The sequence below is a fragment of the Lysinibacillus sp. OF-1 genome (assembly GCF_028356935.1).
Taxonomy (GTDB): Bacteria; Bacillota; Bacilli; order Bacillales_A; family Planococcaceae; genus Lysinibacillus; species Lysinibacillus fusiformis_D.
The window spans coordinates 2,306,657-2,421,999 of the sequence record NZ_CP102798.1 but is presented as its reverse complement, the minus strand read 5'-3'; the positions used below and the strand labels follow the sequence as shown (position 1 = coordinate 2,421,999).

Here is a 115,343-nt window from a genome sequence, read left to right as displayed (position 1 = left end):
GTCTCAACGAAATTTTTTAAGGTTGTCCACTGTTGACAGACAATTGGTAATTTGTTACGATGAGTGACAATAAAAGCATACAAATTCGTTGATGAGAAAGAGTAGTGTTTCATTTTGTTCTACAGAGAGCCGACATTTGGTGGAAGTCGGTGTGCAGGTGTTACATGAAAATCCTCTCTGAGAAGATTGGCTGAATAGAGTAAGCCAATCCGGGTGTCTACCGTTAAAAAGAACACGTATGATTGTACGTTGCTGAGCGCTATTGACCATTGTGTCAATAGAATTAGGGTGGTATTCGCGGTTAACCCCGTCCCTTTCCTTGGGACGGGGTTTTTTGTATGCCTTTTATACAAAATGGATTGTATAGGAGGAACTCATATGCAGGAAGAACAAAAGAAGGAAACAGTGGTTGAACGAGAAACAAGGATTCGTGCGTTGTGGGCGCAAGAAGGAACCTTGGCAAAGTCCATCAACAATCGTGCTGGACAGCAGCCCTTTGTATTTTACGAGGGACCGCCAACAGCGAATGGTTTACCACATGTTGGTCATGCTTTTGGCAGAACAATTAAAGATGTTGTGGCACGCTATAAAACGATGCAAGGCTATCTCGTTGAACGAAAAGCAGGCTGGGATACACATGGATTGCCTGTGGAATTAGGAGTAGAAAAGGCATTAGGCATCTCTGGGAAGCAGGAAATTGAGAATTACGGGGTAGAGCGATTTATTCAGGCATGTAAAAAGAGCGTTTTTACCTATGAGCAAAAATGGCGTACCTTTACCGAGCAGCTTGGCTACTGGCTTGATATGGATAATCCTTATCTGACACTAAGCAATGATTATATCGAATCTGTGTGGCATATTTTAAGCCATGTACACAAGGAACAACTTTTATATAAAGGGCATCGTGTTTCACCTTATTGCCCTAGCTGCCAAACATCCTTAAGTTCACATGAGGTAGCACAGGGGTATAAGGATGTCAAAGACTTATCCGTTACAGCGATGTTTAAGCTTCGGGATCGCGACGAATATTTCTTAGGCTGGACAACGACGCCTTGGACATTACCTGCTAATGTAGCCTTGGCTATGAATCCATCTCTTCAATATGTACGTGTAAAGCATGAGAATAACATATACATCCTCGCTAAATCACTGGTAGAAAAGGTTTTTACAGAGCCTATCGAAGTACTAAGTGAGCATGATGGGCAAGAGTTTGCGGGTGTTTCCTATCAACCACCATTTTCTTATGTAACGGTCGAAAAAGGGCAAGTTGTCGTTATGGCGGATTACGTGACGGAGCATAGTGGAACAGGAATTGTGCACATTGCTCCAGCCTATGGAGAGGACGATTATAAAACAGTACAGTACCATGGTTTGTCCTTTGTCAATGTAGTTGATTTAAAAGGCTGTTATACAGAAGCTGTGTCTGAGCTTGTCGGACGCTTTGTAAAAGATTGTGATGTTGATATCATTAAAATGCTAGCGGCAAAAAAACTTCTATTTGCTAAAGAGAAATATGAGCATAGCTACCCACATTGCTGGCGCTGTGATTCACCTTTGCTGTACTACGCAACAGATAGCTGGTTTATCAAGATGTCAGCATTAAAGGAGCAGCTTTTACAAAATAATCAGCAAGTGACATGGTATCCAGGTCATATTAAGGACGGTCGATTTGGCAACTTCCTAGAAAATTTAGTGGATTGGAATATTAGCCGTAATCGTTACTGGGGTACACCATTGAATGTCTGGGTTTGTCGGGAGTGTGCTCATGAGGTGGCTCCAAGTAGTGTTGCAGCATTAAGAAAATTAGCTAAAGGGGCTTTCGATGAAAATTTAGAGCTTCATAAACCATTTATTGATGACATTGTCTGTACATGTCCTGTCTGTCAAGGAGACATGAAGCGGACGCCAGAAGTTATTGATGTTTGGTTTGACAGTGGCTCGATGCCATTTGCCCAGCAGCATTATCCTTTTGAAGATGTCACGACTTTTCGTCAGCAGTTCCCTGCAGATGTCGTCATTGAGGGAATCGACCAAACAAGAGGCTTTTTCTATAGCTTATTAGCGGTATCGACGTTATTTACAGGCAAGCCACCTTATAAAAATGTTCTATCGTTAGGGCATGTCTTAGATGAGCATGGGCAGAAGATGTCAAAAAGTAAAGGTAATGCTTTAGAGCCTGTTGAATTAATCGAGCAATATGGAGCGGATGCTTTACGGTGGGCATTTTTAGTCGACAGCTCCCCTTGGAATCCGAAGCGTTTTTCTAAGAAAATTATCTTAGATGCGAAATCGAAACTAGTGGATACACTTGACAATACGTTTAAATTTTATGCAATGTATGCCCATATCGATGGCTTTACGTATGATGCTACAAATAAAGGGAGTCGATCACCTCTAGATCATTGGATTTTGTCTCGTCTCCATCACACTATCCAACTTGTCACAACGTTCATGGATGATTATCAATTTACACAGGCTACACGAGAAATTGCTCAGTTGGTAGAGGAGTTAAGCAATTGGTATATTCGCCGTTCACGAGCTAGATTTTGGGCAAATGGACTGACAGCAGATAAACGAGGTGCATTTAGTACGCTTTATGAAGTGCTTACATCTATTTGTCAATTGGTAGCACCGTTTACGCCATTTATTGCTGAAGACATCTACCGTCAATTATGTGGGAAAAGTGTTCATCTGGAGAACTACCCAGCATGTGACGAACAATTAGTGGATGTCAAGCTTGAACAAGAAATGGCAATGGTTTTAACAGTAGTGGAACTTGGACGCAGCATTCGCAATAGTCAGGGAATGAAGGTTAAGCAACCTTTAAGTGAACTCATTGTTGCCGTAAAAGGAGACCTGATGGATTTTCAAGTCTATAGTGAGCTCATTCAAGATGAGTTAAACATCAAAGCCTGTAGGTGGGCGCATGATTTTTCAGCCTATGAAAGCATCCAATATAAGCTGAATTTTAAAACTGCTGGAGCTGCATTTGGTGCAAAGGTTAATCAAGTAAAAGAATATGTGATGGCATTAACGAATGAAGAAAAGCAAAAGCTCCAGCATAATGGTTCGGTTAATTTTGAGATGGAAGGGCAACAGCTAACATTATTAGCAGCCCATGTTGTTGCTGAAGCGGTTGTGAAGGAGTATTATAGGTTAGCTGAGGATAGCACATGTCGTGTATTGATGAATGTTCAACTAACAGAAAGCTTGCTACAAGAAGGGCAAATGCGAGAATTAATTCGCACAATTCAAGACGCAAGGAAAAAATGGCAGCTACCAGTGGCCCAATATGTGTCGATTGCCTTTAACGGTAGTACAAAGGTACTTTCTATCATCCGACAGCATGAAGCAATATTACAAGCGAATGTATTAGTCAAGGCTATTCATTATGGTGAAGCGTGGTCTAAAGCGAAATCCGTTGAAACAACATTGTTTAATGAACAGCTCACGGTATTTGTCTCACTCTAAAAGAAATGCTCAGGAGGAATCCTGAGCATTTCTTAGTGTTGAAAAACAAAACAGTCAATTGAAAGGGAGAAATGGATTTCCGTTGCAGGCTACTTGCTTTCCTGTGGGCGAGCGCCTAGCCGCTTCCTCCGCTACCGCTCCGTTTAGAGGCTCGCCTGTCTCGCTATCCCACGGGAGTCAAGTAGCCTTCCACTCCAGTCCACAAAAGTGTTACCTTTTTAGCGAAATTTTCAAATAAAGTGAAGGTGTTCACTACTTTTTATGAAGAGGTGTTGTCACGCATCACTTATCCATATTGAAAATAAGAGCTTATTCCCTCTAAAAATAATGGGCTATTTGATCGCTATACTACTATGAAAAAAGTAAAGACACTTTGCAGAATGGTTGATTGGAGTGGAGCCAGCGTCACTCCTAGGGGATTTAGCGTCACAGAGGAGACCCTGGAGCGAGCGTAAGTGAGTGAAGCGGCTCATCGGACGCCCCCTGGAAAGGGCGCTGGCGGAACGGAAATCAACCTCTCACCTTGCAAATTTGCTTTTTCTGCCGTTGACATCATCTTTTTTCAACAACATGAAATGCTTCAGGAGGAATCCTGAGCATTTTCTATGTAGGCTACAGTAAGCCACTTGCGAGATAACACGCTGTTGCCCAAATAAAGATGGCTGAGCATTTATTCAAGATGCCCATCAACTTACCAGAGCTATCGAGTTTTTTGAACGAGGCACCAGTCAACGTGAGACCGAAAAACCATAGCCAAGAAATTAGCACGCAGGCTACCGTGAAAATCATTTGCTCTGTACCACTATATTTTAATGCGCTCGTACCAATGACGCCGATTGTATCTAATATGGCATGTGGATTAAGTAACGACACAGAGAGGGCAAAGAGAATTTGTTTTTTTATGGGCAGTGGTTCACTTTTTTCTGTAGTGCTCGGATTTGAGCGCCAGATGGTATAGCCCATATAAAGTAAAAAAACAATACCAACAGTCATTAAAGCGATACGTAGCCACTCAAATTGTAAAACAATTAAGGATAGTCCGAATACCGCAAGCACAATTAGCATTGTATCACAGAGGGCAGCTGTTACACTTGCTGGCAGGGCGCGTAATAAATTGGGTTGTGTAGCACCTTGAGAAAAAACAAAAACATTTTGTACACCTAAAGGTAAAATGAGTCCAAATGCTAAAATGATGCCATGAAGAAAAGCTTCCAACAATCATCCCTCCTTTCACTACTCATTTTAGATATGGTATAACTAAAAGAAAACGACCAATTGGATGGTTTTTTATCCACCCAATTTTCTAGCAGGAAAGGTGATGGATAAATGAACTGGCAGCCAAATAGACAAAGAGATACCTCATTACAACAGCAAATTGTGCAATGGATAACAGCACTGGTGGAACGAGGAGACTGGGTAGCAGGAACAAAACTGCCCACCCAAAGACAGTTAGCCATGCAGTTTGGCGTCAATCGTAGCACGGTTCAACAGGCTTTAGAGGAATTAAAAGCAATAGGTCTCCTTGAATCAAAGGTAGGCTCTGGGGTTTACGTTACGCATAATTCATGGCATGCATTAATTCAACAAACACAGCCGAATTGGCAAACCTATATCGAAACAAGTATCCATAAGCCAAACTATCACACTATCCAATTAATTAATGAATACGAGCAGCGTGAGGATGTCATTCGTTTAGGAACGGGTGAGCTAGCACCAAGCTTATTGCCCATAGAGGCCATAGAAGCTTCACTAAGGGAGCTATCTTTTCAGCCCAAAGCATTGGGCTATTCCTCACCACAGGGTAATGATCACCTTCGTGCAGCTATCTGTGACTATGTACGAAAAAGAGGCATCGTTGCTGAGCCTCAACAGGTCTGCATTGTCTCAGGTGCACTTCAGGCATTGCAGTTAATTGCCGTTGGTTTACTAGAACAAGGGTCTATTGTATTTCAGGAGCCAACCTCCTATTTAAATTCTGTCCATCCATTTCAATCAGTAGGGATGCAAATGGTGAGCATTCACCGCGATGAACAGCTTGCCCAAACATTGTCTCAAAGGAAACGGAAAAAACAAGCCGTATTTTACGCTATCCCAACTTTACATAATCCAACGGGCCAAGTATGGACATCTCTGGAAAAAAAGCAGCTCTATGAAGCCTGTCAGGCATCACGTATTCCAATTATTGAGGATGATGTCTATCATGAATTACTTTTTGAAGCGACCTCTCCTCCTATTAAAGCAATGGATAGCAGCGGACAAGTCCTTTATATTGGGAGTGTCTCCAAAACCTTAAGCCCTGGGCTACGCATTGGCTGGCTTATTGGTCCAACCACCGTCATCGAACGATTAGCCGATATAAAAATGCAAACGGACTATGGCTCAAGTGCTATCTCACAAGAAATTGTCCTACATTGGCTACAATCAGGAAAATATGAATCGCATCTTGCATCTTTACGTCAGCACTTGCAGGATCGAGCCCATTTCACTGAGCAAATTTTACAGGGAAAATTTAAAGACATTGCTACTTGGAGCAAACCAAAGGGAGGCTTTTATATTTGGCTCAAGTTTCATGAGCCACTTATAGACAAAGAATTCTTTATGAAGCTATTGCAGCAACAAGTATTAATCAATCCTGGCTATATTTATGACCCACAAGATCATCATCATATTCGTCTATCTTATGCCTATGCAACATATGACGAATTGCAGGAAGGCCTCCAAATCTTGCATAAATGTGTAGTGGAGGCTTTGCTACAGTGACTGATTATGTTTTCATGGGAATGAATTTGCTCTACGTTTAGAGGAGTGATGCCTCCGCTCCATAATGTGAGGAAAGCGGTCAAAAAAGTAATCATTCCTCGTAACCAAATAGCCATTCTCATGCACTCGCCCAACAGAAAAGCAAGTGAATAGTACAAGCTGTGTGCCCATACATTTAGAAGGATGAAAGTATTTTTTAAATTTCTACGATAAAGAGGTGAACGATTGGACAATTTGCCGCCGGGTTATTTTCAAGTGCCTCAGCCTATTCGGAATGATGGAGCTGGAGGGGTGGATAAGGGGCCACGCGATATTATGAGGGATTTAGAAAATCCGGATATGCTGGTGCCACCAACGACAGATGCGGGTTTGATCCCTAACCTACGATTCTCGTTTTCAGACACGCATATGACATTAAATCAAGGTGGGTGGTCACGGGAAATTACGGTTCGTGAATTACCGATTGCTACGACATTGGCGGGTGTAAATATGAGCTTGACACCGGGAGGCGTGCGCGAACTGCATTGGCATCAGCAGGCGGAGTGGTCTTATATGCTACTCGGTCATGCTCGGATTACGGCAGTCGATCAAAATGGCTGTAATTTTATTGCCGATGTAGGACCAGGTGATTTATGGTATTTTCCACCTGGCATTCCTCATTCAATTCAGGGGTTAGAGGATGGCTGTGAATTTTTATTAGTGTTTGATGATGGCAATTTCTCAGATCTGAATACATTGTCGATTTCAGATTGGTTTGCGCATACCCCGAAGGATGTGCTATCTGCCAATTTTGGGGTTCCAATTAGTGCTTTTGATCATATTCCGAATGAGCAAGTGTATATTTATCAGGATCAGGTTCCTGGTCCCATCAATTCACAAAAAGTGGAGTCTCCTTATGGGCAGGTTCCACAAACTTTTAAGCATCGCTTATTAGCACAGCCACCACTGAAAACACCAGGTGGCAGTGTGCGTATTGTGGATTCAACTAATTTTCCGATTTCTCAAAATATCGCAGCGGCACTGGTAGAAATTGAGCCTGGGGCGATGCGCGAATTACATTGGCATCCGAACAACGATGAATGGCAATATTATCTACAAGGAAAAGGGCGAATGACTGTTTTCACAGGGAATGGAACAGCACGAACATTTGATTATCGTGCAGGTGATGTTGGGTATGTGCCGTTTGCGACGGGGCATTACGTTGAAAATACTGGCACAGAGCCATTATGGTTTTTAGAAATGTTTAAAAGTGACCGATTCCAGGATGTATCTTTGAATCAATGGATGGCCTTAACGCCAACAGAATTGGTGCAAAGTAATTTGCAGGTTGGCCCTGAGTTGCTACAGGCTCTTAGAAAGGAAAAATGGCCAGTGGTGAAGTACCCTGGTTTTTCGTATTATCCAAAATAAGAATGCAGGTGAATACTTTGTAAAATTAAAGATAAGTGAACGCATGTTTTTATTTTAAAACAGTAACTTATCTTTAATGTCACACATTATAGGATAGTTGGTACATCACTTATATAGTAGTGGTGTACTTTTTTATTTAGTAGACCTCATTTATTACTACAACAACGAAGGGAGTTTTATAAAAATGGTTATTATGAAACACCTACATATTTTCTAGGATATTTTTTATGGGTTTTTGAAGTACGTCTATAATGGCAGCGATGATAGCTGTTACTAAAATCCCTATTAGACCAAGTGCTATCGGACCTGCTGCGTCTTCACCCGTGAACATAGCAGAAACCCTTAAGTAAACTATTAAAAACAAAATGAAGAAAATAATTGTCAAAGCGCATTTTTTTATAATCTGTAAGGAATTAAGGGATAGCTCAGAAAAAGCATTGTTTATATTGATATAACTCAATAGTTTATAGGCTTGATACAATGCAACAGAAAACGTAATGCATACTCCATAGGCACATATTAACAATGGATATATCGAGTAATCTCCTGGACGCACTTTGGCATCTCGTAAAGCTGCTTGAGGTAACCAATAGATACACACAGCAAGTACCGCAATTCCAATAAGAAAAGCAATGATCTTTAAGAAAAAAGTTGAACTTAGTTTAACATTCATTTGAAGCACCTCACCGATTTAATGATAATATGATATTAGTCTATTTATTATCGTTTATCAATATATTTATTTCGTTTTTTATTATATTATTGTTGTTATTCAAATGATTATTTAAAAATCATGTGGGAATCGTACTTCCGTTATGGTAAGTTTTATGATGAAGTAACTGAACAATAGGGCGCAATTGTTAAAGTTGGGAATGCGTCTTTCATCATCTAAAGGGCGATTAAAATGGTAAAGAAATTCGGCAAAATTACATTAGAATTCAGTTTAGCTTGTGAAGTAGTGTATTTAAACTAACACTGCAGTTGAGTTTAAGAAGGATAAAGAAATCATCGAACGAATTAGTTAACTATATTGAAAATGAGGTGACTAAATGAGATTAGGGTTAAAACGAGATGAGGTAAGGTTAGAAGCACATTGTGATGAGTGGAAAAAAGAGTTTTTTAGGGTGAAACAGGATATTTTAAATGCAACGCCGATTCAAGAGAATAGAATTGAACACATTGGTAGCACAGCCATAAAGAATATCGTTGCCAAACCAATATTGGATTTAGTCGTTGGTGTTGATAATATTGAAAATGTTGATAAATCGATATTTCAAGGGCTAAGGGAAGCTGGTTTTTTAAAGCTCAAAGTGGAACGCCCTAATGAAATTGTGCTTGCGAAGTTTAATGATGATCATTATGAGGAAAAGACACACTTTATTCACTTAGTAGAATACAACAAAGAACTCTGGAAAAATTTAATCTTTTTTAGGAACTACTTAAATTCAAACGAAACAGCAAGGGAAGAGTACAGAGAACTGAAAATGAAATTTGTAGAAGAGAAAAATGGTGGGATCAATGAATACACAGATTATAAGGAACAATTCGTAAAAGGAATCTATGAGAAAAGGAAATAATTTCTTGTTAAGCTAACAGTATGCTTTACTTTAACAGGCAAAAGACAAATCACCGTCTTGCTATTCAGCAATCGGGCGCTTTCATGGAAAACTAGGAAAGTGTCTTTATAGGACAAAGTGTTATGGAACGCTGCATTTAATTAGGGGGGCATTGTTATGGAAATATACTGGGTAAACGGACAATATCAAGAAGATGAGCGGATTTTTGATTCTCAGTTTGAAGTTTATGAATGGACGGACTCATTATATCAGGATTTCTCCAATGGCTTTTTGAGAAAAGAAAATATCGGTTATGCAACTCCTGATATAAAGGTCATTGATTGTTTAACGGAACTAATACCACAATGGGCGGAATACATGAATGTATATGTTACAATGCATAGAGATGAGATGGAGGTAGACGGTAAAAAAATGTATAGAATTTGGACTTCATATAGTAGATAAAGTTCTTCCACCATCGGGCGTGGTTCTGTAATAAGGATCAGTGCTCGATCATTATAGGGACATATAATTGAATAAGAAATTATAATGTATAAATAGGGATAACGTTAGGAAAATGCGGATTTATAACGCTAAGTAAGGTTCACTATGAGAAAACCTAATTTCTCAGTATGAAGTGAAAAATTAGTTTTTTTCAATAATAGAAAGAGATTTATAAGTATTTATCGCTAATCACTTTCATATGGTGTAACTCGTGCCCGACAATGCCATATACAATGGTTCCTACTGAAACTGGACTGTTCATTACAGTTCCTTTACGAACCCACGCAGCTTCATCAATAGTTGAAATCAGGCTTAATGTGTTGGAGCGTACGGTGTCTAAACCAGCTAGTAACTGTTCCCAAGATAATTTGTTGAAGTTTGCCGCAGAAACGTATTGATCCTGATCCATTGCTGGGAGTGGTGCAATTTCATTTCGTGCAATGGCAAGTATTCGATACGACATCACACGTTCCGAGTCGGTCATATGCCCAATCACTTCTTTTAAAGTCCATTTCCCTGGTGCGTACGTCTTACTTGCTAACTCCTCTGATACGCTGCCTAAGAGGGTAAGGGTCTTAGCTTGTTGCTTATTAAGTATTTCTTCAATATCTCCATCTGGCACAAGACTAACATACCTATCATGCTCTGGATTTTCAATAAATAATGGTCGTGGACGCACATGAATCCTCCTCATCGGAATAGTTAATTATGGTTGTAGGGTAATATTCTACTTTCAAGCGGATATTTCCTTTATATAATATTTATTTATTTTCATTACCGCTATTTCGAAGACATATTAAATAATCGGGCGCAATTCTTGAAAAGGAATTGTGCCTTTTTCATTAATAGGGCCATTTAATTGAATTAAAAATGGGGCTTTATGTTAATCTTGATTTGAGTTTGTGAAACAATGTACTTAAGCTAACGATGCATTTAGTTGAATAGCCATTAGGTGTGACTGGAAGAATTGGAGATGATATAAAAAAACACCGAAGTGTCATATGTATTTTCAAATTAAGCTTATGGACAACTTGGAATTTGTGGGGTTAATCATAATAGTGAAATTCAAAACCGTCTTCTGGTTCGCCAACTTCATATCCCAATAATTTTGTAGCTCTATTCTTAAATATTGTAATCCATTCATCCCATTCTTCTGATGGTAACTTAGCATAGAATTGTAATCCACTTGATTCAATACTTACTTCTATTAATTTATCATCTGAACCATACCACTGTGGACAGCCGTTTACAAAGTTGTTCCAGTTAGGCATTTCTCTATATAAACGCTCCAACTTATCCCAAACTTCTTGTGGAGCAGAATAATGAATATTCAAATTAATATTGTATATTTCCATATGTTCTCCTTTTAATATATTGTTTTACTGTGGGTCAACTGTGATAAAAACACTTTTTAATCCGTCATCCGTATATAAAAACTCCATTTGTAAACACATATCTGCCAATTTTGAATTTGAAGTTAAAGCATAATCAACAGCAAATCCACTATTATCATTGAATTCATAGAAGTTGATTTGTGAATATTCGTATTTTGGGTGGAAATTACATGGAGCGCCATATTCATCAAATGAATCAAATCCATTTAAGTTTAATGTTTCTTGAACATAATAGAATAACTCACCAATATCATCCACTTCACATTCATCCACATAATTTAAAATGTTTTCATATTCTTTATTGTGCATTACTTTTAATATATTAGTAATAACAGTTAAAGCATATTGTTTATCTTCATTTTTCATAGTGAACCTCCAAATTCTAATTTGTCTTTCTATTCAACTGTATAATATCATAAATTTGTGAGAAAATTCACTTAAACTAACGGAGTGCTTTAGTTCAATAACGATCTTCCACAATCTGGCGCGATCATGGAAGAAGCCAATGATTATTTATTGTAGTATTGTGGTAGATGTTGTAGTAGTAAATGGGTTCTATGTTGTCCAAAAAGGATAGATGTAAACAGGTATAATTCCTGTTCATCTATCCTTTTTTTACCCACTATAATGTGTGATATTTTAATAAAATACATGATAATTAAGTTCTATATTTATTCTCACCTGCTTTTTGTTAATATTGATATTTTTTGCGCGTCAGCAGCAAAATAGCGATGGCAGGCACTGTACAAATAAGCATGGCTGCAAAGGACAGGCCAGGAGATATTTCGTATAAATATCCCCCTAAAAACGTAAGGATTGCTGTACTTAAGCCCATGGCTAATGCGGAATAGAGACCTTGTGCATTTGGAATTTGTTCCTTTGGTAGAGCTTTCGTTAAGTAGCGGATAAAAGCGAAATGTGCTAGTGCAAAGGATAATGCATGCAAGGTTTGTGAAGCAATAAATACCCAGACATTCGGGAACATAAAGATAAGTAACCAGCGCAGGGAAGAGCCGCTTGCTGCTAAGAGCAATAATGACGATGAACGCCACTTCATCAATAATGTATCGGCCTTCATAAAGTATAGGATTTCGCAAATTACTGCGATGTTAATAATCATGCCCATATAGAATGGGTCAACCTGTAAGTCTTCTAAATAAATATAACCATAGCTATAATAAGAGGCATGTGCACCCTGTAATAAAATTACGATAAATAAGACAATCGGGAAGCCCTTGATAGTCCATAAAGTCTTCATCGATAATGATTTCGCACGTTGTTCTTTTGTTGGCACAACAAGTAATTCCTTTGGAGTGGCTAATTGCTGCATAAGTAACATGCCAATCAACCCAATAATCATGCTCCAAAAGATAATGTTTTTGCCGAAAACGCCCGTCAGCATACTAATAATTAATACAGCAATCACAAACCCGAAGGAACCATAGGAACGGCTTTTGCCGTAGTGAATATTGCCATGCTGGACAAGCGTTGCTGCACTACTTTCCACAGCAGGTAATAGTGCTGGATAAAAGACACTAAATAAAATGGTCACGATTAATAATGCGATAAAGCCAGTGCTTGGAATATAAAGTAATGCAGTTAGTAGAGCACCTACTGCTAAAATCGTAATAAGACGTTTATTGTGTACATATTTTGCAAGGGTTGGAAAGAAGAAAAGATTGGACGTGGCACGAGCTAGTAGCCCACAGCCCATTACAACACTTGCCTGCGATACTGTCAGATGTTTTGCATCCACAAGCCAACCTGTCCAGTAGGGTAAGAAAATGCCCCAGGTGATGAAAAATGTAAAGAAATTCTGAGAAAGCCATCGTTGATTGTTCATATAATTACCGTACCTCCATTAACTAAGTTGAATAATAGCATGTTCATCGCTACAATAATGTGAGATATCTCATATTTTTTAGAGGGGAGAGTAAAAAATGCATATTCTAACAGCTGAAGCACGTACCCAATATCTTGAAAAATATCCGATAGATGATTTTTTCTCATTTGCTATCGATCCTTATCTGGAAGTGTGTCAATTTGACAAAGGAGAGTGGATTTTTCAGGAAGGCTCCTTTCCAGATACATTGTATTACATGATAGAAGGCAAGGCGAAGCTCTATATGACGCATAAAAATGGCAAGGTTTCACTAATTGAATATTTGGAAGCTCCTCGTTTTATGGGGGAAATTGAATTGCTTAATGAGGCGAGGTATACAAAGGGGATACAAACTGTTACCAAGACAATTTGTTACTCCATTACACAGGCATGTAAGGAAAAGTTACTTGTGGATGCCTTGTTTTTACGTAGACTTTGTGTGTTTCTAGGGGAAAAAGCCACGAACATGACATCTAAATATACACAAAATCAAGCATATCCGTTTGAGAATCGCTTAGCAGCCTTTATTCAATTATCTGCTGATCAAGGTGTCTATAAGGAAAAGCATACGGAAATCTGTGAGTATTTAGGGGTTTCTTATCGCCATTTATTATATGTATTGGCACAGTTTTGTGAAGAGAAGATATTAGAAAAACGTAAGACAGGCTACCATATTATTGATGAAAAGCGTCTTGCACAGTTGGCTCAGGAGATACAATAGCGATGGACTTGCAGGAGATCGTGCTAGAAGGAAGCGCCCGATTAAGTTAGCAGAACGCTTACGAAGTACCATGTCAGACTTCATATAAAGAAGTCTGGGTTTGGCTTGTTGTATTCACTTTTTTTAATGAACCAGCGAGCGATGTCCTTACCACTATGGTAGAAGTCTACCTCATGCACCTTATTTTTTTGGATGGTGATGTCTAGCGTGTTTTCCATAACGTCAAAAGGTAAAACACCGATACATAAAGGATTGTTTGGTAAAAGACTTTCATGTGGTTTACGAACAGTTTGTTTCGCTTCAAGGTGCTTGTTCGCCGTATTATTTTCTGTCATATGGAATGCAAGTAGTTCTCCTTGTGCCAATGCCGTGCTTGATGAGTAACCAGTACTTTTCATTCAACATGCCCCCTTTTGTCGTTACATTTATTGTACAAGACTGGTTGGAAAAATAGCCGTTATTTACAAGGCTTTTACAATAACTTTAAGATTCATGGAATATTTAGTAATTTGTAACCGCATTCATACCGTTTTTGGATAAAAACCATAGAAAACTGATATAAATTCTTTTTGAAAAACTCATACTCAAACTATTGTGAATTTTTCTAACACAAAGTATTATTGTAATTAGATTTAACGTGAAAGTTTTCACAAAGTCACGAAATCGTTAGGAGGAATTTTAATGAGTGCAATTCGAGTAGGTATTGTAGGATATGGAAATTTAGGACGTGGTGTGGAGTATGCTATTTCACAAAATCCAGATATGGAAGTAGTAGCGGTGTTCACACGTCGTGATCCTTCAACAGTAAACGTAGCAAGCAATGCGAGCGTATATTTAGTAGATGACGCCGAAAAATTCCAAAACGACATTGATGTCATGATTTTATGTGGTGGCTCTGCAACAGATTTACCAGAACAAGGACCACATTTTGCACAATGGTTTAATACAATTGATAGCTTCGATACACATGCGAAAATTCCTGAATTTTTCGATGCTGTAGACGCAGCGGCACAAAAATCTGGTAAAGTGTCTGTTATCTCAGTTGGATGGGATCCAGGTTTATTCTCCTTAAATCGTCTACTAGGAGAATCCGTATTACCAGTTGGTACAACATATACATTCTGGGGCGATGGTTTAAGTCAAGGTCACTCAGATGCAGTACGTCGTATCGAAGGTGTTAAAAATGCTGTTCAATACACATTGCCAATTAAAGAAGCTGTAGAACGTGTACGTAATGGTGAAAACCCTGAATTAACAACACGTGAAAAACATGCACGTGAATGTTGGGTTGTGTTAGAAGACGGTGCAGATGCTGCAAAAGTGGAACAAGAAATTGTCACAATGCCTAACTATTTCGATGAATATAACACAACAGTTAACTTCATCTCTGAAGATGAATTTACAGCAAACCACACAGGTATGCCACATGGTGGTTTTGTCATTCGCAGTGGTGACAGTGGAGCAAACGATAAACAAATTCTCGAATTCTCATTAAAACTTGAAAGTAATCCAAACTTCACATCTAGTATATTAGTGGCTTATGCACGTGCTGCGCATCGTCTAAGTCAAGCTGGTGATAAAGGAGCGAAAACAGTATTTGATATTCCATTCAGTCTGCTTTCACCAAAATCAGCTGCTGAATTACGTAAAGAATTACTATAATCATAGAAAATCACCCGATTATCATTCATTTGATTATCGGGTTTTTTATTTTTGCCATTCATTCGATAAAATATGGTAAACTGTCAATAATTTAATAATCTGAATTTTTGTGAAAAAATGGAGCTATTGTAACCTTACACAAATTTGGAGGTTATCGTTAACATGACAGATATTATTATTCAATCAAAATGTATGGCACCAAGTCCATCCACTCATTGTATCAATAGAGCCGCACTTATGAAGACATTAAAGAAGAGCCATCACCATACTTGTACATTTATTCATAGTGGTGCAGGGTATGGTAAAACGACCATCCTCACACAATTTCTCTCGAACGAAGCGAATAAATTTTCTTGGTATAGTATTTCCGAAGAAGATGATAATTTATTACCCTTTTTAAGACATCTTTTTTTTAGCATACAGCGAGCTGTGCCGAATTTTGGTCCTACATTCGATGAGTGGAATCAATTGTCACGCTTCCCTAAAATGGAGGAGCTGAATCGCTGGTATAAGCTTTTTGTCAATTGCCTATGTAGCATAGAGGAGCCATTTCTAATTGTCATTGATGATTTTCATTTAGTGGATCACGTCTTTTCAATTAATTATTTTATGGAGAAAGTTATTGAATTTGCTCCACCAGCGATTCATTTTATTATCGCATCTAGAACATTACCGAATTGGGATATTATGAGAAAATTAAAGCTGCAAAAGAAGTGGCTAGTGATCAACGAGGACGAGCTGGCCTTTTCAACTGAGGAAATTGCTGTTTTTTTTGAAGAATATGTAGACGTGCATTTATCCGATGCTGAAATGGCCAAGATATTGGAGATCACAGAAGGCTGGGCCATCAGTCTTTCCTTGTTAGCAGAGCAATGGCATCATGTTTCTTTAGATTATTGGCTAATGATTTCTCCGAATGATCTTTTCACCTATTTGTCAGAAGAGGTTTATAGTAGGATGACTGCAACGGAGCAAGAGACCATTTTAAAACTAGCTATTTTTCCTACATTTTCAGCGGAGCTATTGGAAGATTTTTATGGCTTTGAAATGGCACAAATGTTGAATACTTTATCACAGCGTCATTTATTTATCCAACCAGTGACAACAGATGGTTTATACCGCTTCCATGCTTTGTTTAGTCGGTTTTTAGAAATGAAATGGCGTCAGCATACAAGTTGTTATACGGACCTTCATAAACAAGCGGCATTCTATTATATGGAACGGCATAATATTCAAGCTGTGCTTTATCATGCCTTTAAAACGAATGACCATGATTTTTGTGGAGAGCTATTACAGCGTCATGCAGAGCCATTAGTACGTGCTGGACAATTTGAATGGTTATTAGAAAAAATCAATCGATTTACTGTACAAGAAAAAGATACATTTTATAGATTATATTATTTTGATGGCGAATGCCATCGCTACCGTGCTTATTATGAAAGGGCGAAACAATCCTACGACAAGTGTGCAATGATCGCACAGCAGCAGCAGGATCACCTATTTATGACAAAATCTCAAGCAGGTTTGGCACATATTTACTTAGACACTATACAGCCTGCATTAGCAGAGCCTTATTTAGAAAAAGCATTAGAGCTTGCCAAATATACCCCCTTACTAAAAGAGGAATTATTAGAACTTCAACGGCAATATGCTGAAAACTTAGTGAACTTAGGGAAGGCCAAGGGTGCACAGTTATTTATGGAGGACGTGGCATTGCCAGCGGATGTCATGCAACGAGCGAATGTGGATGTCCGAGTTTTACTACGGACTGGGCAATTACGAGAGGCGAAGGAATTATTAGCACAGCGCCTTGAATTGCCACCTCAGCTTGTGGCAACCCATCGTGAAAGTGAACTACTAGCAGCATTTGTCTATGCATTGTTAGGACAAGGAAAGGAAGCTTGGTATGCAGCCCAGCATGGGATACGCAGGGGGTTAAGAGAGAAGTCTATTTTTATAGAGGCGGTTGGTTATATCAGAAAAGCACATGCGCTACTATTAATGGATTTCCCAGATTATCAAGGGGCATGTCAAGCCTATGAAAAAGCGTTGACTTTATTGAATGCCATTAATATTTCTCGAGTTAAGGCCGAACCTTATATGGGGCTAGCGATTGCTAAACATTATTTAGGAGATATAGTAGCGGCTAAGAAATACTTGGCATTGGGCTTACGAGAAACCGAGCAAGTACAAGATGCTTGGATGACAGGCCTCATTCTTTTAGCGGAAGTGAAAATCATTCTCTCCCAGCAAGAAACAGAACGAGCGAAGCAATTAGTAAGGAAGGCACAACAACTATTTCAGGAATGCGGAGATCGCAATGGCTTGATGCATGTTCTATTCTATCAATCCGTTATCGCGTTTCAAGAAAATAATAGAGACCAATTTCATCCGTATTTTCAACAGTTTGCGCAATTATGTTTGGCAAATGGCTATGACTATTTTTTACAAAGGAAAATGATACTTGGTCCAAGTGATCGAATGATTTTCTATGAGCTATTGCATTTTAGCCAAACAGGAGGTGTGGAACATGCAGCCATTCTTGCATTACGAAGCTATTTTCAAGTGGAGGACAGTATCAATTATCCGCATGATGCAATACAAATCAATCTTTTTGGGAGTTTAAGTTTAATTCGAGCACAAAGAAAGCTCGAAGATAAAGAATGGCAACGTGATAAATCGAAGGAATTGTTCGTGTATCTATATTGTCATCGCAATCGTTTTACACCAAAGGAAGAAATAGCGCAGGCATTATGGCCAGACCGCACTGTCGAGTCTTTAGATCGGGATTTTAAAGTGGTCTTAAATACATTATTAAAAGTGTTGGAGCCACAACGACATGCAAGGCAGGAGAGCTTTTTTATTCAACGTAAGAATAATATGTATCAGTTGCAAAATATTGCCTTTCTCCAAATTGACGTGGAACGATTTCACTATTATTACAACCTAGGAATGGAGGAATTTGATCCACAGTTGTCCGATGAATGGCTACTGTTAGCGGAAGCGAGTTATCCAGACGCCTTATATGCAGAAAAAAAGCAAATCGACTGGCTTACTCAAGATCGCGAAAAGCTACAATTTTTATATATAGAAGTTCTAGAACGTTTGGCACAAAATGCCACAAGGCAGCAGCAATATAAAAAAGCCATCCACTATGCAGAGAAAATAATTGGAGAGGATGCACTATGGGAGGAGGGCTATCGCCTGCTTATGTACAGCTACTACCAACTCCAAAACCGTTCTCTAGCATACAAATGGTACGAAAAATGTGTACAGCAGTTACAGAGCGAATTAAATACAACCCCTATGGAGTCGACCATGGCTGTCTATGATTTAATTATGGGATAGCTAGTGCCGTCGTTTAAATGAGGGAATCTTATTCGGGTGGTACTACTTTGTAGTGTAGGGAGAGCCACTCATAAGTAGAAATGAACTATATGAACAAGTTAAAAAAAGCAACATATTTAAATGCCATTTTGTCAGACAAATAAAAGGCTGGCCACAATTTGCAGATTGAACAAGATGAGTGAATGGTTGAATCGTGTAGAAGGAGAGATGAATTAAAGTGATACTTGCAAATGAAAAATTATTTTTAAGGGAATTCACGCCACATGACTGGATTGATGTTCATAAATATGCCTCACAGGAGATTGTTTGTAGGTATCAAACATGGGGACCGAATACAGAGGAGGATTCAAAAGAATTCATTCAGGATGCACTCGATGAAGCAAGACAAACACCAAGGGAAAGATATGTTTTTGCTATTATTTATCAAGAAACTTTAATAGGTTCGGTTGAGATAATGATTAGGGATTTCACGAATAAGGTGGGGGAAATTGGCTATATTGTTAACCCTGACTATTGGGGGAAGGGAGTAGCAACGCAGAGTGCTAAATTAGTGATCACTTTCGGTTTTGACACATTAAAGCTCCATCGTATTTATGCAACATGTGACCCAAGAAACATTGGATCATCAAAGGTTTTAGAAAAGGTTGGAATGGCCAAAGAAGGAATATTACGTGAAAATATGTTAATGAAAGACGGTATTTGGCGAGATTCCTTCTTGTATAGTGTATTGAAGCAGGAATGGTCTTCATGAAGCGTACTACAGAATGCAGTTTGAAACACTAAAAAATAGTTCCTAATACAAAAGACAAAAATGTTGTATATTCAACGTTTTTGTCTTTCTTTTTACCTGATGTAATTAGTAGCGTAGCGATAAATCTTTTAACACTTTTAAATTTTTAATAAATAATTCCATAACCTCGATACAGAAAAATGCTTTGTACTTTTGTGCAAAGCATTTTTTGTAACTAATTTGTAACTGGACTTTTGTATAGTGTTGTCATAGCAAGAAAGCGCTTTCTATGGAGCTTATTTTAAAGGGGGGTATAGGATGAAGAAGCGGTGGTATTGGTTTCTTTTAGTAATGTTGGCTGTGGTGCTGGTAGCTTGTAGTGGGGAGGATACGAAGGATGATGCAACAGATGCAGATTCCTCCGATGGTGAGACAAAAGCGGTGACGGCGGAAGGAGGCACGATTAAGATTGGGGTGCTTGCTTCGTTAACGGGGGCGCTTGAATCATATGGGAAGCAGACGCAGCGGGGATTTGATTTAGGGATTGAGTATGCGACTGGTGGGACGATGGAGGTCAATGGTAAGAAAATCGAGGTTGTGTATGAGGATACGGAGACAAAGCCGGAGGTGGCCGTGCAGAAAGCAACAAAGCTATTAGAAGATGACCAGGTTGATTTTTTAGTAGGTTCTTCAAGTTCTGGTGATACCCTTGCTGTTCTACCGCTGGCAGAGGAGTATGAAAAAATTATGGTGGTGGAGCCTGCGGTGGCTGACAGTATTACAGGTTCTGAGTTTAATGAGTATATTTTCCGTACAGGTCGTAATTCATCACAGGATGCCTATGCAGCCGCGGCGGCTATTGCTGGTAAAGGTGTGAAGATTGCTACATTTGCCCCAGATTATTCGTTTGGCTGGGATGGGGTGAATGCGTTTAAAACGGCAGCGGAGAAATTAGGTGCTGACATTGTGTTAGAGGAGTATGCAGACCCAGCAGCAACAGACTTTACGTCTAATTTACAAAAGGTGCTAGATGCTAAGCCTGATTATTTATTCGTTGTCTGGGCAGGAGCAAATTCACCATGGAATCAAATCGCAGATCTTAAAATTCAAGAAAAGGGCATTAAAATTTCAACGGGAGCACCTGATATTATAGCGCTTCAATTTATGAATCCATTGGTTGGTATGGAAGGTTTTTCGGTGTATTACCACACGCTACCGCAAAATGATGTCAATAAATGGTTAGTTGAGGAACATCAAAAACGTTTCAATGAAGTACCTGACTTATTTACACCTGGCGGCATGTCTGCGGCGATTGCCATTATGGAGGCATTGAAAAAATCGGAGGGAGATGCAGATGCCAACAAGCTGATCGGCATAATGGAGGGGATGTCATTTGAGACACCAAAAGGTACGATGACGTTCCGTGAAGAGGACCATCAAGCCCTTCAATCGATGTATTCGATTCGCTTAGAGCAACAGGATGGCGTGGATTATCCAGTACCCGTACTTATTCGGGAGTTAAGTCCTGAGGAAACAGCACCACCTGTTATGAATTAAACAAATGAGAGGCAGCATGGCTGTCTTTCTACATAACTATTAGAGGAGAAGGGAGTAGAGGATGGAGCCAATACTACACACAGACAATTTAACGATTCAGTTTGGGGGACATACGGCGGTGGATTGCGTTAATTTTCAAATGCCTGAAAAGCATTTAAAGTCCATTATAGGGCCGAACGGTGCTGGGAAAACAACATTCTTTAATTTGATTAGTGGAGAGCTAAAACCAACTGCGGGTGATGTTTATTTTAAAGGGCAATCACTTGCCCAAAAGTCGGCCATCGAAAGAACACGTATGGGGTTGGGTCGATCCTTTCAAATCACGAATGTCTTTCCAAATTTAACGGTTCTCGAAAATGTTCGTTTAGCCGTGCAGTCAAAGGAAAAGATTCGTTATCAGCTATTTCGACACTACAAAAGCTATAAGGCGATTACCGACAAAGCGGAGGAGCTATTATCACTCGTTTTACTCGACAATAAACGGGACGCCCTGACAACGATGCTATCCCATGGAGAGAAAAGAAAGCTTGAGATTGCCATGCTACTTGCGTTGGATACGGAAATTCTGCTACTCGATGAACCAACAGCTGGTATGTCTTTAGAGGAAGTACCTACGATTTTAGAGGTCATTCGGACCATTAAAAATCAAGGGAATAAAACCATTCTGCTCATTGAACATAAAATGGATATGATTTTAGATTTATCGGATTCCATTATGGTGTTATTTAATGGTCAGCTACTAGCAGATGGTTCACCCGTGGAAATTATGAATAATGATACCGTACAACAAGCATATTTAGGAGGGCTGTACGATGACCACCTTACTGACATTAAATGAGGTTCACACGCATATCGGCCAATATCACATTTTGCAGGGAGTTAATTTTGAAGCGAGGGAGGGACAGGTTAGCGTACTGCTTGGACGAAATGGTGCAGGTAAAACAACGACCTTGAAAACAATTATGGGATTAACACCTGCGACAAATGGCGAAATCGCCTTTCGCTCCCACTCCATTAAAAAAAGCCCAACATACAAGGTGGCTAAATTAGGGATAGGTTATGTGCCTGAAAATCAAGGGATTTTTGCAGATTTAACGGTAGAGGAAAATATGAAGGTAGCCATGTATAAGGAAGATACTGCCACGTTAGAACGACAGCAATATGTGCTGGAGCTGTTTCCCGATTTGAAGAAGTTTTGGAAAAAGGCTGGCGGGCATTTATCAGGAGGGCAAAAGCAAATGCTGTCCATGGCAAGAGCCTTTATCAATGATAGCCAATTAATATTAATTGACGAGCCTTCCAAGGGGCTTGCGCCCATAGTGGTGGAGAAGGTGATGGAAGCGATTATGGAAATGAAAAAGAAAACGTCCATTGTTCTTGTTGAACAAAACTTTATGATGGCTAGCCGGATTGGTGATACCTATACTTTGATCGATGATGGCAGAACAGTAAATTCGGGCATGATGGAGGATTTGATTGTCAATGAAGAACTAAAACGCAAGTATTTAGGAATTGGATAAAGGGGGTGACCATCATTGGAGCTTTTCATCAATTTACTCATTAATGGCTTGGCAACAGGGATGTTGATATTTCTGCTGGCGGCAGGTTTGACGTTAATTTTTGGCTTAATGGATGTGTTGAATTTTGCGCATGGTGGATTATTTGTTTGGGGAGCCTATGCGGGAATCTTTACCTATATGTGGACAGAAAGCTTTATCGTAGGAATTATAGGTGCGCTTGTGACAGGTGCGTTACTTGGACTGCTTACAGAGAAATTGATTATTACGCCTGTTTACGGCAATCATATTCAGCAAATTTTAATTACGTTAGGGCTTATGCTCGTTTTGCAGGAATTCATCAAGGTGGTTTTTGGTCCAAATGGTGTGGCCGTAAAAACGCCGAGCTATTTAGCGGGAAGCTGGGAATTTGGTGACGTGATTATCATCAAATATCGCCTATTTATTATTGTTATAGGGTTTGTGATTTTTGGTGTTTTTCAATATATGCTGAAACGCACGAAGATTGGGTTGATCGTTCGAGCTGGTGTGCAGGATAAGGAAATGGCACAGGCTCTTGGTATTCATATTAAGCGTGTATTTCTATATGTCTTTATGGTGGGTGCGGCTCTTGCGGCACTTAGTGGAATGTTGATGGCTCCGTATTCGGGCGTCATCTATGCGGAGATGGGCATGGAGTACGCCATTTTAGGATTTATTGTCGTCGTCATTGGCGGAATGGGTAGTTTTTCAGGCTCATTGTTGGCTGCTATTTTAGTAGGGCTAGCAGGTAGCTTTATGGCTTATTATGTGCCTGTGCTATCACTAGCAGTCAATATGATTTTAATGGCCAGCGTTTTAATTTTCCGTCCACAGGGGCTGTTTACGATGCGAAAGGAGCGAACATCATGAACAAGAAAATGTCCTTACGCTCTATCGCTTTTTTCCTGTTATTGGCGATTTTTATCGTACTCCCTTTTGTCAATGATTCAAGGACGCTGCTTATTTTACTGACACAAATTTTCATTTTTGGCATACTGGCGATGAGCTATGATATTTTGCTCGGTTATACAGGAATCGTTTCCTTTGGGCACGCTATGTTTTTTGGTATTGGCGCTTACACGACAGCGGTCATGCTCAAGCAAATGGATAACACACTATTCATCTTTGTGTTGTCCATCGTGATAGGCATGGTAATAGCAGGCTTTGTTAGTTTTTTAGTAGGTTTATTAACCTTGCGCTTGAAAAGTCATTTTTTTGCGATGCTCACACTAGCCTTCTCGGGGTTATTTTTAGTAGTAGCTGAAAAGTGGCGCTCTGTCACGTATGGCAATGATGGCTTTACTTTTCGAGCACCAGATATTTTTAGAGATCGGATGACCTTCTATTTCTTTGTGTTAGCAAGCTTAGTTGTCATCTTTTTAGCGCTCCACCGTTTTGTTAACTCGCCGACAGGTCGACTACTAATTGCTGTTCGGGAAAATGAACAACGGACGAAATCATTAGGCTTTAATACCTTGCACTATAAAGTGATTGCCTCCGTTGTTGCAGGCATTGTTGCGAGCTTTGCAGGCTCCTTATATGCGATTTCTTTACGCTTCGTTAACACGAGTGTGATGGCGATGGATATTACACTCGATGCGCTATTAATGATGATTATTGGTGGGGTCGGCACTTTAGTAGGGCCATTACTAGGAGCAGCAGTGATTGAATATGCACAGCATGCATTATCAGGGCTAGCACGAGATTACCCTATTTTTGAACGTTGGATTATCTTCTTTGGGATTCTCTATATTTTAGCCGTTATCTTTTTCCCGAAAGGTATTATTGGCTCACTAAGACTGCTGTTTTGGAAATGGCGAGCAAAGCTAAAGCAAAGAAAAAAGCCCGTAGCTCTGCCCCAGGAAAAGGAGCGATTTGAATGACTGTTGGTATTGTCAGTACAGGTATCTATCTACCTCAAAATAAAATGACTTCGCAGGACATTGCGGCTCTTTCAAATATTCCAGAGGACATTATCCGTCAAAAAATGGGTATTCATGAAAAGCCAATCCCTGGTGAGCATGATCATACCGTGCAAATGGGCATATGGGCAGCACAGGATGCGATAAAAAAAGCAAATCTGGACCCGAAAGATATTGATGTGATCATCTATATGGGTGAAGAGCATAAGGAATACCCACTATGGACAGCCTCCATCAAAATGCAAGAGGAGCTTGGTGCGGTTAATGCATGGGCATTTGATGTGCAATTGCGCTGTGGCACGACGATCATGGCATTGAAAGTAGCGAAAAGTTTAATGGCATCAGATGACACAATTCATACCATTCTTTTAGCAGGTGGCTATCGCAATGTGGATTTTATCGATTACAGCAATCCACGAACGCGCTTTATGTACAATTTGGCGGCTGGTGGAGGTGCCATATTGCTACAAAAAAACTATGAAAAAAATCAGCTTTTAGAGGCGGAAATTATAACAGATGGTTCTTTCTCAGAGGATGTAGTTGTACCAGTTGGAGGTACGAAAACACCGTTAACACCATTCCATTTAACAGAAAATTTATATCAGCTTGACGTTTTGGACCCGATTGGGATGAAGGAGAGGTTAGAACAAAAATCATTAAGCCATTTTTTGAAGGTTATTCGCCGTTCTCTAGCGAAAAGTGGATACAGTGAAGAACAGCTCGACTACTTAGCGATGCTGCATATGAAAAGGTCTGCACATGATTATATTTTAGCAGAGCTTGGCTTACAGCAGGAACAGTCTATTTATTTACAAGACTATGGACATATTGGGCAAATCGATCAAATATTGTCCTTACAGCTAGCTCAGGAGCAAAATCGTATTCAAGCAGGTGCTCTTGTGACACTAGTGAGTGCAGGCATTGGCTATGTTTGGGGGGCTATCACAATACGTTGGGGATAAGGGGGAAATGGTATGTTACAAACAATTCAACTAGCAAATGGTGAGACGATGGCATATCGCAAAAGAGCTGGAGGAAGTCATCCTTTAGTGTTGGTTCATGGCAATATGACTTCCTCTAAGCATTGGGATGTGCTGATAGATGCTTTAGATGATAAATACACCATCTATGCAATCGATTTACGAGGCTTTGGAGGTTCATCCTATCATCAGCCAATCTATACCATTAAAGATTTTAGTGATGATGTTAAGCTATTTGTGGATGCGATGCAATTGCAAAGCTTTGACATGATTGGCTGGTCAACTGGCGGAGCTGTTTGTATGCAGTTTGCAGCCAATTATCCAGGTTATTGCCAGCAATTAATCTTACTGGCCTCCGCTTCTACACGTGGCTATCCATTTTATACGGATTTAGGAACAGGCGATCCAGCCTGCTTTAAGCGAGCCTATAACTATGAAGATGTACTTGTGGATACATCGAAAACAAAGCTTATCCAAGGCTTTTATGACACAAAAAACGGCGAAGGTTTACGGTCGATATGGAATGCTTTAATTTATACCCATCAGCAACCAAACGAGGAAAAATACCAAGAATATATAGAGGATATGCTAACACAGCGCAACTTAGCAGAGGTGTATCATGCACTCAATACATTTAATATAAGTGCTGTTGACAATGATGTGACAAAAGGGTCACACGAAGCTCTCCTACTCCAGATACCGATTTTAGTACTGAGAGGGGATCGTGACTTAGTTATTACAGAGGAAATGAATGCGGAATTACTGCAAGACTTAGGCAAAACGGCACAGTTTGTTAGCTTAAAAGATTGTGGACATTCACCATTGATGGATGATTTAGCACAATTAACAGCTGAAATCGAGGCTTTTTTAGAAATTGGAGGAAGACAGTATGCGTTTAAACAATAAAGTAGCCATTATTACAGGTGCAGCCAATGGCATCGGCTATGCGGCTGCCGAGCGTTTCATCGAAGAAGGGGCATGGGTATTTATCGCTGATTTCGATGAGAAGGCAGGGAATCTCGCAGCTCAACAACTAGGCGGAAACGCTATATTTATACAGGTGGATGTGGCAAGTAGAGAGAGCGTTAACCAGCTGGTGACAGCAGTGATCGAACAGGCTGGACGCATTGATATTTTAGTGAATAATGCAGGTATTACAAGAGATGCAATGCTAACAAAGATGACAGATGACCAATTTCAGCAGGTGTTAGATGTCAATTTGACAGGCGTTTTTCATTGCACACAGGAGGTCATTCCCCATATGGTGGCAGCTGGAGGTGGCAAAATCATTAATACATCATCGGTTAGTGGGGTCTATGGCAATGTTGGTCAAACGAATTATGCAGCGACGAAAGCTGCCATTGTAGGGATGACCAAAACATGGGCAAAGGAATTAGGGCGTAAAGGCATCAATGTCAATGCAGTGGCACCTGGCTTTACAGAAACAGCTATGGTCAAAAAGATGCCTGAAAATATTTTGGCTCAAATGCGGGCAATCGTGCCGTTACAACGTTTAGGAACCCCACGGGATATAGCCAATGCCTATTTGTTTTTAGCATCTGATGAGGCATCGTATGTTCATGGCCATACGCTTCATGTAGATGGCGCCATTATGATGTGATGGGGGTGTCAAGATGTTTGTTGAGCAAGAATGGATTTTAAAACGTGCCGCCTTAACGCCTCATCACATCGCCTTGATTAATCTAGCGTCAGAGGAGCAATGGACCTATCAGCAATTATCAGAGGAAATCGGCAAATGGAGTCAATTTTTCGAGCGTCAGCAGCTAAAAAAAGGCAGTAGAGTCGCAGTTTTTGCGAGAAATCATATCCAACTTTTTGCTATTCTATTTGCCTGTGGGCTACGAGGGCTTATTTATGTGCCATTAAACTGGCGATTAAGTAGAGAGGAATTAACACAAATTTTGGAGGATGCGACCCCTTCCATTCTCTTGTATGAAGAAGAGAGTCATTGTTCTTTGGTGGTAGAAAAAATGTTTCCACTTCATCTCATCAAGCACGAGAAGGCAACGCTACCAAGTAGGCAAGACGTGGACTTGAATGATCCATGGCTAATGATTTATACCGGAGGCACAACAGGTCGTCCAAAGGGTGTTGTGCTATCCTTTCAGTCGGTCAATTGGAACGCAATCAATACAATTATTAGCTGGGGTTTACAGGAGAAAGATCGGACATTAAATTATATGCCGATGTTTCATACAGGTGGCTTAAATGCTTTATGCATACCTCTTCTTATGGTGGGAGGAACCGTCATCATTGGCGATAAGTTTGAAGCGGAAGCCGCACTGCGGGCAACGAATCAATATCAAACGACGATTTCCCTTTTTGTCCCAACGATGTATCAAGCGATGATTGCTACGGAATACTTTCGAGAAAATCATTTCCCCTCGATGAACGTATTTTTATCTGGTGGTGCCCCATGCCCACATCCCATTTATGATGTCTTTCATAAAAAGGGGTTATTCTTTAAGGAGGGCTATGGCTTAACAGAGGCGGGACCTAATAATTTTTATATTGCAAGAGAAGATGCTTACGCGAAAAAAGGGGCTGTTGGGAAAAGCATGCAGTTTAATGAGGCGAAAATCATTAATCAAGCTGGGCAAAGTTGTGCACCTCGTGAAGTGGGCGAGCTGCTAGTAAGAGGTAAGCATATGTTCCGTTTTTATTGGAATAACAAGCAAGAAACCGCCAATATCCTACAAGATGGCTGGTTAAAAACAGGTGATTTGGCGATGATGGATGAGGATGGTGATTTTTATATCGTCGGTCGTAGAAAAGAGATGATTATCTCCGGTGGTGAAAATGTCTACCCTCAGGAAGTGGAGCAATGTATGCTGCAGCATCCGGACGTACAGGAGGTTGCCGTGATTGGTGTAGCAGACAATTATTGGGGTGAGATTGTAACCGCATTTATTGTTTGTTGTCATCAAGTAGCGACTATCTTAGATGAGCTCAACGAACTGTGTCATCAACAATTAGGACGTTATAAGATTCCGAAACAAATCATTTTTTTAGACCAACTACCGAAAACAAGTGTTGGTAAAATTGATAAAAAGGCATTGCATAGGCTAGTCGATTCCACCTGCTAAGTATGATGAGTCTCTCTTAAATAAGAATTAAAAGTGAGGAACAAATGAATGGCACACGCATTAGTTATTGGTGGGACAGGAATGTTAGCTGACACAACCCTTTGGTTAGTAAAGAACGGATATGACGTTTCGGTAATTGGACGTAATGCCAATCGAATGGAATGTTTCATAAGTAAATCATCAAATCCATCACGTGTCACACCAATTTTAGTTGATTATCTTGATATAGCCTTAAAGAGAAGCTAGAAGAAACGATAGCGCATAATGGACCCATTGAATTGGTCATTGCTTGGATTCACTCCTATGCTGAAACTGTATTAGAGAGCATAGCTAGTGAAATTTCAGGAATATGGATATTAGGCAGTAGCGCTAATCTAAATGAAATCAAAGATAAAATCCATCTACTTGAGATCACTCACTATCGTCAAGTCCAGCTAGGTTTCATAATGGAAAACGGTCAGTCAAGATGGCTTACACATAAGGAAATTTCACAGGGAGTCATCGATGCTATTCAGTATGATCGATCTATCAATATCGTTGGCACGCTACAGCCTTGGGAACAACGCCCGTTATAAATAGGAAATAACCTTCGTCCAACTAGTGTGACGAAGGTTATTATTTTTTATCATCATAAACGATTGTGTTGAAAAGCATTTAGATGTCATATGGGATGTAAAATAATATCCCATATTTTTACACAAAAAATGCATTGTTTTTGATTCAAATAGTGGCGTACTAAGCTTTTAGAAGAATGCATGTTCATCTTAGGGCTCTTACTTTTGATTTCCTTAGACAGATTTTTCTTGTAAGCTTACCCTAATTTTTTCGCATCTCTTCCCATCAGACCAACATATCAGTAAAATAGAGAAGGTTAGGGGGATTGCATGTGAAAGATCAACGCTTTAAAATAGCGCATCGAGAGGCGCTTATTGGGATAGGACTAGTCCTTGTCAACTTTACGATTTGGTTTGGCTTTGCCTATGGATTAGGTTCGGGAGACCCCAAAAATTATTCATATGTCTTTGGTTTCCCTGCTTGGTTTTTCTATAGCTGTATTGCAGGGACAGGCTTTATGATCCTACTCATCTGGATTGTAATGAAGCTCTTCTTCAAAGAGGTGCCATTTGATGATGAGGAGGGGGATCGCTAATGCATTGGCAAGTTGTATTTCCATTGCTATTATTTTTAATTATTATTTTCGGAATTGGTGTTTGGTCCAATAAGCATATTCGGTCCTCTAATTCTTTCTTACAGGAGTATTTTCTTGGTGGTCGTGAAATGGGTGGTTTTATCCTGGCGATGACGATGATTGCTACATACGGCAGTGCGAGCAGCTTTATCGGAGGACCTGGTGTGGCCTATACGAAAGGGCTTGGCTGGGTGTTATTGGCAATGGCACAGCTGCCTGCAGGTTATTTTGTACTGATGATTTTAGGCAAGAAATTTGCTATTATCGCTCGTCGTTACCAAGCTATTACGTTAATCGATTTTTTACGAGAGCGCTACAAAAGCCATGTCATTGTCATTTTATCAGCCATTAGTATCATTGTTTTTCTATTTTCGGCTATGATGGCGCAATGGGTAGGTGGTGCACGCTTAATTGAGTCATTAACAGGCCTAAAATACACAACGGCACTATTTATTTTTGCGATTTCGGTGCTAGTGTATGTCATTATTGGTGGTTTCCGAGCTGTTGCTTTAACGGATACTGTGCAAGGTTCGATTATGGTCGTTGGCACAATTATTCTATTAATCGGTACTATTATTGCAGGTGGTGGCATCGATAATATTATGGCCTCACTTGTCGCTGAAAATCCTAATTTTGTGTCACCATTTGGAGCGCAAGGAGATTTAACACCATTGTATGTTTCGACATTTTGGATTTTAATTGGTGTAGGGGTTGTAGGGCTTCCGCAAATTGCTGTCCGTGCCATGAGCTATAAGGATTCTAAAAGTATGCACTTAGCCATCATTATTGGTACGATTGCCATCGGGACAATCATGTTTGGCATGCATTTAATTGGGGTATTAGCACGACCTGTCTTACCTGGCATTGAGATTGGTGATAAAGTAATGCCGCTTCTGACATTAAAGGTATTGCCACCATTTTTAGCGGGGATCGTCTTAGCTGCGCCAATGGCTGCTACCATGTCAACTGTCAATGCTCTGCTTATGCTGGTCAGCTCCACGGTTGTCAAAGACATTTATTTAAATTACATGAAGCCACAAGCTAGTGATGCAGAGATTAAACGTGCAAGCTTTGTTGTGACAACGGTTATTGGCTTAGCTGTTATTATCTTTGCGCTCAACCCACCCGATTTATTAGTGTGGTTGAATTTATTTGCTTTTGGTGGGCTAGAGGCTGTCTTTATCTGGACAGTAGTTTTAGGATTGTATTGGAAAAAAGCCAATAAATATGGTGCGATGGCGTCCATGATTACAGGCATGTCCTTGTATATTATCATTGATCGCTTTTATCCTTCCGTCTTTGGTATGCACACGGTTACGATTCCCATTGTTGCATCCTTCATTATTTTTATTCTCGTTAGCTTAGCCACAAGTCATAAATTCAAAAATGAGCAACTCATGATTTAAATCAAAGAACGCCGCAGATACAAGTCTGTGGCGTTTTTGTGTTTAATGAATCATAAAATCATAGGCATTTTTCGCAAGCAATGTCACTGTCACTACGATAAAGAGCGTACGAACAAAACCGCTTCCTTTTTTGATCGCCATTCGGGAACCAAGCATAGCGCCACCAATTTGAGCAATGCCCATCACGAAGCCATAAACAAAATGGATTTGACCTAAGTAGGCGAACATACAAAGGCCTGCCACGTTACTTGCCAAATTTAAAAACTTTGCATTTCCTGCCGCCTTTAAAAAATCAAAGCCTATCAACAAGAAGCTAAAGATTAAAAAAGAGCCTGTACCAGGTCCAAGAAACCCATCATAAAAACCAATGCCAAATAATAATCCCATAAATAATAGTAAGTGGGTTCTAGAGAGAGTTTTTACGCTAGAGACAGAGCCCCAATCCTTTTTGAAAATTGTATAAACCGCAACGGCTGCCAGCATCACGAGCATTAATGGCTTTAGTAATGCTGGATTGATTAAATGCACGGTCCATGCACCAAATAAGGAGCCGACAAAGGCAAGCGGGAAATATTTGAGAACGGATCGTATTTCAAGCTGACCAGAACGATAAAAGGAAATGGAAGATGTCAGTGAGCCCATTGTCCCGGCAAGTTTATTGGTTGCAACAGCAGCGGCTGGATTGAGGCCAGCAAACAATAAAGCTGGCAATGAAATTAAACCGCCCCCTCCCACTACAGAGTCGACAAAAGCCGCCAGAAATCCAAATGAAATTAACAGGATAAGAATATGTACATCGACTTCAAAAAACATAATACACCTCTTTAAAATTAGTTACTACTGAAATAGTAACTAATTTTAATTACGCTGTAAACCCTCATTTTTTCATTGGCAAATCTTCACAACAGTAGCCTATAATAAAGATAATGGAGGGATTACATGGAGGAATTAATCGCCCAGTTGAAAGACATGGGCTTTACAGAATATGAAGCAAAGGCCTATACGGCACTTGTGCAGCAAAGTCATGTTAGTGCCTATCAGGTCAGTAAAAATTCTGGTATACCACGCGCAAGAATTTATGATATTTTAAACGTCCTTGTAGAAAAGGGAATTGTGCTAAAAGAAGAAACGGCTGAACAAACGACCTATGCGGCTATGCCTGTGTCTGTGTTTTTACAGCAAATGCAGCAGCGCTGGCAATCGAATTTTACATCCATGAGTACGAAATTAGAAAAATTAGAGGAAAAAGTGCAGGAAGTGGAGCCAAAAGTAGTCATGCTAAAGGGCAAGGAGGCGATCATCAACTATTGCCAGTCACTTTTAAAAAAAGCCAAGAAAAAAGTGATTCTATCGATGTGGGAAGATATGTATGATACTTTAAGGGGAGATATTCAAGAAGTGGCACAGCATGTTCCTATTCATGGTATTACCCTATATGTAGGGGAACAGCTAGAGTCGATTGACCAGCATAGAGCTACACACTACACGAAAAAAACGTCTACACCACATTGGTTTATTTTATCGGTAGATGGTCAGGAAATGATTTATGGTCACTCTCCATCTACGCAAGAAATGGCCTTTATCACCAATGACCCTGTCCATATTTATTTGTTAGAGGATTATGTTTGGCATGACGTCCTTATCAATCGATTGGTAAAACGTGATGATCAGGAATTAGAAGACTGGATTGCTAAGGAGCGTAAAGCTTTTTTCTTAGAATAGTCATAAGGGAAGGGGAGTAACGTGAAAAAATTCGTGTTGCTAGGTTTAATGAGCTTATTAATGTTAGGAGCATGTAACGCTAAAACGCCTACCAAATCACTAATGATTCATGAGGTAACTGTCGTTCCAGACAATATTCAACAAAAAATTGAGGCTAATGATAAGATTCAATTATTGTATGAAGATGACTCTACGTATTATCTTGTTTATTATTCGAAAGGGAATGTGCTGGCAAGTATTGCGGCTGAAGAAAACAGTCAAGTCATCCAACTGAAAGAAGGTAGCGAGCAACGAAAAGAGGCTCAACCCTATGTATATAAAATCATTACCAAAGATCCTGAGCTAGACACGATTGATTTGCGAATAAACGGCGAGAGTACGCCAATAGATCGCGTAACCTCTATATAAGACAAAAACCGAAATCCCATTAAATGAGATTTCGGTTTCTTTACAAGATATCTTAATAAAAGACTTTCTCTACATTGTATTTGGAGCGGAAAGTGTTAATCGCATATGTTTCGTAAATTTCACGTTCCATTGGATCTTCTACTTCATAGACCTCAATTTTGAACACTTCATCACGATGATTTTTCATCGGAGATACATTGTCCTCGAAATGCTTTTTAATACGTTGACGAATTTTACGTGCTTTGCCGACAAATAATAGCTCATTCTTGTCATTATAGAATAAAAAAATGCCGCCTTTATCACGTGTGATTTTATGGAAGTCAATAAAACCAAAGTATGGTGTGATAGGCACATCACCAGGTTTTACTTCTTGTTCACGTTGACGGATGACTACATCAGGTTTTGGAAATTCAATTTTAATCAAAGTATTCACGTTCCTCTCTGTTACTAAAGTTATATGGTAACATAAATACGGCATGTTTACCATAAATTTTAAATGTAGAAACACTACTTATAGCAAGCTTAGTGTACATCAAATAAACGAGGAACATGCATTTGAATCACAAAATATTCTATGAATTATTGATATTCTAACTAATTCATGCTACAATTCGATGTAATTAAATAATCTTATCAAGAGAAGCTGAGGGATTTGGCCCGATGACGCTTCAGCAACCTCTAACAATTGTTAGAAAGGTGCTAATTCCAGCGAAGGATTTTTCCTTTGAGAGATAAGAGTGGACGTGAAAAAATCCTTCTCATTCTATCTCGTATGGAATGAGGAGGATTTTTTAATTTGTCAGCAAGGTTTGCTAAAAGAGAGTGATCAAAGAGAGGGGAACGCAAGATGCCAATTAATATTCCGAAAAATTTACCAGCTGGAGAACATTTACGTGAGGAAAAAATCTTCGTCATGGAAGAGGACCGTGCGAAAACACAGCAAATTCGTCCGTTAAACATATTAATATTGAATTTAATGCCTGAAAAAGAAAAAACGGAGCTTCAATTACTACGTTTATTAGGGAATACACCGCTACAGGTAAATATCACCTTTTTAAATACGGCCACACATGAGTCGAAAAACGTCAGTAAATCACATTTACAGCTATTTTACACAACGTTCAACCAGATTCGTCACCGTCGCTATGACGGAATGATTATTACGGGAGCACCTGTAGAAAAAATGGCCTTTGAAGAAGTTAACTATTGGCGGGAAATTTCAGAAATTATGGACTGGTCCAAAAAGAATGTGACATCCGTTTTACATATCTGTTGGGGGGCACAGGCGGCACTGTATCATCATTATGGGATAGGAAAGGTAGAACTTTCAGCTAAATGCTCAGGTGTCTATTCCCATGTAATCACCGATTTAACAGTGGATTTAGTACGGGGCTTCAGTGATTTATTTACCGCTCCACATTCACGCTATACTTCTGTTTCGATCGACGAGGTTCGCAATCATCCAGACTTACGATTATTATCCTATTCAGAGGATGCGGGTGTGTTCATCGTCCAATCAAAAGATAATAAAAACATTATGATTACAGGGCATCTGGAGTATGATGCGACAACATTAGCCGATGAATATAGCCGTGATGTCGCAAAGGGCATAGATATCGCTGTTCCTGTGAATTACTTCCCGAATGATGATCCATCACAGGAGCCAATGAATACATGGCGTGCCCATACGCATTTATTATTCTCTAACTGGTTGAACTACTATGTTTACCAAGAAACACCATACGAATGGGATTTTGTAGATGAAATTGAATATCATATTTAATTAATAAAAAGTCTAATTTCTTTTCTCACCATAAAAGAAATTAGACTTTTTGATTGTCATTCGTTGTTTCTGTATTAGGCGTTTCGGTACTTTGAGCTTTGGTTTTGCGATTTCGTATAACTGCGACAATCAATAAAAGTATCGGTAATAAAATGGTGATTATAAAAGAAAAGATTGGCCAAATTTCATTATTGTAATTGGTTGAATGTACAATGTCTGGATGAATAATTTGAGAAAGCCCAATGACAATTAGACCCATCGGTAATATGAGAGGACGATGATCCTTGATTTTTAAAATTTGCGCAAGACCGACAACAGTCGTATAGAAATACATAAATGTGCGAATATAAATAGATGAAATCCACATAAAGGCCATGATGATTTCAATGCGCTGCAAAAAATTCCCTATCGATATTCTTTGCGCTAAGGCATAGCTAGGAAATGTTCTAGATGACGTATTCTCAGGTCCTAAAACAAGAATCGATAGCACAATCAACGTAATTAAGACGATGCCACCGAGGATTGTCCCAAAATATAACCCTTTCTGTGCAGATGGCTGTACATTGACACCAGCAGGATACAGTATTAATAACACCAGTAATGGAAAGGAAAAGATACTCATAAAGCGTGCAATACTATAAAGCATAGATGTTTTGGTTGCTTCTAATAAGGGTTGAATGTTCTCAAAATGTATTTGAGGCGTAATACAAACCATAAAAAAAATAAAAATAAAGACAAATGCTGGAAAGATGATTTCTGCTGAACGAGCAAAGGTCTCAATGCCTAAATAGGCAGCGTACATAATGATAATACTAAACATTAAGGCAAATGCTAATGTCGGAGTCTCCGGCATGACTTCGGTTTTCATAAAAATACCGATAAAATAGAGTAATTCTCCAGCGGATAGAAAGGTTAAGATTAGGAAACAACTGGCTGTGATTTTTCCAAAAAAACGACCAAGAATTTTTTCATTTGCCTCTACAAAATTAAGTGACGGTGTTTGGTTGGCAAGTGTTAAAAATAATTTAACGGCCAGCAGGCTAAGGACAACTCCAATGCAGGCGGCAATCCATGCATCTTGCTTAGCGGCACCCGTAATACTAGAAGGGATAATTAAAATTGCCGTTCCGATAGAATAGAGGAATGTAATGATTGTAAATTGTCTTGAACTAATAATCTCTTTTTCCATCGAGCAACCCTCCATTTTTTATCCTTCTATCTATTTTGTTAATGACACAATATAATCTTTAATTGGTGTAAAGATAAAGGTAATCAAATCCAATGGGCTTGGAATATGGATTTTTAGCGCATTTCCCATATTCAAAGCCGTTCCGATGAGAAGCAAAATAGAAAATACGACAATGGTTTTTGAATCATGCTGCTTTTTTAGCTTTGGTATAAAAATAAGTGCTAGGATCATTGAAATGATAAAGATGGCTACAGCTAGCACCATTTCGTTACTCCTCCTTTGGCTTGTTTAATAATGAATTTTGCATCGTACCTAAACCTTGTGTCGTTACTTTCACTTGCACATCTACCGCCAAATCTGGAAAGATGGAAGCCCACTCATCCTTAATTTTTTTCCACTGTTTTGGATCTGCACGATGTAAGGCATCACCGAAACCAAACACATCAACCTCATATTGCTGTTGTATTTTCTCCAATGTTTTTTGAATTCGTTCATCAATGCCCTTAGCTGTTTTTTTATTGACATAATCAATGGATTTATTTTTTGTAAGATCGATATCACATTCGACCTCTCCTATGTTCTGCTCAACATTAATACGGACATCAATTTTCGGCATTCCGTTATCAAAAGACCCTTTCACTTTTGTTGTGGATTGAGTGATTTCAGATGATAGAGTTCCTTTCTTTGGGCAGGCTATGATTTCGATCGTACTCTGTATTTTATCATTCAGGAAACTAACGCTTTTACTTTCTCCCTCAGTCAATAGCCCAATATATTTATCCCCTTTAAAGACCGCTAATCCTGCATACTGCAACAGCACAGGCGTTTTAACTCGTTGCACATTTGTTTGATCTACACCTAATTTCTTATCACCATGTACTTCAATAGCAGTAATTAATGCCCCTTTATGTTTATTCGTTAATGTATTGACTAACTCATCTATATTGACAGCTATTGTGGCGCCCCAAGCTTTTTCAGAGACATCAAGGGAATTTAACATTTTATTAGCGGGTATCTTTTCAATGGGCGTTAGTACATTTAACACTTCCTTCGCTGTCGCTTCATGAGACATAATGACATCAAAATCCTTACGAAATTCATGGTCCCTTACAATTAAATCAAGTGAATCACTAATTCCTTCTTTTGCTAGATCTTCCCCTAAAACAACCACTTGAAGATGGGCAAAATACGGTTTTCGGGCAGCGTTGGTTGTCATTTTTCGAATTGCCTCAAAGATGGTCTCGCCTCTCGAATGATAGCTAACGACAGGAGAGCGTTGCGTGGAAGCCTGTCGCATCGAAATTTCACTTGGATCAACAATTTGAACGGTAATCTCATATTCTTCGTCTATTTTGTCAATACCCAGTGCTACGACAATGGCTAATTCATTTAATTCACGCTTACTCCAGCAGCCACTTAACAGTAAAGTGAGGATACATAGTAAGCAAATCACTTTTATTTTTGCCATATTCCATTCCTCATTTATCCAGTAGTTATTTCCTGCCCTTTACATTGACATATTTATGTCCTCTAACAATATTTTTTTGATTAACTAAACGAGGTCGTGTTAGTAACTTTCTACGAGGGAACAAAAGAAAGGCATCCTTTTGATCCTTTAAAACTAACGGTGCAAATGGACTTAAATAAGGTACACCAAATGAACGAATACTACATAAATGGAGAATAATGACCATAATACCGAACATAACACCAAATAAACCAAACATAGCTGCTAAAATCATTAATGGGAAACGTAACACACGAATCGTATTCGACAAACCGTAGGCAGGGAAAAGAAAACTACAAATTGCTGTTAAAGCTACAATAATGACCATTACAGCAGATACCACACCCGCATCAACTGCCGCCTGACCAATAACTAAAGTACCGACAATAGACACCGCTGGGCCGATTGTTCTAGGCATACGAAGCCCAGCCTCCCTTAATACCTCAAAGGCAATCTCCATAATGAGTGCCTCCACAACTGCGGGGAAGGGAACGCCTTCTCTTTGTGAAGCAATACTAATCAACATTGGTGTTGGCAGCATTTCCTGGTGAAAGGTAGTTATAGCCACATATAAGGATGGCGCGACTAATGCCAGACCGATGCCAAAAAAGCGAAGTATGCGTACAAGTGAGCTAATCATCCAATGCTGATAATAATCCTCCGCTGATTGCAAAAAGGATGTAAATAACGCTGGTACTACTAAGACAAAGGGAGTACCATCAACTAGAATCGCCACTTTGCCATCTAATAATTCACCAGCGATAACATCTGGACGTTCTGAATTGTAAACTGTTGGAAACATAGAGTTTTTAGAGTCTTGAATAAAATCCTCTATATAGCCACTTTCCAGTATGCCATCGATATTAATGCGGTCTAATCGGGCTAATACCTCTGCGACGATTTTGTCACTGGCAATGCCATTTATATACATAACCGCTACATCTGTTTGTGTCACATCACCGATAACTCGTGACTTTATCCAGAGATTCGGGCTTTTTATTTTGCGACGGATGAGCGCTGTATTGGTACGTATGGTTTCTGTAAAGGATTCCCGAGGACCTCGAATAACAGATTCAGTTGATGGCTCTGTAACGGCTCGATCCTTTGCACTTCTGGTACTTGTCACAATCCCTTCTGCAAACCCATCTAATAAAATAACCGTTTCCCCATTGAGAATGGCATTGTAGAGTGTTGTGAAATGCTCGATATTCGACACATCCCCAACTGTTAAATAGGAGTTTCGTACATATTGATTAATGGTCGTTATTTCAATGTCTTGTTCTTCCTCGATATTTGCCATAAGCTTATCAATAACAGAATCGGAGATTGTCGTTTTATCTGACAAGCCATCAATCGAAATGATAGCGATGTTATGAGGGGTAGATTCACCAATTGTGATTTCACGTATGATGATGTCATTACTGTGACCAAGCGCCTGTTCAATGATTTTTTTATTTTTAGCTAGGGATGTATACAACAAATCGTTTGTATGGGATGGGGAGGTATCGATATTGTTAGACATAGACATGTGTTTTCCTCCTCAAATATACGCTCATTATTTATAGAGTGGACAATTTTTTGGAGAGATAAACGAGGTGAGGGTGAAAATCTAACTATTGGCATGATGGAGCCAAATAAAAAAACAGTCTATCCTTTCATGGACTGAAAGGATAGACTGTTTTATGTACGATAGTCATATTGCAATTCATCATTACTAGCATCAACGTCAACATGTAAGTTGTGATCGTTAAAGAACCAGAGATCTTTCTCATCAATGTAATAGGTTACATCATCAACCACTGTCTGTACGCCTATAGCAATAGGTTCTTCACGAGTCATGCCAAGTGAAAAACCTTCATGAAAAGGACTAGAGCCACCATAGCGTGCATAAAAACGAATCGTATCACCTGGTTCTACTTCCATTTCGTGTTTGAACCACTGGAGTGCTTCATCTGTCAATGCAATGTTCATTTCGAATGCTCCTCTCTTCCTAAAGCCATTTTACCTTTGGCTCAGTGCCGTTTTTAATACGTGTAATATTGGCACGGTGACGATAAATAATAAAGGTAAATAAAAAGGCTACCAAGATGCCTAATGCAAAGTCACCCGTAACAAAATAATAAACGATTGCATAGATAAGTGCTACTAAAGCGGCTATCATCGATGTTAGGCTGACGATCTTTGTGATTTTTAATGTCACAATAAAGGTAATAAATAATAGGACAAAGAGTGGCCACGAATAGCCTAATAAAACACCTGCGGATGTTGCCACTGCTTTTCCACCACGGAAATTGGCGAAGATCGGAAACATATGACCGATTACGGCAACAAGACCAAGTAATAAGGGATGCAGTGTGCTGTCAGAGAAAACGGGAAGTGCTACTAATAAAACCGCAGCTGTTCCTTTGAGCACATCCATTACGGTTACAACAATACCTGCTTTTTTCCCTAATGTTCGGAATGTGTTGGTTGCACCAAGATTACCGCTCCCGTGTTCACGAATATCGGTATTATAAAAAATTTTACCTATCCATAATCCAGAAGGTATAGAGCCGATTAGATAAGCACATAAAATAATAAGTCCATTGATCATAGCTGGACTCCTTTCATTCATAGTCCATCACTTGGTACTAATAGTTTGTAACAAGTATTTTACACTTTTTCTTGCTAATCTACAATGTTATGAAGGAGATTTCATTAGGAGCCTTGAATTCAATACAAAAGAAAACCTATTAATAAGGGGTAGGCTTTCAGACATGAGATTCTAGAAAGTGAAAAAAAGCCTTTATAAAAATATAGGCAAAAAGGCAATTTTGTCAATCCTTCATTCCTTTGGTAGAATAGAAGTCTAACTTTATCCAGTTTAACCGTAATAAACATTGTAGCGTTTACACTGAACTAGATTCTATGTATGCTGAAACTAAATCGGCTACTATGCGTCAAACGTTTATGGATACTAGTAGCAGTCTGCCCTGCTTAAATACCAATTTTAAGCAACTGTTGCAGATGTTTACTATTGATAAAGATGATCAAAACTGTGAGCAAATTTTAAAAATTTAATGGACCTGTCGCTAGCTATTGACAGGAAATGCTATTATTATTAGGATGAGAACATAAATAGAACATGCGTTTGTTTTTTGGAGGGGAATTTTTTGACGAATAAACAGTCAACTAGCGTTTATAATGATGACGCTATACAAGTATTAGAAGGATTAGAAGCGGTACGCAAACGACCTGGCATGTATATCGGTTCAACGGATGGCCGTGGACTTCATCACCTTGTGTATGAAATCGTAGATAATGCGGTGGATGAAGCACTGGCCGGCTTTGGATCTCATATTATTGTCACAATTCATAAGGATCAAAGTATGAGTGTGCGCGACTTTGGCCGTGGGATGCCAACAGGTATGCATAAAATGGGTAAACCTACCCCTGAAATTATTTTTACGGTGCTACACGCAGGTGGTAAATTTGGACAAGGTGGTTATAAAACAAGTGGTGGCTTGCATGGTGTAGGTTCCTCTGTAGTTAATGCACTATCAACATTTTTAGAGGTGACGATTCATCGTGATGGTAAAAAGTATCGTCAGCGCTTCGAGCATGGTGGACATCCTGTCACAACACTTGAAGAAATTGGGCAAACGAAGCAAACAGGTACACTTGTTCATTTCCTACCAGACGAAACGATTTTTTCTGTCACAAAATTCAATTATGATACGTTAGCAGAACGTTTACGTGAATCAGCCTTTTTATTAAAGGGCTTAAAAATTGAATTAATCGATGAGCGCGAGGAAGGCAAACAAGATGTATTCTTTTATGAGAATGGCATTGAAGCTTTCGTTGCGTATTTGAATGAAGAAAAGGATGTTCTTCATCCTGTGAAATATGTAGAAGGCATACAAGATGATATTGAAGTAGAATTCGCTTTCCAATATAACGATGGTTATTCAGAAACGATTTTGTCATTCGTTAATAATGTACGTACTCGTGATGGCGGCACACATGAAACGGGTGCAAAAGCGGCATTGACGCGTGTATTTAATGAATATGCAAGAAAAATCGGCTTGCTAAAGGACAAGGATAAAAACCTTGAAGGGACAGATATTCGTGAGGGTTTAGCAGCAATTGTGTCTGTTCGTATTCCAGAGCATTTATTACAATTTGAAGGACAAACCAAGGGCAAGCTTGGTACAAGTGAGGCTCGTTCTGCCGTAGATAGCGTAGTGTCTGAGCAAATTTTGTATGTGCTAGAGGAAAATGCAGAGTTATCGGCTTCTCTTGTACGTAAAGCAATCCGTGCGCAGCAAGTAAGAGAAGCGGCTCGTAAAGCGCGTGAGGACGCTCGGAATGGCAAGAAAAGCAAAAAAGGTAGTACGATTCTATCAGGCAAATTAACACCAGCTCAGTCTCGCAATGCGGCCAAGAATGAGTTGTATTTAGTTGAGGGTGATTCTGCGGGTGGTTCTGCCAAACAAGGTCGTGATCGTACATTCCAAGCGATTTTGCCTTTGCGCGGTAAGGTCATCAACACAGAAAAAGCCAAGCTACAGGACATTATGAAAAACGAAGAAATTTCAACAATTATCCATGCGATTGGAGCAGGTGTTGGCACGGATTTTGCTGTGGAGGATTCAGCCTACGATAAAGTAGTGATTATGACCGATGCGGATACGGACGGGGCACATATTCAAGTCTTGCTCTTAACGTTCTTCTATCGTTATATGCGTCCACTCATTGAAGGAGGCAAAGTCTATATCGCTTTACCACCACTTTATAAGGTATCAAAAGGTACTGGTAAAAAAGAAGTGATTGAATATGCTTGGACAGAAAACGATTTACAAAAGGCCATCCAGAAAGTTGGAAAGGGTTACATATTGCAGCGCTATAAAGGTCTTGGTGAGATGAATGCTGACCAGCTATGGGATACGACAATGAACCCTGAAACACGGACATTAATTCGTGTCACAATCGAGGATGGTGCACGTGCAGAGAGACGTGTCACGACGTTAATGGGTGATAAAGTAGAACCGCGTCGTAAATGGATCGAAGCCAATGTTGACTTCGGTATGGAGGATGATTCAAATATTTTAGAAAATGAATTCATCCAACAAGAGGAGGACCAAGCATGAGTAGTACAGAAAAGTTTCAAGATTTACCGCTAGAAGAAGTGATGGGTGATCGTTTTGGTCGCTATAGTAAATATATTATTCAAGACCGCGCGTTGCCTGATGCACGTGACGGTCTTAAACCAGTACAGCGTCGTATTTTATATGCAATGTTTACAGAAGGCAATACACAGGATAAACCGTTTCGAAAATCCGCAAAAACTGTCGGGAACGTAATCGGTAATTACCATCCGCACGGTGATAGCTCTGTTTATGAAGCAATGGTACGTATGAGTCAGGACTGGAAGGCACGTCATATGCTTATTGAGATGCATGGTAACAATGGTTCGGTTGATGGTGATCCTCCAGCTGCGATGCGTTATACAGAGGCGAGACTGTCTGCTATTGCTGGTGAAATGCTACGAGATATTGGCAAGAAAACGGTCGAGTTTGTACCAAACTTTGATGATCAAGATATGGAGCCGACTGTTTTACCTGCACGTTTTCCAAACTTACTAGTCAATGGCTCTACAGGGATTTCGGCTGGCTATGCAACAGATATTCCCCCGCATGCGCTAGATGAAGTGCTAGATGCTGTGTTAATGCGCTTAGACAAGCCGAACGTGACAGTAGATGAATTAATGACTGTGATTAAAGGGCCGGATTTCCCGACAGGTGGGATTATCCAAGGGGTAGATGGCATCAAAAAGGCTTATGAAACAGGTCGAGGTAAAATCATTGTCCGTGCGCAAGCCGTAGTAGAACCGATCAAGGGTGGCAAAGAGCAAATTGTCATCACGGAATTACCATATGATGTGAATAAAGCGAATCTTGTGAAAAAAATTGATGAGCAACGTGTAGATAAACGTTTAGAGGGTATTGCGGAAATCCGAGATGAATCAGACCGTACAGGCTTACGTGTTGTAATTGAGCTGAAAAAGGATGTTCCGGGAAAAGGAATCTTACAATACCTATTTAAAACAACAGATTTACAGGTAGCTTATAATTTTAATATGATTGCTATTCATAATCGTCGTCCAACGATGATGACATTGCCATTATTGCTAGATGCCTATATTGCGCATCAAAAAGAAGTGGTGACGAACCGTTCGATTTATGATTTACAAAAGGCAAAGGATCGTTCTCATATTGTAGAAGGGTTAATAAAAGCACTCTCCATTTTAGATGAAGTGATTGCGACAATCCGTTCTTCTAACGATAAGAAGGATGCGAAGCTTAATTTACAAGCGAAGTTTGATTTTACAGAGGTACAAGCCGAGGCGATCGTTAGCTTACAATTATATCGTTTAACGAATACAGACATTACAGAGCTTCGTCAAGAACAAGACGAGTTAAATAAGTTGATTGCGAAGCTAGAAGGAATTTTACAAAGTGAAGCCAAGCTTGTACGTGTCATTAAACAAGAGTTACTAGAGATTAAGAAACGCTTCACAGAGCCACGTCGCTCGAAAATTGAGCAGGAAATAGAAGAAATTAAAATTACGCTAGATGTCCTTGTGCCAAGTGAAGAGGTTGTGGTGACGGTGACAAAGGATGGCTATATTAAACGTACATCCACACGTTCACATGCCGCTTCCAATGGTCAGGATTTTGCGATGAAGGATTCGGATTACTTATTGTATGAAGCAACCTTAAATACACAGCATCATCTGTTACTGTTCACAAATCGAGGCAATTATATTTACCAGCCTGTTCATGAGCTACCTGATATTCGCTGGAAGGATCTTGGACAGCATATTTCAAGTATTGTGCCAACAGGGGAAGATGAGTCTATTATTGCAGTGTATGGCTTTGAAACATTCGAACAGCCAAATACGTATATTTTAACAGCTACAAAAGATGGTCAAATTAAACGCTCCCCACTGGCAGATTATGCGGTGACGCGTTATTCGAAGCCAATAAAAACAATGAATGTTAAAGCGGGCGATGCGATGATCTTTGCATCGTTTGTGACAGATGATGTGGAACTGATGTTAACAACGGATACAGCCTATGCGATTCGTTTCCCACTGGAAGAATTACCAGTTACAGGGGTGAAAACAGGCGGTGTCAAAGGCATCACGCTAAAGGATGGAGAAGCCTTAGTCGGTGTCAATGTGCTACAGCCTGATGTTACACAATATGTGGTAATCGTCACACAGCGTGGAGCCGTGAAGAAAATGAATGTTGCAGAAGTTGAAGTGGCAAGTCGTGCAAAACGTGGTCTAAAAGTATTAACAGAATTAAAAGCAAATCCTCACCGTATTGTGGCAGTTATTCAAGCAACGAATGAGGAGCAAATAGTGATTGAAACGGAAAAAGGTGTACAAGAGCTCATTGATGTCCAAACATTGACGCGTGCTGATCGCCATTCCAACGGTTCGTTTAAAGTGGATATTGCAACAGATGGGGCTATTTCCCATGTTTTAACGGCTAAAAAAGAACAGAAACTAAGCTAATGATAAGCCCAGTCTCTTAGGAGTGCTGGGTTTTTTTACGAGAGCAGTCGTTAGTCAAAAATAGCATCTTGTCATTTTAGCGTAACTATGGGTATAATAATCAACGAAAAGTTCATAGCACAAGAATGTAGGGGGGCTAGTAGTTGCTAGCTGAGATTGTGTCCGATAGACGCTGACCCTTTGAACCTGATTTGGCTCGTACCAGCGTAGGGAACATCTATTCAAAAAAGCAAAGTTTTGAAGATTGATTGCAATACGTCTGGGAGGAATCCTAGGCGTTTTTTTATGTTTTCAAGCAATATCTTGCCAAACGCATACGCTTTCTTTCTGGTGACAACATTCAATCATGAACACTTTCACATTATCAACTAGGAGGACTTCGCATGAAAAAATGGTTATTTATTCTAGTGGCTGCACTTTTAACGTTAGTGGGCTGTAGTGACAAGGAGGACAAGCAGGCTACTGATCAGCTGAAAAAAGTATCAGTGGTCTTAGATTGGACACCAAATACAAATCATACAGGACTGTATGTCGCAAAAAAACTCGGTTATTTTGAGGAGCAGGGCTTAGATGTTGACATTATTATGCCTGGGGAGGCAGGAGCCGATCAGCTTGTTGCTTCTGGCAAGGCAGAGTTTGGTGTGAGCTATCAGGAAGGGATTACACAGGCTCGTGTGCAAGATGTGCCTCTTGTCTCCATTGCTGCTATTATTCAACATAATACATCTGGCTTTGCTTCTATTGCATCAAAAGGTATTACATCACCAAAGGATTTCGAAGGTAAAACCTATGGCGGTTGGGGGGCTCCACTAGAGCAAGCTGTCCTACAATCATTGATGCAAACAGAAAAGGCAGACATTCATAAACTAGATATCGTCAATGCAGGAGATTTAGATTTTTTCACGATGATGCAAAAGGATATTGATTTTGCTTGGATTTATTACGCGTGGACAGGTATTGAAGCTGAGCTACGGGGTGAAAAGATTAATATGCTGTACTTAACAGATTATAGTGATCAGCTGGACTATTATACACCTGTTCTAGCTACAAATGAAAAAATGATCCAGGACAATCCTGACCTAGTTCAAGCGTTTGTGGCGGCTGCATCGAAGGGCTATGAATACGCCATAGCACATCCAAGTGAGGCGGCTGATATTTTAATAGAAGCGGCTCCCGATTTAGATCAAGCGTTAGTGCATAAAAGTCAGGAATGGCTAGCCGATAAATATCAGGATGATGCCAAGCAATGGGGAGAGCAAAAGTTTTCTGTATGGGAAAACTATGCAAAATGGATGTCTAGCAACAACGTGTTAGAGGGCGAATTTAATGCGAAACAAGCCTTTACAAATGATTTCTTACCTAAAAAGGAGGCCAAATAAGATGGCGAATTCATTAATCAGTGTTCAAATCATTCCAAAAACAGAGAAATTTGAGGATGTTATACCGTATGTCGATGCGGCGATTGCTGTGATAGATGCTGCTGGTGTGAAATATGAGGTACATCCGTTGGAAACGACGATGGAAGGTGAGCTGTCAACGTTGCTGCAAATCATTGAAAAAATGAATGACAAGATGATTGAGCTTGGTGCTATCAATGTCATTACACAAGTGAAAATATTATATCAGCCAACTGGTATAACAATGGATACATTAACGGAGAAATACCAGTAATGAAACAAGCTTTGCAAAAGGGAAGGACGATTATTTTTATCGCCTTCCTCTTATTCGTGTGGGAGCTCATTGTGCATGTGGCTGAAGTTCCTCATTGGTTATTACCTGCACCAAGTAGTATTTTGTTGGAAGCTTTTAAAGCCTATCAAACCTTTTTACCACATGCTTGGGCTACGATGCAATTAGCCTTATTAGGACTTGCCATTGGCATTGCCTGTGGATTAATGGTGGCGATTGTCTTGCATCGATTTACATTTATTCGGGAGTTGTTTTATCCGATTTTAATTATGTCGCAAAATATCCCTATTCTTGTCTTAGCGCCATTGCTCATTATTTGGTTTGGCTTTGGTTTATTACCAAAGCTCATCATTATTTGCCTCGTGTGCTTTTTCCCCATTGTTATTGCGGCAATGGACGGATTTCGGCAAACAGCACCTGAGTTAAAGCATTATTTTGCCATGGTTGGTGCTACAAAGGCGCAAACTTTTTGGAAGCTCGAATGGCCTCATGCATACCCAACGATTTTTTCAGGTGTAAAAATTGCTGCGACGTATAGTGTGATGGGCGCTGTTATTGCGGAGTGGCTTGGTGCAAAAAAAGGAATAGGCGTTTATATGACCTTAGCACAGTCCTCGTTCCGCACTGATCGTGTATTCGTAGCCATTTTTGCGATTGTTTTATTAAGCTTACTGTTGTTTAGCAGTATTCGCTTACTTGAAAAATTCATGGTGAAGGGGAGAGGCTATCATGCTCAGCATTCAAAACATCGCTAAATCCTTTGATACCCTGCAAGTTCTTGAAGATGTATCCTTTGACGTTAAAGATGGAGAGTTTGTGGCCATTGTTGGTCCCTCTGGCAGTGGTAAGAGTACCCTTTTTCAATTAATTGGTGGCGTTTCTACGATTGATCAAGGGTCCATTTTATTAAATGAAGAGGACATTCAGCGAAAAAGAGGAACGATTGGTTATATGCCTCAGCAGCCTTGTCTACTACCTTGGCGCACGATTTTAGAGAATGTCACACTCGTAGAGGAATTACAGCATCAACCAAATGCTGAACGTGCTATAGAGTGGCTTGAAAAGGTGGGGCTTGGTTCATTTATCCATGCTTATCCAAACGAATTGTCAGGCGGCATGCAACAGCGTGTATCTTTTATACGTGCGATGGTCAGTGATAAGCCTATTTTATGCTTAGATGAACCATTTTCTGCGCTGGATGAATTCACCAGACTGGAAATGCAAGCGTGGCTATTATCCATCTGGGAAGCCTATCGTAAATCAATACTATTTGTCACGCATAGTATTGAGGAAGCACTCTTTTTAGCGGATCGGATCCTTGTTTTAAGCAAACGTCCTGCGACGGTTAAAAAGGAAATCATTGTGCCTTTTGAAAGACCCCGAAAAGAGGAAATTCGTCATTCAGCAGCGTTCACCGAGTTAAAGCAACAATTATTTATGTACTTACAAGAAGAAAAGGGTGATATGTTTGTTGATTGATGCTCATATTCATTTGGATCAGTATCGAGATGAGGAAATTCCAGCCTTACTTGAAGAGGTAGAGACGGTGATTGCGGTTAGCATGCAGTTGTCGTCCTGTAAAAGAACATTGCATTTATCGAATAACTATCAGCCAGTGAAAGCCGCTTTTGGCTTTCATCCGGAACAGCCTTTACCAAATCCAAGCGATGAGGAGGCATTATTTGATTGGATCCGTTCACATAAAGAACATATGGTAGCTGTTGGTGAGGTCGGTTTACCTTATTATTTAAGACAACAGCAAACGATAGATGACCGACTTTATGTGGCTCTATTAGAGCGTTTTATAGTCTTGGCAAAGGAATTGGATAAGCCAATAGTGTTACACGCTGTCTATGAGGATGCTAGCATCGTTTGTGATTTACTTGACAAACATCAGCTTCGCCAAGCACATTTTCATTGGTTTAAAGGGGATGAGGCTGTGGTGAAACGCATGATTCAGCATGGCTATTTTATTTCGATCACCCCTGATTGTTTGTATGAACAAGAAATTCAACAGTTGATACAAGCTTATCCCATTGAACTAATGATGGTGGAAACGGATGGTCCTTGGCCTTTTGAAGGACCGTTTACAAATAAACGTACATCTCCGTGGATGATGCATTCGACCATTGAGGTCATAGCGTCCATCAAGGGGTTGTCGACACAGGAAGTGGCTCAAATTATCACGCAAAACACCAATGCCTTCTATCGGCTTTAAAAGAAAAAGCAGTATAGGGAACGTTAGTCGTCCTTATACTGCTTTTTATGTTTTGTGAAATCATGATCGAGTTTCTCATTCTTTGTTTTTGTTATGCGCTCGTGTGTACTGAAGGATATAGATTGACGTTTTTTTTCAACATCCTTGCCGACAGTTCGTTTAATATGCATCCGTTTCTTTTTAGCCCTTGATTGTGACATGAGCATAACCTCCAATCTTTTTCTCATTCTATAGTAGCGAATAGGGAAGAAAAAGTAAAACCTCGTAAGCGAGATGCTTACGAGGGTGTTGAGTGATTAGTGAGATACGTCCTGTACAGAAATACCTGTGTTTGCTTTAACGTCAACTTCACGATACTTCGCGTCATCCGTTTCTTTAGAAAGTAATGTACCGATGAAACCACCAAGGAAACCAAGTGGTACAGAGATTAAGGCTGGGTTCGTTAACATGATTAATGGTTCACCAACGAAAATCGCCTTACCTTCAACTGGATTCCATACGTTTGGTGAAATAGCAACTAACACTAATGCAGAAATTAAACCTGTTAACATCGCCGTTACAGCACCAGCTGTATTAAAGCGTTTCCAATAAATTGTATAGATAATAACTGGAAGGTTAGCAGATCCCGCAATACAGAATGCTAGAGATACTAAGAATGCAACGTTTAATGTTTGTGCGCCAAGTGCTAATAGGATAGAAATAACAGCGATTGTAATGGAACCAATGCGAGCTGCAAGAACTTGCTCTTTTTCTGTAATTTTACCCTTTTTGATAATTTGTCCATAAATATCATGAGATAGGGCAGATGCACCTGAAAGTACAAGGCCTGCTACTACCGCTAGGATTGTTGCGAAGGCTACCGCACAAACGAATGAGAATAGGATGTCTCCACCAAGTGCTTCTGCAAGCAGTGGGGCAGCCATGTTACCAGCAGCGTTTGCAGCGATAATATCTTCTTTCCCAACGAATGCTGCTGCACCGAAACCTAAGAAAATTGTTAGAACGTAGAAAATACCTACGATCCAAGTAGCCCAAATAACCGATGAACGAGCTGTTTTTGCGTCTTTTACTGTAAAGAAACGCATTAAAATATGTGGAAGACCCGCAGTACCCAATACTAAGGCAATTAACATAGAGATTGTATCAAGTCCATTTGTGTATTTTAGACCTGGATTTAAATAAGCAGCACCACTATCAGTAGCTGTTGTCATTTCTGTAAACATTGTCGAGATACTGAAGCCGAACTCTTTTAATACTAAGAACGAAATAATCACTGTACCAAGCATTAACAGACAAGCTTTGATGATTTGCACCCAAGATGTCGCTGTCATACCACCGAATAATACGTATGTTGTCATCATGAAACCTACGATTAACACGGCAATCCAGTAGTCGATTCCTAAAAGTAATTGAATAAGTGCTCCTGCACCAACTAGTTGTGCAATCATGTAGAATAAAACAATTGTAATCGTGCTTAAAGCAGCTGTTCCACGAACTTTTGCATTATTGAAGCGCGCTGTAATCATGTCAGCTAATGTAAATTTCCCAAGGTTACGTAATGGCTCAGCAACGATGTATAACACCACTAAGTAAGCTACTAAATAACCAATAGAGAAGAAGAATCCATCAAATCCAAATAATGCGACTGCACCAGCGATACCTAGGAAAGAGGCTGCTGATAAATAGTCTCCAGCGATAGCTAGTCCATTTTGCCAGCCTGTTAAGCCACCACCTGCCGTGTAGAAATCACTTGCGGAAGATGTACGTTTAGATGCCCACCATGTAATAACTAATGTTAAACCAACTATGGCTACGAAGAAGAATATGGCTGTAAAACTCATTCCGTTACTCATCGGCGGCCACCTCCGTTTTCGTATTCAGCGATAATCGCTTTTGCTTCTCTATCAAAGTTGTTTGCCTTAGCTACATATAAATGACATAACCCCCATGTCATGATGAATAGCCCCGCTGCATAGATCCACACCCAAGTAATTTCCCCAAATGCCTTTTGATGTAGAATTGTCGTGTACGATGTCAGAATTGGTAACAACATGTATGCCAATAAAAATATGACAGTTATAGACCAAAGAAAAGAATTTTTTCTGCGTACAAGAGATTTAAATGATTCTTGGTTTGCAATTGCATCATAGTCAATCACGATACCTTTTTTTGCCTGATTGTTCGCCATTAACATTCCCCATTTTGTGTATATTTTTTCTACCTCAAGACTTGATTTTGCTAGTTTAGTGAATTCACATTTTCATTTTATGAAACAGTTCACAAAATTGCAATACATTTCAGAAAAATTATGCAAAAAAAATTTTTCAGAAAATAGTCCTGAGAGAGAAAAAATGGCACAAACTCAAGAATATAGGGGGTTTTAGAAAATTCAGATAAATAAATAAAGCAAAGGGAAATCTAGATTCTTGACAAAAATAGAAGGGTAAATTTACAAGAAAATCTTGTTTTTTCAATTAAAATTAAACACCATTTACCTAGTGGGAATTGGATTTTTTCTGTTTTTTGGAAGAGAAATAGTATTGTTCAATAAATAAATTAGTAGATATTGAATAACAAAAAAGGCGAAAAACTCGATGAAAAATCGAATTTTTTGCCTATTTTTTTGCATTTTTTGAATTGGAATTCATTATGCAAGAGGTGAATAAATATTAATGAGAAATATCAGAAACAGATACGCCTGTATTCGCTTTCACACGAATTTCTTGATAAATACGTTCAGCTTCTTCCTGTGGTACTTTGCTAGCTGTCAAAACTGTACCAAGGTACCCAGCAATAAAGCCTAATGGAATCGTAATAATCGCAGGAACAGCAAGTGGTACAAGCGGTTGACCAACAAAGATGGCTGCACCTTCAATGGGGCTCCAGACATTCGGTCCCATTGCGCCTAAAATTAAACAGGACACTAAACCCGTTACCATAGCTGTTACAGCTCCTGTGGAATTAAATTTCTTCCAATAGATTGTATAAAGGATCACAGGTAGGTTGGCTGAGGCACCGATACAAAAGGCAAAGGATACTAGGAACGAAACATTTAAGCTTTGGGCAAACAATGCAAGAATAATAGACACAATCGCAATCGAAATAGAGCCTGTACGTGCAGCTACAACCTGTTGCTTTTCAGTTAATTTCCCTCCTTTTATGATTTCTCCATAAATATCATGAGAAATAGCAGAAGCCCCCGTTAACACTAAGCCTGACACAACAGCTAAAATCGTCGCAAAGGCTACGGCGCCAATAAATGCCATCAAGACATCTCCGCCTAAATAATGCGCTAGAAGTGGGGCAGCCGTATTACCAGCCTTACTTTCAGCAAGAATTTGATCTAATCCAACAAAGTTTAGCGCACCGAACCCTAAGAAGATCGTTAGTGAGAAGAAAATAGCTGTAATCCAAGTTGTCCAAGAAATAGAAGAACGTGCTGTCTTGGCATCTTTTACGGTAAAGAAACGCATTAAAATATGTGGTAAACCTGATGTTCCTAAAACTAACGCCATCATCATCGAAACGGAGTCGATTGTACTTGTGTATTTAATCCCTGGCACAAGGAATTCTTCCCCATGATCCATTGCAATTGTGTCAAACATTTTCATAAGAGAGAAATCAAATTTCATTAACACTAATACCGCTAATAGACCTGTCCCAAATAATAACAAGCTTGCTTTAATAATTTGTACCCATGAAGTTGCTGTCATGCCGCCGAACAATACATACGTTGTCATCATAACGCCGACAATTAACACAGCAATCCAATATTCAATTCCAAATAGTAGTTTAATTAATGCACCAGCACCTACAAGCTGTGCAATCATATAAAGAATCACAATAATAATTGTACCTGATGCAGCCACGCCACGAATTCGTTTTTCATTAAAACGAGCCGTTAACATATCTGCTAATGTGTAACGCCCCAAATTACGCATAGGCTCAGCAATGACATAAAGAAGCACTAAATTTGCTACAACATAGCCAACAGAGAAGAAGAAACCATCAAAACCAGTTAAGGCAATCGCACCAGACACCCCAAGAAAGGCAGCTGCTGATAAATAGTCACCAGCAATCGCAAAGCCGTTTTGCCACCCCTTTAATCCACCACCGGCTGTGTAAAAATCAGCTGCCGAGGAAGTGCGTTTTGCTGCAATATAGGTAACGACAAGTGTTAATCCAACAATGGCTAAAAAGAAACCTACAGATACAATATTCATTTAGTTACCACCTTTCGCATGATACTCGGCTAGCACAGCCGCCGCAGCTTTATCGAATGAAGCAGCTTTTTTTACATATACTGTACAGAGCACAATGGTCATGATAAATAACCCTGCAGAATATACCCATACACCCGTAATATTTCCGAATAATTTTTGTTGTAGTACAGGTTGGAAGGCAAGGATCGGAAGCAAAATATAAAGAATTAGAAACACTGCTGTAATCGAGAAAAGAAAGGTATTTTTCTTTTTCACAAAGGTATTAAACGATTCCATTGCCTCAATTGCATGATAATCAATTGATTGAGCCTGTTTTTCACTAGAAACATTCGCCATTATTATTCCCCCTAAAGTTATATATTTCTGTTTTAAACGACATATTTCTTTTTCTTTCGTCGTTATATTCACTTATTTTATGGGGGATATTCTTATAATGCAATACTAAATTTTGAGTTTTTATAATTTTTAGTCAGTTTAGTTACGTAGAAATAACATAGAAATATTAAGTGTTTAATAGAATAAAATGGTATTAAAGAGAACGAGAATTTCGAGTGAAATAATATTATTGAAATAGTTTGTTGCTGATAAAGTTGAATGTAGGAGAAAATATATTCACAAAAGAGAATTTTCTGTATTTTATTATTCTTCTATTAAAACCCAGAGAAGTGTAAAAGGTAGAAATAGTTTGTTATATAACAACCGTTCTTTCTCTTGGGAAATAACGAAAATAATAAAAAAAAGCTTTCAAAAAAATTTTGAAAAGGATGTGTCATTTGGAAGATGTAGTGTAATGAAATACCAGAATCAGTTAATGTTCACATGTTATACAAATAGCAATCTGGGTGTAAGTCCATTACCTTGTATTTGGCTTCTAGAATGAATAAAATAAGATGATGAAATGAAGGGAAGTGGTACCGCAAATGAAAAAGAAAAGTATACTGCTCGTTTTAGTTCTAGCATTCAGCAGCATTTTAGCTGCTTGCGGAAGCTACAAATTTGAGCCAACTGTAAACATTGAGGTCCAAGATTTCAATGTAATGAATCAAAAAAGTGAACAAGTGAGCCTAGAAGATTTAAAAGGTAAGCCTTGGCTAGCAATGTTTATTTTTACAAACTGTACGACAATCTGTCCGCCAATGACATTTAATATGACAGAGGTCCAGCAAGCACTACAGGATGAAGGCCTTGAGGATTATCAAATTGTCGCATTTAGTGTAGATCCAGAGGTGGATAAGCCTGAGGTATTAACGAACTATTTAAATACGTATAATGTTGTCGATGAAAGCAAATGGCAGCTATTAACGGGCTATCAACAAAAATTTATCGAACAATTTGCACGTAAATCATTCAATTCATTAGTCAAAAATGATCCAAACTCAGACCAAGTCATACATATGTCGAGCTATTATTTAGTGAACGCAGACGGCACAGTTGTAAAAGACTATGATGGCGCGACAAACGTACCAGTTGAAACTATTGTTGGAGATATGAAGGCACTCATTAAGGAAAGCAAATAACACAGAGGTCCATGTGACTTCTGTGTTTTTTGTTGTCGAGAAAGAATTCACCTCCAAAGATTGGATTCGTCTCGATTTTCTTTCTCAATATTGCACAGAATAGCATTGTACTTTATGGTTGTATCCATAGGATGGTTCAATAACTTAAACTATTCAACTAATTAAAGGAGGGATTATTTACATGACTAAACAGGACCAACTACACACCATTAAAGAAAATTTTATCAACTGTCAAAAGGTACTATTGGCCATTGGTGATGAAACACGTCAATCTATTTTACTTGTTTTAATGGCTACGGATTGTCAAACAGGATTACGTGTAGGCGAAATCACAGAACAAACCCATCTGTCTAGACCTGCTGTGTCACATCACCTTAAAATTTTACGTGATGCCGGTGTTATTTTAATGCGTAAAGAAGGGACAAAAAACTTTTATTATATAGATATACGCACAAAATTAGGTTTACTAAAAACACTTGTTACGGATATTGAGACGCTATTAAAGGAATTTTATTGAGAATACGATAAGTTATTTGGAGGAATAAACGATGAAAGCAATGGTTATCAATCAATATGGCAAAGCCCCGATGCAGTTAGCAGAAATACCTACACCTGAAATTGGTGAATATGAGATACTTGCAGAAATTCATGCCGCTAGTATTAATCCTATTGATTTTAAAATACGCGATGGGAAAGTGAAGTTGTTAATACAATATAAAATGCCTCTAATCCTTGGAAATGATTTTTCGGGAGTTGTGGTAAAGGTTGGCACAAAAGTAACTCGTTTTAAAGTGGGCGATGAAATATATGCACGTCCACGTAAAAGTAAAATCGGTACTTTTGCCGAATTTATCGCAATACATGAAGATGATATAGCCCTAAAACCTAAAAACTTGAGCTTTGAGGAAGCTGCATCCATCCCTCTCGTTGGGTTAACTTCATATCAAGCATTACATGACATCATGCACTTACAAAAAGGACAAAAGATTTTAATTCATGCAGGGTCTGGTGGTGTAGGCACTTTTGCTATTCAACTGGCTAAAGTAATGGGTGCCACAGTAGCAACAACTGCTAGTGAAGCTGGTGCAAACTTAGTCACATCTCTTGGTGCAGACGAAGTGATCAATTACAAGACAGAGAAGTTTGAAGAAATATTGGGAAATTATGATGCCGTCTTTGATACACTTGGGGGTGAGACGCTTGAAAAATCTTTCGGGATCATCAAAAATGGAGGGAAAATTGTTTCTGTTTCTGGCATGCCAAATGCCCGTTTTGCTAAAGAAAATGATTCAGGATTTTTCAAAACCCTATTATTTTCAGCAGCAAGTTATAAACTGACTGCACTTGAAAAGAAGCATCATGCGCAATATTCCTTTTTATTTATGAAGCCAAGCGGTGATCAATTACGTATAATTGCGGACTATATTGAATCTGGTAAAATCAAACCCGTCATTGATCGAACTTTTACATTTGAAGAAGCTCAAAAAGCGATGGAATATGCTGAGTCTGGAAGGGCAAAGGGGAAGATAATTGTGAAAATCAAGTAGTCATCTAAGCTATCTTGGTTGCTATTGATCTAAATTATTAAATGTATAGAAGGGTGTTTCCTTCTTATTTAATGGCCAATTTAACTAGTTTTCGGAGTGACCACGCTTAATATGAACATGGTGAAGGAAATATAATGGTGTTGGCACATGCTTCCAAAAATGCCTATGCTAGAAAATGATATTTCGATCTTGATGATTCCTTCGTTGTTTTTTCGCTGAATTTACATTGAATATTTTGGCATAAATAGATTTTCCTCTTACAAGCTCAAACTCATTAAGCAATTTATGCAAGTGCTTATGGCCAAAAGCTAGCTGATGTATAGAGGTAAATATGAAAGAAGCTGTGATTGCAGCTTCTTTTTTGCAGTAAATAGCACTTTATTTGAACGTATAAGATTGTAGCCCTTGTATCATCATTCGACTGATGGACTTTGTGAGTTCTTCTAATGAACAATCGAATTTTCCTGCTAACCAATCTTGATACATCGACATTAGCCCACCTACTAAGAAATGGACACGTAATACAAATTCTTGACGTTCTTGACTGGGATGAATAGTTTCTTGAAAACTAATGATTTTCTCGATCAGAATGTCTTTTAATTTCACGACAAAGCAAGAGGCCCCCTGTACAAAGATTAACTTTCGGTAAAATTCAATATCTTGTTGTAAAAAGTCCACCATTTTTAAAAAGAAAGGCATCGGATTTTGAATGATTTCGACCGCTTTAAAATCATTCAGAAACTCTACCATTTTGCCCATTAGTTCATTTTCAATTTCCTCAATAACCGCCAAAATATCCGAGTAATGAGCATAGAATGTTCCTCTACTTACTTCAGCTCGTTCAACAATATTTTTTACGGTGATCTTTTCTAAATCCTTCTCCAGCACTAATTCTACAAATGCGTGCCTAATCATTTTTCTTGAGCGAATTGCGCTTTTGTATTCTGCTTTCCCACTCATTTTTTTGCACTCCTAAAATATTTTTCTAAAGTTGAACACATTGATATGTCAATGTTCAAAGTTGTACATATAGACGAAAATTGAACATTGTCCCGTTTTCTGAGGCTAAGTATACTTGATTTACGAATAAAAGTATACACTTGTATGATTTTATAATCGTTTATCTAGAGGCTAGCATTCTCTAGATAATTATTAATTTAGTAAAGTGAAAGTGAGAGAAATGATGATGAAAAAAATCATGAATTGGCGAGTAGCATCGTTCGTTTTATGGATAGTCATGACAGTCCTTATAGTCGTGACGATGCCTAATTTAGATCAATTGGTTAGAGAAAAAGGGCAAATTACTATTCCCGAAAGTGCTCAAAGCAATATTGCAGAAGATCTGCTTAATCAAATGGATAATGACAGTGGGGAAAGGTATCAAATTATTGCTGTCTTCAATAGTGGGAATGATCAAGCATTAACAAAGGAACAAAAAGAAGAAGTAGGAAAAATCATTAAAGAATTAAAAAAAGAACAAACTCAGCTCGGTATGAAGGAGATTATGACTCATTTAGATAATGAGCAAACGAAAAAACAGCTCATTTCTGAAGATGGAACTACCATTCTAGCTCAGCTTTCTGTTGAGCAGAATAATAGAGAAATTTCTGAGATAACGAAGGAGCTTACTAAAATTATAGATAGTAAAAATGTAGATACCTATCTAACAGGAAACAGTCTGGTAATGGAAGATTTCGTTCAATCCACACAAGAGGGGATTAAGAAAACAGAAATAATAGCGATTATCTTTATTATCACTGTGCTCATTCTTGTTTTCCGATCACCAATAGTGCCATTCGTCTCTCTTTTATCGGTTGGAGTAGCTTACGTAGTGTCACTAGGAATCATTGCACACTTAGTAGATCAGTTTAATTACCCATTTTCGAATTTTACTCAAGTATTTTTAGTTGTTATTTTATTCGGTATCGGCACAGATTATAATATCTTACTCTTCACTCGATTTAAGGAAGAACTGGTGAAGCAGGAAGATCGTTGGAAAGCAGTGCGCAGCACATATAAAACAGCTGGAAAAACGGTTCTGTATAGTGCGCTTGCGGTGTTTATTGGATTTATGGCTCTTTATTTGGCGGAATTCGGGTTATACCGAGCAAGTTCAGCTGTAGCAATTGGCGTAGCTGTACTCTTATTGGTTTTATTGACCTTAAATCCTTTTTTTATGGCTTTACTGGGGAAAAAGATGTTTTGGCCAGCGAAAACTTTTACTGGTCATAATGACAGTAAAATCTGGGGATTTTTAGCGAGGCTATCTGTTTTAAGACCTTTCGTTGCATTAGTCTTTACAGCGATTTTGTGTGTTCCTTTTATCATGAATTCTAGTCATTCTCTAAGCTATAATGACTTGTTGGAAATCGATGATCGTTATGCTTCAAAGCAAGGGATTAATGTGATTGAAGCGCATTTCCCAGCAGGTTTTTCATCACCTACTACACTTGCCTTACAGTCAAATGAAGCACTGGATAATGCAAAATCATTACAAGCATTAGATGAAATAGCTGAAAAGATTTCGCAGATTGACGGTGTATCTAAAGTATTAACAGCTACACGACCAGTTGGAGAAAAAATGGATGACCTATACATCACGGAGCAATCTAAACAAATAAAGAGTGGCTTAGGTGATGCAAATGAAGGTGTAGGTAAGATTAGTAATGGTTTGTCTTCAGCTGAGCAACAATTCCAACAAATAGATACAAATGCTGCTCAAAATGTTCAGGCATTAATTCAAGGAACAGATGAAATGAAAAAAGGTGTTTCGAGTTTAGGGACTGCTATTGATCAATTAACAAACGGCGTAAGTGCAGGAGCAAATGGCGTCCAAGAACTAGAAAATGGTTTAGCTTCTGTAAAAGAAAATACGAACACTTTATCCATTTCGATGTCACAATTATTAAATGGTTATACGGAACTTGAAAAAGGTTTGTCCTCATTTAGTACGAATTTTACCAGCATTGGGCAAGGGATTGAAAGTGCAGAAAAAGGATATAGACAAATTGAAAGTGCAATGCATGCACTCGTACAGTCAAAACCAGAGTTAGCTAATGATATGAATGTACAAACAACGCTTAGCATTGCATCAACTGAAAAGCAGCAATTAGAGCAATTATCAGAGAAATTACACACAGTGACAGCTCAATTCGAAGGGGCCATGACATCATTTAGGGAAGTAAATGCTTCTCTTGCCAAAGTGAACAGTAGCTTCTCCCAATTACAAGCAGGTGTGAATCAACTATATGAAGCATCTTCTAGCTTAACACATGGTTTGCAATCTGCAGCAAAGGGGTCTAACCAAATCGCAAGTCAAGTACCCTCCCTTGAATCAGGATTAATGACGATTAACGAGGGACAAAAGCAACTGCAAACAGCACTAACGGATTTAGCTGATAAAATGGCAACCTTACAATCAGGATTATCAGCAAGCACAAAAGGTTTACAAGACGTCAGCACAGGTTTAACAGATGTGCAAGACTATTTAACAGGTCTTAGTGAATCAGAGGCTTCTGAAAAGTTATATATGCCAAAGGATGTTTTAGTGAGTGATGAGTTCCAAAAATCATTGAACATGTATATGTCCGATAATCGGAAAATAACTCAGATGGGCATCATTTTAGATGTGAATCCTTATTCAAAGGAAGCCATGATAATTGTTGACCAAATTGAGCAAGAGCTACAAGCGATCATTAAAAGTAGTGAGTTTCGTGATGCGAAGGTAGCAATCGGTGGAAGAACATCGCAAAATGTGGATCTTGAAGAAATTGCGAGTGGGGATTTCACTCGAACAGCAGCCATCATGCTAATAGGCATTGGTATCATTCTGATCATTATTACTCGTTCTTTCCTAAAACCAATTTTTATTTTAGCCTCTTTAATCATAACGTACTATACTGCCATAGGTATGAGTAGCATTATAAGCGCTAAATTTCTCAATATGAGTGAACTAGCGTGGAATGTACCATTCTTTAGTTTCATCATGATTGTTGCATTAGGAGTAGACTACAGTATCTTCTTGATGATGCGTTATAGAGAGCTGGAGGGGAATTCGACAAAAACTATTATCGATGCCACACGTCATATTGGAGGTGTGGTGATATCAGCAGCGATCATTCTTGGAGGTACATTTGCGGCATTAATGCCTTCAGGTGTCATAACGCTTATTGAAATAGCCATAACGGTGATTCTAGGGCTTGTTCTACTTACTTTTGTCATGTTGCCAATTCTAATTCCTGCTTTGTTAAGCGGGGTGGGGCGAATTCGCAATATTGGAAGAAAGGAAAGGAAGCAATAGATAACTTATAAAAAAACATAGTTACACCAGAAAAAAGCTGCCATTTCAGACAGCTTTTTTCTGGTGCTGACGGGGAAGGCAAGTGGAGACCTATTTAGCTAATTAAGAATTAGGGTGAAGTCTCTGCTATTTGTTCTTTAATTTGCAATGATTTTTTTGACATTTTTGTATAATAAGCTAGAGGTTAGACTTTTTCCTTTACTTGAATTGAATTAAATTAAGTAATCTACTAATCTGAAATTTCAGAAAAAACAAAAAAGTGTTGACTTATAATAAACGTATTATGTATTATGTATACATAAAACATAAAAAGTTTAAACCATTATATAAATTCAAATTTTTAATTTCGTATGGTAAAGACTTAGTAAAAAGGATGGATTATTATGGAAGGGGCACAATTAAAGCCAATTGAGAAAGAAAAAACAACGCAAGATAAAGTGTACAAAGAAATTAAAAAAGCGATTCTATACGGTGGTATAACTATCGATGAAATCTTTACAGAAGTTCAATTGGCAGAAAAGTTAAATACTTCAAGAACGCCAGTAAGAGCAGCTCTTCAAGATTTGATAAAGGAAGGTTTACTTGTTTCTATTCCCAGAAAAGGAATGACTGTAAAAAAACTTACTGAAGATGAACAGAAAGAAATCTTTTTATTAAGAAGTGCTATTGAAGTTGAGGCAGTAAAGAAGCTAATAAAAATAATTACATCTCCTGAACAATTAAAGTCACTGAAGCTAATTTTAAGGCAACAAGAAGAAGCTTTGCAAAATGATGATGCTATTCGATTTATTGGGTTAGATCATGAATTCCATCTTTCTCTTACAAAGTTGGCTAAATTCACGATAATGGAACAAATTTTGACTAATCTTCACAACCTTACACAGCTTATGGGTTTAAGAGCAGTTAGGCAGCCTGGTAGAATGAAAAGTGTTTTAATAGAACACCAACAAATCATACAAGCTATAGAGGAAAAAAATCCTGATTTAGCATCAAAGATGATTTTAAATCATTTAGAAAAGACAAAGGAAACATTAATGGTTATTGATAATAGCTAATAGCCATTAATGTTTGAAGGGAGGTGTTAAGGAGGTTACTATTATCCGGTAGGGTTTTACTTCAAACAAGCTAAATTAATCGCTAGGATGTTTACAAATTCCTAATTGAGCAATAAGTAGACCCAATACTATTTTGCTTCATTGTAAGCGCTTGCGTATTAGTTTGTATTAAATTATTGTAATTTTTAGAATTATTACAGAAATTAATGTATACACAATACAGTGTACATTAAACTTCCGTGGTTAATGATTTTCTGAAAGATTGTTACTTATAGCATCTATTTAAACAACACATTAGGGGGAATTAAATATGGTGAGAACAAGTCAAGAATATTTACAAGCATTGAAAGACGATCGTGTGATCTACATAAATGGAGAAAGAGTCAAAGATGTAGCTACACACCCTGCTTTTAAAGGAATTACAAATACGATTGCTGGTTTATATGATTTAGCGTTAGATGAATCACACAATATGATTTATAAAACGGATGATGGAACGTTAGCAAACAAAATTTATATGATTCCCAGGAGTCGTGAAGAACTGAAAGAACGCAGATTGGCCATTTCTAAATGGTCTGAAGCAACTTGTGGTTTTGTTGGCAGAAGTCCCGATCATGTCGCTAGTTTTTTAGCCTCATTCGCCAGTTCACCGGAAGTATTTGAACGAGGGAGAAAAGGTTTTGCAGAAAATGTTTTAAATTTCTATAAACATGTTCGAGATAATGATTTATATGTAACATATGTAATCATTCCACCACAAATTGATCGAAGTAAAGCAGCACATGAGCTGGAAGATAAATACCTCCCAGTAGGCGTCTATGAAGAGAAAGAGGACGGCATTGTGGTAAGAGGTTCCCAAATGCTTGGTACAGCATCTGCAGTATCGGATTACTTATTTGTTAGTTGTCTTACGCCACTACGTCCTGGTGATGAAGACTATGCTTTATCCTTTGTATTACCGATTCATGCAAAAGGGTTAAAATTTTATGCGAGACCTAGTTACGCTGACAAATCGCCAAGTACATTTGATTATCCATTATCTTCTCGTTTTGATGAGAGCGATTCCTTAGTTGTTTTTGACGATGTATTTATTCCATGGTCAGATATCTTTGTTTATAAAGATATTGATATTGTGAAGGCTCAGTTCCATGAAACACCTGCCCATGTATTAGGCAATAATCAAGCACAAATCAGATTTAGTAATAAATTGAAATTTTTAATTGGTGCTGCTCGAAAAGTTACAGCCATGAACGGTATAGATAAAATTCCTTCTGTTCAAGAAAAGTTAGGGGAACTTGCATCTATTGCAGCCTCTGTAGAAGGTAACCTATTAGCTTCAGAATATAATTGTATCATTGATAAAAATGGAGTTGCTCGACCAGATCCGCGTTTTCTTTATGGTGTAATCGGTCAACAGGATATTATCTATGCATCTACTATTCGAATTTTAAGAGAGCTTTGTGGTGGAGGTGTTTTGCAATTACCTTCCTCATACAAAGAATTGATCAATCCAGAGACGAAAGATGATATCTATCAATATATACGTTCAACAGGGGTTGGGGCTGAAGAGAGAATCAAATTATTTAAGTTAGTATGGGATATCATAGGCTCAGAGTTTGGTGGTAGACATCAACAATATGAATTGTTCTATAATGGTGCACCATTCGTGACGAAAGGCTATTCATTTAGAAATTATGGATATGAAGAGCCTGTAAAAATGGTGGAGACATTTTTAGAAAGTTATTCTCTTCCTACACAAGTGGAGGAGCTGGTTTAGGAAATCCAGATAAAAGGATGTTGAAAAAATGAAGATTGCATCAATACAGTTAGAAATTAAAGATCATGAATCTAAAAACGCTCGTATCGATCGTGTAGAAGCAATGATTGATCAATTAAAGGGACAAGATTTAATTATACTACCCGAAACATGGGCGACAGGGTACTTTGCATTTGATCGTTATGTTGATGAATCAGAAGAAATAAATGGCGATTTTGTACAACGATTTTCTTCAAAGGCAAAGGAAATCCAATCCTATCTATTTGCAGGCAGTTTCATAGAAAGAAATAACGGAAAATTCTATAACACTAGCGTTCTATTTTCACCAGAGGGTGCACTCATTGGAATCTATAGAAAAATTCACTTATTCCGTTATGGTTCACAAGAGGGGAAAATATTAACAAGAGGAAATGAAACAACTGTAGTGGATACAGACTTTGGGAAGGTAGGATTATCCACTTGTTACGATTTACGTTTTCCTGAATTGTATCGTGCAGAAGTAGATTTAGGAGCAGAATTACTTCTTGTTACGTCTGCTTGGCCACATGCCAGATTGGAACATTGGAAAATATTTAATACAGCTCGGGCATTAGAAAACCAATGTTTTTTAATTTCGAGTAATTGTGTTGGTAATACGCATGGCATCCATTTAGGTGGTCATAGTCAAGTGGTTGATCCTTGGGGAATTGTAATGGCAAGCGGAGGCGATGAAGAGACTATTGTCAAAACAGAAATTGCTCCTTCTCAAATCGCTGCTATTCGTGAAGCCTTTCCTAATTTAAAGCATCGAGTTTTAGATAGACAGGAGGAATTCAGTGGATGAATATTTTCGTTTCGGGAAAGAGCATTGAAGCTACCCCTAAACGCCTACTTATTGCCGGCTATACGGGTAAAGATCAGGCATCTGTAAAAAAACATATTGATGAATTAAGAGAGATTGGCGTACCAGCTCCACCTCAGGTTCCGATGATTTACGATGTTTCAACAAATCTTATTACGACAAGTCAATCTATTTCAGTTGTCCAAGAAAGTAGTAGTGGGGAAGCAGAAGTAATTATTATGAATGTTAAAGGGATATGGTATGTAGGACTTGGAAGTGATCACACAGATCGTGAACTTGAAAAACTGTCCATTCAAAAATCCAAACAAGTTTGCGGCAAGCCAATTTCAACACAATTTTGGTTACTAGATGATATAGAAAGCCGCTGGGATGACATTGAAATGAGAAGTTGGATGATTGTTGATGGAATTAAACAAGAGTATCAGGCTGGAACACTCGGAGAATTTTTGCAGCCTAAAGATTTACTTAAAATTATAGAAGAACGTGGTTATTATTGTGAGGATATGATGGTGTTTTGTGGAACTTTACCAATTATAACTGGAGAATTTATTTACGGCAACGGTTTTTCAGCAGAATTATATGATCGTTTAGCAGACCGAAAAATCAAATTACATTATAAGGTTCATATTTTAGCAGATGCGGAGGTAGTGTGAAATGGGAAATTCAGAAATAGAAGTGGTTATTAAACCAGAACATGAATTTGTTGATTATAAAACATTTGAGACAGCTCCTTCAAAAACTGTAAAAGGCTCCTCACAACGGATTATCGCACAAATTCCAGGTACTGAAGTAGCAACACGTATTCTAGAACTTGGTACTGGAGTAGATACATCTCCAGACGGTGTGCAAATGCATGATTTCTGGGAAGAATTATATATTATCGAAGGATCGTTAATCGACTTACGTCTGAACGAAGAATTTACAGCAGGAATGGTTGCATGTCGTCCTCCTGGAATGGAGCATGGGCCATGGCAATCACCTAATGGTTGCAAAATTTTTGAAGTTCGTTACTATGCTGATCAGGAAAAACAAGAGCATGAATTTGTTGACTTCAAGACGTTTGAGACAGTCCCTTCAAAAACTGTAGAAGGCTCTTCACAACGAATTATTGCACAAATTCCAGGTACTGAAGTAGCAACACGTATTCTAGAACTCGATGCAGGAACAGATACATCTCCAGATGGTGTGCAAATCCATGATTTCTGGGAAGAATTATACATTATTGAGGGATCGTTAATCGACTTACGTCTGAACGAAGAATTTACAGCTGGAATGGTGGCATGTCGTCCTCCTGGAATGGAACATGGACCATGGCAATCGCCAAATGGCTGTAAAATATTCGAAGTTCGTTATTACTCAAAGGTCCTATAAAATTAAGTAGATTTTGATGTTTTAGATGAGGTGATGAGTCTCATCTAAAAACCTCTGAAGCTATACAATATTTTGCGATTTTTATTGTTCATCAATGTATACACAATACAGTATGCATTGGTGATAATAGGATTTGTTTCTTTGATTACTAATTAGCTTGTAAGGAAGGTGAAGCATAGTGGAAACCATACATTTAACACATCCAATGAAAGAGCATTTTGAAATTCAAGAACCTCATGTGATGGCTTTAGGTTTTTTCGATGGTGTCCATTTAGGTCATCAATTTTTATTACAGCAAGCAAAGAAAATCGCTCATAAAAAAAATTGTAAATTATCAGTAATGACTTTTGATCCTCATCCTAGTGAGATTATCAAATGTGAAACCGATAGAAAATATTTAACCCCATTGTCTTCTAAACTAGAAGAGATGTCTCATTTCGATGTTGATAAAGTTTTTGTAATGGAATTCACAATGCTTTTCGCTTCACTTCCTGCAAGTGAATTTATTAATCAATATATAACGAATCTACATGCTACACATATTGTCGTAGGTTTTGACTTTACCTTTGGTTACAAAGCTCAAGGGAATGTAGATTATTTACGAAAGGCCCGTAAATACAATCTCTTTGATGTTACTGTGATCTCAAAAAGAATCACGAACGATCACAAGATAAGCTCAACGTTAATTCGAGAATTAATACGTGAAGGTGATGTTCAATTAGTTCCATATTACTTGGGAAAACATTATGAAATAAAAGGATTGATCAATTTTCCGAAAGATTTGACTATACAACAGAAATTAAATCGTATAGAGTTTCAAATTCAGGGGAAGTATGTTTTGCCGAAAAGAGGCTTATATAAAGTAGAAATCGCTAATAGAGATTATGCTATTCAAGGTTTTTTAAAATATTCTGGCTCTCCTAAAAACAGATTTGAACTGAGCAGTAATAAACTAGAAAGGTTGAAAGAAGTCAATCAACAAGAAATCACTGTTAAATTTTTAGATAGAGTAGCTTACATGGATAAGGTTCCTATTAAGAATTAAAGTTGATGTACAAATTTGTATTTAAAATAAAATAGTTAGGGGAATGAGATGAATGGGAAAAGAAAAATCGACTGCAAGTTCCCGAAAAGTATTATTTGCTAGTTTAGTTGGCAGTACAATTGAATTTTATGATTTCTTTCTTTATGGTACCGTAGCAGCGCTTGTTTTTAATAAATTATTTTTCCCAAGCCATGATCCATACGTAAGTTTGTTACTTGCTTATGCTTCTTTTGGTGTTACGTTTTTTATTCGACCTCTCGGTGGCCTCATTTTTAGTCATATGGGCGATAAATTTGGTAGGAAAAACACCCTTGTCGTTTCACTTCTGTTAATGGGAATTTCAACAGTATGTATAGGTTTGTTACCAACATATAGTACAATCGGAATTTTTGCCCCTATTCTACTTGTGTTCTTAAGACTCCTTCAAGGTATTGCTGTTGGTGGGGAATGGGGAGGAGCTGTTCTCTTAGCTGTTGAAAATGCACCAAAAGAAAAACGAGGGTTCTATGGTAGTTTCCCTGCGATGGGAATCCCTCTTGGCATGTTACTTGGAACAACTGCTATTTCAATTGTAAGTTTACTTCCAGAAGAACAGTTTCTTTCATGGGGCTGGAGACTTCCTTTTCTACTAAGTGCAGCTCTAGTGATTACTGGTTTGTGGATACGTCGTGGCATCGAGGAAACTTCGGCATTTAGTGAAGAAAAACAAAAAGGCAATGTTGTGAAAGTTCCTCTTGTTGAGACTTTACGTTATCATTGGAAAGCTGTTTTAATTTCATTGGGTGCAAAATGTGTGGAAGTGGGTCCATTCTATATTTTCACCACATTTTTTATCTCCTATGCGACAGATAACATTGGTTTCTCGCGGACTACAGCATTAAACATCATTACTGTGGCAACCATTGTGACGACATTGTGTATACCAATCATGGGAAAATTATCTGATTTATGGGGCCGTAAACGTCTTTTCATGACCGGAGCAGCTGGAATTGCGTTATTCTCTTTTCCTTACTATTATTTATTATCAACAGCATCAACATTTTGGGTTTATGCCGCTTCTATTATCGGTTTAGGCATTCTTTGGTCTTCCATTGCAAGTATTATTGGAACAATGTTTACAGAAATGTTTAGTACCAATGTTGGATATACGGGAATTACACTGGGTTATCAAGCAGGGTCAGCATTGTTTGGAGGAACCGCTCCCATGATAGCTACAGTTTTACTAAGTACTTACAATAACTCATGGATTCCACTAGCTATTTTTATTGCGATTCTTTCTGTGGCTTCATTTATCTCTGTAACATTTTTACGCAAAGTGCAAGTCACGGAAGAAAGCCTAATAGATCAATCATCACCTCAGGAAGAGCTGGTTGTTAAATAGAAGATTAAAAGTATTTATTAATAAGTCTGAATATTTAAATAATAATTCTTGGAAATTACTATTTCTGATTTCCAAGGGGGTTAAACACTATCTAAAATACTTATAATTTAAGGAGGAAGTAACATGATGGATGATAGAACTTTTAGAAACGCAATGGGTAAATTTGCTACTGGGGTAACAGTAATTACGACAGTGATTGAAGGAGAAGCACACGGTATGACAGCAAACGCATTTATGTCTGTTTCGCTCGACCCTAAATTAGTATTAATATCTATTGGCGAAAAAGCTAGAATGCTGGATAAAATTAATACTTCGGGCAAATTTGCTGTGAATATATTATCAGAGGAACAAAAGGAACTATCCATGCATTTTGCAGGACAAATTAAAGAAGAGCGCGAAGTAGAATTTGACTGGGTTAATGAGCTACCAGTATTAAAAAATGCATTAGCAAATATTGTATGTAATGTTCATAGCAAACAAATTGCGGGAGACCATACACTCTTTATTGGAGAAGTAACCGATATCGCGATGAGCGATGGATCACCACTTGCATTCTTTGAAGGCAAATATAGCGAAATTAGTCAGCCAATAAGCTTATAAGCACTGGCTAAACATTTTCTAATAAAAATCGAAACCGTCGTTTGAGCATTATTTGTTCGAATGATGGTTTTGTTTATACATAGACTTTTTATTTGATTTCATCGTTATAAGACTATCCATTTTTATTAAAGATTCATATACTACAAACAGCCATTTAAAAAAGAACGAAAGCCTACTTTGGGAGGTTATACGATGAAGTTATCAATCAATTGTTCAGAAACCGTAAGTGACACCCAATCTGTTGTATGCGGAGCAATCACTAATACTCTACTCGCACCTCAAATCATTTGTTCCAATGAAACATTTTTTATTAATCTAAACACCTTACTAAACTTTGCTTGTGAACCAAATACAGCTGGCGGCCTAAGTATAGATGAAATATTTGCGGTAATCACAACTGGTAATGCTACTTTTACTGGCAATATAATTCCAGGTGAATTCCAAGCTGTGGTTAATACAGTACCACCAAATAGTATATTTTTATCGTACTCAGATGCGATTATTGACTTTCAGCCGACGCAATCAGGACAATCAATAATTAAATTATTTGATCCCTTTGTTGGACTTGAAGTAGCTGCATCATCAACCCTGGTCGAACAACCGATTATTGTTGAATTATTTGTAGTTGGTCAAACATTTATTGGACCCGGTTGCACTTGTGGGCCAAACTTTGACGGATATGCGTCTAATCTTAGGTTGGAGCTTGTATTAGTTCCTGCAACACATCCATGTTGTACAACTTGTCCTTTACTGTTAGATATTGTCTTGTCTAAAAATGTACAAGTACAATCTAAAGAGGTATTAAAAATTCAAGGGACCCTTTGTGAACCACGGAATGAACTTCGAAAGCGTCAAAAATTAAATGAACATTATCTAAAAGATAATAACCATTTCGAATGTATTCAAGCACAGTGTGTGCATGATTGGGTCGTTTTTTGTACGGAACATCAAAGAAAGGTTCCAATTCCGGAAAATTGTAATAGGCAAATTCTCAAATGTCGGAGAGCTGGCGAAGAACTAACGATCCTTTGTAAAACAATTCCAAATACTTGCAGCTTTACTGTTTTGGATAACGACATAAAACCTTTGTCTGGAATTCATGCAGGGAAGTTGGTTCCAATTCGATTCACTATCAATATACGCATTCAATACTACTGTAACGGGGAATCTCTTTGTCACTTTGATGTACCCATTACGACGGTGGATGAGATTGTTCTTTGTTTTCCAGAAGGTACTTTTATTAAAGCTGAAATTTCTGATGTCATATCTACAATCGTAGGAGAAAACGGCTAAAGTTCCTCAGTATTAAAAGTACACAATATGGAGACTATTAACTGACAATAAAGTTGTTAACTCTTATTTGATTAACGATGTAAAATAGTTGAATAAGAGTTGCAACAGCCATAAGATACAAAGCGACTAATTACAAATGGGGTGACAGGAAGCAATGAAAAAGATAAATATAGTCTCTGTTCTATTAACGGATTACAATCTTGAAGGATACGTAAATGAAATAGACAGTCTGGTTTTAGTTTTTAGGAAATAGTAAGGAAAGGTTTCAAATGGAAATTATGAAAAAATCATATAAACAATATAAAAAAGTAATAAGGTAAGTAAGAATACTAAGTTTTATTCACCTAAAAAATAAAGCAATACAACGTCTATGGAAACATTTAAATCAAAATAATTATCTAGCGGAAGTAGAGGCTAGTGGTTTAACTAGATTAGAACATTAGTGTTTTAATTTAAGATGAAAAATATCCTGTTTTTCAGCGCCCACTTTGACGCAGAGATACTATTAAACTCACTAACTTTTCGTTCAAAGAGAATCCTATGAGGTTAAAGAATTTTTCTGTAACTAAATATGACTAATATGAAACAATGGCACTGAGCATTATTTCACTCTCATTTCTTTTACACATAATAAAACTTTGAACTATACCAGCTAATAGTTAATCATAATTTTTAAAATTTAACGCTCCTCTGAAAATGGATTGCTTGATTGCTATAATTATGGACGTTTTTATTCAATCCAAAGGCTGATAAAATCACATCATACTACAAGTAGGAGTGATAACCATGGTTAAGGTACGTTACAAAGTAAGAGAAGTGTTGGACAAGAACAAAATAGATACATTTTTGCAGCAAGCTCGCATTGGGCATCTAGGTATGGTTGACGGTCATTTGCCATATGTTATCCCACTTAATTTTGTGTGGACAAATGGGGTGCTTTATTTCCATGGAGCCACTGGTGGGAGACGAAATCAAGTGATGGAAGAGAATCCAGAGGTCTGCTTTACAGTTTGCGAAGAATATGGAACGATTACTAATCCAGTACCCGCTAAAACGGACACCGCTTATATGAGTGTCATGGTTTTTGGTAAGGCTCAACCTATCGTCGATCTAAATGAAGCGACACATATGTTGCAAGAAATGATAAATAAATATGTACCTGGTTACTATAATCGTCCCTTATCCCAGCAACATGTGGACAAATATCGATCAGCTGTTTTCGGAGGGCCGGTTCAAGTTTACCGAATTGTTCCGCAACATATTACCGCGAAAGAAAATCCAATTGCACTAGGGGAAATGTTCAATATTGAAAAAATCCCACATACATAGTACTGGTTTTCAGAACTTGTTAAATCAAATCACTTTAAGCACTACTAATCCTAGTTATCTAGGGTTAGTGGTTTTTTAGTGTATCTACTTTATGGACTGTTAAAATTCGCATTTTTGGATGTTTTTTATCAATCCGTAATACGTTATGCTAAGATCGTTCAATAAGAAAGGCGGTTTTTAAAATAAATACGATGAAATCAATAGAAGCCTTTGAAATAGCAAAAAAGCTTATGCCTGGTGGCGTAAACAGCCCAGTAAGAGCATTTCAATCAGTTGGGATGGAGCCCATTTTTATTAGCCATGGGAAAGGCTCGAAAATCTATGATATTGATGGCAATAGCTATATAGATTATGTTCTTTCCTGGGGACCATTAATTCATGGACATGCAGATAAGGAGGTTTTAGGTGCACTTCTTGAAGCCATTCATAGTGGGACAAGTTTTGGATTGCCAACTTTACAAGAAAATAAGCTAGCTGAATTAATAACTACTCGTATTCCTTCCATAGAGAAGATTCGAATGGTTAACTCAGGTACAGAAGCGACAATGAGCGCCATTAGACTAGCTAGAGGCTTTACTGGCAAAAACATGATTGTGAAATTTGATGGAAACTATCATGGACACAGTGATTATCTATTAGTAAAGGCAGGTTCAGGAATTGCTACATTAGGCCTCCCTGATAGTCTAGGTGTACCTTTAGAAATAACTAAAAATACAATATCCATTCCCTATAACAATATCGAAGTCTTGAAGAAAATATTTGATAAATATGGCTCACAAATTGCAGCCGTTATAGTAGAACCATTTGCAGGCAATATGGGAGGAATACCAGCTAATCCTGAATTTCTTCAAGCGATACGCTCTTTCACTACAAAATATGGTGGGCTATTTATACTTGATGAGGTCATGACTGGCTTTCGGATAGATTATCATTCTGCTCAGGGGCTTTATAACATAAAACCAGACTTAACTTGTTTAGGTAAGATCATTGGTGGGGGGATGCCTGTTGGCGCATATGGTGGAAGAAAAGAGATTATGAATCAAATCGCTCCTGAAGGGAATATTTATCAGGCTGGAACCTTATCAGGTAATCCAATAGCGATGGTAGCGGGGTATACGACAATAAATAAATTAAATCTTGACAGTTACGAGTATATAGAAAGGTTATCTAATAGGCTTATTCAAGGCTTATCCAAAGTAGCTCATAACTATAATATTCCCCTTAAAACAACAAAAGCTGGGACAATGATTGGATACGCATTCATCGATCATCCTTTACAAGATTTTGATGATGCTCAAAAAATAGATTCCGAGATGTTTTGTCGTTTTTATAGGGAAATGCTTAAACAGGGTATACTTTTACCTCCGTCTCAATATGAAAGCATATTTATATCGACTGCACATTCCATACATGATATTGATAGAACGATTCATGCTGCAGAAGTAGCATTTAAAAGAATAATAGCATTTGTTTAGATGAAGCAAAGTATACTAAAACCATCCTATTCCTATAAAATTATCGATTTGATAGTATAATAATGATTGATTGTACGAAACTATTAATTTTCACTTAATTTAACAATCTTTATTCTAATTGGAAGTGAATTGAATGTTAAAAGTTAACCGAGACGATAAAAATCCTATATGGCAGCAGTTACTTGACCAAGCTATTCATCATATTACAACAGGAAAATGGCCACCAGGGGAGTTGCTTCCTCCATCCCGAGAACTCGCCTTATTAGTAGGTGTTTCACGCTCAACTATACAAATTGTTTATGAGGAATTATTTAGTCGTGGATATACCGTGACAAATTGGCGTGGTGGAACAAGGGTAAGTGAATGGGGATATAAAAAGAACTCGTCAGAAGAGGTCATTCTTCAGGGACCATCTACGCCAGTATTACCTTTATTAAACTCGGCAGTTGATGAGTTAAACAGTTGGTTTAGAGGTAAAGCAAATCAAAACGTTGCAATCGATTTTTGCCCCCATGAGCCGTATTTGGACGAGCATTTCCGAAAAAAATGGAGACAATCTTTTTTACAGGCTTCAGCAGAAACAGACCTGACCAATTGGGGTTATGGCGATGCCTACGGTTTTACACCGCTACGTGAACAGATTCAACGTTACCTGACATTTGAAAGAGGTGTACATGTAGATATTGACCAAATCATCTTAACCTCTGGCGCACAGCATAGCATCGATCTGATTGCCCAAGCTCTTTTAAAGGAAGGAGAAACAGTTTCTGTTGAAGATCCTGGATTTCCTGCTGCCTGGATGACCATGAAATATCGGCGCATGAATGTTATTGCTGTGCCTGTTGACGAGTACGGAATACAAGTGGATTCTATTCATCCACAAACCAAGCTCGTTTTTGTTACACCTTCTCACCAATGTGCAGTTGGTGTCATTATGTCTGAGCCACGCCGACAACAATTGCTGCAAAAATCTGTGAAAGATCAATTTTGGATTGTAGAAGATGATTATGATGGTGAATTTAGGTATCGGGGTGGCCCGCTTCCTACCTTGTTTAGCCAACAACCCCAAAACACATTATATATGATGAGTTTTTCTAAAATGGTTGCTCCTGGCATACGAATTTCGGCTGTCATTGGTCCAAAAGATGCCATTCGCCAACTTGCGCAAGTACAACAATTAACTTATCGACATCTCCCAATTATGGAGCAATTAACACTTGCTCATTTTATTGAGCACGGTCATTTTATGCGTCACATGAGGAGAGCAAGAAATGTCTATCGACGTAGACATGAAGCTATGACGAAGGCAATCATAGCGTCAGGACTAGCGGAACGTTTCAAGCTAAGTGGCATTGAAACGGGCTTGCATATGCTTCTTGAAGCGGAAGAATCGTTTGATGAAGAAGCAATGACGAACCTAGCACTCGAAAAGGGGATACGTGTTTATCCACTTAGTAAGTATTGTTTAGAAAATAATCGAAAAGGATGGGTACTCGGATTTGCTAAAATGGATGAGTTAGCAATTGAGGAAGGTATTTTTCGTCTTGCAAAGATCCTCTTGCAAGAAACGTAATCATTAGCGGGTCATAAAGGAAATTATTATAGAAATGGGTGGAGTGATACCATGCCATACATTCACGAGTTTGGAATCATTTCGTGTATAACTTTCTAAGGTTTTTAGTAAAAAAATACATCACGTTGAAACATTCGCCCACAACACAAATAGACCGTTTAAAAGTCTCGCCTATTGGGGAATAACCTTGACACCACCGAGCTTTCATAGACAATTTTTAAATATGGTGAGTGAAGCCAATGTCGAATATCAATCAGCAGAACTTGAAGAATTAATCAAAAAAATTGCTGAGGCAATAAAACAAGATAAATGGATGATTCATTATAGTGTTTCATTTTTCCAATACATACAGGTAAGGGGAAGAGGCGATTGTTCAATAAGAGCAATCGCTTCTTAAAATACCCTTTTTAAAATCATATTAAATTATTAAACTGTATGTTGTTATCACTTGGTATCTTAGTAGTAAGGGTGATTTATTTTATTAAATCCGAAACGACCTGACCAATTAAGAACAAAAAAATGATTGGTAATATAATTTGAACCCATCTTGTTTGGATGTACGGAATAATCTTTAAGCCTAAGAAAGAGCCAACAATAGAGCCAATTGAAACAGGAATAGCAATTCCCCAATTAACAATACCAGTAAAATAATAAAGAGAAAGTGTCTGTTCAGCAAGCAGATATTCAGCAAAGTTTATATATTTGCTCGCGGAAATCCGATCTAATCGAACAACCATTTATACACTTTTTAAAAACTCATTCTTAAGCTAACCTTTAAAATCGTGAACACGTACAATGCTGTTTTGGTTGACTCTATTTAATCAATAAGGTATGTAGAGTGAGATATATAGTTGGTAGTAATTATTGGTGAAAATCCGTAAAGAGAATAAAAACGTATGTTAATATTCGAGAATTAATTAATTGTTCGTGTTTTTAACGGTGAAATGCGAATCATCCACTGGCTGGACACTTTTACTTTTGCGTAAAAAACGAACATTATAGATAAAGCTTTGTTAATGAAATGATTAGGAGGAAATACTTTACGAAAACTAGTAGTCAGTTTGTACGATGAGCAATGGATTCAACTGTTTCTGGAAGAGGCTGAAAAACTGAATTTTATATTTAAAAATGAAATCATAGACATCTATCAGGTATTATGTTCGATGACTATCATTTAATTAATTATCATGTACAGAAGGAAGATGCCCAAACCATACTTCAAAATGCGTCAGCTATTTTCTTGTTAGGTGGAGATACTCTTAAACAGAATGAGTTTTTGATAGACTCTGAATTGACGGATTTGATTAAAAAAAGCACAGCTGTTGTAATGGGGGCAAGCGCAGGAGCAATCAATATGTCCGCTAAATGGTTATGCTCGAAAAACTTTGGTTATCCAGTTGAAAAAAGCTTTTTATACGAAGGGATCGGTCTTGACAATTTTTCCGTCCTGTCGCATTTTGATCTTGAAAATAAACTTTATCGAAAGAAATAGATATTTATACGTCGAACAAAGATTGCGCTGTACGTGTAAAGAGAGGCAACATCGACATTTTAGGCTATGTCTATTTAATTTCCCACTCCAAAATTCAGAAATTGGATGAGACGCTCTAGCTGTGGTGAATAGCTAGAGCGTGTTTGAATCAATCTTTTTTCCAAAACACGCTCTTTTCCTTTTTTAAAGTATCAATTTGATCAAACCTTGGCAACAAAAGGTTTAGGCTTTTTCATGAAGTGTACTTTTTGTTCGCTCATTAATTAGGTTAAGAAGTGTAATGATTTTCTGAAAATCTTCAATGGTGAATCTTTCTAAATCCTTTAAGTAATTGCCAAACTCTTCTTTATCGAGTTTTTTATGATATTCATATACCAGTTGACCTTTTGGTGTCAATTCAATCGTTAATTCTCGATAATTGTCAGGATTTCTATATTTAAATGCTAATTCTTTTTTTATTAATTTATCCATCATTTGAGAAACTGCACTTTTTGTACGGTGTGTGATTTCTGCAATTTCAGTAGTATTTGTTTTGATTTTATCACCTATTAAATTGAGTGTGTGAGCCTCTATCATATATAGTTCATCTTCCGTACCGTACTTTCTCGGGATACTTTCATAGGTACTAATGGATCGAGATGTTTCAAAAAGTGTCTCCATTAGCTCATAAAAGATTTCTTCTTTCTCCACAGATCATTCCCCCTTAGTAAACAAACATCCCTTTATTTTAACATATTCATAAATAATTTCCTTCAATTAATCATGAAGCTTCAACAACCAATCAATTTTTGTGAAGGGGATCAAACATCCCAATTTTAATTTTCGGAAAATTCTATTTTCTTATTGACGATTTTACAGTTAAGGTGCTAAACTGATGAAAATAATTGCTCAAGTACGGAAAAAACGTATTTTCGAGCAATGATGAGGAAGGGGATGAGAGAAAGAATGATATATGATTTTGATGAAATGATTAGTCGACGTCGTACTTATTCGTTAAAGTGGGACGGGGAAGAATTAATTAAAGACATCGGTTATACAGAAAGATATGATTATGAAACAATTCCATTATTTACAGCTGATATGGATTTACCCGTCATGCAGCCTTTGATAGATGCACTTCATCAAACGGTTGATCATCGAATCTTTGGGTATTCTATTTTTCCGAATGAGTACTTTGAATCCATTCAGCATTGGTTTAAAAAAAGGCATGATTGGGTGATCAAAAGAGAGGAAATCGTATATAGTCCTGGAACGGTTCATGCTTTGAATATAGCTGTACAAGCATTTACTAAGCCTGGAGAAGGAATCATTATACAACGGCCAGTTTATCCACCGTTCACTACTGCGATAGAGCGTAATGGTAGAATTGTTCAAAATAACGCAATGAAATGTGAATCAGATGGATCTTTTTCAATTGATTTCGTAGATTTTGAAGAGAAAGCAAAGGATAAAAACACAACCATGTTTATTCTTTGTAATCCACATAATCCAACTGGAAATATATTCACCAATAAAGAATTGAAAAGGCTTTCAAAAATTTGCGAGGAACATAATGTAATCATTGTGGCAGATGAAATCCACGGTGACTTAATTAGGAAAAATAAAAGATTTACACCAATCTGTAAGGTTGTAGAAAATACTGATCATATTGTCACTTGTACAGCCATTAACAAAACATTTAATGTTGCGGGTCTTCATTGTACAAATGTCATCATTTCCAACCCCGAACGCAGAAAAACCTTTAATGACATAATGGGGATGCAGTTACCGTCACCGTTTACCATTGCAGCTCTTATAGCCGTCTATAACGAGGGAGATGAATGGTTGGAACAAATTACGCAATATATTGACGGCACAATGGAGTTTGTAAAAAGCTTTTTAGCTGAAAACATGCCTACAGTTAAAGTAAGAATTCCAGACGGCACATATGTGATGTGGATGGACTTTAATGGATATGGTCTTTCCGATCGAGAGATTCATCATCGTATCTATAATAAAGCGAATGTTCTTCTAGAAGATGGATGGATGTTCGGAAAAGAAGGGGAAGGTTTTCAAAGAATTTGTGTCCCTTCGCCAAGACCACTTATAAAGCAAGCACTTGAACGGATTGCTGTTGAATTTCAGGATTTGGAATAGAATAATCCATTAAAATAGGGGTGTATAAAATGACAACAATCGAGTTTGAACTTAATGCTTTAAAGGCTGCAGAAGAAATCGAAGGCTATGTCATTAATATAAGAAGAGATCTTCACAAGCATCCGGAGATTGGGTTACAGGAAATACGGACTATTAAAGTAGTTACAGAGGAATTAACTAAAATGGGCATTGATTACGAGATCGTCCCGAATGGTGGAATTATTGGATTTATTCATGGGGAACAACCAGGGAAAACATTGATACTTAGAGCTGATTTAGACGCACTTCCGATGAAAGAAAACGAAAATAATTTAAAAATGAAAAAAATAGTCGTTTCTAGTACTAGTCAAGCTGCTCATACTTGTGGTCATGATGGACATACAGCAATGCTTCTAGGGGCAGCGAAGATTTTGGTTCAACATAAAGATAAGGTAAAAGGAAAAGTACTTCTTGCTTTTGAGCAAGGAGAAGAAATGGGCGGAGGCATTTACAATCTTTTAACACGCTTATATGAATTAGGGGCTGACGGCATTTGGGGCATCCATTTAAAATCTGATATTCCAACAGGGAAAATATCTGTTGAACCAGGACCAAGAATGGCTGCTTCCTTTAGTTTTAATGTGCTATTGAAAGGAAAAAGTGGACATGGCTCCAGACCAGATTTATCGGTGGCTCCATTAGATTGCTTTACAGATTTTTACAGCAATTTAAAAGCTATGAGAATAAATACTTTAGATCCTTTTAAAACCATTACCTATTCTATTGGCATGATTCATTCCGGTTCTGCCGTAAATATCATTCCAGAAAGCTTACAATTCTCAGGAACTGCCAGATATTTAGATGATGATCAAGGTTCACATGCTGCAAGCGAATTTAAACGAATCCTAGAAAAAGTTTGCGACCTACATCGTTGCACATATGAATTTATTACAGAGCCCATTGAATCGGATTTATTTGTTTACAACCAAAACGATTGCGCACACATAGCATCACTTGCTGTAGAAAAGGCATTAGGTGTAAATACGTTATATTCTTCACCAGCATGGATGGGCTCAGAATCCTTTGCGTTTTATGAAAAATACTTTCCAGGTGTATTTGCCTTCGTTGGAATAAAAAATCTTGAAAAAGGGGTTGGGGCAGAGCATCATAATGATTTCTTCGATCTAGATGAAGATGCTCTCAAGCTAGGTGTAGCTTCCACTGTACAATACACCATTGATTTTCTAAATAATGAACATCAAATCGTATTTGCGGCTGACAAAAGGGATGTCAAAAGCTTGTTTATTGATAATGGATTTGCCCAATTAATAAAACAATAGGCCATCTTATAAAAGAAGGAGATAGATAAAATGACTCGAAAAAGACTTTGTTATTTACTATCATTCATTGCATACTTTGGAATGCCTTTGGGAGTTCCCTTTATTAAAAGTACCGAACCTTATATCTTGGGACTTCCGCTTTTGTTATTTTGGATGGTTCTTTGGATTTTATTAGGGACAGGTATCATGCTTTTAGTACATCGCTTAAATCCAGACGTAAAAGCAGAGGTGGAGTAACATGACAATATCTATTGGTATTATTGCTGTGTTTTTAGGAATTGCATTAATTTTAGGCATTATGGCGAGTAGAGGGAAGGATATGAGCCTAGAGCAATGGAGTGTTGGCGGTCGGGGTTTTGGCTCTATTTTCATTTTCTTGCTAATGGCCGGAGAAATTTATACTACAAGTGCATTTTTAGGGATAAGTGGTTGGATGTATGGAAAAGGTGGAGCAGCATTCTACAACATCATGATGCTGAACTATGTCATTGCTTACTGGTTAACGCCAAAAATATGGAGCTATGGAAAGAAACATAATTTACTTTCTCAATCTGATTTTTTTGAGAAGGCATATAAAAGTAAAGCGCTTGGAATGGTTGTAGCAATAGTCGGTTTGGCGGCTTTAATTCCTTATTTAATCATTCAATTGAAAGGTCTTGGCATTATTGTTTCTGAAGCTTCTTATGGAGCCATTGACTCCAAAATCACGATTTGGATTGGAACCATTGCGATGATTGTCTATGTTATGGTTTCAGGTATTCATGGCTCAGCTTGGACAGCAGTCATTAAAGACTTCCTTATACTTGGTGTTGTTTTATTTCTAGGAATCTACTTACCATTTCATTATTATGGTGGTATTCAACCAATGTGGGAAGCTATTGAAGCCACAAATCCAGGGTTCTTAACGCTTCCAGACTCAGGTTTAAGTGCGTCTTGGTATGTTTCAACAATGATGCTGACATCATTAGGATTTTACATGTGGCCCCACACCTTTGTTGCTACTTTTTCAGCTAAAAGTGGAAATGCCCTAAGAAGAAATGCGATTATTCTACCTATCTATGCATTATTTATATTATTTGTCCTATTTACCGGAGCAGCAGCTATTCTACAAGTCCCGAATTTATCGGGAGGCGATGTTGATTTAGCATTATTCAAAATTTCCACACAAACGTTTAGCCCAGTAATAGTAGGCTTTATTGGAGCAGCAGGGCTGTTAACGGCAATTGTTCCAGGCTCATTAATTTTGATGTCTGCAGCTACACTTTTTGCAAAAAATATAATAAAGCCGTTTCGTCCTCAAATTACGGATCGACAAATTGGTATTATTGCTCGTTATACGGTTCCATTGGTTGCCCTAATTGCCCTTTATTTTACTTTTAGTGGTGGTGGTGCTATAACTCTATTATTCTTAATGGGATATGGATTAGTTACACAATTTGCACCTGCTGTTGTTTGTAGTTTCATGAAAAAAAATCCACTGTCGTTACAAGGTGTGTTCGCTGGGATAATTGTTGGCGTTATGATTGTAGGTTGGCAAGCCGCTACAGGCGCAAATCTAAGTACCCTTTTCCCGAATTGGCCAACATTTATACAAGATATCAACATTGGGTTCCTTGCATTAGGCGTTAATATTGTAGTGAGTTTAGCAGTTAGTGCATTTACAAGAAAACTTTTCATAAAGCATGATGGGGCTTCCAACGAGGAAATCGTGGAGAGTTTACCATAGTAACACATTGATATTATTGATGAATTGTAGGATAGATTTACATTTATAATAGAGCCTGTGATTAGATGAAAGCTCGCAAAGAATAGTTGAAAAGAGCATGTTTTGATTCATTTGTTTCAAAGCATGCTCTTTATAATTGTTCTCATCTTAAACTTATTTAGTAAAGGACACGCCATAAATAAAAGGTTGCGTAGGATTCCCAGTTTTTCCAAGGTATCAATAATTGCATGATTTCATCTTTTGTCGGCTTTCGATTCATATTTTGTAATAGTTTTATCGAATTAATAAGTCCTACATCATCGATTGGAAAGGCTGTTTGGAACCTCAGGCAGCGCATTAAAACATAATTGGCTGTCCAAGGGCCGATTCCTCGTATTTTCATTAAGCTTTTTTCAGCATCTTTAAAGTCCATTTCCATTAATTTTTCCCTCGATAATTCTCCACTTGCCATTAATTTCGCAATGCCAATGATATATTCACTTTTTTTCACCGTCATTTTAATATTTGCTAGGTCAGCAGGGGTTAATTGTGCAATTCGTTCGTATGAAGGGAACACCCAATATTTTTTACCATTCCATTCAATGAAATCGCCAAATTTTTCTACAAATTGCCTCTTTAAGGTGTACGCGAAGGCTAAGTTAATTTGTTGGCCTAAAACTCCCCAGCATAAAGCTTCAAATAAGTCGGGAATGCCGATTACTCGTAATCCATAAAATTTTTGGACAGGTATTTTAAGTAATGGGTCTGCTTTTGCCATTTCATAAAATGACGTTAAATCATTATCGAGATCAAACCATTCATGAATATATGTTACAATTTCTTGCCGCTTCCACTTTTCAATAGGTTTAGAATCATTTAGGAATTGAATCACCATTTGTTTATTATTGATTATGCTTATTTGTACTAAGGATTGAATTTTCCCAATTGTTATAACTTTTGTCATAATATTGTTCTCTATTTCGTACATGCATTCATTTTTTTCCCTTGTTAAATAACCTAGGTTAGCATTCATGTCGAAAATTGTAGGTAATGTAATAACAATATCATCATTGACTTCATACCATGTCACTTTTCATTCTCCTCGTCCTATTAAGAGTAATTTTACTTTATCACATCATAGCCCTTACTAATTTTGTTATCTTGCTCTTATATTCTCAACTCCTTATTTTTTTCTATTTATTTATCAGGTTATAGTGTTAATATGACGAGATATCGATATGGGGAAAGGTACCAACCATCTATCAAATGGTTTATAAACGAATGTGACAGTATTTTTCGGAAGATGAACTTTTCAATAGCGAAAAAAGTTACGAACCCTAGCGTGGATATTCATGTTGAAAGTAAAAAATTATGAATAAAGGGGTTTATGATCTACATTTGTTGACTTCTCGATTTCTCTTTCTTTGCTGCTTAAATTTTCCCATAGAAAAACAGCACCTCCAATTGTTAGTATGTGTCTAACAATCGGGGCGCAGCACCAACCAGCTTCAGGTTCCTTAATCTCTTTTTATTGTATCCTAGACATGGATATTATAAGACCAATTCTTTATATGCATCGTATATTTATATAGAATGCAGATATTGGATGTCACCATGATTTTGAATACATTTTCTATTTAAGTGAATCAATCGTTTTAAAAATTCTTGAATACAACTCTTGTATGTTTGAATTGTTCTCTTTATGATCGATAAGCTCATACCTCCAAGTTTCATACTTGATTTCTTTATCAGTTGAGGTATTTAAATAACCAGTTGCATAACTCAAGGGTTGGATGTCAATAAATGTATCATAATCCACTCCCTCATTGACAAAAGGAATGTGAGCCTTAGTTGATTGCATAAAGAACGTCGGAATTTCTAATTCATTATAAACAGTAACGTATTGGTCATCATCTGCTTCTGAAAGAAATTCTTTAGTTATAATTACAGCGTCTAAGTCGTCTGAAACTTTTTGTGTGTTTCCTTTCAAATCATCAAAAGTTATTTTTTCAAAGACAACTTTTTCCTCACTAAAATCAGGAAATGGACCGATAATCCCGACTTTTAAATCATTCCCATTATACATTTGGTTATTTGATATGTTAGTATCACAGCCGACTATTATCAAAAGAGTAGCTAGCATAATAATAGAAAGTATTTTTTTCATGGACCAGCCTCCTATAATGGAAAAAAATGGGTTAATAACCTAAAACATCACGTTTTGTTAGACCTGTTGTTAATGATGCATAAAAACTACTTGAAGAAGCAACAGAGTAGGATGCAGTGAAAATGTTTCCAACTCCTATTGTACCAGTATGAGTGGTTGAAGTTGAATTATAAAAATTTCCATTGATTAGGAATAAGAAATGTCCATTATGAAGTTCCACTTTGATTGTGCCTGAAAAAGAGATTGGATTAGCTACAAATTCTTGTAAAAGCGGTGCTTGGTTTGTATTAATATATTTTGGTGTGCCGCCTGAGCTACATATCTGTACATATACTTGTAAGAGGGGTCTGTAAGTTTTTCCGAAAATCGGGATTTCCGTATTTGTTCCAAACCATGAACAGGACTCTGCCTTGGGAGAAAAGGTATCAAGTTTGTTATATTCAGCTAATTTAGAGTAAGCTTCTTGAATTGTAACGCTTTTTATTTTTGCATATTGCTCAGCTACCTGTTGGTCTGATAATTCAACAGTAAACTCTTTATTTGAGTTAAGTAGGTCTTCCAATTCCTTTGAGTTAAGTGTTGTTCCATCTATTATCTCTAATGTTTTACTATCAACCCTTTCCGTAGCTTTTACTTCAGAACCAAAGAAAGATAAAAACAAAACGAATCCTAGAAAATAAATCAATGTTTTTCTCAAAAAAATCCCTCCATTTTTTGATGATTAATCTATTCAACCTAAATATATATATATAATAGAAAATACTGTCAATACATCTCTTGCTTATTGAAGAAAAGTGCATAAAGATATCTATGCTTTTCCGTATTTTTTAAAGAAGAGATTCAGTGATGTTTTATTATTTATTACGCTTACCTATACTAAGGTCCAAATTTCCCCCCTTGTTAGATCGCCTAGGTTTGCAATCATATCGAAAATTGTAGGTAATGTAATAACAATCACATCATAGCCTTTACTGATTTTGTTATCTTGCTCTTACATTCTCAACTCCTTATTTTTTTCTATTTATGAGGTTATAGTGTTAGTTATCAGGAATGTAAAGGAGGGTATAAAAATGGTCCAACATATAAAAACACGTGTTGAGAGCTTAGATTGGGAGACCATTCAACATGAATTAGATGAGCAAGGATTTGCAAAGCTTCCTGTGATTTTAACAAAGGAGGAGTGTGAATTCTTCATAGACATGTATGGTGTGGAAGAGTCATACAGAACGACAATCAATATGACGAGATATCGCTTTGGGAATGGGGAGTACAAATATTTTTCTTATCCATTACCTGACATCATCCAACATTTAAGAGAGGCTTTTTATTTGGCATTAGCAAAAACAGCTAATCGGTGGCTGAGCTATTTAAAGAAGACAGAACAGTATCCAGAACAACTTCAAGATTTTTTGAACACCTGTGAAGAGTATAATCAAACGAGACCAACACCTTTACTATTAAAGTATGAAACAGGCGGATTTAATTGTTTACATCAAGATTTATATGGTGATATATTTTTCCCGTTTCAAGTAGTATTTTTATTAAATCAACGAGATCAAGACTTTTGTGGTGGTGAATCTCTATTAGTGGAACAAATTCCGCGTGCTCAGAGTAGAGGGCATGTCATTACTTTAGAGCAAGGCAGTGCGCTAATCTTTCCTACTCACCATCGACCTGTTTTAGGTAAAAAAGGATATTACAAAAATAGGGTTCGTCACGGAGTAAGCACAGTTACTGCTGGAGAACGCTACGGACTTGGAATCATTTTTCACGATTCTAAGTAAAAATTAAACTTCAATATCTTGCTATTCTATTCCTAGAATTGTCCATTCTGAATTTATAGAGAGTATATTGTAAGGAGAGGTGAGATAAATGTCGGATAGTATCGATAACGGACATCGAGAGAGCCATCATCCTAGAATGATAAATGAAGTAGAAATGATAACAGAGGAAAAGTGGCAAGCCATTATAAATAATGATGCAGCGTACAATAACCAATTTTTCTACGCTGTAAGGTCGACAGGGATATTTTGTAAACCATCCTGTAAATCTCGCGTTCCGAAAAAAGAAAATGTATGCATTTTTTCAAACGCAGAACAAGCCCTCCAAGCAAATTTTCGCCCTTGTAAACGTTGCAAGCCCACTAATGAAAATCTGCCTGATAGCGAGTGGGTGGATGTAATTACGGAATACATTGATAAAAATTTCACAGAAAAATTAACGCTAGAATCGTTAGCAAATATTTGTCATGGAAGTCCGTATCATATGCATCGAACATTTAAAAAGATCAAAGGCATGACGCCAGTTGAATATATACAGGAAGTTAGAGTACACGTAGCTAAAAAGTATTTGATTCAGTCAAATAAAGCGATTGGAGATATTGCTTTATGTGTGGGGATGGCTAATACGCCTTATTTTATTACTTTATTTAAAAAGAAAACGGGACAGACGCCAGCACAATTTCGTCAAATGAGTAAAGTGGAGGAGAAGTACAATGGAAACAAAGAATAATTCAAGTCTATATTGGTCTTTACTAAAGTTTAAGGATTGGCAATTATATATTGCGTCAACTTCAAAGGGGCTTGTCTTTGTAGGTTCACAGAACAAACCATTCGAGGAATTAGTCGAATGGGCAAAAAAACGCTTTCCAGGAAGTACTCTTGTGGAAAATGATGAAATGCTTGCACCTTATGTTGTTGAAATTACTCAGTATCTAGAAGGAAAACGGAAAACCTTTACTGTTCCATTTGAGTACGTAGGTACGCCATTTCAGCAAGCCGTCTGGGATGCACTTTGTGAAATTCCTTATGGGCAGACGAAATCCTATTCCGATATTGCCAATGCTATAAATAAACCAGCTGCTGTTCGTGCTGTAGGAGCGGCTATTGGGGCTAATCCAGTATTACTTACGGTACCGTGCCATCGCGTAACAGGGAAGAATGGCTTTTTAACTGGCTATCGGGGTGGATTAGAAATGAAGACATTGCTCCTGGATCTTGAAAAGCGAGCTTCATCAAATAATGAATAATTATTGCTGTACAATGAATGGGGGCCATTATGAAACATGAAATATTCTATAAAAATCCGAAAACCATTCTAAATAAAGGAACTGGCTTTCTGTCTGGCTATACGCATTCACTAAATCCCTATACAGGCTGTTCATTTGGCTGTTCCTATTGTTATGTTCGCGAAATGCCTGTATCTCTTTTCAGGGAAGGTGAGTGGGGGCATTGGGTCGATGTTAAAAACGGAGCTGCGCATGTATTACAAAAGGAACTCCATCGGGCCAAAGCAAAAGGGAATGTAACCATTTTTATGTCATCAAGTACAGATCCGTATCAACCAATAGAGCATAAGGAAAAAGTGACGCGATCTTTACTTGAAGTTATGGTAGAAGATCCCCCTGACTTCCTATTAGTACAGACTAGAAGCCCACTTGTAAGTCGAGATATCGATTTACTGCAACTTTTAAAAGATAAAGTACGGGTAAGTATGACCATAGAGACGGATAGGGAAGATATTCGCAAGCATTTTACGCCCTATGCTCCACCTATTTCAGCAAGGCTTAAAACACTCCAACAGCTTGCTGAATTTGGTATTCCTGCACAGGTTGCCATCGCACCCTTACTACCAAGTACTGAGCGATTTGCAGAAATATTGCGTCCCTTGGTTAACCGAGTATGTATTGACGATTATTTTATGGGGGACGGACGCGGTGGTAAACGCACACACAAGATGGACTTACAGGCGTTATATAGAAAACTGGAAATGGAAGAATGGTATCATCCATCCGTCTATCAAATGGTTTATAAACGAATGAGGCAGTATTTTTCGGAAGAAGAACTTTTCATTAGCCAGAAGGGTTTTGAACCCTAGCGTTAAGATGGGTAAAAGGAAACCAGCATTTTTTAATATTTTTCCTTATTGTTGTACCTAATAAGCGAACCACAATTAGTTTGCAGGTATTGTAAATAGCCATATAAAAAAGTCGATTTCTTATTGTCTAGGAATTCGACCTTTTTTAGATAGGAAATTGCTTAGCATAATATTGTAAAGGGGAAAAAATCTGGAGGGTGTTTTGGGCAAACGGCACTATTATGATATGAAGTATAAAATCCTAATCCATTTTAGTTTCGAAAATGATTGAGAGCTAGCAGGGTTGCTGAATCATATTCAGCAGGCAATTCATCTTCAAAAAAAATAGCTTCTACTGGACAAACTAATTCACAAGCTCCACAATCAATACAAATATCAGGATTAATTACATATTGGGTATCTGTCATAACAATGCAATTTACTGGACAGACATCCAAACAGACAGCCGCTTTTTCATCTCTACATAATTCTGTAATTACAAATGCCATTATAAATCCTCCCATCCAGACAATTGTTGTTTTAATTCTTCAGGTGAGTATTTCCAATAGTCTTCATTAAATTCAGATAAAAACTGATAAAGTAGTTTTTTTGAATTACTATCTACATGTTTCAAGAGAACTTTCCCTTTAAGTGCCTTATCTAAATAATTTACTTGTTCTGGCAAAGATTTATAGCCAAGTTTAATACGTCGTACTTCTTTTGATACCCGTACTTCACTTGCAGTACATCCCGCATAATAAGGACCATTTTGAGAAATTTGAATAGCTACCCAAACTATCCAATAACGATAATAATCGTCACTAGCATGAGCTAAATCAGAGGAAAAACGAACTTTTTTCTCGATTATACTTCGTCCATGTAAGGCTTCTAAATCTATAAACACCTGTTCTTTTTCACAATCTATAATAATCGACGTTACATTATTTAAATCAAGGGTTCCTACTCCGTAACCGCCATCTCCGTCTGTTGAATCGTTACTTAAAATTGTAAAATGCATTTTCTTTTTCATAGAAATCACCTCGACACACTTTTATATCCCTTCATTAATAAATGTTTAATACAATGCCCCAATTTAGAAACATCAATGATTGACAGATAAATTTAGTCAACGGTCTGAATATTTGCATAAAGCTAAAACGACATGAGAAAATCATTGGACTTTAATTTATACAGATTGATAATTTTTCTGATGCCAATAGAACAAACGCATTACGTATAGTTTTGTACAAATAAATGTACTTGAACGTTTTAGTAGTATTTTTTATCTATACGTAATGGTTGTCTAGGATTTTTCCTAATACTTTTATAGTTAAAAAGTATAAATAAAATATACAATTTATCTCATTACTTGTCTTCAGACTAACGTCTGAAATGTTATGTACTGGTAAATTAACTATAATACAGTTATTCATCCTTTAATAAATGAAAGGCAGTTGCTATAAATTTTCCCTTTTGTTTACTTTATTTTTCCTAAATTTGGTTTTATTGAAGTATACTGCTAATAAGGACAACAAAGAGAACTCTTTGGTCCAAATAACCGTAAGCGATGAAATCAATTGCTTATCTAAGGAGGAAATTCTGTTATGAAAAGTAAACTATCTGGGGTATTAGCTGCTACATTAGCGCTAACGATGTTCCTGCCAACAGGGGCAATGGCGTTTTCTAACAATAAGACTACAGTTGTAGCTAATCAAGTTGTAGCTAATCAAAAACTGGAGAAGATTGCAGCAGAGAAGGCTGCGTTACTCACGGAATCCTATGGGACGGCTAGCGTGCAATATGCGTTAATTGATAATGGCAAGCTAATTTTGTCGGGTCAGAAAGGCAAGGACAATTTAAAAGGGGAACAGTCTCTAACCAAAGATACTCAATATGGAATTGGATCGGTCAGTAAAGTGTATACAGCAGCGGCTATGATGAAATTGGTCGATGAAGGAAAAGTCGATTTAGATACTCCTGTTGTTAACTATCTTCCTGATTTTAAGATGGAGGATGAACGATACAAACGCATTACACCGCGTATGCTGTTGAACCATTCCTCCGGCTTACAAGGAACTGTGTATAGTAATGCAATTTTATTTAAAGATAATGATACCTATGTCCATGATACCTTGTTACAGCAGTTGTCAAACCAGAGCTTAAAGGCAGACCCTGGCGCGTTCTCAGTATACTGTAATGACGGCTATACGCTGGCCGAGATTTTGGTGGAAAGAGTTAGCGGTATGAGCTTCACCGAATTTCTACATCAACGTTTTACAGAGCCCCTAGAGCTTAATAATACGAAAACACCGCAGGATAAATGGGCAGACGATATACGGGCTGGACTTTATTTTCCATCCTATCAAGGGCAACTTCCTATTGAATCAGTGAATTTGATTGGTTCGGGAGGGATTTCTTCGACAGCAGAAGATATGGTAAGGTTCTCACAATTGTTTATGGGACTGGGAAAAGAGATTCTCTCTGAGAAGGCAGTCAAGGCTATGGAGCAAGAGGAATATAAAAAAGGAATGTGGCCAGAGGATGGAGATAATATTTTCAACTATGGTCTTGGATGGGATAGTGTGAAACTATATCCATTTAGTGAATATGGGATAAAGGGTTTGGCTAAGGGCGGTGACACAATATTACAACATGCGACACTGGTCGTTCTACCAGAACAGAAGATGGCCGCTGCTGTGGTGTCATCCAGCGGTAGTAGTGTTACAAATCAACTGATGGCGACTGACTTACTGCTTGCTGCACTTAAAGAGAAGGGCACAATTAAGGATATTAAGCCAAACAAATCCTTTGGCAAGCCAGTAACGACTCAGATGCCTCAAGATCTAGTAGAGAAAGCAGGCTTTTACGGGAATAGTTTCAGTCATTTCAAACTTGAAATTATGAAGAACGGAAAACTGTTCTTATCCCTTAATCCCGAAGAAAAGTATGTATATACTGCGGACGGAAGCTTTATTAATGAGGAGGGTACATCCAAGCTCAACTTTGTCACTGAGAAGAACGGACGTACTTATTTAAAAGAGAGCACCTATCAAACAGCACCAGGTTTTGGGCAAGTTGCGATGACTCAATATTTAGCTGAGAAGCTTGAAGACAATGTACTATCGAAGGAGACTGCTGCTGCATGGAAGAAACGGGAGGGCGTGAAGTTCTATCTTGTGAACGAAAAATATAGTTCTGCTCAATATCTCGTACCAATGCTGCTTACCAAACAAATTAATCGTCAGGAAGACCTAGCGGGCTATTGGGAGGGCAGAAAAATTATAGGTCCAAACATGTCGGCGCATCAGCTTCAAATCCCAGTGATGAATGGCCGTGATATGACAGAGACTCGTTTCTATACGGAAGGCGGGAATGAATATATGGAAATGTCCGGATTTTTATACGTAAGTGGAACTAACGTAAAACCGCTTTATACAGGGCAGTCATCCAAAGTAACTTTGCAAGCAAAAGGACATGCGAAATGGTTTACGATCCCACAAGCGATAGCTGGGAAAACAATGAACGTGGAATTGTCATCGAACAGTTCGTTTGCGGTTTATGATGAGAAGGGCGTATGCGTGAATTTTACCGTTGTAAGCGGCAATAACAAAGTAAAGCTACCGAAGAATGGAACGGTTGTATTTGCTGGTGCGCCGAACTCGGAGTTTGCTATCACACTGAACTAACTATGGACTTCCACAAAAATGTTTAATATTGACTAGATGAAGCCAGGACGATCCGAATCACGTATGCTATTTATCTATCATTTCTATAATTTTATATAAAGACTGATCATTTTAAACTAAGCTCGACTATCTTATGCAACAATTCGGCAAGTTTTGTGTAGCAGTCAAAGCCCAATTTCTCTCCTACAATTCAGAGAAATTGGGCTTTTTTAGTTTTCTTAACAAAGAATATAAACATTGTTTTTATGCACTCTTTTAAATCATTTTCATGTTATTTCTTACAAGGGTATTTGAATTTGCTTGTTGTTGTAACAATAATAGTGTACGATACATAGTATAAGTTATACAGTGTATGTCATATAGTAAGTGGAATTGAGGTGAGTGAATGAGTACGTTACTGAATTCATTAACGACAGAACTTAGGAGAGGAACGCTGACATTAGCCGTTTTAAGTCAATTACGAACACCCCAGTATGGGTATTCACTTGTTCAATTATTAGAGGAAGCGGGCATTAACATCGATCAAAGTACCTTATATCCATTGCTTCGCCGTTTAGAAAAACAAGAGTTAGTGACGAGCAGCTGGGATACATCAGAGAGTAGACCGCGTAAGTATTATGTATTAAGTGACTATGGATTAGAGGTATTTTTGCAATTAAAAAGAGAATGGATTAACAATTCAAAAGAACTTTATGAGTTATTACAAGGAGATGATGATCAAGATGAATCTGACTGAGATTTATATTCAAGAGGTCACTCGGAGGCTGCCTGAAAAAAATCGTGAGGATATCGCACTTGAGTTACGATCAACCATTGAGGATATGCTACCTGACGATTACAGTGAGGATGATGTAAAGGATGTACTTGAAAAATTAGGGAACCCAGCAGCATTAGCGAGTGGTTATCGAGATCAACCAATGCATTTAATTGGTCCACGCTATTTTGATGTATATTTATCGTTATTAAAAATGATTGTCCCAATTGCCGCTGTCATTGCGTTAATTTCGATTATTGCCGAATACTTTATTGGTTTTGGTGGGGAAGAAGTGATTATTAATGCCGTCCTCACGATTATGGGTGAAGGAATATGGAGAATCATCGAAGTAGGAATACATGTCTTTTTCTGGCTAACACTCGTATTCGTCATTATTGAACGAACAGATAAAGGAAAAGATCAGCATCCGTTGTCAGCAAGCCTAACAAAATGGACCCCTGAAGATTTGAAAAACATTATTTATATTCCAAAGAAAAAAGCGATTACGAAGCTTGAAGTATTTGGCTATTTAATGTGGACGGCGATTTGGGCAACTCTTTATTTTTATGCAAATCACCTTGTAGGTATATATGAAGGCGGTGGTGATGGCCTCAACTTCGTAATGCCAGCTTTCAATCAGGATGTTTTACTTCGTTATTGGCCAATTGTTATCGCTGTCATCGCTCTCGAAATTGGGTTAGCTCTCTACAAATTATTGAAAGGACAATGGACGAAAAAAATGGCAATCTTTAATACTATTGTTGAGCTTTTCGCAACCGTTGTATTCATTGTTATCTTAAGCAATCCAAATTTAATGAACCAAGAATTTATAACGTACATGAGTAAATTATTTACCATAACAACTAAGCAATTGGAAATATGGATAGTCGTCGGCGTCATCATCGTATTCATTTTATCTGCAACACTCAGTATCTTCGATGGATTCCGTAAGGCTCGAATCCGTTAATTCATTTTTGTTTATAAAAGAGTAGTTAGTTATTCCAAAATAGAACTACTTAAAAAAGGTGGGATGCCATAGGAATCCCATCTTTAAGTAAAGTTTAATATTATTTTAAAGAAAATTCTCTGACGTCTATTATTCTTGCAGATGCTTCCCCATATGTTATGTCATATGTTATGGCAAAAAAATCTGCCCCATGAATTAAGTTAAATTTCCCACTCCCTATTGCCCGTACTCGATCTGGGTCTTTTGGAGATCTAATTAGCCCATAAGTGTTACTAGCTAAATCAAGACCAGCACCAATTGAAATTACTGTCCCAGAAGATTCAGCTTTTATACCTGTAATAGCATCTGCATAAATTTCAACATTTCCAGAGATAGATACCTGATTTAAGTATACATCTGTTCTAGTTTTTGTATATGGTGGTACTGGAATAGATTGTGGAGTTGCTGTGTAAGTTGTAGTCACACTTTTTGTGGTAGAATCAGTATTAGAAAAATTATACTCAAGCGTCGTTTTAATTTGCCCTTCAGTTACTAAGGGAATTCCAACTTTACCTGATGCTTCAAAGGCTGTCTTAAAACCGTGTAGGGTTTGAGTAGTTGTTGAATCTGTAATTGATTTACTAAAAGAGCTAGTATTATAGGTTATTAGTCGATCAGTTCTATTTTCAAATGTATTTGAACCAATAAACAGCGGAACGACACTAGTAACATTAGTGTTCTCTATATTTATCCCCGAAACATCAACACTTTCTCCAAACATATAAGGAAAACGATTATATGGTAAAAAGCCAAAAAGTGGTGGGATACTAGCTATCATATTATCAATTTTTTTATCAATATCTTCGATTGATACACCTTGTTGTTTAATAATATTATGGGTATTTTCAGGAATTTCAGTAGCCTTTGCTGTATATATATTACCGGTTACAAACAAAAAGCTTGTCATCATAGCACACAAAATTATCTTGTTACTTTTCATTTTTCTTCACTCTCCAATATCTCATTTTTTAATTCTTGAAGCGTCCAATTTTATAATGATTAATTTGCCCTACTCTAGATGATGCTACAGTAAGTGCTGTTTTTTCCTTTCACGAAGATAATAATATCAATCACATAATTAAGCAAATATGCTGTTAATGTAGCTAAATACATCTAAATCAAGCATATTTACACTATATATTTATATTGAAATTATAAAAAAATATGTAAAAGGGGAGTTTGGTACTATGTTTTATACTTTTAAGAAACCACGAGACTCATTTTTTGTCACAAAAAATGTATAAAACATATAAGAAATTACAAATGAAATAGTGGCATTATCAGGGGATGAACCTTTATAGGACATACTCATGGGTAATGACAAAATATGTTGAATTTTAATTGTCTGACACTCAAAATACTAGATGAGCATTGCTTATAAATTTGTCCGAAAGTTCTTGTCCATTTACAATATACAGATGTCATGTACATAAGAGAATTTGATTGTAAGCAAGACTCTTCTCACTGCAAAATAACTTTAGTTTACATAATAATTATCATTTAATCTAGATTCTCCTTAAGATGAATTAAATATTCAACGTAACAATTAATAGCACTTTCAATTGTCAGACAAAATCTAACCTAAGCTAAAACAAGAAAAGAAGTACTAGAAGAGTTTTGTGTATATAAGAGGTAGAGGTCAGGGATTGTATCGCAGAAGTTTAATTTACTGGAATCAATAATTTAAGGGGATTTTGGCACTAGGCAAGATGCAGAGTACACTGACAAAGACAAAGATAGAAGAACTTATTTATCTACATGGGTAGAGGTCAAGAAATATTGTTGATCGTTGTTAAGCTGAAAGAAATTGCTTTATAGATACATTCTTTATTCAAGTAGAAAACTGCCTGATGCAGTGTAATGTTACTAAACAATCTGACAATAGAAATTAGAAAAGGGTCACTGAGTTACGGTGACCCTGAATGAGGGAGGTTGTGGCGGTCAACCAACGCCACAACCGAATAAGTGCGTGCGATACACTTAATATAAATTTGTGCAGGTAGTGGTTACTTATACATAAAAAAAAAACGCAGCGTCGTCACACGCTACAGCAAACTAAATAATCTAAAAGATATTGTTTAAAAAGGGCGAAAAGGTATGCCTCATAAATGTGATGTTTGTAAGAAAGAGTTTAATTAGCATTAGAACGCGGAGTGTCTATATTACTTAATATGTGAGCTAATAATAATAAGTGTTATTCCCGTAAATAAGCAAATGATTCTCGTCACAGGAATTTTATCAGCTAGTCCAAATAGTGCAATTGCTGTCGTTACGATTAAAGCTGTTGGACCAACCAATGCAAGCATTGTATTAATATAGAATGCTTTTTCTAAATTATTCAACTTTAGCATCAATAAGCCAGCACTTACTTCAATACTTCCAGACAATACACGTAAAATAACCATAGCAAGAACCGATTTTTCAATAATTGTCATCATCCTATCTTTATAGATAATTCTCGCATATATTATAAATCCTTCTTAGGATCATAATAGACTTCTGTTTTAATGAAATATTAAAATCAATATATGTATGATTCATATCAAATATTCTTGTTATATTATGCTTTATAGCTTTAATTGAAAAATTTTATTGACAAAATATTTTTTTTGTGTAAAATGAAAAATAATTCAAAAATATTTGTATAGAACAAAGGCTATGAAAAGAAATAGTATCAATTATTTTTACGAACAGAAAGTTACCGGTTGATGAGAGGTGCATGTAAAACGATTGGGAATTCATCTTGGAGCTGCGTACCGAAAAGATTATTCTAAGTAGGCTACGTCGGTAAGCACCCGTAATCATGTGCGAGAGTATCGTCAAATGACCGTACTTCTTAAGGTAAGTAATGTGAATTGCTTATAAATTAAAGGTGGTAACACGAGTTGAATCGTCCTTTTGGTTAATCCAAAAGGGCGTTTTTTTATTCCTTTTTTGAGCAAGTATTTGAAAATCTAAACGTATTAGGAGTAAGACATTATGAAAGATAATCATCAAGATTCACAGCTAAAGCGCGGATTAAGTACTCGTCACATGCAATTAATTGCACTTGGTGGATCCATTGGGGTCGGTTTATTTTATGGCTCTAGTTCAACAATTCAAATGGCTGGACCATCTATTCTACTAGCTTATTTAATTGGTGGATTAGTTATTTTCACAATTATGCGTGCATTAGGAGAAATGGCAGTAGAGGAACCAGTATCAGGCTCGTTCAGCACGTACGCGAATAAATATTTAGGACGCTTTGCGGGGTTCTTATCCGGTTGGACGTATTGGTTCATGTGGATTGTCGTTGGCATGGCAGAATTAACAGTAGTCGGTGTATACATTAACTACTGGTTCCCTGATATTCCACAATGGGTAACTGCTCTTGTAGTCCTTGTTATTATGACGCTTGTAAACCTAGCAAATGTAAAAGCTTACGGAGAATTCGAATTCTGGTTTGCGATGATTAAAGTTGTTGCGATTATCGGTATGATCGTTCTAGGATTAGCCATTATTTTCTTCGGTGTTGGCAACCATGGTGAAGCAATTGGCTTCGATAATTTATGGGCACACGGTGGCTTCATGCCAAACGGTTTCCATGGTATTTTAATGTCACTAGTATTGGTTATGTTCTCATTTGGTGGGGTTGAATTAGTTGGTATTTCTGCAGGCGAAGCTGAAAATCCTAGCAAATCCATTCCTTCAGCTATTAACAATATCGTTTGGCGTATTTTAATTTTCTATATTGGTGCATTAGGCGTTATGATGGTTATTTATCCTTGGAATGAAGTTGGTTCAGAAGGTAGCCCGTTCGTTCAAATTTTCGATTATGTCGGCATCCCTGCTGCGGCTCACATTATTAACTTTGTTGTTATTACAGCAGCAATGTCTGCATTTAATAGTGGTTTATACGGTTCAGGGCGTATGCTACACAACTTATCGGTACAAAAAAATGGTCCGAAATATTTTAAAACAGTAAGCAAAAACGGTAGTCCGCATAGAGGCGTTTTATTTTCTTCAGCGGTATTATTAATGGCGGTTGTCTTAAACTATATAGTACCTGAAAAAGTGTTTATCTATATTTCTGCTGTTGCGACGGTTGCAGTCATTACAAGCTGGATGATTATTTTATTAGCACAATTGAGATTTAGAAAGTCAAAAACGAAAGAGGAAGTAGCTGAACTGAAATTCAAAATTCCGCTTTATCCACTTTCTACGTACATTGCCATTGCATTCTTATTAATGGTTATTGTGTTAATGGCGTTTATTCCAGATATGCGTGTTGCTCTATATGTCGCCCCAGTTTGGTTTTTAATTTTATTTATTGGATACAAAGTAATAAATATTAAAAAGTAGTTGAATCATTGCATTTAAATGATACTTCTTCAACGGAGACAGTCCTTTTAGTTTGCTTGATTGGTTACACCTATCTCAAGATTAATAATTTTTATCCACTAGTAAACGTTTAATAACAATATTAAATGAAAGTTTGGAAAGAAACCGAAATCCAAGAAATGCTGTTAAACTAACATTTCTTGGATTTTCCTTTGAATATTGTTTATACAGCTTTTTATGCAAAGGGCTACGATAGTAATTATGCAGAGTGTGTTATCTGAATAAAAACCTGTAATTTGACGCTTTAAAACTGCATTTTTTAATCCTTCCTATCCTTCAATTACAACTCTTTTATAAAATGGTTGTAAAAAGAAATTGGAGGGGTTCTATGGATGATAGGTTATCCTTTTTTAATATATTGATAAATAATAGCTCTCTAAAAATGGAGGCTAATTGATTAATTTCTAAGAAAATTTTAAATGTCATCTGCCAACATTTTTTGAACTAGCAACGACTTCAAGTTGGGTAGGGTAGGGTAGGCAACCATCTTTTTCTTTATTATTGTACTAACGGGGCAGTTTAGTTGAAGAGTGTTGTTTAACTTGTTACTCCATAACAATTTTCTTGAGTAACATATTTAAAGAAAATTGTTATGGAGTAATGAAATTGTGAAGATTTTCACTTAAATTAAAGGAGCAAATTAGTTTAATAAGGTGTTTGTTTTATCATTAAACAATAAAGAAGATAGATGATCAAAGAAAAGAAGTAATACAAGTTAATATTAGTTTCGATGAACCGCAGCGTAAGATAAGAAAAAGCCATTCCCTCCACAAGTGGAGAGAATGACTTTCCTTCATAAATCGCAAAACTACTGATTACAATTTTGCCCAACGTTCCTCTAACCAGTTCATAAATTGTACACCTTTATCGCCTTCATACGCATCAAAGACATCTAAACGCATACGTTTTAGTTTATCCGCAAAGTCTGCCACTGTATGATCCTTCGGCAAGCTCTTTTTAACCCGCAGGAAAATTTTGTCTGTTCCTTTGATAATATCAAAACGTGCAGGTGATGGCTTCTCTACGTCTTCGCCAAGCGCCGCAAGTGCTTCATAGGCTGCTACTTGCACCTTGTAGACAGTATCATGTTGCATACGATTTATTAATAAATCTATGATTTTGTCATGTTGATAAGCCGATAACTTTTCGACTGCGTCTAAACGCTCTCGCCAGCTAGACGTATAATTTGCCTGTTTTTTTAATGTTTCATACTGCTCAGGTAATGCTGTTTCAAACTGTTTCAAATAATTGCACCTCTTTTTTTAACTAGAGGAAAAATGAATTCTTTTTCTTCTGCTTCTCTTATTATACGTTGTCTTAATGAAAATAGCGATAAATCGCTGGTAAGGATATATATATAGAAACTAATTACATTAAGAAAAGAAGGTGAACCTTATTATAATTATGTACTATCTTAAACTAACGAGGGCTTTAATTTAAGAAGACATCTGCTTAGGATCTTCCACAATGGGGCGCTGTTTTTGCGCTACATGGATGGCTAACGGAATAATGGAATTAAGATAAAAAATGCCAAGTTCAATTTTAGTATCGAGGAATTCCGCTTTTTAGAATTAGAATTTCCCTAACATTGTAATTCAGCATTTTCTTAAATTACATCAAGTTGTATGTATAAAACATCGCTTAAAAAGTGACTCCTAAAGCAACCCGTCCTAGATTAGAACGGGTTGCTTTACTGTGATTAATTGTCACTTTATATTACTTCATCTGGTGGTTGTGTCTTTCTCCAGCCATAAAACTGCATGACGTCTTTTAATCATATAAATCATTTCAATTCCCACCTTTCTTGTTTTTTAATTAACAAAATTAATATTGACGAATACGAATATAACTTTCAATTTTTCTTTGGTTCTCTTCAAAGATTTTTTTCACATTTTCATTATGAAGTGCTTGCTCACGAGAGATCTTACGTTTTGTAATAGTTATCGTGAGAGCAAAAATGTTTAATATCATTTATTATCACCTCCTTAAATTACCATGAAAAATGAAAAAAACCGTAGAGAGACTCCTCTACGGTAAAAAAAGGCACAAAAATACCGCAGGGGCACACTTCTCCCTGCGGTATGGGTATGCTTAATTACAAAAAACTTAAGCGATCCATTCCGATCTGGTCGAATGTGTGATTTTCATTTTTACTGAAGTTGTAGCTACCAATGAAATCAATTTAACGATAACGATCATTTCATTCGACCTCCTTAAGAATTTTTTGTTTACTTCGTAAGTATATCTTTCTTTAAGTTGTTTGTAAACATCTTTTACTAAGATTTCCTGATTATTGAAGCGAGAGCTGTTATGCAACGGGTGCATGGGGAAATCCAAACCCAGCAAATTCTAAAGGGGGATGGCTATAAAATGAAAAAGCATTAGTAGATCACATTGAATATGGTATCCTATACATTAATAAGAAGACTAAGAGATATGTCAATAAGTAAATTGCAGTTATTGGTGGTGGTCATTCGGCTAGTAATACATTATTGGTACTCGCTGAATTACAAGCAGAGAATACTGCAACAAAGCTAGTGTGGATTATGCGTAAAAAATTTGTAGCAGAAGCCTATGGTGGTGAAGCATAGTTGTGGCACAGTAAGAGCGCATGGAGAAAAAATTCTGCGCCAACCAGAAAAGGACTTCTATATAGTCGGAGCTAAAAGTTATGGACGCGCTCCAACATTTTTAATGGCAACTGGCTACGAACAAGTTCGTTCAATAACAGCTTATTTATCAGATGATGAATAAGCGTCAAAACGTGTGGAGTTGGAGTTACCTTAAACAGTATATGCAGTATAAATCTTGCCAATTAAACAAATTCACTAAAGGGGGAGACAGTTTTGTCCATATATACAACAGCTTATGGGTAGTTGACGTGTCTAAGCCCTCCTCCACGCCAAATAATTTTAGTTTACATAATATAAATTATAGGAAGTTATGTTTCATTGAAAAGTATACTAATAATAGTGAGACGAAATGACTTGTACATAGACATCAAAGTCCAAACTTTACTTAATTGTCAAATAAGTTTAGATTTTGGTGTCTTCTTTTTTATTCCTCATAGAATTCACTCAAATGTTTTAACTATAAAAATAAAAATAACCCATGAAAACATGATTGATAAAAAACGATTATTTTAATATCGAATTATTATAATTACCTTTTGTATATTTTAGGCTTTAATTCACGATTTTCTAAATAGAATCGATATTAGCTCATGTTGGTTTGGAATAAAGTTTGATTAAAAGTTTGTTACAAACGTTGATTTTTTTATAGAAGAAACCCATTCATTTTGATAAAAGTTTGATCAAAATGAATGGGTTTTAAAAGATCAATCTTTTTTACAAACTACAACTCTTTTTTCTTCCATCATTCATTGGGATATTAATTTATTTAAGAAACAATTTTTCTCTCTTTACGAACAAATTCACATGTCCAAAAACCTAAAAATGAATTTAAGCTTCTGTATATTGTCCAATCTTTCTGAATTTCTCATAGCGATCTTCAATTAATTGTTCGCCATTTAGGGAATTCAATGCTTTTAGTGTGACGCTTATACATTCTTTTATATAAAATGCTTGCTTCACAACATTGCGGTGTGCTCCACCCGTTATTTCAGGGATTATTCCATCAATAACGTCAAGCTCTTTTAAGTCAGGTGCTGTTATCCGCATTGCTTCTGCAGCTTGCTTCCCTAGGCTACCATCTCGCCATAAGATCGATGCAGCCCCTTCAGGCGAGATAACCGAATACGTTGAGTTCTCTAACATAAAGACGCGATTAGCTACCCCTAATGCAATGGCACCTCCACTTCCGCCTTCCCCAATAACAATACTAATAACTGGTACTGTTAGAATGGCCATTTCAGAGAGAGTTCTAGCAATGGCTTCACTTGGGCCGCGTTCCTCGGCTGCCTTACCCGGATAGGCTCCTTTTGTATCAATAAAACAAATAATTGGGCGCTTAAATTTCTCAGCTTGCTTCATTAAGCGTAATGCCTTACGATATCCTTCAGGGTGTGGCATACCAAAATTTCGTCTAATATTTTCTTTAGTTGATTTTCCGCGCTGATGTCCAACAATTGTTACGGGCTGTCCTTCAAAGAGAGCAATTCCTCCAAGAATAGCTGCATCATCACCAAATGTACGATCTCCATGTAACTCAATAAAGTTTTCACACATAGCTTCTATATATTGTAAAGTTGTTGGTCGTTCTGGATGTCTAGCAACCTGTACACGATCCCATGGCTTCATATTGGCATAAATAGATTGTTCTAGCTGTGTTAGACGTGTTTCAAGCTTTTCGATTTCGCCTGTCATGTCTACATTTGCCTCTGTAGCAATCGTTTTTAATTCATCAATTTTTTCTCGTAATTGTACTACTGGTTCTTCAAAAGCTAAATTTTTAGACATGTTGCACACCGCCTTTTGTATGCATTTTTACAAGTATTGCTACTTGGTTTCGTAAATCCTTCCTATGGAAAATTGCATCAAGCTGACCATGTGCTAGTAAAAACTCTGATTTTTGGAAATCATTTGGTAATTTTTCTCTTAATGTTTCTTCAATGACACGGCGACCAGCAAAGCCAATCAATGCTTGTGGTTCAGCAATATTAATATCTCCAACAGAAGCAAAGCTTGCTGAAACGCCACCGTATGTAGGGTGCGTCATGATCGAAATAAATAATAGTCCTTCTTCACTATGACGTTTTAATGCCACACTCGTTTTTACCATTTGCATTAATGATAGAATACCTTCTTGCATGCGCGCTCCACCACTAGCAGTAAAGATAATAACCGGTACACGTAATTCAATAGCTTTTTCAACGGCACGTGTGATTTTTTCTCCTACAACGGAGCCCATTGAGCCCATACGGAAATGAGAATCCATAATGGCTACAACAATTTCTTCTCCATCAAGAGTTCCTAACCCAGTCAGTACAGCTTCGCTTAATCCCGTTTGTTGTTTAGCCACTGAAATTTTTTCTACATAATCAGGGAAATTAAGTGGATTACTTGTTTGTAAATGATCATCCATTGAAACAAATGAACCTTCATCTAAGAAATATGCTATGCGCTCCTGTGCAGTCATTTTGAAATGATGGTCGCATTTTGTACACACTTTATGATTTTTTTCTAATTCCTTTGTTAACTGAATGTGACGGCATTCTGGACATTTTGTCATAAGTCCTTCTGGAAATCCCTTTTCCTGTCCGTCCTCTTTCTTTTTACTAAATAAGCTACGTATTACCATGTTTTACTCCCCCTTTGTTGTCTAAATGCCTTGTTCAGCATTCATCCACTGTTGGTAAGCTTTTAATGCTTCTTTTTTATAGCCAAGCTGCATCGATTTCAACATAGTTTGAATGATAATTTTTCTTCTTCTGTTGAGTTTCGATTTAAACGGTCATCAGCATAAACCGCTAACTGAAACTAGACTTTTAGTGAAAGACGATTTCCTGACGTGATGATTATTTCTCGTAAAACATCCTGACAATTAATCGTACTTTCTATCTCTAGCTTTACAAAAAAACTGCCCCACACTGGTAGTGTTCGCAGAGTTTCTGTACAACTTATAATGCGAATGGCTTCCTTTTCATGTCTTCTAATATAAACATCGACAATATTTCTACGAGCTGATGCTTTTATGTAGAAGCTAGAAACATACCTTCCCCATGTCTCGTTTCAATAAGACCTAATAACTCTAAACTTCGCAATGCCTCTCTCTCAGAGGATCGCCTGACACCTAGACGTTCTGAAAAGACTCTTTCGGAAGGTGACTTTTCACCAGCCTGTGTTTTTTCTATTTTAATAAGTTGTCGTAATTGTTGGACGATATCTAAAAACACTTTCTTTTGTTCGGTTTTTTTATCCATACGATCAACTCCTCGGTCAATCTATTTGCCTTGGAATAATTATTGCTGTCGCTTTCCTTTCGCGCAGATAAACAATGCATCCAAAGGCTTTATCTTCATTCAGTAGGTGTTTGGGTACCTACTAAAAAGAAACAAAATCCACCACCTTCAGATGATGGCGTCTCTTACTGAATGAATTCAAAAGTGGTCTGGCCACTTTTGAAGTTGGCTTTATCTTACAAAATAATTATTTGAAAGTAAAGAAAAAACTGCATAAAAATTTATGCAGTTTCCAGACTGTAGACAAAAGCCCATCGAGAAGTTCACTCTCGATGGTTTTTGTCATTTTTCTTCCTATTTTATTTTTAACATTTGGTAATATACTACCAAATTCAACATACTCTTCGAGCTTAGTTGCTCTCTTAAGCTACTTGCCACGTCCAAGTAGCCAGTTTCTTTAAATTCATGGCAGCAAAAGTAAGCATCGCCTGCATGGACAATTTTTTTAGACCTCTTAAGGTTGTCCATCGCATACCATGCTTTTCTTTTGCATCGGCAAAGACACGCTCAATCGTTTCTTTGCGCTTTGCATAAATTTGTTTGATGTCATAGGAATGGCGTAAATGTTCAGCTTCCTCCACATACGACTCCCAAATATGGCGTTGAATGAGTTTTTGATGATGCTTACTTTCTGTACATTGGGAAAGGCTTGGACACTTCGCACAAATCAAAGGATTCGATTTATATTGGCGATATCCTTCCTTCGTCGTTGTCGCATACTTCAATATCTGCCCTTGTGGGCAAAGATAACAATTATAGTGCTCGTCATATGTATACTCGTGCTTTCGGAAGAATCCATCTTTCGTTTTAGGACGTGTATACGGAAGAACAGGCAACATTTGATTCTCTAACAAAAAGTTCGTAATCGCTGGTGTTTTATAGGCTGCATCTGCCGCAACAGCGATTGGTTTTTGAACATTTTGAATGACCCTTTCCACAAGTGGCTGTAATACATGGCTATCGTGCACATTTCCCGGAGTCACAATGGCACCTAAGACAAAGCCCTTTTCATCTGTGGCTGCATGAAAGGAATATGCAAACTGTTTCGTACGTTCATCCTTCACGTAATACCCACTTTCAGGATCTGTCGTGCTTTCCTTTATTTCTTTCCATTCTTCCTTTTCAAACTTCTCCGGGGGAAAGGGCTTTTTTTCCGTGTTCTTCACGATCCATATTTAACTCTAATTGAAGTTTTTCTTCATAAGCCCGTGTTTCTTTTCGCACGACCTTTTTATCATACTTCCGTTTATTGGCACTCGCTTTCACATGCGTAGAATCAATAAATAGATGGTCTGCATGGAGGAGTCCTTGATGCATAATCTCTTTTAAAATACGATAGAATATCTGTTCAAATATATCAGTGTCTTGAAAGCGACGGACATAATTTTTACCGAAGGTAGAGAAATGCGGGACTTCTGTATGGAAGCCAAATCCTAAAAACCAACGATACGCCATATTCGTTTCAATTTCTTTGATCGTTTGACGCATGGAGCGAATGCCAAAAACATATTGAATAAACGTCATTTTAAAGAGAACAACAGGATCAATACTTGGACGCCCATTAGGTGAATAGAGATGTTCTACTAAAGGATAGATAAATGAAAAATCAATAGCAGCCTCCAGTTTTCGCACTAAATGATCGTTGGGAACTAATTGATCAATCGTTAACATTTCTAATTGTTCACGTTCATTGGTATGATTTTTCGTCATCATGGTTGATCACCTCAAAAGTTTACTTTTTATCAATAGATGAATAAGGAATTCTTTATGTAGAAGTTGATTGGAACGAAGGGCGGCGACTCCTGCGGGAAAAGCGGGAAAGTCGAGATCCTGGACTGAGCGAAGCGAGGGAAGCAGCTCGACCCCGCCCGCGGAAAGCGTCCGCCCGTAGTGGAAATCAACGGCTTTACTTTATTTCATTGTAAAAGAAAAAAGACTGTAGGCAAACTCAAAATTCATCGAGTTTGTCTACAGTCTGAGAAGACACCGAGGTGTCTTATGTTTTTTTAATTAAGAATATTGATAAAGTGGAATTTAATTACTTAACATTATACTTATTTTCGGAGCGAGGCATCTTATCGGTGAGTATATACCAAGTAATGCTTGCTGTTAATAATGTTGACGAAATCAAAGCTGTAAGAACACTATATGTTTGCCAAATAAGTATCGTTGACCAATCGAAGGCAAAAAACATTATACACTGGGCAATCGTAGCGATTAGGAAAATAATTGTTACGATTGTTCTCTTTTTTGTAATTGGCTGCTGCTCATTCGTTTTCCTTTTTCTTAATCCTAAGAGAAATAACAGAACGGCCAATAGGCAAAGAATAATTGTGGTAGACGACAAAATGATGTCCAAAAGCTGTGTGCCGCTTATCTCATATGACTGAGTTAGATTGCCGTCTAATATATCTTTAACTTTTAGTACCAGGTTTATATTGGTATTTGCGCCGTTGCTCAGTAAGCAGATGGCTGTTCGTTCATTTGGCAGTATGGCTACTTCGGTTCTAAAATTCGGATTACCCCCAGTGTGTTCTATAAACGTTTGTTCGGCGTTTACCGACCAACCTGCCGCATAATACATATCGTTGACAGCCGAAACAGACATATCACCCCTATGTGATTTTTCGATAACCCTGTGAAATATTTCGGGTATGTCCTGCACGATACCCATCTGTATGCCCATCCAACGCGCCATATCTTTTGTATTAGAAATGATATAGCCAGCAGGTTTATTCCCAGCATAATCCGGAGCGTTAAATGGAGTTGTTATGAAAAAGGAAGAACGGTAGCCCTGTGCTAACTGTCCAGTGGCTTGAGCATCTTCTTTATAAACATACGTCTGGTGAAGACCTAAGGGTAGAAATACCTGTTCCCTCATAAAGTCTTCATAGCTTTGTCGTGATACAATCTCAATAACCAAACCCAATACGTCATAATTAACGGTTCCATAGTTATATTGTTCACTGGGAGAGAACGCCAATTCAGCATCTACCAGCGTTTCCACAGTCTTTTGCAACATATCAGGCGTATTGCCTTGTGGAATATTTTGAGTATGTCTAATATTTGTTAAGCCGCTGGTATGGTGAAGGAAGTTATTTAGTGTAAGGCTTTGCATATCAACAGGTTTACCTTGATACTTTAACGTAAACCAAGGTAAATATTTTTGGATAGGGTCAGTCATTGATAGCAGCCCTTGCTCTTCCAATAGCAGAATCCCCATACCAGTAAAAGCTTTACTCACCGAGGCCAACTCATAGAGTGTATTTTCACTTGCAGACAACCCCTTTTCAAGATCTGCATACCCAGAAGAAAAGTAGAACACTTCATCATTAGCAAGTATTGAGATTGACATTCCAGGCACACCTGATGTACGAGAGGCATCATCTAGCAACGCTTGTATTGCCACAGATTTCGAATCTGACAACGCATAACTTTGTGTTGCGAATCCCGAGAATAATATAAGTATCGTTAATACAAAAACAATAGTCTTTTTCATAAACTCTCCTTTTTGAAGAATTATAAGAGTATAAAAAACTTATTTTTATAACTATAAACTAAATTCTAATTTATATTTCTACTTAACTATATAATATCAAGTAATTGTGAAGAGTTACACTTAAACTAACGGGTGCTTTAGTAAAAGAAGAAACATACTAACATTAGTAGTACAAACCATGGCCCTGGTTTGTACTACTAATGTTAGTATGTTTAATTTTTCTATCTTTTTTAAAATTAGGTCTTGATAATTTATAAACATCGTATCTTTTTTTAAAACATCGCAACTTTATTTCAATTCTACACAAAGCACAATTCTTGCTGCAGAATTGCGCCTTTAATGAAATAACTAAAGTATGTCTAAAATTGCTTATAGGAAGTTGAACTATCGCTACAGTTAGTTCAACTAGACGAATACATCCCTTTTGCAACTTTCTCTAAACTTTCTTTATCATAAGTGTTCATTGTAAGATTGAGCTTTGGCATATAAGTACTTCCACCTGCCACCATTTCTTTTGTTTCCACATCATAAATTGCATAATTACCTTTAAATTCTTTTTCAGTGTCTTTAAAGGAATAAAAGAAATAAACTTGCCTATCGGGGCTAACGGTCTGATGGTAGTTAATATCTATATTAGGGTAGGTACGAAGAATATTTCCATCAAAAGTAATATAATTTAATTTTTCTACCTCATTGAACAATATTTTTTTTCTAACATTTACAGATGCATCAGGCATTTCTTTAAAAAGAGCAGTATCCAAATGCCTTTGCTGTTGCTTTGACTTCTGCTTATATCTTTGAAAAACCTCCTGATGTATAGGATATTTTAGGTCTCTTAATGCCAGATAAAATTCATCTACAGTTTCATCAATAACTTTTTCCTTATTTGCAGGATGTAAATACTCATTTTTATCTGAAGGTGTAGTTTGTGAATAAACTGGACTTCCTAAATACATAGAAAAGCTGAACAAAAATATAAACACAAATGAACTAATTAAGAATGGGTTTTTCATTTAGATTACTCCTTTTTTGAAGTAACGTGCCCTAAATATACTTTAACTATCCTGAGCCGTTAGTTTAAGTAATAATCTTCACAACCTTACTCGATAGTTCAACAATAATATCAATTTTGTTGAAAATGTTCCTCAACAATCTGGCCCGTTCGTAAAATGAAATAAGTCTTATTCAATTAAAGCCTCAGTTACTTTAGGTTAAGTGCTCCACAATTCTCTTTGCCCTGCGCTCCATTGATTTAGAGTAACCAAAACAATCTCTAAATAACTTCCTGCCAATGTATGTTTGAAAATGATTGTATCTATATCGGTAAAATTCGTTCCAATAGCTAATCATTCGATTATAGCTTTTGCAAAATGGCACAATATTTTCAAGACAAAATCTCTTAATCCGTTCTGTATCCTGCTCTTTTAAAATAGCATAGGCTAATTCTATTATCTCTACGACATATTCATCACATATTTTGACGATATAAGGAATAGCCCAGTCTTCGTAATCCATCTGTAGCAACGAATAAATATGCTTTTGACGTACAAATCCATCACAACTTCTTGAATATATACAATGCAAAATCATTTTTTGTTGTAGACTTAGTTTTTCTATAACTTCATCTGAACTATCAATGTAGTAGGTACGATAAGGAAATCTAATCACGGTATTATTTTGAAAATAGTGGATAGTATCCTCAGACACAGCAATCGTGACATGATTATAAGTTTTATGAGGAATCATTCCAACCACTGTCGTCACATCCTCATTTAAATGTTTGGGAAATCCATCTTGAAACATGCACTCACATCCTTGCTTCACGTAATATTAAAGAATAACTAAACTGCCCTGGTAATATAAGAAGAGACTGCGTTAATTGAATAATCGTCCCTGTGTTTGCTTATCGTAGAAAGGCTCTTATTTTAAATAGATCCTTTTCAAAATCTTGATAATCGTAATCAGTAGTTGATACCTTATTTATTGCTTCCCTCAAACTGTTCAGTAAATATGAATAGCGCAATTTCTGTAATAAATCTGTTGCTTATTCATTTGTTTAAGAAAATTAGTTGGAGTATAATTTTAATAGCTCATGTATTGACAAACTACTAGCATCGTCAATTTTAATAAAATAGGGTAATTGCCATTTTTGTGTTGCTAGCGCTTGTTGACTAGTGGGAGTATCCCAACTAGGATAAACTCTAATTGCCATTTTACCCTTTGTATTAACGGTTTTAAGGATGTTTTGTTTTAAAAGAACTTCTTTTGGAAAAACGAATTGGCCAAAATCACCATTATCATTAAAAGTGTTTATTACCAATAAATCAGTGGCATTATCATATGAGAATGCTTGGTTTTTATTAGTTTCATCCTTTTCCCAAAAGGAAACAAACTGTCCTATCTTATTAGGTGTTATTTTTGCGACTCTAAATCTAACCGATTTAGAATTTAACTGAAATAGCCCAGCCCCATAATTTGAGTTTTGAGTTTCTTCATGGATATCTTTTATTGTTAAATTATTAGGTTCATAAAGTAATTCATTTATATATGCTAATGTCTTATTAAATTTATTCATAGCTTTACCCCTCTTCTTATACTAAGATATACCAGTATATCACCTGCGGACCTGTCACCGTAATTTTTCATTCATATGTCTCACATTATTTTAACAATGATGACCAAACAATAAATAATTATCTGAGGATGTAATCTTAACCTGAAAAGGTAGTAAATACTATGTTTTTGGAAACTAGAGTAAGTCAAAAGCAGCTCCGTAAATAATCATTATATTTTACAGCAAGAACTAATTATAACAATAAAAGTGATTGTTCCTCTTTAACTAGCTGTCACATTGCTTTCTTCGTGATAATACATTGCATACAAATCATTTAATGTAACTTTCCCAAAAGCAAAATCTACTACGTTTCTCTCAACTAAAAAAGATGTAAGTGAACTTAATAAGCTGGCTTCAGAACTTGGTAAATGGATGAGTGTCATGTCATTTGTCAGTGTTTGAAGTTTGATATTTGGATATAGCTCATGAAGCTGTTTTTTCGTATTACTTTCCATATTTTTTATGCGAATCGTTTTAATATGCGCTTGACTAAAATCTTCTATTATTTGATTGGTATCTATTAGTTTTCCCTCGTTAAATAAGAAAATTCGGTCTGCATATTTCTCTAAATTATCAAGTAAATGGGAGGCAATGATAATAATTTTCCCTTCCGCCTTTTTCTTTAATAATATTTTCGAAATAATTTCCACATTATTTGGATCAAGCCCGTTCATCACTTCGTCCATCATCATAATGTCTGTATTTGTAACAATTTGCATGGCAAAGCATAGACGCTGGCGCATCCCAAGGGAATAGGTACCTGTCTTTTTATTCACATAATGCCCCATATTTAATGCTTCGATTGTTTCGTCAATCAGTTTTAAATCCGATTTCCACATCGTAGCAAACATTTTTAAATGCTCTCGCCCACTTAAATGATTATACAAGTCACTTTGGTCTGGCATCATTGACACGAATGTGTGGATTTTCACTTCATTTTGTTTAGTTGAGTAACATAGGCCATCTTTAAAAACGATCTTGCCATTCAACGGTTTCACATAATTCATCAACACATTCATAAATGTAGATTTTCCCGTTCCATTTGGTGCAACAAGCCCAATCATTTGCCCTTGCTCAAAGGTCATGGAAATATTATTTAACACGTTCATTTCTCCAAATCGCACGGTAATATTTTGAATATCAATCATCTTTACCACCCCTATTTAATTAGCTTATATCGCCTGTTCGATGCCGTCAGTATGATGAAAAAAATGACAATGGCAGCTAGTCCAAGTAATAACTGTAATCCTAAAGTAAAATCTAAATGATCATTCATATAATAAAAATTCCGCTGTTTTGAAATAATTTGTCCGACTTGAATATAGGATGTTGGATAATTTTGAACGTCCCAGAAAAAGCCAACGTAACGGCTGAAATAAAAATTTTCACCAAAAATAAGGAGTATGCCAACAGCGAAATTGACCATCTCATTGCGGAATAGCATACTGCATAATAGTACAACGCTGATGATGACGATGAACCAGGTAAAAAGTAAAGCCAGCGATTGTCCTAAAAACGTACCTAAAGTCATCATTTCAAATTTACCTTCCATACGCCAGTCGAGATGCGGCGCATATACTGGAGAGGGCAAATGGAAATTCCCAAAGCCAGATTGTAGTCCTACAATAAAGAAGCCAACAATAAGCGGTATAAATAATACGGCACTACCTAGTAGCACAACGACCATTTTCACCAGGAGCTTTTTCCAATCATTAATCGGAAACCCCTTCAAAATGGATGGATGGCGTCTATCTTTGGCAACCATATCAATTGCTAAAAGTAGCACACAGACAATCAATATAATGGGCAGTATACCCTTTAATAAGCGTTCGAGCGTTTGTAGTGCCGTGCGTTGTTCAAATATTTCCGTTGATAATTCATAATCTGCTTTCGAATATGCATCATAACGGACTGCATGCTCTAAATAAGCATAAAAGGCATCATCTTCTGCATACTCATTATTTTTTATAAAATACTTTGAGTTATATGAAAATGAATCACTTTTATAGGTAATCGCATTGGTAAAGTAGTACCAATCACGCGTTAAATCTGCATATTTTTTTAAATTGCCCTTTTCTAATGCATCTAATCTTGCTTTATCTATAGGGTTAATCTCGCTAAATATTTCAATAGCAAAAATAACGGCAGGATGCAGACCATGTAATTTTCTTCCTTCCATATGATCTAAAAATTCCTGACGTGTTAAATAGCGCGCCTCAATCTCCTCAGAGTCTACACTTTCAATCGGATCGTAAGCTGGTGCTATTTTAAATACATAAAAAAAGGTTGCAAAAGCAAGTAAAAAGTATATTGCTAAGTTTTTCTTATTCAAAAAAAATTGCTTGAATTCAAATTTAAAATAACTCCACATGCTTATTTTCCCTCCCCTATGCCCTATTGATTTTTCCTGTTGAGAAGAATGTTTTAATTACAAACAACATTAAAATAATACTTAAACATAGGATGATTAAGCCTAGATTCATCGTAATAGCAACAGGCTCTGCTAAATCTACCGGTACCCCTCGTAAAATATCATTAAAGTTCATGAAATTAAAAGGATTATAGGGGAATAAACTAATAAGAGATGGAAAAATCATCGGTAAAAAGAATACAATAAAGTGTACAAATAGTGTTAAATACATATTTTTCAGTAGCACATTTAAAATAATCGACAACAGCATGACAAAAATTGAAATGACGAACATATAGCCAACACTTATGGCGATATATTGAAGCGTAGATATTAATGTGGCATTTCCTAGATAAATCCCGACAGGCTCTAGTGGGTTACCAAGTCCATTTAGTATCCATAACGGACTTGCGCAAATAAAAATGAGTAAAATACTAGTCACTATGGATAACAAAGAAATAAGACATTTAGATAAAATATAGGTATCAAACCGCACAGGAAAGCCTTGAATTAAACTAGGATGCTCAAAGTCATCCAGTAAAATAGAACTCGTATGGAAGCTAATAAATATGTACCAGCCTGCACCTACGTGACTAAATAAAAATAATAAAAACGGTATGTATTGAAATAGATCAGATCGTGTATCCTTTCCCTCATCTATCATCCATTTAAAATAAAGGTAGTCCATCGAATTTTGTAATTTAGAGGGTAACAACTCGGCAATATTTTCGTATCCTTCTAATTCGAATGCCTCTTGCCTTAATTTAGCGAGTTGAAGTGAAGCCTCATAATACATAGATTGTCTATCCATTGTTAATGTTGCTATTTGTAAAGCAATTTTGCTTTTTTGTTTAGTTAAATTTTTATATAAATCGCTGCCATCCCCTGATTCTGAAGCATCTTTCACTTGAAATTTTGACAGTACAGCCTGGATGGAATAATAGTCACCCTTTTTTTCAACGATTTGATTACCAACGGCCTGTGCCTTTAAATAAAACATAAAGCCGAAAACGATAATGGCAACAGCGACTAACGCAACTAAATTTTTCCGATTGGCTCGCTCAATTACTAGTCCTACTTTTAATGCACGTAACACCGGCATCCGCCTCCCTTCTCAATGTAAGCTTTTACATTACTATGATAAGATATTGTGGATATTTTTTCAATTTTTAAATTTTTTTAACTTTTAAAACTTCTTACCATTATTCAAGTCTGGTACGCGTGTAAGCGACAAAAAGAAGAGGACTGTTATTTACAGTCCTCAAATGGTCAAAAAGTTTCATGGATTTTATATTAAAGTAGCCTTTCCAATGTAATATTCGCTAATAATTAGTTCTTACTTTAAGTTGAATCAATGACTAAGAAAGAGCTGCATTCTTCACTCAAATCATTGATAAGTCTATGTTCTTTATTGAGTCCATTTTGAAGAAATGGTTAATCAAAAATGAATTCTTATCACACTTCAATCTAACAAACCAGCGTTAAAATTCATAGCCAGCGAATGGAGAGTTAGTTTCCCCTTATAAACTTCTAACGCTTTATTACATATCTAATAACAAAGCCAAATGCTCAACCCTTCATTCTTTTATGTCGGTTGAGGATCAGTTTGATTGAATAATTGTCTGTTTATCCTTGTCTTATAATTTCCGTTAATATTACTTCCATTCTTTGCATTACCTTTAATTTTAGCTTAGACAATGTTAACTGTTTCTCTAATATATTACGGTAATCTTGTGAATAATTAGGATACAACGATTTTTCATATTCCAAATTTTGTAGTACAAATAAAAGGTTATTATGTAAATCAACCAATTGATTATAGTTATTAATTTTAGAATTCTTATCTGTATTTATTGTAGGATCATTAACATAAATAAAAATATTTTTCCCTTCTGTGATTATATTAACTACTCTTAGTGTTGAATCCCATTCAACAGGTAGTTTTAAAGACTCACTAACAAACCTTACGGGTACCATTGTAGTTGAGTTCATAATGGTAGGTGGGTTGTCTAGAAAAGTCTCCTTCCCATTAACAATTGCTTTATACGAATTTACCTTTAATTGAATAGTTGTATTCCCTTTACTTGCTGTTATGGTTTGGGTTGAGGAATCCCAGGCAACAGTTGCATCTAATGATTCAAATATATTTCTCATTGGTAACATCGTCCTACCATTTATAGCAGTACCACTATCAAAAAATACTACATCTTTGTTAATTGCATGGACATAGCTACTATCCTCTACATAAATCAAAGAGCATAGATAAAATACAAAACTTACAAAAAATAACCGTTTTAGCATGACAATTCTCCTGTTCTATAATTATAATTAATTGTAAGTATAGTTTATTATTAGCGTTAAGAGAATACTTAATTTTCAATTTATGTTTTTTTCTCTAAAAGGTGGTTAAATCCTGATCGTGAAGCTGTTATATTTTGAACATAAAAAAAGAGATACTGCTTGCACAATATCCCTTTTCTTTCGTGGAGAACCTATTGCTAAATCATTCATTTTTAGTGTTATCTAGATCTAACCACCCCTCAAATATAGAATCGTCCTTTAAATCAAAATAGTATTTTGTGAATCGCGCGAATTCTGTGGAATCGATTTCTTTATAGTTATAAAATTGATAGTAACTTTTTAAAAATTGTTCAATGTCTTTGATTTCTTCATTATTATCAAATAAATTCAAGAGCATTGCAGGCGATTTTCCATAGACATATGCACTCATATCAGATTGGTATTGATCAAGTGGTAAATTGACTGGAAGCACTAGGTCTGGATCAATGCTGTAAATCGTATAGGGTTTGCTCAGATTCAATTTTTTAAAGTTGAATAGATTTGTAGCAAATACCGCGAAGCCTTCATCTAACCAGGCATGATGAAAAGGATCATTGGTAATGACCCCGTAAAACCATTGATGGGCAATTTCATGAACCACTGTACTTTTAATCTGCTCAGAACTACTAGGACCACTGTTGTAAATCGTATGGGCTGTTACAATTCCTGGGTACTCCATGCCCATTCCATCTATGATAATATCTAGTTGTTTGAGAGGATACGGCCCCATTATTTCTTCAAAATAATTTATGACAGCTGAAGCCTCGTCTGCTATTTCTTGATATAGTTCCTTTTTATTTTCCTCAAATCCAAATACTCTAATGGCGATGTCTTCGTCTTTTTCCACTAGTATTGGATCTTTTACTAGAGCAACAAATATTTCCTTCACGTTCTCAACTTCAAGTAACCCTTTGTTTGGGCTTGGAAATGCCTCTTGATCAAATGAAGACACCAACGTGTACTCCTGAGGAATGTCATAGGTTAATTTGAAATTGCTGAATGTAGTATGATACGTCTCTCCTCTAAAACGATAATCTTCTTTGTTCCATTGATGGTTTCTATATGTGGCAAGCATCGGATAAAATTGAGCTAAATGATAATTACCATTACTCTTCGTAAATCTTAAGCCCTCTTCAGGCAGAGTGAACTCATAGGAAAAATAAACTTTCATTTCTTGATGAGGTTTCAATTTTTCCTGAAGCTGAATGTTGAGTGAATCTTTTTCAAGGGTGTAAGCTGCCGTTTTTCCATCAATGGTAATGTTATGGAACGCAATGGTAGATGGATGCTCCAGTTCGGGTGAGACAGCTTTTGTAAACATATTAGGTATAAAATAAAATATCAATTGTTCCCAATCATCGGTAGAGAGGTTTTTAACGACAACGGTTGATTCTAGCTGAAATTTCCCGTCATTATCCATCTTAAGTGCCATATCGTATTCACTAAAATTACCAGGGCTTATCGCCTCTGGTATAAATTCTTCTGTATTCACCTTTTGAGCAATAGTAGACGCTTC

The 115,343-nt window shown here is 37.3% G+C and carries 104 protein-coding genes, 5 pseudogenes, 2 riboswitches and 2 other annotated features (1 of these 113 cut by a window edge); of the genes and pseudogenes, 63 read left to right on the top strand and 46 right to left on the bottom strand.

Annotated features, from left to right (window positions below):
- Positions 1–79 precede the first annotated feature (79 nt).
- Positions 80–318, top strand: a binding site (T-box leader).
- 60 nt (positions 319–378) lie between these two features.
- Complete coding sequence (gene ileS / locus NV349_RS11715) at positions 379–3,471, top strand: isoleucine--tRNA ligase (RefSeq protein WP_271909965.1); 3,093 nt, start codon at positions 379–381, stop codon at positions 3,469–3,471.
- Between the two features lie 612 nt (positions 3,472–4,083).
- Here the strand turns inward: ileS and NV349_RS11710 are convergent.
- Positions 4,084–4,686, bottom strand: a complete 603-nt coding sequence (locus NV349_RS11710) for a LysE/ArgO family amino acid transporter (RefSeq protein WP_271909964.1) — start codon at positions 4,684–4,686, stop codon at positions 4,084–4,086.
- A gap of 111 nt (positions 4,687–4,797) precedes the next feature.
- On the opposite strand from NV349_RS11710, the gene NV349_RS11705 reads away from it, so the two are divergent.
- Both NV349_RS11705 and NV349_RS11700 read left to right on the top strand, forming a co-directional pair.
- A complete protein-coding gene (locus tag NV349_RS11705) occupies positions 4,798–6,231 on the top strand; it encodes an aminotransferase-like domain-containing protein (protein ID WP_036117634.1) in 1,434 nt (477 codons plus the stop codon).
- A 225-nt stretch (positions 6,232–6,456) separates the two neighbouring features.
- Positions 6,457–7,641, top strand: a complete 1,185-nt coding sequence (locus NV349_RS11700; RefSeq protein WP_058843522.1) for an oxalate decarboxylase family bicupin — start codon at positions 6,457–6,459, stop codon at positions 7,639–7,641.
- A 202-nt stretch (positions 7,642–7,843) separates the two neighbouring features.
- Here NV349_RS11700 and NV349_RS11695 read toward each other — a convergent pair whose 3' ends face one another.
- Entirely contained in the window at positions 7,844–8,314 is a 471-nt protein-coding gene (locus tag NV349_RS11695; protein WP_036117640.1) for a DUF2975 domain-containing protein, read from the bottom strand.
- A gap of 376 nt (positions 8,315–8,690) precedes the next feature.
- Here NV349_RS11695 and NV349_RS11690 point away from each other — a divergent pair, with 376 nt between their 5' ends.
- Both NV349_RS11690 and NV349_RS11685 read left to right on the top strand, forming a co-directional pair.
- Positions 8,691–9,218, top strand: coding sequence for a GrpB family protein (locus NV349_RS11690; protein ID WP_271909963.1), 528 nt, complete (start codon positions 8,691–8,693; stop codon positions 9,216–9,218).
- Positions 9,219–9,374: 156 nt separating this feature from the next.
- On the top strand, positions 9,375–9,662 hold the full coding sequence (locus NV349_RS11685) for a hypothetical protein (protein WP_271909961.1): 288 nt from the start codon (positions 9,375–9,377) through the stop codon (positions 9,660–9,662).
- A gap of 208 nt (positions 9,663–9,870) precedes the next feature.
- Here NV349_RS11685 and NV349_RS11680 read toward each other — a convergent pair whose 3' ends face one another.
- The 4 genes from NV349_RS11680 to NV349_RS11665 all read right to left on the bottom strand — a co-directional run bounded on the left by NV349_RS11680 (position 9,871) and on the right by NV349_RS11665 (position 12,938).
- Complete coding sequence (locus tag NV349_RS11680) at positions 9,871–10,380, bottom strand: DinB family protein (protein ID WP_058843526.1); 510 nt, start codon at positions 10,378–10,380, stop codon at positions 9,871–9,873.
- A gap of 367 nt (positions 10,381–10,747) precedes the next feature.
- Positions 10,748–11,056 carry a hypothetical protein gene (locus tag NV349_RS11675; RefSeq protein ID WP_036117651.1) on the bottom strand — a complete coding sequence of 103 codons (309 nt, stop codon included), beginning with the start codon at positions 11,054–11,056 and terminating at the stop codon, positions 10,748–10,750.
- Positions 11,057–11,080: 24 nt separating this feature from the next.
- Entirely contained in the window at positions 11,081–11,461 is a 381-nt protein-coding gene (locus NV349_RS11670) for a DUF7668 domain-containing protein (protein ID WP_036117654.1), read from the bottom strand.
- 325 nt (positions 11,462–11,786) lie between these two features.
- A complete protein-coding gene (locus NV349_RS11665) occupies positions 11,787–12,938 on the bottom strand; it encodes an MFS transporter (protein WP_058843527.1) in 1,152 nt (383 codons plus the stop codon).
- 97 nt (positions 12,939–13,035) lie between these two features.
- On the opposite strand from NV349_RS11665, the gene yeiL reads away from it, so the two are divergent.
- Complete coding sequence (gene yeiL, locus NV349_RS11660; RefSeq protein ID WP_036117659.1) at positions 13,036–13,698, top strand: transcriptional regulator YeiL; 663 nt, start codon at positions 13,036–13,038, stop codon at positions 13,696–13,698.
- An 80-nt stretch (positions 13,699–13,778) separates the two neighbouring features.
- On the opposite strand, the gene NV349_RS11655 is transcribed toward yeiL, so the two are convergent.
- A complete protein-coding gene (locus tag NV349_RS11655; RefSeq protein ID WP_058843528.1) occupies positions 13,779–14,096 on the bottom strand; it encodes a hypothetical protein in 318 nt (105 codons plus the stop codon).
- Positions 14,097–14,379: 283 nt separating this feature from the next.
- Between NV349_RS11655 and NV349_RS11650 the strand changes: the two genes are divergently transcribed.
- From NV349_RS11650 to panF, 16 genes are all read left to right on the top strand, one after another.
- Complete coding sequence (locus tag NV349_RS11650) at positions 14,380–15,360, top strand: diaminopimelate dehydrogenase (protein WP_036117665.1); 981 nt, start codon at positions 14,380–14,382, stop codon at positions 15,358–15,360.
- Between the two features lie 162 nt (positions 15,361–15,522).
- Positions 15,523–18,708 carry a winged helix-turn-helix domain-containing protein gene (locus tag NV349_RS11645; RefSeq protein ID WP_271909958.1) on the top strand — a complete coding sequence of 1,062 codons (3,186 nt, stop codon included), beginning with the start codon at positions 15,523–15,525 and terminating at the stop codon, positions 18,706–18,708.
- Positions 18,709–18,925: 217 nt separating this feature from the next.
- The gene (locus tag NV349_RS11640) at positions 18,926–19,459 is read left to right on the top strand and encodes a GNAT family N-acetyltransferase (protein WP_058843530.1); all 534 of its coding nucleotides are present in this window, start codon (positions 18,926–18,928) and stop codon (positions 19,457–19,459) included.
- Positions 19,460–19,756: 297 nt separating this feature from the next.
- Positions 19,757–20,995 carry a substrate-binding domain-containing protein gene (locus tag NV349_RS11635; protein WP_036117673.1) on the top strand — a complete coding sequence of 413 codons (1,239 nt, stop codon included), beginning with the start codon at positions 19,757–19,759 and terminating at the stop codon, positions 20,993–20,995.
- A 61-nt stretch (positions 20,996–21,056) separates the two neighbouring features.
- Positions 21,057–21,833, top strand: coding sequence for an ABC transporter ATP-binding protein (locus NV349_RS11630; RefSeq protein WP_058843531.1), 777 nt, complete (start codon positions 21,057–21,059; stop codon positions 21,831–21,833).
- Positions 21,808–22,515: an ABC transporter ATP-binding protein gene (locus tag NV349_RS11625; protein WP_058843532.1), complete on the top strand. Its 708-nt coding sequence runs from the start codon at positions 21,808–21,810 to the stop codon at positions 22,513–22,515. Before NV349_RS11630 ends, NV349_RS11625 begins: the two co-directional genes overlap by 26 nt.
- Positions 22,516–22,530: 15 nt before the next feature.
- The gene (locus NV349_RS11620; protein ID WP_058843533.1) at positions 22,531–23,403 is read left to right on the top strand and encodes a branched-chain amino acid ABC transporter permease; all 873 of its coding nucleotides are present in this window, start codon (positions 22,531–22,533) and stop codon (positions 23,401–23,403) included.
- Positions 23,400–24,416 carry a branched-chain amino acid ABC transporter permease gene (locus NV349_RS11615; RefSeq protein ID WP_271909956.1) on the top strand — a complete coding sequence of 339 codons (1,017 nt, stop codon included), beginning with the start codon at positions 23,400–23,402 and terminating at the stop codon, positions 24,414–24,416. The genes NV349_RS11620 and NV349_RS11615 overlap by 4 nt, the downstream gene beginning before the upstream one ends.
- Complete coding sequence (locus NV349_RS11610; RefSeq protein ID WP_058843535.1) at positions 24,413–25,417, top strand: 3-oxoacyl-ACP synthase; 1,005 nt, start codon at positions 24,413–24,415, stop codon at positions 25,415–25,417. Before NV349_RS11615 ends, NV349_RS11610 begins: the two co-directional genes overlap by 4 nt.
- Before the next feature lie 12 nt (positions 25,418–25,429).
- A complete protein-coding gene (gene phaZ, locus NV349_RS11605) occupies positions 25,430–26,341 on the top strand; it encodes an intracellular short-chain-length polyhydroxyalkanoate depolymerase (protein ID WP_058843536.1) in 912 nt (303 codons plus the stop codon).
- Positions 26,325–27,056: a 3-oxoacyl-ACP reductase FabG gene (gene fabG, locus NV349_RS11600; protein WP_101966704.1), complete on the top strand. Its 732-nt coding sequence runs from the start codon at positions 26,325–26,327 to the stop codon at positions 27,054–27,056. The genes phaZ and fabG overlap by 17 nt, the downstream gene beginning before the upstream one ends.
- Before the next feature lie 13 nt (positions 27,057–27,069).
- Positions 27,070–28,542: a class I adenylate-forming enzyme family protein gene (locus NV349_RS11595; protein WP_271909955.1), complete on the top strand. Its 1,473-nt coding sequence runs from the start codon at positions 27,070–27,072 to the stop codon at positions 28,540–28,542.
- 48 nt (positions 28,543–28,590) lie between these two features.
- On the top strand, positions 28,591–28,788 hold the full coding sequence (locus NV349_RS11590; RefSeq protein ID WP_271909954.1) for a Rossmann-fold NAD(P)-binding domain-containing protein: 198 nt from the start codon (positions 28,591–28,593) through the stop codon (positions 28,786–28,788).
- A 32-nt stretch (positions 28,789–28,820) separates the two neighbouring features.
- On the top strand, positions 28,821–29,117 hold the full coding sequence (locus tag NV349_RS11585) for a Rossmann-fold NAD(P)-binding domain-containing protein (RefSeq protein WP_271909952.1): 297 nt from the start codon (positions 28,821–28,823) through the stop codon (positions 29,115–29,117).
- A 311-nt stretch (positions 29,118–29,428) separates the two neighbouring features.
- Entirely contained in the window at positions 29,429–29,692 is a 264-nt protein-coding gene (locus NV349_RS11580; protein ID WP_036117582.1) for a YhdT family protein, read from the top strand.
- Positions 29,692–31,137 (top strand): sodium/pantothenate symporter, encoded by a 1,446-nt coding sequence (gene panF, locus NV349_RS11575; protein WP_036117585.1) that lies wholly within the window; start codon positions 29,692–29,694, stop codon positions 31,135–31,137. The genes NV349_RS11580 and panF overlap by 1 nt, the downstream gene beginning before the upstream one ends.
- Positions 31,138–31,179: 42 nt before the next feature.
- Here the strand turns inward: panF and NV349_RS11570 are convergent, their stop codons facing one another.
- Positions 31,180–31,950, bottom strand: a complete 771-nt coding sequence (locus tag NV349_RS11570) for a TSUP family transporter (protein WP_271909951.1) — start codon at positions 31,948–31,950, stop codon at positions 31,180–31,182.
- A 126-nt stretch (positions 31,951–32,076) separates the two neighbouring features.
- On the opposite strand from NV349_RS11570, the gene NV349_RS11565 reads away from it, so the two are divergent.
- Positions 32,077–32,859: a TrmB family transcriptional regulator gene (locus NV349_RS11565; RefSeq protein WP_089932801.1), complete on the top strand. Its 783-nt coding sequence runs from the start codon at positions 32,077–32,079 to the stop codon at positions 32,857–32,859.
- Positions 32,860–32,880: 21 nt separating this feature from the next.
- The gene (locus NV349_RS11560; RefSeq protein WP_271909950.1) at positions 32,881–33,267 is read left to right on the top strand and encodes a hypothetical protein; all 387 of its coding nucleotides are present in this window, start codon (positions 32,881–32,883) and stop codon (positions 33,265–33,267) included.
- Between the two features lie 52 nt (positions 33,268–33,319).
- Here the strand turns inward: NV349_RS11560 and NV349_RS11555 are convergent, their stop codons facing one another.
- Entirely contained in the window at positions 33,320–33,745 is a 426-nt protein-coding gene (locus NV349_RS11555; RefSeq protein ID WP_170829836.1) for a nucleotide excision repair endonuclease, read from the bottom strand.
- Positions 33,746–33,894: 149 nt separating this feature from the next.
- Positions 33,895–34,005: riboswitch (SAM riboswitch) on the top strand.
- Positions 34,006–34,114: 109 nt separating this feature from the next.
- Between NV349_RS11555 and metA the strand changes: the two genes are divergently transcribed.
- Positions 34,115–35,050: a homoserine O-acetyltransferase MetA gene (metA, locus tag NV349_RS11550; RefSeq protein ID WP_036117598.1), complete on the top strand. Its 936-nt coding sequence runs from the start codon at positions 34,115–34,117 to the stop codon at positions 35,048–35,050.
- Between the two features lie 40 nt (positions 35,051–35,090).
- On the opposite strand, the gene NV349_RS11545 is transcribed toward metA, so the two are convergent.
- The 6 genes from NV349_RS11545 to plsY all read right to left on the bottom strand — a co-directional run bounded on the left by NV349_RS11545 (position 35,091) and on the right by plsY (position 40,339).
- On the bottom strand, positions 35,091–36,239 hold the full coding sequence (locus NV349_RS11545) for a GerAB/ArcD/ProY family transporter (RefSeq protein WP_089932808.1): 1,149 nt from the start codon (positions 36,237–36,239) through the stop codon (positions 35,091–35,093).
- A 30-nt stretch (positions 36,240–36,269) separates the two neighbouring features.
- Positions 36,270–36,503: a hypothetical protein gene (locus NV349_RS11540; RefSeq protein ID WP_036117602.1), complete on the bottom strand. Its 234-nt coding sequence runs from the start codon at positions 36,501–36,503 to the stop codon at positions 36,270–36,272.
- Between the two features lie 4 nt (positions 36,504–36,507).
- Positions 36,508–37,707, bottom strand: coding sequence for a Ger(x)C family spore germination protein (locus NV349_RS11535; RefSeq protein ID WP_036117605.1), 1,200 nt, complete (start codon positions 37,705–37,707; stop codon positions 36,508–36,510).
- Positions 37,708–37,732: 25 nt separating this feature from the next.
- Entirely contained in the window at positions 37,733–39,274 is a 1,542-nt protein-coding gene (locus NV349_RS11530; RefSeq protein ID WP_036117608.1) for a spore germination protein, read from the bottom strand.
- 152 nt (positions 39,275–39,426) lie between these two features.
- Entirely contained in the window at positions 39,427–39,717 is a 291-nt protein-coding gene (locus NV349_RS11525) for a HesB/YadR/YfhF family protein (RefSeq protein ID WP_036117611.1), read from the bottom strand.
- A 19-nt stretch (positions 39,718–39,736) separates the two neighbouring features.
- Complete coding sequence (plsY, locus tag NV349_RS11520) at positions 39,737–40,339, bottom strand: glycerol-3-phosphate 1-O-acyltransferase PlsY (protein WP_036117616.1); 603 nt, start codon at positions 40,337–40,339, stop codon at positions 39,737–39,739.
- A 559-nt stretch (positions 40,340–40,898) separates the two neighbouring features.
- Here plsY and parE point away from each other — a divergent pair.
- The 7 genes from parE (at position 40,899) to NV349_RS11485 (ending at position 49,217) form a co-directional block, all read left to right on the top strand.
- Complete coding sequence (gene parE, locus NV349_RS11515; protein ID WP_036117619.1) at positions 40,899–42,875, top strand: DNA topoisomerase IV subunit B; 1,977 nt, start codon at positions 40,899–40,901, stop codon at positions 42,873–42,875.
- Positions 42,872–45,310: a DNA topoisomerase IV subunit A gene (gene parC, locus NV349_RS11510; protein WP_271909949.1), complete on the top strand. Its 2,439-nt coding sequence runs from the start codon at positions 42,872–42,874 to the stop codon at positions 45,308–45,310. Before parE ends, parC begins: the two co-directional genes overlap by 4 nt.
- Before the next feature lie 119 nt (positions 45,311–45,429).
- Positions 45,430–45,540: riboswitch (TPP riboswitch) on the top strand.
- 153 nt (positions 45,541–45,693) lie between these two features.
- Positions 45,694–46,689: an ABC transporter substrate-binding protein gene (locus NV349_RS11505; RefSeq protein WP_271909948.1), complete on the top strand. Its 996-nt coding sequence runs from the start codon at positions 45,694–45,696 to the stop codon at positions 46,687–46,689.
- A 1-nt stretch (position 46,690) separates the two neighbouring features.
- Positions 46,691–46,981, top strand: coding sequence for a thiamine-binding protein (locus NV349_RS11500; RefSeq protein ID WP_141905744.1), 291 nt, complete (start codon positions 46,691–46,693; stop codon positions 46,979–46,981).
- Complete coding sequence (locus NV349_RS11495; protein WP_271909947.1) at positions 46,981–47,754, top strand: ABC transporter permease; 774 nt, start codon at positions 46,981–46,983, stop codon at positions 47,752–47,754. The genes NV349_RS11500 and NV349_RS11495 overlap by 1 nt, the downstream gene beginning before the upstream one ends.
- On the top strand, positions 47,729–48,478 hold the full coding sequence (locus tag NV349_RS11490) for an ABC transporter ATP-binding protein (protein WP_271909946.1): 750 nt from the start codon (positions 47,729–47,731) through the stop codon (positions 48,476–48,478). Before NV349_RS11495 ends, NV349_RS11490 begins: the two co-directional genes overlap by 26 nt.
- On the top strand, positions 48,468–49,217 hold the full coding sequence (locus tag NV349_RS11485; protein ID WP_141905741.1) for a TatD family hydrolase: 750 nt from the start codon (positions 48,468–48,470) through the stop codon (positions 49,215–49,217). Before NV349_RS11490 ends, NV349_RS11485 begins: the two co-directional genes overlap by 11 nt.
- Before the next feature lie 23 nt (positions 49,218–49,240).
- Here the strand turns inward: NV349_RS11485 and NV349_RS11480 are convergent, their stop codons facing one another.
- The 5 genes from NV349_RS11480 to NV349_RS11460 form a co-directional block, all read right to left on the bottom strand.
- Positions 49,241–49,417, bottom strand: coding sequence for a hypothetical protein (locus tag NV349_RS11480; RefSeq protein ID WP_271909945.1), 177 nt, complete (start codon positions 49,415–49,417; stop codon positions 49,241–49,243).
- A gap of 96 nt (positions 49,418–49,513) precedes the next feature.
- The gene (locus tag NV349_RS11475) at positions 49,514–51,058 is read right to left on the bottom strand and encodes a solute symporter family protein (RefSeq protein ID WP_058843561.1); all 1,545 of its coding nucleotides are present in this window, start codon (positions 51,056–51,058) and stop codon (positions 49,514–49,516) included.
- 8 nt (positions 51,059–51,066) lie between these two features.
- Complete coding sequence (locus NV349_RS11470; RefSeq protein WP_036125957.1) at positions 51,067–51,405, bottom strand: DUF485 domain-containing protein; 339 nt, start codon at positions 51,403–51,405, stop codon at positions 51,067–51,069.
- A gap of 481 nt (positions 51,406–51,886) precedes the next feature.
- The gene (locus NV349_RS11465; protein ID WP_058843542.1) at positions 51,887–53,440 is read right to left on the bottom strand and encodes a solute symporter family protein; all 1,554 of its coding nucleotides are present in this window, start codon (positions 53,438–53,440) and stop codon (positions 51,887–51,889) included.
- Positions 53,441–53,776: a DUF485 domain-containing protein gene (locus NV349_RS11460; RefSeq protein WP_058843543.1), complete on the bottom strand. Its 336-nt coding sequence runs from the start codon at positions 53,774–53,776 to the stop codon at positions 53,441–53,443.
- Positions 53,777–54,360: 584 nt separating this feature from the next.
- Here NV349_RS11460 and NV349_RS11455 point away from each other — a divergent pair.
- From NV349_RS11455 to NV349_RS11445, 3 genes are all read left to right on the top strand, one after another.
- Positions 54,361–54,957 (top strand): SCO family protein, encoded by a 597-nt coding sequence (locus NV349_RS11455; protein WP_271909944.1) that lies wholly within the window; start codon positions 54,361–54,363, stop codon positions 54,955–54,957.
- A 172-nt stretch (positions 54,958–55,129) separates the two neighbouring features.
- A complete protein-coding gene (locus NV349_RS11450; RefSeq protein ID WP_036126183.1) occupies positions 55,130–55,474 on the top strand; it encodes an ArsR/SmtB family transcription factor in 345 nt (114 codons plus the stop codon).
- Between the two features lie 31 nt (positions 55,475–55,505).
- On the top strand, positions 55,506–56,504 hold the full coding sequence (locus NV349_RS11445) for an NADP-dependent oxidoreductase (RefSeq protein ID WP_036126185.1): 999 nt from the start codon (positions 55,506–55,508) through the stop codon (positions 56,502–56,504).
- 378 nt (positions 56,505–56,882) lie between these two features.
- Here NV349_RS11445 and NV349_RS11440 read toward each other — a convergent pair whose 3' ends face one another.
- The gene (locus NV349_RS11440; RefSeq protein ID WP_036126188.1) at positions 56,883–57,464 is read right to left on the bottom strand and encodes a TetR/AcrR family transcriptional regulator; all 582 of its coding nucleotides are present in this window, start codon (positions 57,462–57,464) and stop codon (positions 56,883–56,885) included.
- 226 nt (positions 57,465–57,690) lie between these two features.
- On the opposite strand from NV349_RS11440, the gene NV349_RS11435 reads away from it, so the two are divergent.
- From NV349_RS11435 to NV349_RS11370, 14 genes are all read left to right on the top strand, one after another.
- Positions 57,691–60,804 (top strand): MMPL family transporter, encoded by a 3,114-nt coding sequence (locus NV349_RS11435; RefSeq protein WP_271913576.1) that lies wholly within the window; start codon positions 57,691–57,693, stop codon positions 60,802–60,804.
- Between the two features lie 383 nt (positions 60,805–61,187).
- Positions 61,188–61,859, top strand: coding sequence for a GntR family transcriptional regulator (locus NV349_RS11430; protein ID WP_271909943.1), 672 nt, complete (start codon positions 61,188–61,190; stop codon positions 61,857–61,859).
- Positions 61,860–62,169: 310 nt separating this feature from the next.
- Positions 62,170–63,636: a 4-hydroxyphenylacetate 3-hydroxylase family protein gene (locus tag NV349_RS11425; RefSeq protein ID WP_271909942.1), complete on the top strand. Its 1,467-nt coding sequence runs from the start codon at positions 62,170–62,172 to the stop codon at positions 63,634–63,636.
- A 28-nt stretch (positions 63,637–63,664) separates the two neighbouring features.
- Positions 63,665–64,459 carry a carbon-nitrogen family hydrolase gene (locus NV349_RS11420; RefSeq protein WP_271909940.1) on the top strand — a complete coding sequence of 265 codons (795 nt, stop codon included), beginning with the start codon at positions 63,665–63,667 and terminating at the stop codon, positions 64,457–64,459.
- Positions 64,456–65,130: a DUF2848 family protein gene (locus tag NV349_RS11415; protein ID WP_271909938.1), complete on the top strand. Its 675-nt coding sequence runs from the start codon at positions 64,456–64,458 to the stop codon at positions 65,128–65,130. The genes NV349_RS11420 and NV349_RS11415 overlap by 4 nt, the downstream gene beginning before the upstream one ends.
- Before the next feature lies 1 nt (position 65,131).
- On the top strand, positions 65,132–65,848 hold the full coding sequence (locus tag NV349_RS11410) for a cupin domain-containing protein (protein WP_271909937.1): 717 nt from the start codon (positions 65,132–65,134) through the stop codon (positions 65,846–65,848).
- 178 nt (positions 65,849–66,026) lie between these two features.
- On the top strand, positions 66,027–66,893 hold the full coding sequence (locus NV349_RS11405; RefSeq protein ID WP_271909936.1) for an FAD synthetase family protein: 867 nt from the start codon (positions 66,027–66,029) through the stop codon (positions 66,891–66,893).
- A gap of 52 nt (positions 66,894–66,945) precedes the next feature.
- Positions 66,946–68,274, top strand: a complete 1,329-nt coding sequence (locus NV349_RS11400; protein ID WP_271913504.1) for an MFS transporter — start codon at positions 66,946–66,948, stop codon at positions 68,272–68,274.
- A gap of 126 nt (positions 68,275–68,400) precedes the next feature.
- A complete protein-coding gene (locus tag NV349_RS11395) occupies positions 68,401–68,874 on the top strand; it encodes a flavin reductase family protein (RefSeq protein ID WP_271913575.1) in 474 nt (157 codons plus the stop codon).
- Positions 68,875–69,066: 192 nt separating this feature from the next.
- Positions 69,067–70,167, top strand: a complete 1,101-nt coding sequence (locus tag NV349_RS11390) for a hypothetical protein (protein WP_271913501.1) — start codon at positions 69,067–69,069, stop codon at positions 70,165–70,167.
- A gap of 786 nt (positions 70,168–70,953) precedes the next feature.
- Entirely contained in the window at positions 70,954–71,496 is a 543-nt protein-coding gene (locus tag NV349_RS11385) for a pyridoxamine 5'-phosphate oxidase family protein (protein WP_058843546.1), read from the top strand.
- A 182-nt stretch (positions 71,497–71,678) separates the two neighbouring features.
- Positions 71,679–72,971, top strand: coding sequence for a glutamate-1-semialdehyde 2,1-aminomutase (gene hemL / locus NV349_RS11380; RefSeq protein ID WP_231744984.1), 1,293 nt, complete (start codon positions 71,679–71,681; stop codon positions 72,969–72,971).
- Between the two features lie 133 nt (positions 72,972–73,104).
- A complete protein-coding gene (gene pdxR / locus NV349_RS11375) occupies positions 73,105–74,544 on the top strand; it encodes a MocR-like pyridoxine biosynthesis transcription factor PdxR (protein ID WP_058843548.1) in 1,440 nt (479 codons plus the stop codon).
- A gap of 187 nt (positions 74,545–74,731) precedes the next feature.
- Positions 74,732–74,941, top strand: a complete 210-nt coding sequence (locus tag NV349_RS11370) for a hypothetical protein (RefSeq protein ID WP_230593923.1) — start codon at positions 74,732–74,734, stop codon at positions 74,939–74,941.
- Positions 74,942–75,017: 76 nt separating this feature from the next.
- On the opposite strand, the gene NV349_RS11365 is transcribed toward NV349_RS11370, so the two are convergent.
- Positions 75,018–75,281 (bottom strand): sulfite exporter TauE/SafE family protein, encoded by a 264-nt coding sequence (locus NV349_RS11365; protein ID WP_058843549.1) that lies wholly within the window; start codon positions 75,279–75,281, stop codon positions 75,018–75,020.
- Positions 75,282–75,691: 410 nt separating this feature from the next.
- Here NV349_RS11365 and NV349_RS11360 point away from each other — a divergent pair.
- Positions 75,692–76,155: pseudogene (locus NV349_RS11360) on the top strand (Type 1 glutamine amidotransferase-like domain-containing protein); the annotation flags it as partial.
- A 103-nt stretch (positions 76,156–76,258) separates the two neighbouring features.
- Here the strand turns inward: NV349_RS11360 and NV349_RS11355 are convergent.
- A complete protein-coding gene (locus tag NV349_RS11355; RefSeq protein ID WP_036126198.1) occupies positions 76,259–76,726 on the bottom strand; it encodes a MarR family transcriptional regulator in 468 nt (155 codons plus the stop codon).
- A 255-nt stretch (positions 76,727–76,981) separates the two neighbouring features.
- Between NV349_RS11355 and NV349_RS11350 the strand changes: the two genes are divergently transcribed.
- The 4 genes from NV349_RS11350 to NV349_RS11335 are packed head-to-tail and all read left to right on the top strand — an operon-like array spanning position 76,982 to position 81,217.
- Positions 76,982–78,172: a MalY/PatB family protein gene (locus tag NV349_RS11350; RefSeq protein WP_271913572.1), complete on the top strand. Its 1,191-nt coding sequence runs from the start codon at positions 76,982–76,984 to the stop codon at positions 78,170–78,172.
- 29 nt (positions 78,173–78,201) lie between these two features.
- On the top strand, positions 78,202–79,491 hold the full coding sequence (locus NV349_RS11345; protein ID WP_051891715.1) for an amidohydrolase: 1,290 nt from the start codon (positions 78,202–78,204) through the stop codon (positions 79,489–79,491).
- 30 nt (positions 79,492–79,521) lie between these two features.
- Positions 79,522–79,728, top strand: a complete 207-nt coding sequence (locus NV349_RS11340) for a DUF3311 domain-containing protein (protein ID WP_036126201.1) — start codon at positions 79,522–79,524, stop codon at positions 79,726–79,728.
- 1 nt (position 79,729) lies between these two features.
- Positions 79,730–81,217, top strand: a complete 1,488-nt coding sequence (locus tag NV349_RS11335; protein ID WP_036126203.1) for a sodium:solute symporter family protein — start codon at positions 79,730–79,732, stop codon at positions 81,215–81,217.
- Between the two features lie 157 nt (positions 81,218–81,374).
- On the opposite strand, the gene NV349_RS11330 is transcribed toward NV349_RS11335, so the two are convergent.
- From NV349_RS11330 to NV349_RS11315, 4 genes and pseudogenes are all read right to left on the bottom strand, one after another.
- Positions 81,375–82,286, bottom strand: a complete 912-nt coding sequence (locus NV349_RS11330) for a DNA glycosylase (RefSeq protein WP_271913500.1) — start codon at positions 82,284–82,286, stop codon at positions 81,375–81,377.
- A gap of 543 nt (positions 82,287–82,829) precedes the next feature.
- On the bottom strand, positions 82,830–83,363 hold the full coding sequence (locus NV349_RS11325; RefSeq protein ID WP_036126209.1) for a hypothetical protein: 534 nt from the start codon (positions 83,361–83,363) through the stop codon (positions 82,830–82,832).
- A gap of 31 nt (positions 83,364–83,394) precedes the next feature.
- A complete protein-coding gene (locus NV349_RS11320; RefSeq protein WP_036126212.1) occupies positions 83,395–84,060 on the bottom strand; it encodes a hypothetical protein in 666 nt (221 codons plus the stop codon).
- Between the two features lie 177 nt (positions 84,061–84,237).
- Positions 84,238–84,339, bottom strand: a pseudogene (locus tag NV349_RS11315) (hypothetical protein); the annotation flags it as partial.
- A 94-nt stretch (positions 84,340–84,433) separates the two neighbouring features.
- Between NV349_RS11315 and NV349_RS11310 the strand changes: the two are divergent.
- From NV349_RS11310 to NV349_RS11295, 4 genes are all read left to right on the top strand, one after another.
- The gene (locus NV349_RS11310) at positions 84,434–85,147 is read left to right on the top strand and encodes a 2OG-Fe(II) oxygenase (RefSeq protein ID WP_271913499.1); all 714 of its coding nucleotides are present in this window, start codon (positions 84,434–84,436) and stop codon (positions 85,145–85,147) included.
- An 88-nt stretch (positions 85,148–85,235) separates the two neighbouring features.
- A complete protein-coding gene (locus tag NV349_RS11305; RefSeq protein ID WP_271913498.1) occupies positions 85,236–85,874 on the top strand; it encodes a bifunctional transcriptional activator/DNA repair enzyme AdaA in 639 nt (212 codons plus the stop codon).
- Complete coding sequence (gene adaB / locus NV349_RS11300) at positions 85,858–86,391, top strand: methylated-DNA--[protein]-cysteine S-methyltransferase (protein ID WP_271913495.1); 534 nt, start codon at positions 85,858–85,860, stop codon at positions 86,389–86,391. The genes NV349_RS11305 and adaB overlap by 17 nt, the downstream gene beginning before the upstream one ends.
- 29 nt (positions 86,392–86,420) lie before the next feature.
- Entirely contained in the window at positions 86,421–87,239 is an 819-nt protein-coding gene (locus NV349_RS11295; RefSeq protein WP_271913493.1) for an SPL family radical SAM protein, read from the top strand.
- Between the two features lie 251 nt (positions 87,240–87,490).
- Here the strand turns inward: NV349_RS11295 and NV349_RS11290 are convergent, their stop codons facing one another.
- Together NV349_RS11290 and NV349_RS11285 are read right to left on the bottom strand one after the other, a co-directional pair.
- Positions 87,491–87,727 carry a DUF362 domain-containing protein gene (locus NV349_RS11290; RefSeq protein WP_036126223.1) on the bottom strand — a complete coding sequence of 79 codons (237 nt, stop codon included), beginning with the start codon at positions 87,725–87,727 and terminating at the stop codon, positions 87,491–87,493.
- Complete coding sequence (locus tag NV349_RS11285; RefSeq protein WP_271913491.1) at positions 87,727–88,248, bottom strand: YwhD family protein; 522 nt, start codon at positions 88,246–88,248, stop codon at positions 87,727–87,729. Before NV349_RS11285 ends, NV349_RS11290 begins: the two co-directional genes overlap by 1 nt.
- A gap of 574 nt (positions 88,249–88,822) precedes the next feature.
- On the opposite strand from NV349_RS11285, the gene NV349_RS11280 reads away from it, so the two are divergent.
- From NV349_RS11280 to NV349_RS11270, 3 genes are all read left to right on the top strand, one after another.
- The gene (locus tag NV349_RS11280; protein ID WP_271913489.1) at positions 88,823–90,904 is read left to right on the top strand and encodes a serine hydrolase domain-containing protein; all 2,082 of its coding nucleotides are present in this window, start codon (positions 88,823–88,825) and stop codon (positions 90,902–90,904) included.
- A gap of 385 nt (positions 90,905–91,289) precedes the next feature.
- The gene (locus NV349_RS11275) at positions 91,290–91,640 is read left to right on the top strand and encodes a PadR family transcriptional regulator (protein ID WP_036126229.1); all 351 of its coding nucleotides are present in this window, start codon (positions 91,290–91,292) and stop codon (positions 91,638–91,640) included.
- Positions 91,627–92,625 carry an HAAS signaling domain-containing protein gene (locus NV349_RS11270; RefSeq protein WP_036126232.1) on the top strand — a complete coding sequence of 333 codons (999 nt, stop codon included), beginning with the start codon at positions 91,627–91,629 and terminating at the stop codon, positions 92,623–92,625. The genes NV349_RS11275 and NV349_RS11270 overlap by 14 nt, the downstream gene beginning before the upstream one ends.
- A 100-nt stretch (positions 92,626–92,725) precedes the next feature.
- On the opposite strand, the gene NV349_RS11265 is transcribed toward NV349_RS11270, so the two are convergent.
- Together NV349_RS11265 and NV349_RS11260 are read right to left on the bottom strand one after the other, a co-directional pair.
- The gene (locus NV349_RS11265) at positions 92,726–93,604 is read right to left on the bottom strand and encodes an epsilon-toxin family protein (protein ID WP_271913487.1); all 879 of its coding nucleotides are present in this window, start codon (positions 93,602–93,604) and stop codon (positions 92,726–92,728) included.
- Positions 93,605–94,826: 1,222 nt separating this feature from the next.
- Positions 94,827–95,102, bottom strand: coding sequence for a YqhV family protein (locus NV349_RS11260; RefSeq protein WP_058843557.1), 276 nt, complete (start codon positions 95,100–95,102; stop codon positions 94,827–94,829).
- Between the two features lie 211 nt (positions 95,103–95,313).
- Positions 95,314–95,565, top strand: a binding site (T-box leader).
- A gap of 78 nt (positions 95,566–95,643) precedes the next feature.
- Between NV349_RS11260 and NV349_RS11255 the strand changes: the two genes are divergently transcribed.
- A complete protein-coding gene (locus NV349_RS11255) occupies positions 95,644–97,005 on the top strand; it encodes an amino acid permease (protein WP_271913485.1) in 1,362 nt (453 codons plus the stop codon).
- Positions 97,006–97,859: 854 nt separating this feature from the next.
- Here the strand turns inward: NV349_RS11255 and NV349_RS11250 are convergent.
- Both NV349_RS11250 and NV349_RS11245 read right to left on the bottom strand, forming a co-directional pair.
- Positions 97,860–98,288, bottom strand: coding sequence for a HEAT repeat domain-containing protein (locus NV349_RS11250; protein ID WP_036126241.1), 429 nt, complete (start codon positions 98,286–98,288; stop codon positions 97,860–97,862).
- Between the two features lie 580 nt (positions 98,289–98,868).
- Complete coding sequence (locus NV349_RS11245) at positions 98,869–99,015, bottom strand: YrzI family small protein (RefSeq protein ID WP_080717122.1); 147 nt, start codon at positions 99,013–99,015, stop codon at positions 98,869–98,871.
- A gap of 341 nt (positions 99,016–99,356) precedes the next feature.
- On the opposite strand from NV349_RS11245, the pseudogene NV349_RS11240 reads away from it, so the two are divergent.
- A pseudogene (locus tag NV349_RS11240) lies at positions 99,357–99,863 on the top strand (flavoprotein); the annotation flags it as partial.
- A 642-nt stretch (positions 99,864–100,505) separates the two neighbouring features.
- On the opposite strand, the gene NV349_RS11235 reads toward NV349_RS11240, so the two are convergent.
- From NV349_RS11235 to NV349_RS11175, 13 genes and pseudogenes are all read right to left on the bottom strand, one after another.
- Positions 100,506–101,462 carry an acetyl-CoA carboxylase carboxyltransferase subunit alpha gene (locus NV349_RS11235; protein WP_036126268.1) on the bottom strand — a complete coding sequence of 319 codons (957 nt, stop codon included), beginning with the start codon at positions 101,460–101,462 and terminating at the stop codon, positions 100,506–100,508.
- Positions 101,455–102,303, bottom strand: a complete 849-nt coding sequence (gene accD, locus NV349_RS11230; RefSeq protein WP_271913481.1) for an acetyl-CoA carboxylase, carboxyltransferase subunit beta — start codon at positions 102,301–102,303, stop codon at positions 101,455–101,457. Before accD ends, NV349_RS11235 begins: the two co-directional genes overlap by 8 nt.
- A gap of 21 nt (positions 102,304–102,324) precedes the next feature.
- Positions 102,325–102,925, bottom strand: a pseudogene (locus NV349_RS11225) (FadR/GntR family transcriptional regulator).
- A 401-nt stretch (positions 102,926–103,326) separates the two neighbouring features.
- Positions 103,327–104,677: pseudogene (locus NV349_RS11220) on the bottom strand (IS1182-like element ISBsp5 family transposase).
- A 325-nt stretch (positions 104,678–105,002) separates the two neighbouring features.
- Positions 105,003–106,463: a serine hydrolase domain-containing protein gene (locus tag NV349_RS11215; protein ID WP_271913479.1), complete on the bottom strand. Its 1,461-nt coding sequence runs from the start codon at positions 106,461–106,463 to the stop codon at positions 105,003–105,005.
- Between the two features lie 401 nt (positions 106,464–106,864).
- Positions 106,865–107,476 (bottom strand): hypothetical protein, encoded by a 612-nt coding sequence (locus tag NV349_RS11210; protein WP_271913478.1) that lies wholly within the window; start codon positions 107,474–107,476, stop codon positions 106,865–106,867.
- A gap of 193 nt (positions 107,477–107,669) precedes the next feature.
- The gene (locus NV349_RS11205) at positions 107,670–108,266 is read right to left on the bottom strand and encodes a hypothetical protein (RefSeq protein ID WP_271913477.1); all 597 of its coding nucleotides are present in this window, start codon (positions 108,264–108,266) and stop codon (positions 107,670–107,672) included.
- Between the two features lie 262 nt (positions 108,267–108,528).
- Positions 108,529–109,038 carry a MepB family protein gene (locus NV349_RS11200; RefSeq protein WP_089933558.1) on the bottom strand — a complete coding sequence of 170 codons (510 nt, stop codon included), beginning with the start codon at positions 109,036–109,038 and terminating at the stop codon, positions 108,529–108,531.
- 260 nt (positions 109,039–109,298) lie between these two features.
- On the bottom strand, positions 109,299–110,225 hold the full coding sequence (locus tag NV349_RS11195; RefSeq protein WP_271913476.1) for an ABC transporter ATP-binding protein: 927 nt from the start codon (positions 110,223–110,225) through the stop codon (positions 109,299–109,301).
- Between the two features lie 11 nt (positions 110,226–110,236).
- A complete protein-coding gene (locus NV349_RS11190; protein WP_058844401.1) occupies positions 110,237–111,448 on the bottom strand; it encodes an ABC transporter in 1,212 nt (403 codons plus the stop codon).
- Positions 111,449–111,464: 16 nt separating this feature from the next.
- Complete coding sequence (locus NV349_RS11185) at positions 111,465–112,589, bottom strand: ABC transporter (protein WP_271913474.1); 1,125 nt, start codon at positions 112,587–112,589, stop codon at positions 111,465–111,467.
- A 524-nt stretch (positions 112,590–113,113) separates the two neighbouring features.
- Positions 113,114–113,788, bottom strand: coding sequence for a copper amine oxidase N-terminal domain-containing protein (locus NV349_RS11180; protein ID WP_080717127.1), 675 nt, complete (start codon positions 113,786–113,788; stop codon positions 113,114–113,116).
- Between the two features lie 202 nt (positions 113,789–113,990).
- On the bottom strand, positions 113,991–115,343 hold the 3' portion of the coding sequence (locus tag NV349_RS11175; RefSeq protein ID WP_271913473.1) for a M1 family metallopeptidase. Its footprint extends 105 nt past the window's final position; only the last 1,353 of its 1,458 coding nucleotides appear in the window; its start codon lies beyond the right edge, outside the window — the gene reads right to left on this strand; it ends in the stop codon at positions 113,991–113,993.

Bases quoted from the DNA above. Each gene is read 5' to 3' on its own strand.
- accD (WP_271913481.1), bottom strand. From the start codon at position 102,303: ATGGTAATACGTAGCTTATTTAGTAAAAAGAAAGAGGACGGACAGGAA.
- NV349_RS11295 (WP_271913493.1), top strand. From the start codon at position 86,421: ATGAAACATGAAATATTCTATAAAAATCCGAAAACCATTCTAAATAAA.
- yeiL (WP_036117659.1), top strand. From the start codon at position 13,036: ATGCATATTCTAACAGCTGAAGCACGTACCCAATATCTTGAAAAATAT.
- NV349_RS11415 (WP_271909938.1), top strand. From the start codon at position 64,456: ATGAATATTTTCGTTTCGGGAAAGAGCATTGAAGCTACCCCTAAACGC.
- NV349_RS11590 (WP_271909954.1), top strand. From the start codon at position 28,591: ATGGCACACGCATTAGTTATTGGTGGGACAGGAATGTTAGCTGACACA.
- NV349_RS11570 (WP_271909951.1), bottom strand. From the start codon at position 31,950: ATGTTTTTTGAAGTCGATGTACATATTCTTATCCTGTTAATTTCATTT.
- NV349_RS11200 (WP_089933558.1), bottom strand. From the start codon at position 109,038: ATGAATAAATTTAATAAGACATTAGCATATATAAATGAATTACTTTAT.
- NV349_RS11350 (WP_271913572.1), top strand. From the start codon at position 76,982: ATGATATATGATTTTGATGAAATGATTAGTCGACGTCGTACTTATTCG.
- NV349_RS11255 (WP_271913485.1), top strand. From the start codon at position 95,644: ATGAAAGATAATCATCAAGATTCACAGCTAAAGCGCGGATTAAGTACT.
- NV349_RS11385 (WP_058843546.1), top strand. From the start codon at position 70,954: ATGGTTAAGGTACGTTACAAAGTAAGAGAAGTGTTGGACAAGAACAAA.
- NV349_RS11475 (WP_058843561.1), bottom strand. From the start codon at position 51,058: ATGAGTTTTACAGCCATATTCTTCTTCGTAGCCATAGTTGGTTTAACA.
- NV349_RS11690 (WP_271909963.1), top strand. From the start codon at position 8,691: ATGAGATTAGGGTTAAAACGAGATGAGGTAAGGTTAGAAGCACATTGT.
- parC (WP_271909949.1), top strand. From the start codon at position 42,872: ATGAGTAGTACAGAAAAGTTTCAAGATTTACCGCTAGAAGAAGTGATG.
- NV349_RS11335 (WP_036126203.1), top strand. From the start codon at position 79,730: ATGACAATATCTATTGGTATTATTGCTGTGTTTTTAGGAATTGCATTA.
- NV349_RS11675 (WP_036117651.1), bottom strand. From the start codon at position 11,056: ATGGAAATATACAATATTAATTTGAATATTCATTATTCTGCTCCACAA.
- NV349_RS11305 (WP_271913498.1), top strand. From the start codon at position 85,236: ATGTCGGATAGTATCGATAACGGACATCGAGAGAGCCATCATCCTAGA.
- NV349_RS11435 (WP_271913576.1), top strand. From the start codon at position 57,691: ATGAAAAAAATCATGAATTGGCGAGTAGCATCGTTCGTTTTATGGATA.
- NV349_RS11440 (WP_036126188.1), bottom strand. From the start codon at position 57,464: ATGAGTGGGAAAGCAGAATACAAAAGCGCAATTCGCTCAAGAAAAATG.
- NV349_RS11500 (WP_141905744.1), top strand. From the start codon at position 46,691: ATGGCGAATTCATTAATCAGTGTTCAAATCATTCCAAAAACAGAGAAA.
- NV349_RS11395 (WP_271913575.1), top strand. From the start codon at position 68,401: ATGGATGATAGAACTTTTAGAAACGCAATGGGTAAATTTGCTACTGGG.
- NV349_RS11695 (WP_036117640.1), bottom strand. From the start codon at position 8,314: ATGAATGTTAAACTAAGTTCAACTTTTTTCTTAAAGATCATTGCTTTT.
- NV349_RS11495 (WP_271909947.1), top strand. From the start codon at position 46,981: ATGAAACAAGCTTTGCAAAAGGGAAGGACGATTATTTTTATCGCCTTC.
- panF (WP_036117585.1), top strand. From the start codon at position 29,692: ATGCATTGGCAAGTTGTATTTCCATTGCTATTATTTTTAATTATTATT.
- NV349_RS11615 (WP_271909956.1), top strand. From the start codon at position 23,400: ATGAACAAGAAAATGTCCTTACGCTCTATCGCTTTTTTCCTGTTATTG.
- NV349_RS11670 (WP_036117654.1), bottom strand. From the start codon at position 11,461: ATGAAAAATGAAGATAAACAATATGCTTTAACTGTTATTACTAATATA.
- ileS (WP_271909965.1), top strand. From the start codon at position 379: ATGCAGGAAGAACAAAAGAAGGAAACAGTGGTTGAACGAGAAACAAGG.
- NV349_RS11630 (WP_058843531.1), top strand. From the start codon at position 21,057: ATGGAGCCAATACTACACACAGACAATTTAACGATTCAGTTTGGGGGA.
- NV349_RS11430 (WP_271909943.1), top strand. From the start codon at position 61,188: ATGGAAGGGGCACAATTAAAGCCAATTGAGAAAGAAAAAACAACGCAA.
- NV349_RS11705 (WP_036117634.1), top strand. From the start codon at position 4,798: ATGAACTGGCAGCCAAATAGACAAAGAGATACCTCATTACAACAGCAA.
- NV349_RS11210 (WP_271913478.1), bottom strand. From the start codon at position 107,476: ATGAAAAACCCATTCTTAATTAGTTCATTTGTGTTTATATTTTTGTTC.
- NV349_RS11345 (WP_051891715.1), top strand. From the start codon at position 78,202: ATGACAACAATCGAGTTTGAACTTAATGCTTTAAAGGCTGCAGAAGAA.
- NV349_RS11365 (WP_058843549.1), bottom strand. From the start codon at position 75,281: ATGGTTGTTCGATTAGATCGGATTTCCGCGAGCAAATATATAAACTTT.
- NV349_RS11685 (WP_271909961.1), top strand. From the start codon at position 9,375: ATGGAAATATACTGGGTAAACGGACAATATCAAGAAGATGAGCGGATT.
- NV349_RS11625 (WP_058843532.1), top strand. From the start codon at position 21,808: ATGACCACCTTACTGACATTAAATGAGGTTCACACGCATATCGGCCAA.
- NV349_RS11340 (WP_036126201.1), top strand. From the start codon at position 79,522: ATGACTCGAAAAAGACTTTGTTATTTACTATCATTCATTGCATACTTT.
- NV349_RS11465 (WP_058843542.1), bottom strand. From the start codon at position 53,440: ATGAATATTGTATCTGTAGGTTTCTTTTTAGCCATTGTTGGATTAACA.
- NV349_RS11185 (WP_271913474.1), bottom strand. From the start codon at position 112,589: ATGCCGGTGTTACGTGCATTAAAAGTAGGACTAGTAATTGAGCGAGCC.
- NV349_RS11445 (WP_036126185.1), top strand. From the start codon at position 55,506: ATGAAAGCAATGGTTATCAATCAATATGGCAAAGCCCCGATGCAGTTA.
- NV349_RS11410 (WP_271909937.1), top strand. From the start codon at position 65,132: ATGGGAAATTCAGAAATAGAAGTGGTTATTAAACCAGAACATGAATTT.
- NV349_RS11470 (WP_036125957.1), bottom strand. From the start codon at position 51,405: ATGGCGAACAATCAGGCAAAAAAAGGTATCGTGATTGACTATGATGCA.
- pdxR (WP_058843548.1), top strand. From the start codon at position 73,105: ATGTTAAAAGTTAACCGAGACGATAAAAATCCTATATGGCAGCAGTTA.
- NV349_RS11325 (WP_036126209.1), bottom strand. From the start codon at position 83,363: ATGAAAAAAATACTTTCTATTATTATGCTAGCTACTCTTTTGATAATA.
- NV349_RS11595 (WP_271909955.1), top strand. From the start codon at position 27,070: ATGTTTGTTGAGCAAGAATGGATTTTAAAACGTGCCGCCTTAACGCCT.
- NV349_RS11525 (WP_036117611.1), bottom strand. From the start codon at position 39,717: ATGAACATTGCATTGACAGATGAAGCACTCCAGTGGTTCAAACACGAA.
- NV349_RS11480 (WP_271909945.1), bottom strand. From the start codon at position 49,417: ATGTCACAATCAAGGGCTAAAAAGAAACGGATGCATATTAAACGAACT.
- NV349_RS11565 (WP_089932801.1), top strand. From the start codon at position 32,077: ATGGAGGAATTAATCGCCCAGTTGAAAGACATGGGCTTTACAGAATAT.
- NV349_RS11215 (WP_271913479.1), bottom strand. From the start codon at position 106,463: ATGAAAAAGACTATTGTTTTTGTATTAACGATACTTATATTATTCTCG.
- NV349_RS11270 (WP_036126232.1), top strand. From the start codon at position 91,627: ATGAATCTGACTGAGATTTATATTCAAGAGGTCACTCGGAGGCTGCCT.
- NV349_RS11535 (WP_036117605.1), bottom strand. From the start codon at position 37,707: ATGGCAAAAATAAAAGTGATTTGCTTACTATGTATCCTCACTTTACTG.
- NV349_RS11205 (WP_271913477.1), bottom strand. From the start codon at position 108,266: ATGTTTCAAGATGGATTTCCCAAACATTTAAATGAGGATGTGACGACA.
- NV349_RS11460 (WP_058843543.1), bottom strand. From the start codon at position 53,776: ATGGCGAATGTTTCTAGTGAAAAACAGGCTCAATCAATTGATTATCAT.
- NV349_RS11390 (WP_271913501.1), top strand. From the start codon at position 69,067: ATGAAGTTATCAATCAATTGTTCAGAAACCGTAAGTGACACCCAATCT.
- NV349_RS11655 (WP_058843528.1), bottom strand. From the start codon at position 14,096: ATGAAAAGTACTGGTTACTCATCAAGCACGGCATTGGCACAAGGAGAA.
- adaB (WP_271913495.1), top strand. From the start codon at position 85,858: ATGGAAACAAAGAATAATTCAAGTCTATATTGGTCTTTACTAAAGTTT.
- NV349_RS11505 (WP_271909948.1), top strand. From the start codon at position 45,694: ATGAAAAAATGGTTATTTATTCTAGTGGCTGCACTTTTAACGTTAGTG.
- NV349_RS11260 (WP_058843557.1), bottom strand. From the start codon at position 95,102: ATGATGACAATTATTGAAAAATCGGTTCTTGCTATGGTTATTTTACGT.
- NV349_RS11555 (WP_170829836.1), bottom strand. From the start codon at position 33,745: ATGCCGTATTTATGTTACCATATAACTTTAGTAACAGAGAGGAACGTG.
- NV349_RS11645 (WP_271909958.1), top strand. From the start codon at position 15,523: ATGACAGATATTATTATTCAATCAAAATGTATGGCACCAAGTCCATCC.
- NV349_RS11275 (WP_036126229.1), top strand. From the start codon at position 91,290: ATGAGTACGTTACTGAATTCATTAACGACAGAACTTAGGAGAGGAACG.
- NV349_RS11490 (WP_271909946.1), top strand. From the start codon at position 47,729: ATGCTCAGCATTCAAAACATCGCTAAATCCTTTGATACCCTGCAAGTT.
- NV349_RS11285 (WP_271913491.1), bottom strand. From the start codon at position 88,248: ATGAAAAAGAAAATGCATTTTACAATTTTAAGTAACGATTCAACAGAC.
- NV349_RS11180 (WP_080717127.1), bottom strand. From the start codon at position 113,788: ATGCTAAAACGGTTATTTTTTGTAAGTTTTGTATTTTATCTATGCTCT.
- NV349_RS11425 (WP_271909942.1), top strand. From the start codon at position 62,170: ATGGTGAGAACAAGTCAAGAATATTTACAAGCATTGAAAGACGATCGT.
- NV349_RS11400 (WP_271913504.1), top strand. From the start codon at position 66,946: ATGGGAAAAGAAAAATCGACTGCAAGTTCCCGAAAAGTATTATTTGCT.
- NV349_RS11290 (WP_036126223.1), bottom strand. From the start codon at position 87,727: ATGGCATTTGTAATTACAGAATTATGTAGAGATGAAAAAGCGGCTGTC.
- NV349_RS11265 (WP_271913487.1), bottom strand. From the start codon at position 93,604: ATGAAAAGTAACAAGATAATTTTGTGTGCTATGATGACAAGCTTTTTG.
- NV349_RS11310 (WP_271913499.1), top strand. From the start codon at position 84,434: ATGGTCCAACATATAAAAACACGTGTTGAGAGCTTAGATTGGGAGACC.
- metA (WP_036117598.1), top strand. From the start codon at position 34,115: ATGCCAATTAATATTCCGAAAAATTTACCAGCTGGAGAACATTTACGT.
- NV349_RS11635 (WP_036117673.1), top strand. From the start codon at position 19,757: ATGAAGAAGCGGTGGTATTGGTTTCTTTTAGTAATGTTGGCTGTGGTG.
- NV349_RS11540 (WP_036117602.1), bottom strand. From the start codon at position 36,503: ATGGTGCTAGCTGTAGCCATCTTTATCATTTCAATGATCCTAGCACTT.
- NV349_RS11245 (WP_080717122.1), bottom strand. From the start codon at position 99,015: ATGATATTAAACATTTTTGCTCTCACGATAACTATTACAAAACGTAAG.
- phaZ (WP_058843536.1), top strand. From the start codon at position 25,430: ATGTTACAAACAATTCAACTAGCAAATGGTGAGACGATGGCATATCGC.
- NV349_RS11235 (WP_036126268.1), bottom strand. From the start codon at position 101,462: ATGTCTAAAAATTTAGCTTTTGAAGAACCAGTAGTACAATTACGAGAA.
- NV349_RS11455 (WP_271909944.1), top strand. From the start codon at position 54,361: ATGAAAAAGAAAAGTATACTGCTCGTTTTAGTTCTAGCATTCAGCAGC.
- plsY (WP_036117616.1), bottom strand. From the start codon at position 40,339: ATGATCAATGGACTTATTATTTTATGTGCTTATCTAATCGGCTCTATA.
- NV349_RS11195 (WP_271913476.1), bottom strand. From the start codon at position 110,225: ATGATTGATATTCAAAATATTACCGTGCGATTTGGAGAAATGAACGTG.
- NV349_RS11190 (WP_058844401.1), bottom strand. From the start codon at position 111,448: ATGTGGAGTTATTTTAAATTTGAATTCAAGCAATTTTTTTTGAATAAG.
- NV349_RS11530 (WP_036117608.1), bottom strand. From the start codon at position 39,274: ATGTCTATGTCTAACAATATCGATACCTCCCCATCCCATACAAACGAT.
- NV349_RS11420 (WP_271909940.1), top strand. From the start codon at position 63,665: ATGAAGATTGCATCAATACAGTTAGAAATTAAAGATCATGAATCTAAA.
- NV349_RS11545 (WP_089932808.1), bottom strand. From the start codon at position 36,239: ATGGAAAAAGAGATTATTAGTTCAAGACAATTTACAATCATTACATTC.
- fabG (WP_101966704.1), top strand. From the start codon at position 26,325: ATGCGTTTAAACAATAAAGTAGCCATTATTACAGGTGCAGCCAATGGC.
- NV349_RS11610 (WP_058843535.1), top strand. From the start codon at position 24,413: ATGACTGTTGGTATTGTCAGTACAGGTATCTATCTACCTCAAAATAAA.
- NV349_RS11280 (WP_271913489.1), top strand. From the start codon at position 88,823: ATGAAAAGTAAACTATCTGGGGTATTAGCTGCTACATTAGCGCTAACG.
- NV349_RS11665 (WP_058843527.1), bottom strand. From the start codon at position 12,938: ATGAACAATCAACGATGGCTTTCTCAGAATTTCTTTACATTTTTCATC.
- NV349_RS11650 (WP_036117665.1), top strand. From the start codon at position 14,380: ATGAGTGCAATTCGAGTAGGTATTGTAGGATATGGAAATTTAGGACGT.